This is a genomic window from Hyphomonas pacifica, assembly GCF_000682675.1.
In the GTDB taxonomy this organism is placed as follows: domain Bacteria; phylum Pseudomonadota; class Alphaproteobacteria; order Caulobacterales; family Hyphomonadaceae; genus Hyphomonas; species Hyphomonas pacifica.
In genome coordinates, this window is record NZ_AWFA01000034.1 from 57,672 (window position 1) to 169,219 (window position 111,548).

At 60.0% G+C, this 111,548-nt stretch carries 115 protein-coding genes, 1 tRNA gene, 1 other RNA gene and 1 pseudogene (1 of these 118 only partly in view); 51 read left to right on the top strand and 67 right to left on the bottom strand.

Annotated features, from left to right (window positions below):
- On the bottom strand, nt 1-705 hold the start of the coding sequence (locus tag HY2_RS11065; protein ID WP_034827567.1) for a long-chain-fatty-acid--CoA ligase. 921 nt of this gene lie to the left of the window's left edge; 705 of the gene's 1,626 nt are visible here — the first part of the coding sequence; it begins with the start codon at nt 703-705; the stop codon falls past the left edge of the window.
- A 101-nt stretch (nt 706-806) separates the two neighbouring features.
- On the opposite strand from HY2_RS11065, the gene HY2_RS11070 reads away from it, so the two are divergent.
- A complete protein-coding gene (locus HY2_RS11070) occupies nt 807-1,742 on the top strand; it encodes a glycerophosphodiester phosphodiesterase family protein (protein WP_034827569.1) in 936 nt (311 codons plus the stop codon).
- Between the two features lie 200 nt (nt 1,743-1,942).
- Entirely contained in the window at nt 1,943-2,392 is a 450-nt protein-coding gene (locus HY2_RS11075) for a glyoxalase superfamily protein (RefSeq protein ID WP_034827782.1), read from the top strand.
- Nucleotides 2,393-2,416: 24 nt separating this feature from the next.
- Here HY2_RS11075 and pdxH read toward each other — a convergent pair whose 3' ends face one another.
- Nucleotides 2,417-3,082 (bottom strand): pyridoxamine 5'-phosphate oxidase, encoded by a 666-nt coding sequence (pdxH, locus tag HY2_RS11080; RefSeq protein WP_407066582.1) that lies wholly within the window; start codon nt 3,080-3,082, stop codon nt 2,417-2,419.
- A gap of 190 nt (nt 3,083-3,272) precedes the next feature.
- On the opposite strand from pdxH, the gene aroC reads away from it, so the two are divergent.
- A complete protein-coding gene (gene aroC / locus HY2_RS11085) occupies nt 3,273-4,367 on the top strand; it encodes a chorismate synthase (protein WP_034827573.1) in 1,095 nt (364 codons plus the stop codon).
- Between the two features lie 102 nt (nt 4,368-4,469).
- Complete coding sequence (locus HY2_RS11090; RefSeq protein ID WP_034827574.1) at nt 4,470-5,525, top strand: hypothetical protein; 1,056 nt, start codon at nt 4,470-4,472, stop codon at nt 5,523-5,525.
- Between the two features lie 11 nt (nt 5,526-5,536).
- On the opposite strand, the gene HY2_RS11095 is transcribed toward HY2_RS11090, so the two are convergent.
- Nucleotides 5,537-5,707, bottom strand: coding sequence for a hypothetical protein (locus HY2_RS11095; protein ID WP_155836551.1), 171 nt, complete (start codon nt 5,705-5,707; stop codon nt 5,537-5,539).
- 160 nt (nt 5,708-5,867) lie between these two features.
- On the bottom strand, nt 5,868-6,935 hold the full coding sequence (locus HY2_RS11100; RefSeq protein WP_034827578.1) for a class I SAM-dependent methyltransferase: 1,068 nt from the start codon (nt 6,933-6,935) through the stop codon (nt 5,868-5,870).
- Between the two features lie 119 nt (nt 6,936-7,054).
- On the opposite strand from HY2_RS11100, the gene HY2_RS11105 reads away from it, so the two are divergent.
- A complete protein-coding gene (locus tag HY2_RS11105; protein ID WP_034827580.1) occupies nt 7,055-7,801 on the top strand; it encodes a hypothetical protein in 747 nt (248 codons plus the stop codon).
- On the opposite strand, the gene HY2_RS11110 is transcribed toward HY2_RS11105, so the two are convergent.
- Entirely contained in the window at nt 7,795-8,535 is a 741-nt protein-coding gene (locus HY2_RS11110; RefSeq protein WP_034827582.1) for a TlyA family RNA methyltransferase, read from the bottom strand. The two genes, HY2_RS11105 and HY2_RS11110, sit on opposite strands and share 7 nt — an antisense overlap.
- A gap of 69 nt (nt 8,536-8,604) precedes the next feature.
- On the opposite strand from HY2_RS11110, the gene HY2_RS11115 reads away from it, so the two are divergent.
- From HY2_RS11115 to HY2_RS11135, 5 genes are all read left to right on the top strand, one after another.
- Nucleotides 8,605-9,201, top strand: coding sequence for a superoxide dismutase family protein (locus HY2_RS11115; RefSeq protein WP_034827584.1), 597 nt, complete (start codon nt 8,605-8,607; stop codon nt 9,199-9,201).
- 132 nt (nt 9,202-9,333) lie between these two features.
- Entirely contained in the window at nt 9,334-10,845 is a 1,512-nt protein-coding gene (locus tag HY2_RS11120; RefSeq protein ID WP_034827586.1) for an amidase family protein, read from the top strand.
- Nucleotides 10,846-10,941: 96 nt separating this feature from the next.
- Entirely contained in the window at nt 10,942-11,862 is a 921-nt protein-coding gene (locus HY2_RS11125) for a zinc transporter ZntB (protein WP_158534007.1), read from the top strand.
- Between the two features lie 175 nt (nt 11,863-12,037).
- Nucleotides 12,038-13,114: an efflux RND transporter periplasmic adaptor subunit gene (locus HY2_RS11130; protein ID WP_034827588.1), complete on the top strand. Its 1,077-nt coding sequence runs from the start codon at nt 12,038-12,040 to the stop codon at nt 13,112-13,114.
- Nucleotides 13,111-16,287, top strand: coding sequence for an efflux RND transporter permease subunit (locus HY2_RS11135; RefSeq protein ID WP_034827590.1), 3,177 nt, complete (start codon nt 13,111-13,113; stop codon nt 16,285-16,287). The genes HY2_RS11130 and HY2_RS11135 overlap by 4 nt, the downstream gene beginning before the upstream one ends.
- Nucleotides 16,288-16,489: 202 nt before the next feature.
- On the opposite strand, the gene HY2_RS16830 is transcribed toward HY2_RS11135, so the two are convergent.
- Both HY2_RS16830 and HY2_RS11145 read right to left on the bottom strand, forming a co-directional pair.
- Nucleotides 16,490-16,924 (bottom strand): PH domain-containing protein, encoded by a 435-nt coding sequence (locus HY2_RS16830; RefSeq protein WP_051594936.1) that lies wholly within the window; start codon nt 16,922-16,924, stop codon nt 16,490-16,492.
- A 64-nt stretch (nt 16,925-16,988) separates the two neighbouring features.
- Complete coding sequence (locus HY2_RS11145; protein ID WP_034827592.1) at nt 16,989-19,328, bottom strand: ATP-dependent helicase; 2,340 nt, start codon at nt 19,326-19,328, stop codon at nt 16,989-16,991.
- A gap of 75 nt (nt 19,329-19,403) precedes the next feature.
- On the opposite strand from HY2_RS11145, the gene HY2_RS11150 reads away from it, so the two are divergent.
- Nucleotides 19,404-21,200, top strand: a complete 1,797-nt coding sequence (locus tag HY2_RS11150; protein ID WP_233346758.1) for an AsmA family protein — start codon at nt 19,404-19,406, stop codon at nt 21,198-21,200.
- Between the two features lie 361 nt (nt 21,201-21,561).
- Here the strand turns inward: HY2_RS11150 and HY2_RS11155 are convergent, their stop codons facing one another.
- On the bottom strand, nt 21,562-22,671 hold the full coding sequence (locus tag HY2_RS11155; RefSeq protein ID WP_034827594.1) for an NADH:flavin oxidoreductase: 1,110 nt from the start codon (nt 22,669-22,671) through the stop codon (nt 21,562-21,564).
- A gap of 148 nt (nt 22,672-22,819) precedes the next feature.
- On the opposite strand from HY2_RS11155, the gene HY2_RS11160 reads away from it, so the two are divergent.
- Nucleotides 22,820-23,857 (top strand): hypothetical protein, encoded by a 1,038-nt coding sequence (locus HY2_RS11160; protein WP_146617183.1) that lies wholly within the window; start codon nt 22,820-22,822, stop codon nt 23,855-23,857.
- A 180-nt stretch (nt 23,858-24,037) separates the two neighbouring features.
- Here the strand turns inward: HY2_RS11160 and HY2_RS11165 are convergent, their stop codons facing one another.
- The 8 genes from HY2_RS11165 to fumC all read right to left on the bottom strand — a co-directional run bounded on the left by HY2_RS11165 (nt 24,038) and on the right by fumC (nt 30,622).
- Nucleotides 24,038-24,232, bottom strand: a complete 195-nt coding sequence (locus HY2_RS11165; protein ID WP_034827597.1) for a DUF4169 family protein — start codon at nt 24,230-24,232, stop codon at nt 24,038-24,040.
- On the bottom strand, nt 24,229-24,831 hold the full coding sequence (locus HY2_RS11170; RefSeq protein ID WP_034827599.1) for a GNAT family N-acetyltransferase: 603 nt from the start codon (nt 24,829-24,831) through the stop codon (nt 24,229-24,231). The genes HY2_RS11165 and HY2_RS11170 overlap by 4 nt, the downstream gene beginning before the upstream one ends.
- A gap of 12 nt (nt 24,832-24,843) precedes the next feature.
- The gene (locus HY2_RS11175) at nt 24,844-25,140 is read right to left on the bottom strand and encodes an aspartate decarboxylase (protein WP_034827601.1); all 297 of its coding nucleotides are present in this window, start codon (nt 25,138-25,140) and stop codon (nt 24,844-24,846) included.
- A gap of 145 nt (nt 25,141-25,285) precedes the next feature.
- On the bottom strand, nt 25,286-26,089 hold the full coding sequence (locus HY2_RS11180) for an SDR family oxidoreductase (protein ID WP_034827789.1): 804 nt from the start codon (nt 26,087-26,089) through the stop codon (nt 25,286-25,288).
- A 98-nt stretch (nt 26,090-26,187) separates the two neighbouring features.
- Nucleotides 26,188-27,774 (bottom strand): SulP family inorganic anion transporter, encoded by a 1,587-nt coding sequence (locus HY2_RS11185; RefSeq protein WP_051594952.1) that lies wholly within the window; start codon nt 27,772-27,774, stop codon nt 26,188-26,190.
- Between the two features lie 158 nt (nt 27,775-27,932).
- Nucleotides 27,933-28,670 carry a class I SAM-dependent DNA methyltransferase gene (locus tag HY2_RS11190; RefSeq protein WP_034827603.1) on the bottom strand — a complete coding sequence of 246 codons (738 nt, stop codon included), beginning with the start codon at nt 28,668-28,670 and terminating at the stop codon, nt 27,933-27,935.
- Between the two features lie 110 nt (nt 28,671-28,780).
- Nucleotides 28,781-29,230 (bottom strand): GNAT family N-acetyltransferase, encoded by a 450-nt coding sequence (locus HY2_RS11195; protein WP_034827604.1) that lies wholly within the window; start codon nt 29,228-29,230, stop codon nt 28,781-28,783.
- A gap of 3 nt (nt 29,231-29,233) precedes the next feature.
- Nucleotides 29,234-30,622 carry a class II fumarate hydratase gene (gene fumC / locus HY2_RS11200; protein ID WP_034827605.1) on the bottom strand — a complete coding sequence of 463 codons (1,389 nt, stop codon included), beginning with the start codon at nt 30,620-30,622 and terminating at the stop codon, nt 29,234-29,236.
- A gap of 108 nt (nt 30,623-30,730) precedes the next feature.
- Here fumC and HY2_RS11205 point away from each other — a divergent pair, with 108 nt between their 5' ends.
- On the top strand, nt 30,731-31,054 hold the full coding sequence (locus HY2_RS11205) for a hypothetical protein (protein ID WP_146617184.1): 324 nt from the start codon (nt 30,731-30,733) through the stop codon (nt 31,052-31,054).
- Nucleotides 31,051-31,410: a RusA family crossover junction endodeoxyribonuclease gene (locus HY2_RS11210; protein WP_034827609.1), complete on the top strand. Its 360-nt coding sequence runs from the start codon at nt 31,051-31,053 to the stop codon at nt 31,408-31,410. The genes HY2_RS11205 and HY2_RS11210 overlap by 4 nt, the downstream gene beginning before the upstream one ends.
- A gap of 17 nt (nt 31,411-31,427) precedes the next feature.
- On the opposite strand, the gene HY2_RS11215 is transcribed toward HY2_RS11210, so the two are convergent.
- On the bottom strand, nt 31,428-31,943 hold the full coding sequence (locus HY2_RS11215; RefSeq protein ID WP_034827612.1) for a DsrE family protein: 516 nt from the start codon (nt 31,941-31,943) through the stop codon (nt 31,428-31,430).
- A gap of 72 nt (nt 31,944-32,015) precedes the next feature.
- On the bottom strand, nt 32,016-32,858 hold the full coding sequence (gene fghA / locus HY2_RS11220) for an S-formylglutathione hydrolase (protein ID WP_034827614.1): 843 nt from the start codon (nt 32,856-32,858) through the stop codon (nt 32,016-32,018).
- Between the two features lie 183 nt (nt 32,859-33,041).
- Here fghA and HY2_RS11225 point away from each other — a divergent pair, with 183 nt between their 5' ends.
- Entirely contained in the window at nt 33,042-34,133 is a 1,092-nt protein-coding gene (locus HY2_RS11225) for a glutathione S-transferase family protein (RefSeq protein ID WP_034827791.1), read from the top strand.
- A gap of 4 nt (nt 34,134-34,137) precedes the next feature.
- Here HY2_RS11225 and HY2_RS11230 read toward each other — a convergent pair whose 3' ends face one another.
- Nucleotides 34,138-34,425 (bottom strand): hypothetical protein, encoded by a 288-nt coding sequence (locus HY2_RS11230; RefSeq protein WP_034827616.1) that lies wholly within the window; start codon nt 34,423-34,425, stop codon nt 34,138-34,140.
- 15 nt (nt 34,426-34,440) lie between these two features.
- Nucleotides 34,441-34,761, bottom strand: a complete 321-nt coding sequence (locus HY2_RS11235) for a hypothetical protein (protein WP_051594938.1) — start codon at nt 34,759-34,761, stop codon at nt 34,441-34,443.
- Between the two features lie 155 nt (nt 34,762-34,916).
- Here HY2_RS11235 and HY2_RS11240 point away from each other — a divergent pair, with 155 nt between their 5' ends.
- Nucleotides 34,917-35,993, top strand: a complete 1,077-nt coding sequence (locus HY2_RS11240; protein ID WP_034827795.1) for an NAD(P)H-dependent flavin oxidoreductase — start codon at nt 34,917-34,919, stop codon at nt 35,991-35,993.
- 4 nt (nt 35,994-35,997) lie between these two features.
- Here the strand turns inward: HY2_RS11240 and HY2_RS11245 are convergent, their stop codons facing one another.
- From HY2_RS11245 to HY2_RS11260, 4 genes are all read right to left on the bottom strand, one after another.
- Nucleotides 35,998-36,345 carry a hypothetical protein gene (locus HY2_RS11245; RefSeq protein ID WP_034827618.1) on the bottom strand — a complete coding sequence of 116 codons (348 nt, stop codon included), beginning with the start codon at nt 36,343-36,345 and terminating at the stop codon, nt 35,998-36,000.
- Between the two features lie 20 nt (nt 36,346-36,365).
- Nucleotides 36,366-36,743, bottom strand: coding sequence for a VOC family protein (locus HY2_RS11250; protein ID WP_034827620.1), 378 nt, complete (start codon nt 36,741-36,743; stop codon nt 36,366-36,368).
- A 29-nt stretch (nt 36,744-36,772) separates the two neighbouring features.
- The gene (locus HY2_RS11255; RefSeq protein WP_034827622.1) at nt 36,773-37,249 is read right to left on the bottom strand and encodes a hypothetical protein; all 477 of its coding nucleotides are present in this window, start codon (nt 37,247-37,249) and stop codon (nt 36,773-36,775) included.
- 261 nt (nt 37,250-37,510) lie between these two features.
- Nucleotides 37,511-38,620 (bottom strand): S-(hydroxymethyl)glutathione dehydrogenase/class III alcohol dehydrogenase, encoded by a 1,110-nt coding sequence (locus HY2_RS11260; protein ID WP_034827623.1) that lies wholly within the window; start codon nt 38,618-38,620, stop codon nt 37,511-37,513.
- Between the two features lie 93 nt (nt 38,621-38,713).
- Here HY2_RS11260 and HY2_RS11265 point away from each other — a divergent pair, with 93 nt between their 5' ends.
- On the top strand, nt 38,714-39,622 hold the full coding sequence (locus HY2_RS11265; RefSeq protein WP_034827625.1) for a LysR family transcriptional regulator: 909 nt from the start codon (nt 38,714-38,716) through the stop codon (nt 39,620-39,622).
- 16 nt (nt 39,623-39,638) lie between these two features.
- Here HY2_RS11265 and HY2_RS11270 read toward each other — a convergent pair whose 3' ends face one another.
- The 3 genes from HY2_RS11270 to HY2_RS11280 all read right to left on the bottom strand — a co-directional run bounded on the left by HY2_RS11270 (nt 39,639) and on the right by HY2_RS11280 (nt 41,892).
- Nucleotides 39,639-40,427 (bottom strand): metallophosphoesterase family protein, encoded by a 789-nt coding sequence (locus HY2_RS11270; RefSeq protein WP_051594939.1) that lies wholly within the window; start codon nt 40,425-40,427, stop codon nt 39,639-39,641.
- Nucleotides 40,424-41,302, bottom strand: coding sequence for a diacylglycerol/lipid kinase family protein (locus tag HY2_RS16835; RefSeq protein ID WP_051594940.1), 879 nt, complete (start codon nt 41,300-41,302; stop codon nt 40,424-40,426). Before HY2_RS16835 ends, HY2_RS11270 begins: the two co-directional genes overlap by 4 nt.
- Nucleotides 41,303-41,370: 68 nt before the next feature.
- Complete coding sequence (locus tag HY2_RS11280; protein ID WP_034827628.1) at nt 41,371-41,892, bottom strand: hypothetical protein; 522 nt, start codon at nt 41,890-41,892, stop codon at nt 41,371-41,373.
- Between the two features lie 136 nt (nt 41,893-42,028).
- On the opposite strand from HY2_RS11280, the gene dapB reads away from it, so the two are divergent.
- From dapB to HY2_RS11300, 5 genes are all read left to right on the top strand, one after another.
- Nucleotides 42,029-42,862, top strand: coding sequence for a 4-hydroxy-tetrahydrodipicolinate reductase (gene dapB / locus HY2_RS11285; RefSeq protein WP_034827800.1), 834 nt, complete (start codon nt 42,029-42,031; stop codon nt 42,860-42,862).
- 98 nt (nt 42,863-42,960) lie between these two features.
- On the top strand, nt 42,961-43,365 hold the full coding sequence (locus tag HY2_RS11290) for a PTS sugar transporter subunit IIA (protein ID WP_034827629.1): 405 nt from the start codon (nt 42,961-42,963) through the stop codon (nt 43,363-43,365).
- Nucleotides 43,365-43,670, top strand: coding sequence for an HPr family phosphocarrier protein (locus HY2_RS11295; protein ID WP_034827630.1), 306 nt, complete (start codon nt 43,365-43,367; stop codon nt 43,668-43,670). Before HY2_RS11290 ends, HY2_RS11295 begins: the two co-directional genes overlap by 1 nt.
- Before the next feature lie 5 nt (nt 43,671-43,675).
- Nucleotides 43,676-44,038: a transfer-messenger RNA gene (ssrA, locus tag HY2_RS17045) on the top strand.
- A 98-nt stretch (nt 44,039-44,136) separates the two neighbouring features.
- Entirely contained in the window at nt 44,137-45,771 is a 1,635-nt protein-coding gene (locus HY2_RS11300) for an amidase (RefSeq protein WP_034827631.1), read from the top strand.
- Between the two features lie 49 nt (nt 45,772-45,820).
- Here HY2_RS11300 and HY2_RS11305 read toward each other — a convergent pair whose 3' ends face one another.
- Nucleotides 45,821-46,492 carry a glutathione S-transferase family protein gene (locus tag HY2_RS11305; RefSeq protein ID WP_034827632.1) on the bottom strand — a complete coding sequence of 224 codons (672 nt, stop codon included), beginning with the start codon at nt 46,490-46,492 and terminating at the stop codon, nt 45,821-45,823.
- Between the two features lie 198 nt (nt 46,493-46,690).
- Here HY2_RS11305 and HY2_RS11310 point away from each other — a divergent pair, with 198 nt between their 5' ends.
- Nucleotides 46,691-47,965, top strand: a complete 1,275-nt coding sequence (locus HY2_RS11310) for an alkaline phosphatase family protein (protein WP_034827633.1) — start codon at nt 46,691-46,693, stop codon at nt 47,963-47,965.
- A 31-nt stretch (nt 47,966-47,996) separates the two neighbouring features.
- Here the strand turns inward: HY2_RS11310 and HY2_RS11315 are convergent, their stop codons facing one another.
- Entirely contained in the window at nt 47,997-48,713 is a 717-nt protein-coding gene (locus tag HY2_RS11315; RefSeq protein WP_233346342.1) for an endonuclease/exonuclease/phosphatase family protein, read from the bottom strand.
- 83 nt (nt 48,714-48,796) lie between these two features.
- Between HY2_RS11315 and cls the strand changes: the two genes are divergently transcribed.
- Entirely contained in the window at nt 48,797-50,263 is a 1,467-nt protein-coding gene (gene cls / locus HY2_RS11320; protein ID WP_034827635.1) for a cardiolipin synthase, read from the top strand.
- Here cls and HY2_RS11325 read toward each other — a convergent pair.
- The 3 genes from HY2_RS11325 to HY2_RS11335 all read right to left on the bottom strand — a co-directional run bounded on the left by HY2_RS11325 (nt 50,260) and on the right by HY2_RS11335 (nt 53,342).
- A complete protein-coding gene (locus HY2_RS11325; protein WP_034827636.1) occupies nt 50,260-51,462 on the bottom strand; it encodes a Gfo/Idh/MocA family protein in 1,203 nt (400 codons plus the stop codon). The genes cls and HY2_RS11325 overlap by 4 nt on opposite strands.
- A 133-nt stretch (nt 51,463-51,595) precedes the next feature.
- The gene (locus HY2_RS11330) at nt 51,596-52,018 is read right to left on the bottom strand and encodes a hypothetical protein (RefSeq protein ID WP_034827638.1); all 423 of its coding nucleotides are present in this window, start codon (nt 52,016-52,018) and stop codon (nt 51,596-51,598) included.
- Between the two features lie 82 nt (nt 52,019-52,100).
- Nucleotides 52,101-53,342 carry a pyridoxal phosphate-dependent decarboxylase family protein gene (locus HY2_RS11335; RefSeq protein ID WP_034827640.1) on the bottom strand — a complete coding sequence of 414 codons (1,242 nt, stop codon included), beginning with the start codon at nt 53,340-53,342 and terminating at the stop codon, nt 52,101-52,103.
- Between the two features lie 273 nt (nt 53,343-53,615).
- Here HY2_RS11335 and HY2_RS11340 point away from each other — a divergent pair, with 273 nt between their 5' ends.
- The 11 genes from HY2_RS11340 (at nt 53,616) to HY2_RS11390 (ending at nt 63,411) form a co-directional block, all read left to right on the top strand.
- The gene (locus tag HY2_RS11340; protein ID WP_034827642.1) at nt 53,616-54,089 is read left to right on the top strand and encodes an SspB family protein; all 474 of its coding nucleotides are present in this window, start codon (nt 53,616-53,618) and stop codon (nt 54,087-54,089) included.
- A gap of 12 nt (nt 54,090-54,101) precedes the next feature.
- On the top strand, nt 54,102-54,557 hold the full coding sequence (locus HY2_RS11345) for a PaaI family thioesterase (RefSeq protein WP_034827644.1): 456 nt from the start codon (nt 54,102-54,104) through the stop codon (nt 54,555-54,557).
- On the top strand, nt 54,557-54,991 hold the full coding sequence (locus HY2_RS11350; protein WP_051594941.1) for a PaaI family thioesterase: 435 nt from the start codon (nt 54,557-54,559) through the stop codon (nt 54,989-54,991). The genes HY2_RS11345 and HY2_RS11350 overlap by 1 nt, the downstream gene beginning before the upstream one ends.
- Nucleotides 54,992-55,118: 127 nt before the next feature.
- A complete protein-coding gene (locus HY2_RS11355; protein ID WP_064773905.1) occupies nt 55,119-57,173 on the top strand; it encodes a DEAD/DEAH box helicase in 2,055 nt (684 codons plus the stop codon).
- 73 nt (nt 57,174-57,246) lie between these two features.
- A complete protein-coding gene (locus HY2_RS11360) occupies nt 57,247-57,471 on the top strand; it encodes a ParD-like family protein (RefSeq protein ID WP_034827651.1) in 225 nt (74 codons plus the stop codon).
- Nucleotides 57,468-58,247, top strand: coding sequence for a type I methionyl aminopeptidase (gene map / locus HY2_RS11365; protein ID WP_034827653.1), 780 nt, complete (start codon nt 57,468-57,470; stop codon nt 58,245-58,247). Before HY2_RS11360 ends, map begins: the two co-directional genes overlap by 4 nt.
- Before the next feature lie 96 nt (nt 58,248-58,343).
- The gene (locus HY2_RS11370; protein WP_034827655.1) at nt 58,344-59,102 is read left to right on the top strand and encodes an enoyl-CoA hydratase-related protein; all 759 of its coding nucleotides are present in this window, start codon (nt 58,344-58,346) and stop codon (nt 59,100-59,102) included.
- A 302-nt stretch (nt 59,103-59,404) separates the two neighbouring features.
- Nucleotides 59,405-61,831 carry a DNA topoisomerase (ATP-hydrolyzing) subunit B gene (gyrB, locus tag HY2_RS11375; protein WP_034827657.1) on the top strand — a complete coding sequence of 809 codons (2,427 nt, stop codon included), beginning with the start codon at nt 59,405-59,407 and terminating at the stop codon, nt 61,829-61,831.
- A 185-nt stretch (nt 61,832-62,016) separates the two neighbouring features.
- On the top strand, nt 62,017-62,202 hold the full coding sequence (locus tag HY2_RS11380) for a DUF3008 family protein (RefSeq protein WP_034827668.1): 186 nt from the start codon (nt 62,017-62,019) through the stop codon (nt 62,200-62,202).
- Between the two features lie 3 nt (nt 62,203-62,205).
- Nucleotides 62,206-62,550, top strand: a complete 345-nt coding sequence (locus tag HY2_RS11385; RefSeq protein WP_034827670.1) for a DUF4440 domain-containing protein — start codon at nt 62,206-62,208, stop codon at nt 62,548-62,550.
- A gap of 168 nt (nt 62,551-62,718) precedes the next feature.
- Nucleotides 62,719-63,411 carry a hypothetical protein gene (locus HY2_RS11390; protein ID WP_034827672.1) on the top strand — a complete coding sequence of 231 codons (693 nt, stop codon included), beginning with the start codon at nt 62,719-62,721 and terminating at the stop codon, nt 63,409-63,411.
- A 72-nt stretch (nt 63,412-63,483) separates the two neighbouring features.
- Here the strand turns inward: HY2_RS11390 and HY2_RS11395 are convergent, their stop codons facing one another.
- Nucleotides 63,484-64,203: a VOC family protein gene (locus tag HY2_RS11395; RefSeq protein WP_034827674.1), complete on the bottom strand. Its 720-nt coding sequence runs from the start codon at nt 64,201-64,203 to the stop codon at nt 63,484-63,486.
- 108 nt (nt 64,204-64,311) lie between these two features.
- Here HY2_RS11395 and HY2_RS11400 point away from each other — a divergent pair, with 108 nt between their 5' ends.
- Both HY2_RS11400 and trxB read left to right on the top strand, forming a co-directional pair.
- Complete coding sequence (locus HY2_RS11400; protein WP_034827676.1) at nt 64,312-65,304, top strand: cation diffusion facilitator family transporter; 993 nt, start codon at nt 64,312-64,314, stop codon at nt 65,302-65,304.
- A gap of 88 nt (nt 65,305-65,392) precedes the next feature.
- A complete protein-coding gene (gene trxB, locus HY2_RS11405; protein ID WP_034827678.1) occupies nt 65,393-66,361 on the top strand; it encodes a thioredoxin-disulfide reductase in 969 nt (322 codons plus the stop codon).
- Nucleotides 66,362-66,379: 18 nt separating this feature from the next.
- On the opposite strand, the gene HY2_RS11410 is transcribed toward trxB, so the two are convergent.
- The 5 genes from HY2_RS11410 to HY2_RS11430 form a co-directional block, all read right to left on the bottom strand.
- Nucleotides 66,380-67,141, bottom strand: a complete 762-nt coding sequence (locus HY2_RS11410; protein WP_034827680.1) for a tetratricopeptide repeat protein — start codon at nt 67,139-67,141, stop codon at nt 66,380-66,382.
- A 70-nt stretch (nt 67,142-67,211) separates the two neighbouring features.
- Nucleotides 67,212-67,288, bottom strand: a tRNA-Met gene (locus HY2_RS11415).
- Nucleotides 67,289-67,430: 142 nt separating this feature from the next.
- Entirely contained in the window at nt 67,431-67,799 is a 369-nt protein-coding gene (locus tag HY2_RS11420; RefSeq protein WP_034827682.1) for a DUF983 domain-containing protein, read from the bottom strand.
- Nucleotides 67,800-67,879: 80 nt separating this feature from the next.
- A complete protein-coding gene (locus tag HY2_RS11425) occupies nt 67,880-69,514 on the bottom strand; it encodes an ATP-binding protein (protein WP_034827684.1) in 1,635 nt (544 codons plus the stop codon).
- A 163-nt stretch (nt 69,515-69,677) separates the two neighbouring features.
- The gene (locus tag HY2_RS11430) at nt 69,678-70,286 is read right to left on the bottom strand and encodes an ATP-dependent Clp protease proteolytic subunit (RefSeq protein WP_034827686.1); all 609 of its coding nucleotides are present in this window, start codon (nt 70,284-70,286) and stop codon (nt 69,678-69,680) included.
- Between the two features lie 185 nt (nt 70,287-70,471).
- Between HY2_RS11430 and HY2_RS11435 the strand changes: the two genes are divergently transcribed.
- Entirely contained in the window at nt 70,472-71,212 is a 741-nt protein-coding gene (locus HY2_RS11435; RefSeq protein ID WP_034827687.1) for a hypothetical protein, read from the top strand.
- A 94-nt stretch (nt 71,213-71,306) separates the two neighbouring features.
- A complete protein-coding gene (locus HY2_RS11440) occupies nt 71,307-72,065 on the top strand; it encodes a hypothetical protein (RefSeq protein WP_034827688.1) in 759 nt (252 codons plus the stop codon).
- On the opposite strand, the gene recQ is transcribed toward HY2_RS11440, so the two are convergent.
- The gene (gene recQ / locus HY2_RS11445; protein ID WP_034827690.1) at nt 72,062-73,897 is read right to left on the bottom strand and encodes a DNA helicase RecQ; all 1,836 of its coding nucleotides are present in this window, start codon (nt 73,895-73,897) and stop codon (nt 72,062-72,064) included. The two genes, HY2_RS11440 and recQ, sit on opposite strands and share 4 nt — an antisense overlap.
- Nucleotides 73,898-74,001: 104 nt before the next feature.
- Here recQ and HY2_RS17870 point away from each other — a divergent pair.
- Nucleotides 74,002-74,268: pseudogene (locus HY2_RS17870) on the top strand (endonuclease domain-containing protein); the annotation flags it as partial.
- A gap of 129 nt (nt 74,269-74,397) precedes the next feature.
- Here the strand turns inward: HY2_RS17870 and HY2_RS11455 are convergent.
- Nucleotides 74,398-75,300, bottom strand: coding sequence for a histone deacetylase family protein (locus tag HY2_RS11455; RefSeq protein ID WP_034827694.1), 903 nt, complete (start codon nt 75,298-75,300; stop codon nt 74,398-74,400).
- Nucleotides 75,301-75,436: 136 nt separating this feature from the next.
- Between HY2_RS11455 and HY2_RS11460 the strand changes: the two genes are divergently transcribed.
- Both HY2_RS11460 and HY2_RS11465 read left to right on the top strand, forming a co-directional pair.
- A complete protein-coding gene (locus HY2_RS11460) occupies nt 75,437-76,132 on the top strand; it encodes a pirin family protein (RefSeq protein ID WP_034827696.1) in 696 nt (231 codons plus the stop codon).
- 75 nt (nt 76,133-76,207) lie between these two features.
- Nucleotides 76,208-76,696 (top strand): hypothetical protein, encoded by a 489-nt coding sequence (locus HY2_RS11465; protein ID WP_034827698.1) that lies wholly within the window; start codon nt 76,208-76,210, stop codon nt 76,694-76,696.
- A gap of 64 nt (nt 76,697-76,760) precedes the next feature.
- Here the strand turns inward: HY2_RS11465 and HY2_RS11470 are convergent, their stop codons facing one another.
- Both HY2_RS11470 and queC read right to left on the bottom strand, forming a co-directional pair.
- Nucleotides 76,761-77,180, bottom strand: coding sequence for a 6-carboxytetrahydropterin synthase (locus HY2_RS11470; RefSeq protein ID WP_051594942.1), 420 nt, complete (start codon nt 77,178-77,180; stop codon nt 76,761-76,763).
- Between the two features lie 135 nt (nt 77,181-77,315).
- Nucleotides 77,316-78,023 carry a 7-cyano-7-deazaguanine synthase QueC gene (gene queC / locus HY2_RS11475; RefSeq protein ID WP_034827808.1) on the bottom strand — a complete coding sequence of 236 codons (708 nt, stop codon included), beginning with the start codon at nt 78,021-78,023 and terminating at the stop codon, nt 77,316-77,318.
- A 211-nt stretch (nt 78,024-78,234) separates the two neighbouring features.
- On the opposite strand from queC, the gene HY2_RS11480 reads away from it, so the two are divergent.
- Together HY2_RS11480 and HY2_RS11485 are read left to right on the top strand one after the other, a co-directional pair.
- A complete protein-coding gene (locus tag HY2_RS11480; RefSeq protein WP_034827700.1) occupies nt 78,235-81,150 on the top strand; it encodes a TonB-dependent receptor in 2,916 nt (971 codons plus the stop codon).
- A 123-nt stretch (nt 81,151-81,273) separates the two neighbouring features.
- Nucleotides 81,274-82,431: a PQQ-dependent sugar dehydrogenase gene (locus HY2_RS11485; protein WP_034827702.1), complete on the top strand. Its 1,158-nt coding sequence runs from the start codon at nt 81,274-81,276 to the stop codon at nt 82,429-82,431.
- 27 nt (nt 82,432-82,458) lie between these two features.
- On the opposite strand, the gene recR is transcribed toward HY2_RS11485, so the two are convergent.
- From recR to HY2_RS11555, 14 genes are all read right to left on the bottom strand, one after another.
- The gene (gene recR, locus HY2_RS11490) at nt 82,459-83,064 is read right to left on the bottom strand and encodes a recombination mediator RecR (RefSeq protein ID WP_034827705.1); all 606 of its coding nucleotides are present in this window, start codon (nt 83,062-83,064) and stop codon (nt 82,459-82,461) included.
- Nucleotides 83,065-83,173: 109 nt separating this feature from the next.
- Complete coding sequence (gene ctrA, locus HY2_RS11495; protein ID WP_034827707.1) at nt 83,174-83,887, bottom strand: response regulator transcription factor CtrA; 714 nt, start codon at nt 83,885-83,887, stop codon at nt 83,174-83,176.
- A 136-nt stretch (nt 83,888-84,023) separates the two neighbouring features.
- Nucleotides 84,024-84,863: a nucleotide-binding protein gene (locus HY2_RS11500; protein ID WP_034827708.1), complete on the bottom strand. Its 840-nt coding sequence runs from the start codon at nt 84,861-84,863 to the stop codon at nt 84,024-84,026.
- A gap of 4 nt (nt 84,864-84,867) precedes the next feature.
- Complete coding sequence (locus HY2_RS11505) at nt 84,868-85,875, bottom strand: flagellar biosynthesis protein FlhF (protein WP_034827711.1); 1,008 nt, start codon at nt 85,873-85,875, stop codon at nt 84,868-84,870.
- A 164-nt stretch (nt 85,876-86,039) separates the two neighbouring features.
- Nucleotides 86,040-86,306 carry a flagellar motor switch protein FliN gene (gene fliN / locus HY2_RS11510; protein WP_051594943.1) on the bottom strand — a complete coding sequence of 89 codons (267 nt, stop codon included), beginning with the start codon at nt 86,304-86,306 and terminating at the stop codon, nt 86,040-86,042.
- Nucleotides 86,307-86,320: 14 nt separating this feature from the next.
- Entirely contained in the window at nt 86,321-86,722 is a 402-nt protein-coding gene (locus tag HY2_RS11515) for a hypothetical protein (RefSeq protein ID WP_034827715.1), read from the bottom strand.
- A complete protein-coding gene (locus HY2_RS11520) occupies nt 86,722-87,663 on the bottom strand; it encodes a flagellar motor switch protein FliG (RefSeq protein ID WP_034827716.1) in 942 nt (313 codons plus the stop codon). The genes HY2_RS11515 and HY2_RS11520 overlap by 1 nt, the downstream gene beginning before the upstream one ends.
- Nucleotides 87,660-88,334: a hypothetical protein gene (locus tag HY2_RS11525; RefSeq protein WP_034827719.1), complete on the bottom strand. Its 675-nt coding sequence runs from the start codon at nt 88,332-88,334 to the stop codon at nt 87,660-87,662. The genes HY2_RS11520 and HY2_RS11525 overlap by 4 nt, the downstream gene beginning before the upstream one ends.
- A 107-nt stretch (nt 88,335-88,441) precedes the next feature.
- Nucleotides 88,442-88,714: a CtrA inhibitor SciP gene (gene sciP, locus HY2_RS11530; protein WP_034827721.1), complete on the bottom strand. Its 273-nt coding sequence runs from the start codon at nt 88,712-88,714 to the stop codon at nt 88,442-88,444.
- A gap of 211 nt (nt 88,715-88,925) precedes the next feature.
- Nucleotides 88,926-90,008 carry a phosphotransferase family protein gene (locus tag HY2_RS11535; RefSeq protein ID WP_034827722.1) on the bottom strand — a complete coding sequence of 361 codons (1,083 nt, stop codon included), beginning with the start codon at nt 90,006-90,008 and terminating at the stop codon, nt 88,926-88,928.
- Nucleotides 90,009-90,683 carry a hypothetical protein gene (locus HY2_RS11540; RefSeq protein ID WP_034827724.1) on the bottom strand — a complete coding sequence of 225 codons (675 nt, stop codon included), beginning with the start codon at nt 90,681-90,683 and terminating at the stop codon, nt 90,009-90,011.
- A gap of 11 nt (nt 90,684-90,694) precedes the next feature.
- Complete coding sequence (gene proC / locus HY2_RS11545) at nt 90,695-91,504, bottom strand: pyrroline-5-carboxylate reductase (RefSeq protein ID WP_034827727.1); 810 nt, start codon at nt 91,502-91,504, stop codon at nt 90,695-90,697.
- Nucleotides 91,505-91,526: 22 nt separating this feature from the next.
- Nucleotides 91,527-92,030: a type III secretion system chaperone family protein gene (locus HY2_RS11550; RefSeq protein ID WP_034827729.1), complete on the bottom strand. Its 504-nt coding sequence runs from the start codon at nt 92,028-92,030 to the stop codon at nt 91,527-91,529.
- Between the two features lie 132 nt (nt 92,031-92,162).
- Nucleotides 92,163-92,414: an accessory factor UbiK family protein gene (locus tag HY2_RS11555; protein WP_034827731.1), complete on the bottom strand. Its 252-nt coding sequence runs from the start codon at nt 92,412-92,414 to the stop codon at nt 92,163-92,165.
- Between the two features lie 81 nt (nt 92,415-92,495).
- Here HY2_RS11555 and lgt point away from each other — a divergent pair, with 81 nt between their 5' ends.
- The 3 genes from lgt (at nt 92,496) to HY2_RS11570 (ending at nt 95,591) form a co-directional block, all read left to right on the top strand.
- Nucleotides 92,496-93,452 carry a prolipoprotein diacylglyceryl transferase gene (lgt, locus tag HY2_RS11560; RefSeq protein WP_233346810.1) on the top strand — a complete coding sequence of 319 codons (957 nt, stop codon included), beginning with the start codon at nt 92,496-92,498 and terminating at the stop codon, nt 93,450-93,452.
- Nucleotides 93,452-94,507, top strand: coding sequence for a class I SAM-dependent methyltransferase (locus tag HY2_RS11565; RefSeq protein WP_034827733.1), 1,056 nt, complete (start codon nt 93,452-93,454; stop codon nt 94,505-94,507). Before lgt ends, HY2_RS11565 begins: the two co-directional genes overlap by 1 nt.
- 88 nt (nt 94,508-94,595) lie before the next feature.
- Nucleotides 94,596-95,591 (top strand): LLM class flavin-dependent oxidoreductase, encoded by a 996-nt coding sequence (locus HY2_RS11570; protein WP_034827735.1) that lies wholly within the window; start codon nt 94,596-94,598, stop codon nt 95,589-95,591.
- Here the strand turns inward: HY2_RS11570 and HY2_RS11575 are convergent, their stop codons facing one another.
- Entirely contained in the window at nt 95,592-95,882 is a 291-nt protein-coding gene (locus HY2_RS11575; RefSeq protein WP_034827737.1) for an alpha/beta hydrolase family protein, read from the bottom strand.
- A gap of 197 nt (nt 95,883-96,079) precedes the next feature.
- Nucleotides 96,080-96,436, bottom strand: a complete 357-nt coding sequence (panD, locus tag HY2_RS11580) for an aspartate 1-decarboxylase (protein WP_034827812.1) — start codon at nt 96,434-96,436, stop codon at nt 96,080-96,082.
- A 278-nt stretch (nt 96,437-96,714) separates the two neighbouring features.
- Here panD and HY2_RS11585 point away from each other — a divergent pair, with 278 nt between their 5' ends.
- Complete coding sequence (locus HY2_RS11585; RefSeq protein ID WP_034827739.1) at nt 96,715-97,380, top strand: ferredoxin reductase domain-containing protein; 666 nt, start codon at nt 96,715-96,717, stop codon at nt 97,378-97,380.
- A gap of 5 nt (nt 97,381-97,385) precedes the next feature.
- On the opposite strand, the gene HY2_RS11590 is transcribed toward HY2_RS11585, so the two are convergent.
- Together HY2_RS11590 and pepF are read right to left on the bottom strand one after the other, a co-directional pair.
- Nucleotides 97,386-97,805: a secondary thiamine-phosphate synthase enzyme YjbQ gene (locus HY2_RS11590; RefSeq protein WP_034827741.1), complete on the bottom strand. Its 420-nt coding sequence runs from the start codon at nt 97,803-97,805 to the stop codon at nt 97,386-97,388.
- A 44-nt stretch (nt 97,806-97,849) separates the two neighbouring features.
- Nucleotides 97,850-99,796 carry an oligoendopeptidase F gene (gene pepF, locus HY2_RS11595; protein WP_051594945.1) on the bottom strand — a complete coding sequence of 649 codons (1,947 nt, stop codon included), beginning with the start codon at nt 99,794-99,796 and terminating at the stop codon, nt 97,850-97,852.
- A 176-nt stretch (nt 99,797-99,972) separates the two neighbouring features.
- Here pepF and ypfJ point away from each other — a divergent pair, with 176 nt between their 5' ends.
- Both ypfJ and HY2_RS11605 read left to right on the top strand, forming a co-directional pair.
- Nucleotides 99,973-100,821 (top strand): KPN_02809 family neutral zinc metallopeptidase, encoded by an 849-nt coding sequence (gene ypfJ, locus HY2_RS11600; protein WP_034827743.1) that lies wholly within the window; start codon nt 99,973-99,975, stop codon nt 100,819-100,821.
- Between the two features lie 50 nt (nt 100,822-100,871).
- A complete protein-coding gene (locus HY2_RS11605) occupies nt 100,872-102,161 on the top strand; it encodes an O-acetylhomoserine aminocarboxypropyltransferase/cysteine synthase family protein (RefSeq protein ID WP_051594946.1) in 1,290 nt (429 codons plus the stop codon).
- Between the two features lie 148 nt (nt 102,162-102,309).
- Here HY2_RS11605 and HY2_RS11610 read toward each other — a convergent pair whose 3' ends face one another.
- From HY2_RS11610 to HY2_RS11640, 7 genes are all read right to left on the bottom strand, one after another.
- Nucleotides 102,310-103,104: a transglutaminase-like domain-containing protein gene (locus tag HY2_RS11610; RefSeq protein ID WP_034827745.1), complete on the bottom strand. Its 795-nt coding sequence runs from the start codon at nt 103,102-103,104 to the stop codon at nt 102,310-102,312.
- Between the two features lie 129 nt (nt 103,105-103,233).
- Nucleotides 103,234-103,617: a hypothetical protein gene (locus HY2_RS11615; RefSeq protein ID WP_199285703.1), complete on the bottom strand. Its 384-nt coding sequence runs from the start codon at nt 103,615-103,617 to the stop codon at nt 103,234-103,236.
- A 58-nt stretch (nt 103,618-103,675) separates the two neighbouring features.
- Nucleotides 103,676-104,413 carry a DUF72 domain-containing protein gene (locus HY2_RS11620; RefSeq protein ID WP_034827750.1) on the bottom strand — a complete coding sequence of 246 codons (738 nt, stop codon included), beginning with the start codon at nt 104,411-104,413 and terminating at the stop codon, nt 103,676-103,678.
- A 61-nt stretch (nt 104,414-104,474) separates the two neighbouring features.
- Nucleotides 104,475-106,427, bottom strand: a complete 1,953-nt coding sequence (rpoD, locus tag HY2_RS11625) for an RNA polymerase sigma factor RpoD (protein ID WP_034827751.1) — start codon at nt 106,425-106,427, stop codon at nt 104,475-104,477.
- Between the two features lie 413 nt (nt 106,428-106,840).
- On the bottom strand, nt 106,841-108,742 hold the full coding sequence (gene dnaG / locus HY2_RS11630) for a DNA primase (RefSeq protein WP_064773906.1): 1,902 nt from the start codon (nt 108,740-108,742) through the stop codon (nt 106,841-106,843).
- 123 nt (nt 108,743-108,865) lie between these two features.
- On the bottom strand, nt 108,866-109,639 hold the full coding sequence (locus tag HY2_RS11635; RefSeq protein ID WP_034827753.1) for a PRC-barrel domain-containing protein: 774 nt from the start codon (nt 109,637-109,639) through the stop codon (nt 108,866-108,868).
- Between the two features lie 76 nt (nt 109,640-109,715).
- Nucleotides 109,716-110,198 (bottom strand): GatB/YqeY domain-containing protein, encoded by a 483-nt coding sequence (locus HY2_RS11640; RefSeq protein WP_034827820.1) that lies wholly within the window; start codon nt 110,196-110,198, stop codon nt 109,716-109,718.
- 158 nt (nt 110,199-110,356) lie between these two features.
- On the opposite strand from HY2_RS11640, the gene carA reads away from it, so the two are divergent.
- Nucleotides 110,357-111,538, top strand: a complete 1,182-nt coding sequence (carA, locus tag HY2_RS11645) for a glutamine-hydrolyzing carbamoyl-phosphate synthase small subunit (protein ID WP_034827755.1) — start codon at nt 110,357-110,359, stop codon at nt 111,536-111,538.
- Nucleotides 111,539-111,548 lie beyond the last annotated feature (10 nt).

A 111,548-nucleotide genomic window follows, 5' to 3' on the forward strand; every position in this document is an offset into this window, starting at 1 on the left:
TCCCCAGGCATTGGCGTGGAACATCGGCACCACCGGCAGCACGACATCATTCGCGCCCATTCCGATGGCATCTTTCTGCATCGTGATCATTGTATGGAGCACATTGGAGCGATGGGAATACAGCACGCCCTTCGGGTTGCCTGTCGTTCCGGATGTGTAACAAAGGCCACAGGCCGTCTCTTCCGGGAAGTCGCCCCAGCGGCACTCGTCAGAGCGGCCATCAATCCAGATATCGAACGGGATCGCGCCAAGAGAATTCTCAGGCATCGTGTCGGCATCAGCATAGATGACGAACGTCTTTACTGTTTCCAGATGGTCTTTGATCGCCTCGACAATGGGAAGGAATGTCTTGTCAAAGATCAGCACCTTGTCTTCGGCGTGATTGGCAATCCAGGCGATCTGCTCCGGGTGCAGCCGCGGATTGATTGTATGAAGCACAGCGCCAATGCCCATTGCGCCATACCAGGAGGCCATATGACGCTCAGAGTTCCAGCCCAGTGTCGCGACCCGGTCGCTCATGCCAATGCCATGATCCTTCAGGGCATTGGAGACCTGTTTGGACATGGTGAACAGCTCGGCATAAGTCGTTCTGGAAATATTTCCTTCCACACGACGTGTAATGATCTCGCGCGTCGGATTGATCCGATTGGCGTGCTCAAGAATCTTGTTAACCGTCAGTGGCCAATCCTGCATGATGCCCAGCATCACTGTCCTCCCGTAGACAAAATGATCTCAGGCAATAAGAGCCTGAATTAGAACCGGTTTATTCGCGCCACTGCTGCAGTGCAAGAACAGGAGCTGCTTGTATGAAACTTTTTGCAATCCCACTCACGGCACTTATGCTGCTGGTAGGCTGCAATCCCGCAGAAACAACACTTGGCACTGCAAGCACAGAGCGCGCGCAGGTCCGCCGCATGCCCCTGCCCGCCTATTTTGATTGTCTACGGGAGAATAAGGGCATTGTGATTGCCGCCCATCGCGGTGGTCCCGCCCGGGGCTACCCCGAAAACGCGATTGAGACGATGCAATATAATTTCGATCATGGGGTTCGCGTTTTCGAGATTGACATCGCTGAAACACGCGACGGCGTGTTGACCCTCATGCATGATGACCGTCTGAACCGCACTAGCACAGGGCGCGGCTATGTCTCCGATATCAGCTGGAGTGACATGTCCGGCCTCAAACTGGTAGACAATGATGGCCAGCGCACAGATTTTTCCCCACCCAAGCTGACCGACGCCCTGCTCTGGGCAACGGAAACAGGCGCCATTCTGGAACTGGACCGTAAGAAAACGACCAGCTTTCGCAACATTGCCGAGGCGGTATATGCTGCCGATGCAGAAGAGAATATGATCTTCATCTCCTACACAGATGATGAAGCCGCCGAGATCGCGTCAATAGATCCCGAATTCATGATGACCGCTTCGGTACGTGGAGGACGCGATATCGCCGCGCTTGAAGCTCGCGGCGTTGATCCCGAGCATCTGATCGGCTGGACGGGCACGGACCGGCCAGATGAAGCCGCATGGCACCGCAACGCCCTCAATGAGGTGGAATCCGCCTTCGGCACCCTCGGCCGCGCCGGCGAGCGGCTGGACGACCAGTACATGGCAGACGGCAATGGCTCGGAATATCAGGACCTCGCCGATATGGGTCTCGTTATGCTGGCTACAGACCGCCCGCTCGACGCCGCCGAGGCGATGACGTCTGACGATGTTGGTCGCTCGGCTTGCGAACATTGACCCTTGCCACATTCAGACCTATTTAACGCGCAGGTTTGAGCCACCTGCCGCTCGCCGGGATGTCCCGTCGGTGAAGCGCTCACAGCCGCCTCAAGCGGCTGTTCAACAAGGATGCTGACGCTTTCACCACAGCGGTCCAGCGGCAAGGCGAGCCCCGCAGAACAAGACCGCGATTGGATGAAGACGAAAGGATCCTCACCATGTCGCTACACATCATGACACGTGACGGGGCCAAAGCCCGCGCAAGACAATTGCGCGCAGAGGCCGCCGCTGCCGGGACCTCCCTGTCGCACTCAAAAGCCTTGGAGCGAGTCGCGGTCGAACTCGGCTATCGGGACTGGAACACCGCTTCGGCGCGCCTCTCGAACAGACCGGAGGCGCCTTGCCAATTAGGCGACCGGGTCAGCGGGCTATATCTCAAGCAAACTTTTGAAGGGCGCGTCCATGCCATTCGCGAGCTGGCAGGCGGCATGGGCTATGAAGTGACCCTGCACTTCGACACACCTGTCGACGTTGTGGAGTTTGACAGCTTCTCGGCCCTGCGCCAGCGCGTGACAGCCACAGTGGACGCAAATGGCGTCTCATGGGCAAAAACCAGTGACGGACAGTCACATCTTGTCCTGCAGGATGTGCTGAATGGCATTGTTTGAGGCAGGCGCTTTAAGATGTCAGGATCAGGGGTAGAGTCTGCCCTTGGTCCAGCCTTCCCCGTCCCGCCTGAATTTCAGGCGATCATGCATACGGAAGGCCTGATCCTGCCAGAACTCAATCTCTGCCGGTGTCACACGGAAGCCGCCCCAGAACTCAGGGCGCGGGATATCCGGCCCATCACCATAGATTTCTGACAGCTCGGCGACGCGCTGTTCAAACTCTGCGCGGTCTTCCAGAGGGCGGGACTGGTCAGAGGCTATTGCACTAATCCGGCTCTGGGCTGCGCGCGTCGCGAAATACGCGTCCGCTTCTGCCTCGGTCACCTGTTCCACAGTTCCACGTATCCTCACCTGGCGGCGCAAACTCTTCCAGTGAAAGCCGAGGGCAGCCTTGGCCGTTGTATCCAGTTGCTGGCCCTTGGCGCTTTCCAGATTGGTAAAGAACACAAAGCCTGAAGGCGTTACTTCCTTCAGCAAGACGATACGTACATCGGGCATTCCGGATGCATCCACCGTGGCAAGTGACATCGCATTGGAATCATTCAGTTCCTTTTCACGCGCCTCGGCCATCCAGACCTGAAACAGGGCGATCGGGTCGTCTGTATCAGGGATCAGGGGCTTTCCTGTCGGGTCTGTCGCATACTCTGCGGCACTCGGGCTAGGCGGTATGACAGATGAACTCATCCGGATGATCTCCTGCTTGCAAACATGGCTGACCTATCAGGTCCCTGTCGCCCCTGACATACGTGCCTGTCCTGACTCCGTCCACTGCATGCAAGAATATTCCAGCGGCCCTGGTCCCCGGTGAAAACTGCAATCTTAAGAAAGCCAGGAAAGTCAGGGCTGTTCAAAGCGCGGCATTTGCGCTTGAAGGCATGTCATGTCGCATAACACATTCGGTCATCTCTTCCGCGTCACCACTTGGGGTGAAAGTCATGGGCCCGCGCTCGGCTGTGTTGTCGATGGCTGCCCCCCCGGCTTGCCTCTCGACGCAGCCTTCATCCAGCAATTCCTGGATAAGCGCCGCCCCGGCACATCCCGCTTCGTCACACAGAGGCAGGAACCCGATCAGGTGAAGATTCTATCCGGTGTGTTCGAGGATGACCGCACGGATGGCCCAGTCACTACCGGCACACCCATCTCGCTTCTGATTGAAAACACTGATCAGCGCTCGAAAGATTACCGCGAAATCCGCGACCGGTATCGCCCCGGCCATGCCGACTACACCTATGATCAGAAATATGGTGTCCGCGACTATCGCGGCGGCGGGCGTTCCTCTGCGCGGGAAACGGCTGCGCGGGTAGCGGCTGGCGCTGTAGCGCGCCAGGTTCTTGGTAAAAACATCCAGATTCGCGGCGCCGTGGTTCAGATCGGCCCGCACGCTGTTGACCGCGCACGTCTTGACTGGAGCACAACGGAATCAAACCCATTCTGGTGCCCAGACCCGGACATGGTGCGCGTCTGGGAAGAGTTTCTCGACACGACGCGCAAGGCTGGAAGCTCTATCGGCGCCATTGTCGAGATCCAGGCGAGCGGCCTTCCGGCAGGCTGGGGTGCGCCCATCTACGGAAAGCTGGATTCGGAACTTGCCGGTGCCATGATGGGAATCAATGCTGCCAAAGGCGTTGAAATCGGCGCAGGCTTTGCCGTCGCCGCCATGTCTGGCGAGGAGAATGCAGACCGGATGCGGATGGGCGAAGATGGCAACCCCGTCTTTGGTGCCAACAATAATGGCGGTGTTGCCGGCGGTCTTTCGACCGGCCAGCCGCTGGTCGTGCGAGTGGCCATCAAGCCGACTTCTTCAATTTTGACACCAGTCGAGAGCATCAACCGAAATGGCGAGGAAGTGGACGTGCGCACGATTGGGCGGCATGATCCATGTGTGGGCATTCGCGCGGTGCCTGTGGCGGAAGCCATGATGGCTTGCGTGCTGGCAGATGCGAAGCTGAGGCACAGGGGGCAAACCGGTCGATGAGCAAGACTGTGGGTGTCACAGTATCTTCACATACCTGCTATCGGCAACTCAGACCGAACCTGCTAACGGGGTTCGGAATTGAAGGAATAGCGGGTGACTGGCATGGGTGGCGTTGAGATTTTCGGGGTCATAGGCTTCGCACTGGCGTCTTACGCCGTGGTCGCAAATGACTCGATCCAGACCCTCGGGACATTTCTATCATCAAACTCCAAGCGCCCCTGGTGGATGCTCTGGCTGTTTGCCAGCGCTATTCTGCTGGTCGTTGTCTTCTATGGTTACTTCCACGGTCAGGGCGATGTCGCCTATGACCGCCTGGACAAGCTGTCCATCCTTCCCGGAGAGGGTGACCGCAGCGGCCTGTTGATGCCGAATATCCAGTGGTGGCATGCCCTGCCCCCTCTGGTCCTGTTGATGCTTACGCGCTTCGGCATCCCGGTTTCCACCACCTTCCTCGTGCTGACCCTGTTTGCCCTGTCCGGTGGCTCATCTAGTGACGGCATTCTGGAAAAGATGATCATCAAGTCCGCCATGGGCTATGTGGTTGCCTTTGGCTGCGGCATTGCACTGTGGGTCATCATCTCCCGCACGTTCGAACGTTGGGTCTATCATACGCGGGACGAGATGCCCTGGCCTTACTGGGTGACCTTCCAGTGGCTGACGACAACCTTCCTCTGGTCGCAATGGCTGATGCAGGATCTGGCAAACATCTTCGTTTACCTGCCGCGCGAAGTCACCATTGTTAACGGTGAGACGCATGTCAGTTTTGCATTCGGCTATGTCATCTTCGGCGCCCTCCTGCTGATTGCTATTCAGGCGTATATCTTCGCCACGAAAGGCGGTCAGATTCAGCGGATCGTTGAACGCAAGATCAACACCGTGGACGTGCGTGCCGCCACGATCGTAGACCTGATCTACGGGATCATTCTTTTTATCTTCAAGGAAGTCAGCAATGTGCCCATGAGCACGACGTGGGTATTCCTGGGCCTGCTGGCTGGCCGCGAACTAGCGATTTCCTATGTAGCGCACCTGCGCGAAAAGAATGAGGCCGTGAAAGACGTTCTCGGCGATGCCGGACGTGCCTTCCTCGGCCTCATTATTTCGATAATCCTAGCTTTTGCCATGCCGCTGCTCGGCACGGGGAAACTACCCAGTTTCTAGACTTACGCGGCTTATGCGAAAATATTGACGATCGGGTCGAGCGCGATTGAAAGGCTCACACCGACAACGCCAGCCAAAACCAACATTGTTCCCCTCAACACACTGAGGACGGCGTCATTGTTCGCCAGATCCCTGTGCGCCAGCCAGGAAACATGATTATCATTGTGATCTAGGACAGCCATGATAGCCTCCTTCCTTTCCTGGTGAAAATTACTGTCATACGACTGTAATCTAACTGTCATATTACTGTCATGTTCCACGCTTGCAAATCAATTTTTTTTCATCGGGGATTAACCCTAATGGCCAGGGCCACACAAATCTCTGAAAAATAAGGATTTATACCTATTTTCGGAAGGTGCTGACTTTTGTCAGAAATGCCAGCGCCTGTCTTTCAGGCAGAAGCATTGCAGATTCGCACGCCTTTGCGGCGTCCCAGGAGAGGTATTCCGCATAGTACGGCTCATGGAAGCCGTGCGGGAAATATTCCAGCAACCCATCCATATCCGGATAATCGCCAAACTGGACACTATCAGCCAGAATGAATAGTCCGCCGGGCTTCAGAATGCGCGCCACTTCCGCCAGAATCTTCGGTCGCACATCCACCGGCAATTCGTGAAACAGGAAGATCGAGACAACCATGTCGAGGCTATCGTCCTTCAAAGGCATCGCCTCTGCAGCCTCATGCAGGATATTCACATGCGGCCAGCGGTTAAGCCGCTCCCGCGCCGCCTCGGTATAGCTCGGCGACAAGTCTAGACCCGACGCCCTGAGACGCGGATAGACCTGCATGACCTGCGACAGGAACCGCCCATTCCCGCATGCCATATCCAGCAGGCTGATACCGCGCTGGTCCCTGCCCTTAAGTTCCCGCGAAATCTCGGCCAGTGCGGCGCGCCGCATGGCATCGGCCGTTCCTGTAAACAGCGCTTCCACCTGTGTGTCATAAAGGTCCGCGCTGTCTTCGGTGAACCAGCCGCCGGACTGGTAGTGAAAGTTCTGAAGGTAATAGTCAGGATAGCGATTGTGGCCATCCATCACGTGCTGCCGAATTTCGGTGCCGTTACGCGTCACACGTCTGCGATCCACCTCACTGGCATCCTCGCGAAAGGCACGGGCTGATTGCAAGGCGTGGGGCAGATCCTTCAGGCGCACATCCTTTGGCGCAGGATACAGCCCTCTTTCCACATTCAGCCGGTCCTGCAGGAACAATTGGAGGTAAGCACGACGCAGCCCGCGCATATCCGGTGTGCCACGGCTTGGCTCGAAAGCCGGTTCGCCCGGGCGGCTCAGCCCGCCAGTCTGCTGACGTACTGCCCGCATCTGCGCGCCATACCAAGCAGAGCGCAGCCCCTGCGCAGCGGCATACCGTGCGCGCCCGGCAGTTCTTGTTGCAAGATCAAACAGGCTCATCCCCCTGAATATGTGGCTCGGCGGGGCCTGCGTCCAGCCTTCAGGTCTCGTTCACCTTGGCTCTGTCACCTTGCATAAGGGAGACTCGCGGCAATACGACCGCGGCAAGGAGTAATGCGATGAAGAAACATTCGCTGGTGATTGGCGCGCTTGGATTGTTAACCCTCGCCATACCTGCAACGGCAGCGGCGCAAGGTACCAACGGGTATGGCTATAACGCCCCCGTCCGCAACACGGCCTGCGAGCAACAGCGCAAGGATGACAAGGTCGCCGGCACGGTGATCGGGGTCATTGGCGGCGCTCTGATTGGCGGGGCCATCGGCAACAATGTCGAAGATGGTGACAGGCATTGGCATCGCGGACGCCGTGGGTATCGCGGACATAGAGGTCATCGTGGCTATTATCACGGCAATGGCAATTCTGATGAGGTCGCCGCAGGCGCCATTCTCGGCGCTGTGATTGGCGGCATTGCCGGAAACTCCATGGCTGGTAGCACCAGCAGGCCCTGCGCTGTAGCCACCCCCTACAACTATCAAACAGGCGGCTATTCACAAGGCGCGATCCCCCGCACAACGGATGGCCTTTATGGCGGTCCGGAGAGCGTCGGCAGCTATCCTGCCTATCCGAACACTCCGCCGCCGAGCCGTACCTATCCGGCCTCAACCCGGCCCGGCCCTACCTATCCGTCCTATCCTCAGCCGCAGGCAGATGCCCGCGAGTGCCGGACAATCAACCGGGAAACCCGGCTGCCGGATGGGCGTGTCATCCGTGATCCGGTCACCACCTGTCGTGACCCGTATGACGGCACCTGGGTGATCGAAGACGGATCAGCAGGATATGATGATTATGATGACTATGGCTATTGAGCGTCAGGCGCTCTGACTGCGTGGAACAAACGTTCGGCATTGCCGTCGCCACCTGAAATCGGGCTGGCCGTCCACCCCTGGATAGGCCAGCCTTTTTCTTTCATCCAATCGGCAAAGGTCTGGGCCGCCTGATCCGCGGCATTGGTGTCCGTCACCAGACCGCCCTTGCCAATATTCTCCCGGCCGACCTGAAATTGCGGTTTGAAAAGGCCAACAAACTCTGCTTCCGGCGCGGCGAGTGACAAGGGCACCTCCAGCAGTTTCTCCAGCGATATAAAACTTGCATCGCACACCAAAAGTGAGGGAGCACTTCCCAGCATCTCAGATGTCAGCGCCCGGGCGTCCTGCGCTTCAAGGCTGGTGACGCGGGCGTCTCTAGCCAGAGACGGATGACACTGATCGCGCCCGACATCCACCGCAACGACATGCTGCGCCCCCCGCCTCAACAGCACATCCGTAAAGCCTCCGGTCGATGCGCCAATATCGAGACAAAGCCTCCCATACGGGTCTACGCTGAACACATCCAGCCCGTGCGCCAGCTTCAGGCCGCCGCGCGACACGTAGGGATGGGCCGCAGATGCCTCGATACGCGCATCACCTGACAACATTTGCGAAGGCTTGGTCACGGGTGTTCCATTGGCTGTCACCCGGCCTGCCTCAATAGCGGCGCGCGCGCTTGCCCGGCTTTCAAAAAAGCCCAAACTAACGAGGATTTTATCTGCTCGGTCCTTCACCCTGTGGAGCCTTCCTGCAACATTCGCGTTATGCCCTATATCAGAGGCAAGCAAACAGGAGACTCTTTTATGATCACCCGTACAGCGATTGCGACCGCCGCCCTTGTGCTGGCAGCCGCCTGCGGACAGGAAAGCGCCGAGCCGCAGGAAATTCCAGAAACAGGGGCCCCTCTGCCCTCTCCCTCTGAACTGTCCGGCCCGGATGACGGCGTCTACCCATCCATGATGCGCGCAACAGCCTCAATCATTGGCGCAGGAGGCACAGAGATAGGCACCGCCAACTTCCTGGATGGTCCGAATGGAGAATTGATCCGCGTTGAACTCTCAGAAGGCGCGCTTGAGCCCGGCTGGCATGGCATCCACCTGCACGCCGTCGGCACCTGCGAAGACGTTGGTGCGTTTAAGGAATCCGGTGGTCACCAGGGCAAGCATGATGGCGGCCACGGTCTGCTCAACCCGAAAGGCCCTGAAGCCGGCGACCTGCCGAATATCTGGGTCGCAGCAGATGGTTCGGCCGGGTACGAAACGTTCACACGCCTTACAGGTCTTGATGCCCTGCTGGATGATGACGGCGCGGCCATTATCATTCACGAAAGCGAAGACGACCACATGACCCAGCCCATTGGCGGCGCGGGCGCGCGAGTTGCCTGCGGTGTGATCCAATAGGTTCAGCTTACGTAAATCAGAATAAAGCCTGCAGCCGGTCACGTTTTATGACGTGGCCGGTTTCATATCTGCTTGCGAAATTCCCCGGCGCGATACAGGCTGGTATCAGAGAATACAGGGAGGGTTCCGACTATGACGAAATTGACACGGCGCAGCGCACTGCTGGGTGGGGCAGCTATCACAGCCTTGGCTGCTTGTGGACAGAAGACAGATACCGCCCTGCCTCCGCCAACAGGCCCTGCTACAGCCAAGGTTCTGCCTCCGGAAGGCTGGATGAGCGGTCTGGCCATTGCCAGCAGCATCGCCACCGGGGAAACGACATCTCTTGAACAAGTGAATGCCGCCATCACACGAGCGGAAGTCGTTAATGGCCAGATTAACGCCATCGCAACTGAAAGCTTCAATCAGGCGCGTATTGATGCAGGTGACCTAGTGCCTGGCCCGTTCAGCGGCGTACCAACCTTCATCAAGGATCTGATGGACTGGAAAGGCACGCAGACCCTATTCGGCAGCCGCGCTTTTATTGGGTATATCGCACAAGAAGACGCACCATTTGCCGCCGCCTGGCGCAAGGCAGGCGTGGTTTCGCTAGGCAAGTCCACCAGCCCTGAAGATGGTCTTACCTCCACCACGGAGCCTCTGGTTACCGGACCAACCCGCAACCCGTGGGATCTTTCACGCATGACCGGTGGGTCCTCCGGCGGGGCAGCTGCGCTAGTTGCCGCACGCGTCGTTCCATTTGCCCATGCCAGCGATGGCGGCGGTTCCATCCGTATCCCTGCCTCCACATGCGGTGTCTTCGGTCTGAAACCATCCCGCGGGCGCCTGAAGTCTGCGCGCAATGGTCCAACTCCGCCAGTCGACATCTCGGTAAACCACGCCGTGACCATTTCTGTTCAGGACTCTATTGAGCTGTTCCGCGTCGCAGAAACCAATGATGGCACCTATGCGCCTCTGGGAGAGGTCAGTTCCATTCGCCGCCCGCTCAAGATCGGCTTCGCTCCGGATACGATCAGCGGCACGACGGTCGCCCCGGAGACCACCGCCGAACTGGAGAAAACAGCCAAGCTATGCCGTGAACTTGGCCATGATGTCAGGGACTTCAAAGTGCCTCTGAATGGCGAAGAGTTTGCTGACAAGTTCCTGATGTACTGGTCTGCGGGTGCCGCCGCCTTTGCGCAGCAGGCCAGTGAATATACCGGTAAGCCAATAAGCCCTGAAATTGTCGAGCCCTGGACGTTGGGGCTCGCCGCACGCTACCAGTCCCGCCAGGATGAAATGCCGGAAATCATCAAATACCTTCAAAATTTTGAAGCCGTTTATGATGAGTGGTTCCAGGATATCGATATCCTGCTGACGCCAGTTACAGGCAGTCCCGCGCGGCCGATTGGCGAGCAGGCCCCGGATGGGAATTTCGAAGATGTCATGACCAGCGTTCTGAACTTCGCGGCCTTTACGGCGCCGATGAACGTCTCCGGCGCAGCCTCCATGAGTGTGCCGCTGGGCTGGTCGCCTTCTGGCTTGCCGATCGGTTCCATGTTTTCCGGCAAGCGCGGAGATGATGGCCTGTTGTTCGAGCTGGCCATGCAGCTGGAACAGGTCCGGCCCTGGATCAACAAGGTTCCGCCTGTCTCTGCATTCTAGGCACTCATGACGACGCCTGCGCCCTCTCATACGCCCTCCCAGATCCCTCCTCTGGTATTTGGATACGGGTTTTCGAATGACGGGACGCCCACGCCTTTGAGCTGGTCGGACGTCACCTCCGGCAAGCTAGCCGAGTTCAGGCGCTATTGGCTGCACCTGAACCGACTGTCTGAGGCGGCGCAGAACTGGCTGGTCAATGCAAGTGGCGTGGATGAACTCGCCACCGATGCGCTGCTGCAGGAAGATACGCGCCCGCGAGCCGTGCGCCATGGCAAAGGCTTTTTGATCAATCTTCGCGGGATGAACCTGAATGAGGGTGAAGCCCGCGAAGACATGTTGGCCTTGCGTATGTGGGCCAGCGAAACATCTCTGATCACTCTACGCGCCAAGCGCATTCAGGCTGCTCGCGACGTCGAGAACGCCATGCGCGACGGGGATGTGCCCAACTCCACCGGCGGGCTAGTTGCTGCGCTTGCCGAAGCCCTGACAAACCGGATGGAACCTGAAATCGCGCAGTTCGATGAGCAGGCCGATGAATTCGAAGATCAGCTTCTGGATTCAGACAACCGCCTGCCCCGCAGCGCGCTGTCGGAATTCCGCCGTCGCGTTCTGCAAGTGCGCCGCTATATCATGCCCCAGCGCGATGCGCTGGCACACCTGGTGCGGGAGGGTGCGCAGGCCGGCCTCTTTACCGATTATGACATGCTCTATCTGCGCGAATCCGCTGACCGCGTAACCCGCCTGTCGGAAGAGCTGGAAACCATACGAGATCGCTCAACCGTGTTGCAGGAACAGGTCATCGAGGCACGTGGAGAGATAATGAACCAGCGCCTGTTCGTGCTGTCCATTATTTCTGCTGTCTTCCTGCCGATCAGCTTCGTGACCGGGCTGTTCGGCGTGAATGTCGGTGGCATGCCTGGCCTCCACAGCCCTCTGGCCTTTGCCATTCTTGTTGGCGGACTGGCCATTGCAACCGTGGCGATGCTCGCCCTGTTCCGCTGGCGACGGTGGATCTAACGCGCCAGCAGCGTCGCTCATATATTAACCATAACTTTCCCATCCTTCAGAAATTCATCCTGAAGCTTTGCATGTTCGCAATGGAGTTCTGCTAAGCGAGACAGGCTGCAGCGCGGACATTCGCGGCGCGCGCTCTATATTTGCTGATACACAGGCCCTACGAAAGCGGTAAACCGTGAACAAATCTGTCAAAATTGCGATTGCGATCTTTGTTGTCCTGCTGGTCTGGTTTGCTGGGCGCAGCCTTCTGCGCGGATCAATCAGCACACAAAAGGAATCCGTTGCCATGACGACGGAAAAGCCTGTTCCCGAAGCCGTCACCATCCAGGTCAGCTCCAGTCTCCACCCCGTTAAGGTCGAGGCCAAGGGCCGCACGGCCCCCGACAAAACTGTTACCGTCAAGGCCGGCACAACCGGCACCGTCATCTCCACCCCCGTTGCAGAAGGCACCTTCGTCAAAAAAGGCACGCTGCTCTGCGGACTGGACGTGGAATCGCGCGCGGCGCGCCTGAAAGAGGCTGAAGCCAATCGTGACGCCGCCCGCGTCGATTATGAAGCGGCAGCACAACTGGCAGAAAAAGGTCTGGGACCCAAGAATCGCGTGACGGCCACGCAGGCCAGCCTGGATGCGGCCGAGGCCGCCGTGAATGCAGCCCGTGTGGAACTCTCTAAAACCCAGATCCGCGCACCTTTTGACGGTATTTTCGAAACGCGCCTGGCCGAAGCCGGGGATTTCCTATCTCCCGGACAGGCTTGTGGCGAGCTTGTGGACATGTCTCCGGTCATCGTGGCGGTTCAGGTATCGGAAGAACATGCCGGCAAATTGACCACGGGTATGGACGCCCTGGTTCGCTTGGCTGGCGGCAATGAATATCCTGCAAAACTGCGCTATGTCTCCCGCACCGCGAATGACAGTACACGCACTTTCCGCGTTGAGGCCGCCATGGATGCAGGTGAAGCGCCCGTACCCGCAGGGGTTACCGCCGAACTGCTCATCCCGATTGGTGAAGTCGAAGCCACCCGCATCTCTCCCGGTCTACTCACACTGTCTGATTCAGGCGAAATGGGCCTCAGATACATTCAGGCGGACAACACGGTTGGCTTTGCTCCGGTAACGATCATTGATGAAAGCCCGCAGGGTGCATGGGTAACAGGCCTGCCGGAAACAGCACAACTGATCTCTCTGGGGCAGGACTATCTGGCCGAAGGCGTGAAGGTGAAACCTGTGCCGAAAGGTGGAGCCCAGCCATGACAGGTTTGATCGATGGTGCCATTGGCCGCGCAAGGATGGTGCTCGCCATCCTTTTTTGCGCGATCATTGCCGGCACCGCCACCTATGTCGGGCTGCCGAAGGAAGCCAATCCGGACATTCCCGTTCCCTTTGTCGGCATTACCGTACCGCTGGCTGGCGTAACGCCTGAAGATGCCGAACGCCTGCTGGTCAAACCGATTGAACAGGAAATCCAGTCCCTAGAAGGTCTGAAGACGTATTCAGGCTATGGCCTGGAGGGCGCAGGCCAACTCATACTGGAGTTCGAAATCGATACGGATATCGACCAGGCCGTGTTGGACGTGAAAGACAAGGTGGATCTTGCCAAACGTTTCTTCCCGGACGATGCTCGAGAGCCTATAATCACGGAGGTCAATGCCTCCCAGTTCCCGATCATGGTGGTCAACCTGTTCGGCCAGGCACCCGAACGCGGCCTGAACCGTATTGTAGAAGATCTGCAGGATGAACTTGAGAGCGACCCCGGCGTGCTGGAAGCACGCATCATCGGCAAGCGCGAGGATGTGCTGGAGATTGTCGTCGATCCGGTCAAACTCGAAACCTATAATTTGTCCTATCAGGACATCTATTCCGTCGTTTCCTCGAACAACCAGCTTGTGCCAGCCGGACAGATTGATACCGGCGAAGGCAGCTTTGCCGTAAAGGTGCCGGGCCTGATCCGCACCGCGAAGGACGCGCTGAACCTGCCGGTCAAACGGGCGGAAAATGCCACAATCACCCTGTCCGATGTGGCCGACATTCGCCGCACCTACAAGGACCCCTCCGGCTTTGCCACGTTCAATGGCGAGCCTTCCCTGCAGTTGCAGATCGTAAAGCGTTCAGGTGCAAACATTCTCGATACGGCTGATTTTGTACGAGATGTGGTCAAGCAACAGCAGAAATCCTGGCCGAGCACGGTTCAGGTTCGCATAACGTCAGACGAATCCGAACTGATCGGCGATCAGTTGGGACAGCTGCAAAGCTCCATCGTTACAGCCGTTGTGCTAGTCATGATTATCTGTGTGGCGGCGCTAGGCTGGCGGTCCGCACTGCTCGTGGGTATCTCTATTCCCTCCTCCTTTGTGATGGCCTTTCTGTTGCTGGGGGCCTTTGGATATACAATCAACATGATGGTCATGTTCGGCATGGTCATCGCCGTCGGCATCCTGGTCGATGGCGCAATTGTCGTGACGGAATATGCTGACCGGAAAATGGCGGAAGGGCTAGACAGGAAGGCAGCCTACGCCATGGCTGGCAAGCGGATGTTCTGGCCGGTCATCGCTTCGACCGCCACCACACTGGCGGCTTTCGTGCCCTTCCTGTTCTGGAACTCCATGCCTGGAAAATTCATGGCATATCTGCCGATCACGCTGATCTTCGTTCTGACAGCCTCTCTCGTCATGGCGCTGATCTTCCTGCCTGTGCTCGGCTCGGTAATCGGTGCACGCCCTGAAGGCACGGATGAAAGCCTTGCCGCGCTGGCGGCGGATGCAGACCCGAATGAAGCGACAGGATGGCTAGGCGGCTATGTAAGAATCGTTCAGGCCATGATTGACCGTCCCCTGACGGTGACAGGTGTTGCCATTGCCGGTGTACTCGCCATATTCATCTGGTTTATCTCCACCCCACACAAATCTGAACTCTTCCTGGATGTCGAGCCTGAACAAGCCTTCGTCTTCGTTCAGGCGCAGGGCAGCCTGTCTGCCAGAGAGCAGCTGGACCTGGTCAAACACGCCGAAGCCGCCATTAGCGGTATGGACGGTATCGAAGACATTTCGACCCAGACCGGCAGCAGCGGAGAAACCACTTTCTCGCCCGATGGTGCCAGCGCGCCAATTGATACAATCGGACAGTTGCTGCTGGATCTTGCCACTGCCGACGGTGTGCATGATGGCCGCAAGACTCTGGCAAATGTCCGTGAACGCTTGTCAGACGTGCCCGGCCTGCGCTTTGAAATCACACAACGCGAACAAGGGCCTCCCACGGGCAAGGATGTGCAGATTGCCCTCTTGTCCGAAGATGACGCGGCGCTGAACCAGACCGCTGCGGCAGTCCGTAATTATCTGGATAATCGCGCCGACTTGCGTGAAGTTGACGACACACGCCCTCTGCCGGGAATCGAATACCAATTGGAAGTCGACCGGGAAGAAGCCGGCAAATACGGTCTCGATATCAGCCAGGTGGGCGCGGCTGTGCAGCTGGTGACCAATGGCGTACTTGTTGGTCGCTACCGCCCGGATGACGCCTCCGATGAAGTCGACATACGCGTCCGTTTCCCTGAGGAAAATCGCAGCGCCAGCGCGATTGATGATCTACGCATAGCAACACCGCGCGGTAATGTACCCCTCTCCCTGTTTGTGGACCGGGTACCCGCCCCGCGCGTCAGCAAGATTGAGCGCCGTGATGGCGAACGCGTCATTGATGTTCGCGCCAACGCCCGGGAGCAGGGCCAGGGTGCAGCGATCGTCGATGACATCAAGGCCTGGGTCGTAGACCAGAACTTTCCGGCCTCTGTCGAAATTCGCTTTGAAGGGGCTGATGAAGACAGCGCCGATGCAACGGCCTTTTTCCAGAGTGCGCTGATGGCCATGCTGTTCATGATGGCTGTCATTCTGTTGTGGGAGTTCAATAATTTCTGGCAGGTATTCCTGACACTGACAGCTGTGATCATGTCAACTGCCGGGGTAGTGATCGGCATACAACTGGTCCTTCCCTATCTTTCACAGCTGATGCTAGGGACCGGAATCGTGGCGCTTGCCGGCATTGTAGTGAACAACAACATTGTTCTCATAGATACCTATAACCGCCTCTTGAGCGATGGACGCGCGCCGGAAGAGGCCGCCATCGCAACAGCCGCGCAGCGTATCCGCCCCATCCTGCTAACGACGGGCACGACCATCTGCGGCCTGTTGCCTATGATCATCCAGATGAATGTGGATTTTGGCGATGGCGCCATCAATTTTGGCGGCGCGAGCTCTGAATGGTGGGTCCAGTTGGCGACAGCCGTTGTGTTTGGCCTGGGTTTCTCCACCATGATGATCCTGCTGGTTACGCCGGTATGGCTGCTCGCCCCCTATCGCATCAGCAATTGGGCAAAGCGTCAGAAGCAACGTCTCCAAGGAAGCCGTAATATGTCTGATGTGCCTGCGGCGGAATAAGCCTGCAAGATGACCGGCAGATGAACGCGCCATTCGGATTGCGTTCCAAGCGCCCGTGCGAAACAGAGTCAGCAGCGCCGGGCAGCAGCTCCTCCCAGAGGCAAGCGTCTTCACCCATCACGCCTGAATGCTGACCTGGTAGTTCCCAAACCCTCCCCCCTGAGACAGGTCGTCTGGCGCTGCTTCTTCCCTCTGGAAGAGGCTAGCCTGCCAGCGAACCGTCGGGGGCGATAGCGGCCTGCTTGGACCGCTCGGCCTCAGCCCGGAATGTTTGCGGGTGCGCCATATTGGGGAAACGGATATGCGTCTCCCCGCGCCCATGGATGGACAGGCGCCCATAATCGAATATCCGGCCAAAGATGCTTTGCTTGAGGGAGCTGCCCTCAATCGCATCCAACGTGATCTCTTCAACATCGGCGGACCATAGCCCCGTCTTCAACACCACGCGTCGGTCTGTCACAACAAATTCTGTCGTGTTCACGCGCACCATTTCCATGATGAAATACACAATGCCGAACACCAGAACACCCAGCAGGATCAACGCCGCCCAGGCCCGCGCATGCACGATCCAGTGGAATTGCCCGCGATGACGCAGGACTTCCCCTTCATACAGCCGCTTCTCGATATATCCTGCCATGCCTGCCTCTCCCCCCGTCCCTTGTTCATCCAAGTCGGAAGCTGGCAGGCCGTCAAGCAATCGGTCAGGCGGGTTGAACGAAAGTGGCGATCACCTTCTTTCGGCCGGTCTTCTCGAAATCGACGGTCAGCTTGTTGCCTTCCGAATGCGCGATCCGGCCATAGCCGAACTTGTCATGAAAGATACGCTGGCCCTTGCGAAAGGTTTCAGGCCCGCCACTGGTGGCTGACAAATTCGTGGCATCCTTTGGCGGACGCGTATCGAAACGGCCGGCATTTTCCTTCAGGCGTTTCCAGCCAGGGCTTTTGTAGTTCGAGCGCTCACCCAGATCCTCGACGGACCCGGTAAAGCCGGTATCGCCGCCGGGCATACCGGAATATCCGGTTTCGGAAACCGCCTCGACATGATCATGTGGCAGCTCGTCGACAAAGCGGCTGGGCAGGACGCTCTGCCAGCGGCCATATATCTGGCGGTTTGCAACAAAGGAAATATAGGCCTGCTGGCGTGCCCGCGTGATGCCGACATAGGCAAGCCGGCGCTCCTCCTCCAGGCCCTTCAGGCCGCTTTCATCCATGCTGCGCTTGGACGGGAAGACTTCCTCTTCCCAACCCGGCAGGAAGACGACCGGCCATTCCAGACCTTTCGCGGCGTGCAGCGTCAGAATCTGCACCTGATCCTCGCCTGCTCCGCCAGCAGACGTGTCCATTACCAGTTCGATATGCTCAAGGAAGCCTGCCAGAGAGTCGAACTCTCCCATTGCGCGGACCAGTTCCTTGAGGTTATCCAGCCGCGTCTGTGCCTGTGGGCTGCGATCCTTTTGCAGCATGTCCGTATAGCCGGATTCTTCCAGGATTGTCTCGGCAAGCTCCGTATGGGGCATACCATTAGCCAACTTGTCCCGCCACAGATTGATGTGGTCGATAAATTGCGTCAGCCCGCGCTTCGCGCCGCCCTTGATCTCATCCGTTTGCAGCACCATGGGCGTCAGCGTGAATAGGCTGCGACCATCATGGCGGGCATAGGATTGCAGCTTGATGAGGGACGTGTTGCCGACGCCGCGCTTCGGCTGGTTCACCACACGCTCGAACGCCAGATCATCATCGGGCGATCGCAAAAGCCGCAAATAGGCCAGCGCATCACGGATCTCTGCACGCTCGAAGAACCGCGGCCCGCCGATCACACGGTACGGAATACCCAGCATGATGAAGCGTTCTTCAAAGGCGCGCATCTGCCAGGAGGCCCGCACCAGCACGGCGCAATCATCATGCTTGCCGCCCTTGGAAACCCAGCTTTCAATATCATCCGCAATCAGGCGGCTTTCCGCTTCGCCATCCCACAGACCCCGCACTTTCACCTTGGCCGCGTCAATCTCGTCAATCGCATTGTCGTCGCCGACATAGAGCGTCTTGCCAAGGCGGCCCTTATTGTTGGCGATCACCGCAGAGGCTGCGGCAAGAATGTGCTTGGTAGAGCGATAATTCTTCTCTAGACGGATCACTTTCGCGCCGGGGAAGTCCTTTTCGAAGCGCAGGATGTTGTCCACTTCCGCGCCGCGCCAGCCATATATGGACTGGTCATCGTCGCCAACACAGCAGATATTCTGGGAGCCCTGCGCGAGAAGACGCAGCCACAGATACTGCGCCACATTTGTATCCTGATATTCGTCAACCAGGATGTAGCGGAACTTGTCGTGATATTCTTTCAGTAGATCAGGGTTCTTCTGAAAGATCGTGATGTTGTGGATAAGAAGATCGCCAAAGTCGCAGGCGTTCAGAACCTTCAAGCGAGCCTGATAGATCTGGTAGCAGGTGATGCCCTTGCCATCGGCGAACTGGTGCGCCTCTTCCGTCGGCACCCTGTCCGGTGTAAGCGCCCGGTTTTTCCAGCCATCAATCAGGCTCGCCAGGAAACGCGGTGTCCAGCGCTTGGGGTCAATGTTTTCGGCCAGGATGATCTGTTTGCACAGGCGCACCTGATCATCTGTATCCAGAATGGTGAAGGTCGATTTCAATCCCGCAAGCTCGGCATGCTTGCGCAGGATCTGCGCGCTAATGGAGTGGAAGGTGCCCAGCCAGCGCAGGCCTTCGCCTGCTTCCCCCAGCATGGACAGCGCCCGCTCGCGCATCTCCCGCGCGGCCTTGTTGGTGAAGGTCACGGTTAGCGTCTGCGACGGCCAGGCCAGCCGCGTGCCAATGATATGCGCTAGACGGGTGGTCAGCACGCGCGTCTTGCCCGTGCCCGCTCCTGCCAGCACCAGCAATGGGCCCTCCGTCGTCAGCACGGCCTCGCGCTGTTCGGGGTTCAGGCCTTCAAGATACGCCTCATTGCCTGCTGCCGCGGGGGCTTTCGCCGCCGCCATCTGGGAAATGGACAGTCGATTCGGATTGGAACTCATAGCGAACATATAGCAGGGATTGGCCCGATGGGCAGGGGCCGTTGCACCCGGTGAACCAATCACTCATCCAGGCGTTGAAGCACCATGCCGGATATCCACCTCCTCCGCAGTGTTGAAATTGCGTTCGACATTGCCTGCGCTCTGCTTGTGGCCTTCGCCATCTTTTTGATTCTGATGGTGTTCCCAGCTGTCGCCACGCCGATAACGAACTGGTCGCTGAAGCATTGGGGGCCGGAGAACGCCTCTGTCAGCCGGGCACATCTACGCTTTCCTGCCGTGAATGAAATGATCCTGGAGGACTTCCAGGCCCCCGGCACGGCTGAAGCGCAAACCGGCGAATTGCGCGTCAATTTCTTTGGCTTCCTGCCAGGTCTCAGCTGGGTTTCCCGGGCCGAGGCCAGTGATGGCTATATCGTGGTTCAAATGGACGGGCCGGAAGACGATGACGAGGGGATGCACCTGAAAGACTGGCGAGCCCTGATAGATGAAGTGCGCGCGAGAGATATTGAGGTCCGCTTCGTACGCAAGGAAGGCACGGAAAAAATCATGGTGCAGACAGCCAGAGGCTCCCTGCGAAGCGGAGACCTGTCTGTGAAGGCCTCAAGCAAGGGCGTGGATCTGGACTTTGATGGCAGGGCCATACCATCAGATTTGTCCGTTCTATCTGGCAAACTGAACCTTTCTGGCGAAAATTTCGCAGATTTCGCAGATTTGGCCGGCTTCGCCTCACCCGACACACCGCCCTATGATGCCGTCGCCTATCTGACTTTCTCCCGCGAGCAAATCGCTCTCGACTTTGCCCCGGAGACCCGGATCGGCGATAGTGATCTCAGCGGCCCGCTGAAGATCACTTTTGGAGAGGGCAAACCGATCCTGGAGGCAGACCTTCAATCGACCAATCTGGACTTTGATGATCTTGGCATCCTGTTCGGCATCCCTGTTGGAACCGGCGAGAATGAAACAGCCAATACAGTTCAGAAGAAAACCCGCGAGGCGTATGATGCTAGCGGCCGGCTGATCCCGAATGCCGTGATAGACTTCACCCGTCTTGACGCCGTGGATGGCCATGTCCTCTATCATGCCAACAGGGTGACCAATGCCATTTTCGACATTCGCGGCATCAAGCTGGAATTCAACATTGAAGGCCGCGTCGTGCGAGCCCCCACCCTCCAGCTCGACTTCGCGGAAGGCCACCTCGTTTCCTATGTCACACTGGATGGCAGCCAGTCCCCCGCCAAAACAGATGCGCAGGGTGAGCTAACCAATGTGCCGTTCAGCAATCTCTCGCTAACACCCTATGTGCGTGGCAATGCCAATGGGCGCTTCCAGATAGAGGCGACGGGCGATGGCTTCCAGCAAGCCGCCGCGACACTGGATGGCCGTGTGTCGGTCTGGTCGGAAACGGCTGAGCTGTGGGCGCTCGCCGCGGAAGGCGCTGCCCTCGATCTGGGTGAGGCGATCACCTTGCTGGGAGAAGCGCCGGAAGACCGCACTTACACACCTGCCCGCTGCGCAGCGCTTTCCATCCGGTTCGATCAGGGGATTGGAGAACTTGATCCGGCAATTGTCGACACAGCCGACAGCCTCGTCATAGTGGATGGCAAGCTGAATATGCGGCACGAAATGATGGATCTGAAAGTCCGCTCGGATGCCAAGGATGCCTCATTCGGCTCACTGATCGGCAATGTCAGCATCATGGGCAGCTTTCGAAGTCCCCAAATTTCTGCCCTGAGCGGAGAGACCATCTTGCAGCTCGGCATTTCTGCCCTGCTGGGAAGTGTCAGCGGCGGCCTGGCCGCCCTCCCCTTCATTGAACCCGGCATGGCGGAAGATGCGCCCTGCGGCGCCATCATGGCACGGGCCAAAGGCACCCAACCCTGATTTCCCACTGATGCACTTATAGAAAAAGCCCTGCAGAGGATGTACCGGGTGTGAGCAATACATCCCCCGCAGGGCCAGACACGAGATGCTGGTGTGATGGCACCTCGTCTCAAATGCGGGGCAAGCCCGCGGAAGGGGGAAATTAGACCAGCCACATGGCGGGGCTCCGGGCCGGGTCAAATTGCCAGGAGCGGACAAAAGTATGCGCACAGGTCCCTCGCATACTTTGACGATATCACCATGTCGGGGAGGTCTGCCAATCGTCCCCACCATCTGCGCAGAGGCCGACACGTCCCTGTCAGCGCTCCACTCAGATATATGAAAACCATGCAAAAACTCCCCTGACAAGGGAATTAACGAATTAATAAAGCTTGGCTAGGCTCGCTGCATCATAATCGGCCAGCTCTGCATGGCGGCCTTCATGCACCTTGCGCGCCCATGCCGGATCCTGCAGCAGGGCCCGGCCGACACCGACCAGATCGAATTCACCGCGCGACAGCCGTTCTTCCAGATCGTCCAGCTTGCGTGTTCCTGCACCCTGACCCTGGAAGGCATGGATGAAATCACCCGAGAGGCCGACAGAGCCGACCGTAATCGTCGGCAGGCCGGTCAGTTTCTTCGCCCAGCCGGCACCATTCAGACCATTTTCGCCATCGACCTCAGGGAATTCCGGCTCCCAATAGCGGCGCTGGGACACATGCAGAATGTCGACACCCGCTTCCACGAAGACTTTCAGGAAAGCCTCCAGATCATCCGGCGTCGTGGCAAGCCGCGCGCCATAATCCTGCTGTTTCCATTGCGAATAGCGCAGGATTACGGGGAAGTCCTTGGACACCCGCTTGCGCACTTCGCGGATGATGTCCCCGGCAAAGCTCGCGCGCTCGACCAGGCTGGTGCCACCGAACCGATCGTCGCGCTTGTTCATCACATCCCAGAAGAACTGATCAATCAGATAGCCGTGCGCGCCATGGATCTCGACACAGTCAAAGCCCAACTCTTCGGCCTTGGCCGCCGCATCGGCATAGGCCTGCACCATGTCATCCACTTCGGCATCGGTTGGTGCATCGACCACCTGCTTGCCCGTATGGGTCATGCCGGAGGGGCTATCGGTCGGCGCATCCGGCTCCGGGCCGCTGCCTGCCTTGCGCACCATGCCCATGTGCCAGATCTGCGGCGCAATCTTGCCGCCTTTCTGATGCACCTTGTTGACGACATTCTGCCAGCCGGCCAGCGAGTCCGGCTTGTGAAAGTTCGGGACGCTTGGATCATTGGAAGCCCCGCCCCGGCGGATAGTCGTCCCCTCGGTCACGATCAGGCCGACTTCATTCTCGGCACGGCGGGCATAATAATCGGCAACATTCTCGCCAGGTACGCCATTCGGGGATTGCGATCGTGTCATCGGCGCCATCACGATCCGGTTCGGCAGGGTCAGGGATTTCAATTTGAAAGGCGTAAACAGCGGGCTGGTCATCAGGAGCTCCTCATAAGTGTCGCCAACAGGTGGCGGCACCGGCTCCTCAGGTCAAGAATGACCCTGCGCGAATAATCATGCGGTAAGGTTCATGCAGCATTCAGTATATCTGAAGGCTAATGGGCTGAAATCACTGGACCAAATACTTATGAGACGACTGCTTTTCCTCACTATTCCCGCTATGGTAACGGCCTGCGCCACCCCCGGATATGACTATCAGGCCCGCATGGCTCCCAACATTCCGGAAGCCGCCAGCTATCGAGATGTTGAGGTCGGGCGGTTCCGCGGCCCGGCCGGAGACGTCGCCGAGGCAGAATTTTCCAACATGCTCGATCAGGTCGTTCTGGATGGCACCTACTGGTTCACGCAGACGAGCCCAGTGCCGCAAGGCGTCTATGAGGGCCGCGTAGACATCGACTCATGGGAAGAGGAGTTACGGTTTGAGCGTGAAAAACGCTGCGTGGAATATGACGGCCTGTTTGACTGCGAACACCGCGCCATTGTTGAAACCGAGTGCCGCGAGGAAACGGTCGAAGTCGTCGTCACCGCGAACCTTGTGGATTATGATACGGGGCGTGCTGTCTTCACACAGAAGCAAATTGGCGGCGCCAATCGTGAGACTTGCCGCGACATTGCCGAATATGAAGACTATGGTCAGGAACTGGGCACGTGGCGCGATCCCGTCCATTCCAGCTACAATCCCTATAATGCACCGATCGGCATGATCGAGGACGCAACGGTCGAGGCCGTGCGGCGCTTCCGAAATGATGTGGCCCCCTATTACAAGACCATGCGGGCCGAGATCCTCACCGAAGGGCTGACGCCTGAAGCGCAGAATGATCCACGCTTTGCAGCCGCGGTCGAGGCCACCAAGCGCGGTGAGATTCTGGGGGCCTGTGCGCAATGGGATGCCCTTGGCCGCGAATGGCCACGTGCGCCTGCGGTGATCCACAATATCGGGGCCTGCGCAGAAGCCCGCGGAGACATGGCCACGGCCCAGCTGCGCTATGCCCGCGCCGCCGAGATCGCGCAGACCATTCCCCTGCTGAAAGACAAGAAAGCCCAGCCAATCTTCTCGGCTCTGGAACGTGTCTCGGGCCGCCGCATGGATGATGCCCTGATCAACTCGATCCTCCACCCGGAAGAGCCAGACGCCTCTCTCACCGAGAAAGTATCGGGCAGTTAAAACCCTTTCAGCATGCCCATTTCGGCGGCGTCGGCGATGATCCCCCAGGTCATGCCGGCGCCAAAAGCGAAGGCGGCAAGGCTGAGTTTTGCCAAAATGCGACGCATGGCCTGAATCTCCCGCTTTGAAACAAGGTCGGGAGAAACTCTGCAAGGCCGGTGCCCCGGTGTTCAGATCTGATTAACCACGATCTTCCGGGTTATCCTTCAAGCGGTGCCCGTCCGTCAGGCGGATCACCTTGTCGGCGCGGGCCTTGTCGAGCGTCTTGTCGGCTTTCGTACGGCCGAACTTGGCGCGATTTTCCACTGCGCGCTGCTCTTTCTCGGCCTTGGCTTTCGCCTTGCGAAACTTGTTGAGATTGATCGGATCGCTCATCCGTCCTGCTCCTCAAACCGGGCAAGGCGCGCCTCCAGCCCGGCTTTCACACCGGGCCATTCGCGCGCCAGGATGGAGAACACCACGGTCGAGCGGACAAATCCATCTGGCAGGATACGATTGTCGCGCAGAATGCCTTCCTGCACACCGCCGAGCTTTCTGACCGCCGACTGAGACCGCTTGTTGCGCTCGTCCACATTGAAAAAAACGCGAATAGCCCCCTGATTGAAGGCATGGGCCAGCAGCAGATGCTTGCAGGCAGGATTGACCTCCCTGCCCTGGAATTCCGGGGCATAGATCGTCATCCCGACTTCAACATGTTTCGATGTTGCATCCGGACTGAGATACGCCGTCATGCCGGCAAATCTCCCATCCGGCAGGATCACCGCAAACGGGATCAGCGTACCCGCTTCAGCCCGCTTGCGAATAGTCGCCACCCAAGGCGTGATCCAGTCGCCGGGGGGATTGAAATAGGGCCAGGTCGCCAGCCGCTCACCTGAGCGCTCCGCCATGTCGCGCAGGTCCGCAGCATGCCGCTCCAAATCAAACGGAACGAGCCGTGCGAAACGATTTTCGAGCGTGACCGGGGCGAGCTGCACCTGAGTCTGCCATTATTCCTCGTGGCTTTCGCGCCATTGCTCCATGGCCAGCGAAATCGCGAAGGTTTCACGGTATTTTGGGCTGGAAGCCGGTCGCGGAGCCTTGGCTGAGGTCAACGCCATGATCTCGGCCAGCTTGTTGTGGGCCGCGCCTGCCTGACCAGCACCAATATAGGCGTGCAGCTCCACTAGCGCGGAAGAGAGCGGATCGTGCGCACGAATGACGAAGTAAGGCTCATCCGGCGCGAGCTTTTCCAGCACATCGAATTCGGACGGATTGGATTTGGATCCGACAGGAGCTTTTGCCATGGGCGGGGCCTTTCTGGGCAAGGGGTGATTCTATATGTGGGCAGTCTAAACTGCCTCGCCACATCTGCCATCCCCTGCCCGCAGGCATTCTGGCTGCCACATCCCCGCCATCCACAAGACAGCGGGGCTTAGACTGTGTGCAGCCTTAGCTGCCAGAGACGATACCACCATCACACGGAATGGTGTGACCGGTGATGTAGGCTGATGCCTTGGACGACAGGAAGATGGACAGGCCTGCCACATCGCTCGGCGCGCCAACGCGGCCCATCGGCGTGCGGCTGCCAATGGCGTCCCAATCGACACCTTCGGTTTCACCTTTGTAGCCCACACCGGTGGACAGCATATAGGTCGGGAACGGGCCCGGCGCGATGCCGTTGACGAGGATGTTTTCCTTGGCCAGCTGAGAGCCCATAAAGCGCGTCAGGTGAATGACCGCTGCCTTGGACGTGCCATAGATATAGCCGCTCATAGGAGAGGTGTGCATGCCGTCGACGGAAGCGATGTTGATGACGCGGGCCGGATTGTCCTTGCTGGCTGCCTTGCGCAGCAGCGGCATCATTTTCTGCGTCAGGAAGAAAACGCCTTTGACGTTCACGTCCATCACCTTGTCATAGCCATGCTCCGGAAACTCATCGAGAGAGGCGCCCCAAGCGACGCCGGCATTGTTGACCAGCACGTCGACCTTGTCTTCCTTCTTCTCCAGCTCGCTCACCAGATGGTTCACGCCGTCCAGGCTGCCAACATCTGACGGGATGGCATAGATCTCGCCGCCATATTCTGCTTTCAGGCGCTCGACCGTTTCCTCGCAGGCCTGCGCCTTGCGGGACGAAATGATCACTTTTGCGCCGTTGGACAGGAAGCCAGCCGCAATCATTTCGCCAATGCCGCGAGAGCCGCCGGTGATGACAACTGTCTTGCCAGCGACCGAAAACATATTGCTGAAATCCATTTCCATCGTGTTCCTCCAAATATCCGAATGGCGTCCCTAGTGGCGGAACAAGCAGACCCGGGCAAGGAAATTTGCGTAAAGCGCGACAGACTGACCGGTCAATGCCCCCCGCCAAACGCGCCGGTCCGCACGGAATAGTCCACCGCCAGTGCGTAATCCGGATCATCATCGGAATCGATCATCAGCTGCCCTGCCTTGCTGAGCAGGCGGTGGCAATCGCGCGACAAGTGGCGCAGCTGCAGTGTCTTGCCTTGCGCCTCATAGCGCCGGGCAAGGTCTTCAATGGCCTGAAGGGCAGACTGGTCGACCACACGGGAGCGCATGAAGTCAACGATCACCACATCGGGATCGGTTTCCGGGTGGAACAGCTCGGCAAAGGCATCCGTCGAGCCGAAGAAGAGCGGGCCTTCAATCTCATACACATGCGCGCCGGGCGTGCGCACGCTGTCGCGTTCGATCACATGAATGCGGCGCGCATTGCTCCAGGCATAGGCAAGCGCCGAGACGATCACCCCGACAACAACTGCGGTCGCGAGATCGTAGAACACGGTCACAACCGTCACCAGCACAATGACAGCAGCGTCCATCAGCGGGATGCGCGTCATGATGCGCAAACTGTTCCAGGCAAAGGTGCCGATCACGACCATGAACATCACTCCGACGAGCGCCGCGAGCGGGATCTGCTCGATCAGGCTGGAGCCGACGAGGATAAAGGCCAGCAGGAACAGCGCCGCCGAGATGCCTGCCAGGCGTGTGCGACCGCCGGATTTCACATTGATCATGGATTGGCCGATCATGGCGCAGCCGCCCATGCCGCCGAAGAACCCCGTGATCACATTGGCAGCGCCCTGAGCGACGCATTCCTGGCTCGCGCCGCCGCGTTTTCCCGTGATTTCCCCGACAAGGTTCAGCGTCAGCAGGCTTTCGATCAGGCCAATGGCCGCCAGAATGACAGCGTAAGGCAGGATAATCTGCAGCGTCTCCCAGGTCATCGGCACACTCGGAATGTGGAAGGGCGGCAGCCCGCCCTGAATGGAGGCCAGATCGCCGACGCGTGGCACATCCAGGCCAAAGCCGATAACAACTGCGGCAACAATGCCAATGCCTGCCAGCGGTGCGGGAATGATCTTCGTCACCTTCGGCAAGGCCCAGATGATCAGCATGGTCAGCGCGACAAGACCCAGCATCAGAATCAGAGGCCAGCCGCTCATCCATTCGCCACCGGACAGGCCGTGACCTGACGCCTCCGCCGTGCCGGGCACCTTGAACTGTGTCAGTTGCGCCATGAAGATGACAATGGCCAGACCATTCACAAAACCCAGCATCACCGGATGCGGCACCAGCCGGATGAACTTCCCGAACCGGAATATCCCCGCCGCCAGCTGAAGAATGCCCATCAGCACAACTGTCGCGAACAGATATTCCACTCCATGCGTGCTCACCAGAGAGACCATCACGACGGCCAGCGCGCCAGTCGCGCCAGAAATCATGCCCGGCCGACCGCCGATGAGCGCCGTCACCAGCCCGACTATGAACGCGGCATACAGGCCGACCAGCGGGTGCACATGCGCGACAAAGGCAAAGGCCACAGCCTCCGGCACCAGCGCCAGCGCCACGGTCAGGCCGGACAGCAATTCAATCTTGATCCGGTTCGGCGTAAACTGAGTGAAGCTGGCCTGCGACAGGCCTTGCGCGCTGAGCCGGTCAGCGAACGCTGCGAAAGTCGATTTTACCACGGGCTTAAACTCTTCGGTCTTGAGGGAAGGAAGGGAGTTTGCCCGCCCTATGACGGTCTTCCACCCATGGCGCAACCCGAAGGCCTGAGAAAAGCCCCCTGCGGGGCTTAGCCTGCCGCCTTTCTATACAGTGAAACATGCATGCGGCTGTCGGCGGTAAAGGGCTCGCGGGCCCAGCCGCCCCAGCGTTGTTCCAGCTGCAGTCCGGCCAGCTCTGCCATTAGGTCAATTTCCTGCGGCCAGGCATAGCGCATCACCAGAGGCACAAGTCTTACCCCCTGCTCCGTAATCCGCACACGCTGATATTCGATCACCTGCCGGGTCGGATCATGCAGCGTTGCCTCAAACCATAGAGACTTGAAACCGATCTTCCGCGTCCGCAGGCTCTGATGGCCCTGATAGGCGGAAAAGTCCGGCACAAAGGTCTCGATCAGGAAGGCACCGCCGGGCGCGAGCCTGTCGGCAACATTGCGAAAGCAGCGCACCTGATCGGCTTGGCTCGTCAGATTGAACAGCGTGTTGAACACGAGAAAGGCGAAATCGAACGGGCCCTCGATGGCCGCGTCCGCCATGTCGCCGATGACGACCGGAATGTCCGCCCCGCCCGGCTTTTCGCGGAGCTTCTCCACCATGGCGGGCGAGCCTTCGATGCCCGCAATGTCGAACCCGCGCGCCTTCAGCGGCAGCGCCATGCGCCCCGTGCCGATCGCCAGCTCCAAGAGCCGCCCCTGCCCCGCCAGCTCCGCGATCAGCGCGACAGACTCCTCCGTCGTGCCCGGATCGTGCTGGGCGTCATAATTGTCCGCGTTCAGAGTGCCGAAGGTATCGGGATCAAAGTCCATCATGCGCGCTCATAGCACGTCAGCCACAAAAAATCATTGCGCGCTTTTAAAGTGCACGTCCTCGCAAACAAACCCTGGCTTTCCTCCACCCTGGAGAAAAGTCACCATTCCGGTCATACCCGGCGGCAAATGTGTGTGATGTTCGACAGACTCGCTGGCATGAATCCCATGGCCAGCCAGAACGGTCCGGCTGAGGGCGTCGCCCTGGCGTTGCAGGTCAGAAGGCGCGCATGCGCTAATCCTTGCCTGATGGCAGCTTGCGCCAGCAATCGGCCAACGCCCTGTCCGCGGACGGAGGGCGAGACATAAAACCGGCGCATACGCATTGCCGGTTCGTCTAAACCGCTTTGCCGCGTCACGCCGCCGAGACCCACACACTGTTCATTGGAAAAGGCGCCGAAGAGCGCGGCGCCTTTCCTATCAAACTGCTCTTCACCGGAGGCCCAAGCCGAGACCAGCATACGAACATTGCGCACGCCTTCACTTTCGGCCTCCTCCAGAAGACGGTCAATTCCCGGGGGAAGCACAGCGCCGATGCGGATGATCTCGACGCCTTGCCCCATGAATCAGCCCGGCGAGATCATTTTGGACGGATCGACAATGTTGTCGAAATCCTCGCCCGGGATGCCATCCTTGATAGCTTCCTCGCGCAACGTCGTCCCGTTCTTGTGGGCCGTTTTGGCGATCTTGGCGGCGCGGTCGTAACCATATTTCTCTTTCAGCGGTGTCACCAGCATGAGCGAGTTCTTGAGCCCACGCTCGATATTGTCGAGGCGCGGCTCAATACCGACAACACAATTCTCTGTGAAGCTCACAGCTGCATCTGCCAGCAAACGCACGGATTGCAGGAAGTTGTAGGCCATCATCGGGTTGAACACGTTCAGCTCGAAATGGCCCTGGCTGCCGGCAAAACCGATTGCGGCATTGTTGCCGTGAATGTGTGCGCAGACCTGGGTCAGCGCTTCACACTGCGTCGGGTTAACCTTGCCTGGCATGATGGAGCTGCCCGGCTCGTTCTCCGGCAGGGCCAATTCGCCAAGGCCGGAACGTGGGCCGGAGCCGAGGAAACGAATGTCATTGGCAATCTTGAAGCAGGACATCGCCACCGTCGTGATCGCGCCATGCGTGAATACCATCGCGTCATGCGCGGCCAGTGCTTCGAACTTGTTCGGTGCGGTCGTGAATTTCAGACCGGTGATGCCGGCAATCTTCTCGGCGACCTTCTCGGCAAAGCCGACCGGAGAGGCGAGGCCCGTGCCGACCGCCGTGCCACCTTGCGCCAATTCCATCAGTTTCGGCAGGGTCAGCTCGATACGCTCGATGCCATTGCTCAGCTGCTGGGCATAACCGGAGAATTCCTGGCCCAGCGTGACAGGCGTTGCATCCTGCGTGTGTGTGCGGCCGATCTTGATGATGTCCTTCCACTCGGCAGCTTTTGCGGCCAGCGCACTTTGCAGCACGCTCAGCGCCGGGATCAGGCGGTGGACGACTTCCTCGGCGCAGGCAATGTGCATTGCTGTCGGGAACGTGTCGTTGGAGGATTGGGACATGTTCACATGATCGTTCGGGTGAACCGGCTTCTTGGAGCCCTTCTCCCCGCCCAGAATCTCGATGGAGCGGTTGGAGATCACCTCATTGGCGTTCATGTTGGATTGCGTGCCAGAGCCCGTCTGCCAGACGACCAACGGGAAATGCTCATTCAGCTTGCCGTCGATGACTTCCTCTGCGGCCTGGATGATCACTTTGCCCAGATCCGGATCCATCTTGCCGAGGTCCATGTTCGCTTCGGCGGCGGCCTTCTTGACGATGCCAAGGGCGCGAATGATCGGTTCAGGCTGTTTTTCCCAGCCAATCTTGAAATTGCCGAGGCTGCGCTGGGCCTGCGCGCCCCAATAGGCGTCATTGGAGACCTCAATCGGGCCCATTGTGTCGGTTTCGGTACGGGTATTGCTCATCTGATCTCTCCGCTTGGCGGTCATTAGCCGGGTCGCGCTGCGGTGTAGCATGCTGTAGAAGGACTGCAACACTGTGGCGATTGCCGCACCAGACACAGCCGGACCAGAATGAGGCCCATAAGGGACATGATCACCAGTTTCCTGCATATCGAAGTCGCCATCGCGCTCGTGATCGCCTTTGCGCTTGGCTATCTCGTACGCGGTACGGGGCACCAGAAATCGCACAGCCCGCCTCATCACAGCCCGGAAGAGATCGAGACGGCCCTCGCGCGCGTGCCGGAAACCAAATGGGCCGAGATCAATCAGGCCATTGAAGACCGGCACAAGCTGCACGCCATCAAACTTCTGCGTGACGCCTCAGGCCTCGGTCTGAGGGAGTCCAAGGAAGCCATCGAAGCGCACATGCAGTCACGCCACCGGATGCGCGGATGAACCTGGACTGGATTTCCGCTGGCAAGGTCCGCGCGCGCATCACGGATGAGGGCGCGCTGGAAGTGCGTTGCACCGGCCTCACCACGCAGACGAAATACTACAAGACGCTGCTGAAGGAATTTTTCCGCAAGGAGTTCCCGCCCCTACGGCCCGGCTATGGCGACTATTCCGTTCACATCATGATGGAATATACCGGGGATGCCCCCTGGATGGATCTCGACAATCTGGCAAAGGCCCTGCTCGACAGTCTGACCGGCAATGTGTTCGAGGATGACCATCAGGTGGCCCGCCTGCTGGTGGAGCGTCGCGTGGGCGAGCGCGAAGGCATCTGGCTGAAGGCCGAAGCCATGGACTAGAGGCCGCACCAGGACGCCTAGAACGGGTTTAGCGTATAGCCTTCCTGCTGCAATTGCGCATGCACCGTCATCGCAGACAGCGCAATCTCGACGCCCGGCAACAGATCGCTCTGGCGGATGTCCTTGTACATTGCTGTCTGGCCGCACAGGATGATACGCACACGATGCTTATGCAGCGCAGCGATCAGCGGGGCATTGGCATTGCCCTCCACATCCAGCAGATCCTCTGCTGCTGGGCCATGGATAACAATGGCCAGCTTGATGTTCGATGCCGGGATGCCGACCGACTCATGCATGTTCAGAAACCGCGCAGCGCCTTCCAAGGTCCGGTTCAGCTTGCCGGGCTGCGCGGCGAGCGAAGTATCGAACGCCACCTTGAACACGCTGTCTTTTGACAAGCGCGTCGCGTCAGGCACCTGCGCAACCGGGCCATAGCCTTCAATGGCTGGCCCTGTCGTGAAATCCTCGGGCCCGGCAAGCGCCGGAAGGGCCAGCGCACAGGCGGCAAACAAGCAGGCAGAAAGGCGTGTCATCGGCAAGCTCCCATTGGTTTCAACTGAAACGGTAACGGGCCGACACACGCCTGTCGAGCAAACTCTCGCCGCCTAGGCCTCCAGCGCCCTCGCATGGTGCGCGATATGCTCGTCCATATAGGTGGCGATGAAATAATAGTCGTGCCCATAGCCATCGCGCATATTGTAATCCAGCCGCTGGCCATGCTTGCGGCAGGCTTCGGTAAAGATTTCCGGCTTCAATTCGCGCTCCAGGAAAGTATCCGCCGTGCCGGTATCGACCAGGATGGTCGCCTTGGTCTGGCGCTCCTTCACCAGTTCGGTCGCATCATATTGCTCCCAGGCGACTGAGGCATCGCCCAGATAGGCGGTAAAGGCCTTCTGGCCCCACGGCACCTGGCACGGGCTGGTGATCGGGCTGAAGGCGGAACAGCTTTTGTACACATCCGGATGCTTCAGGTGCAGCGTGATCGCGCCATGTCCGCCCATGGAGTGGCCGAAAATCCCCTGGCGGCTCATATCCGCCGCAGGGAAATGCTCTGCAATCACCTTGGGCAGCTCATCGGTGATGTACTGATCCATCTTGTAGTGCTTCGCCCAGGGCTCCTGCGTCGCGGTCAGGTAAAAGCCGGCGCCCTGCCCCAGATCATAACCCTCATCATCGGGCACATCCTCGCCGCGGGGGCTGGTATCCGGCGCGATGATCATGATGCCATGCTTGGAAGCAGCGCGTTGCAGGCCGGATTTCTCCATCACATTCGCCCAGCTGCAGGTCAGGCCGGACAAATACCACAGCACCGGTACCGTCTCCGGGTCTGCCTGTGGCGGCGTATAGACCGCAAAACGCATCGTGCAGTTCTGCAGCGCACTTTCATGATCATGCACAGACAGCGTACCGCCAAAGGATTGCCACGAAGAAACTTGCGTAAGAGTCATGTTATATCCTGAATCTAGGGGATTTGGTCTTAGCTTGATCTGGTCTGACTTGCACTGAAGCACAAGGGCGCGGCGTTCGCCAAGCTGCCACCGGGCGAGGCCGCAGGGACAGGACTTGCTTGCCGGCGGCCGCTGGCGCATCACATCATGAAAGAGAAACAGACAATACTCCGAGGAGGAAACGTGGCGGATTACATCCTGTATGGCGCAGAGGTCAGCTATTTCACCGGCAAGGCCCGGGCCTATTTCAGCTGGCGCGGCGTGCCTTTCCATGAGGAAGGCGCAACACAGGACGTCTATCGCGACATCATTCTGCCGCATGTCGGCTGGCCGGTCATACCGGTCATGAAAACGCCTGCGGGCGGTATTGTACAGGACACGGCCGAAATCATCGCTCATGTCGAAGCCGCCGAACAGGCAGAGCCCCCAGTCATGCCGCACGGACCCGTGCAGCGTTTCGTCAGCCAGCTGTTGCAGCTTTACGCCGATGAGTGGCTGGTCATTCCTGCGATGCACTATCGCTGGACCTATAATGAAGACTTTGCCTATCAGGAATTCGGCGCGCTTTCCGCGCCGGACCTGTCGAAGCCTGAACAATATGACGTCGGCCGCAAGAATGGCCAGCGCTTCAAGGGCGCCCTGCCCCCGCTCGGCGTGTCCGCCACCACGATTCCCGGCATCGAGAAAAGCTATGAAGCCTTTCTGAAGGAATTCTCCACGCATCTGGAAGTGCACCCCTATGCGCTGGGAAACCGCGCGAGCTTTGCTGACTTTGCTCTCTATGGCCCGCTATATGCGCACCTCTACCGCGACCCGGCCTCGGGTGAGATTATGCACCGCCTCGCCCCAAAAGTCGCCGACTGGGTAGAGCGTGTTCAGGCGGGCTCTCCCTCGACAGACGATCTTCCCACGGATGACAGTATCCCCGTCACCCTTACACCGATCCTTACGCGACAGATGCGGGAACAATTCCCCGCTTTGCTTCAAACGGCGCATTTTCTGCAAGACTGGGCGAAAGAGGCAGAGCCCGGGGCCTTCCTCCCGCGCGCCCTTGGCCAGATCGAGATCAATATCGAAAACAGTATCGGGCCAGCCGCCGCGCGCACCTTCCCACTATGGCGCCTGCAGGCCGTGCTGGACGCTTATGACGTGCTGGACGATGACGCCCGGGCACGCGCCGATGCCCTTCTGGGCCGGGTGGGGGGCGCCCCTCTGAAAGAATTTAAACTGCCCTTCCGCCTTACCCGCAAGCAGAACCGGCTGGCTCTCGCCTGAGGCGTCAGCCTGCCGCCCGTGGCCGGGGAAACGAAATCGCAAACCCGCCATGGATGAAGCCTTCATCAGGCGGATTATGCGGAGATCCCTCCTGCCGATAATATTCAAGGCTGGGGTACTGCGCGCAAATTTCGGCCTTCAGCGTCTCTGACAGAGTATACGCCATGTGCACAACCAACGCTTTGGACCATGGCGCAATGTCTGACACCTGATTGCCTTGCAGCATGGCGCGCTCTGCAACGTCTCGAATGGCAGCGGACTCAACAGACGAAAGCGACACATGATCCGCCATGGTCAGCCGACGCCATCAGTGGATGGTTGGGCAGTCGTCATCAAGGCTTGCATCCGCCTCCGCCTCTTCATCCGTATACGAGGTAAAATGCACATCATAACCGAAAGGTTCGTCCTTCATCGGCGCTTCCGGGTCTGTCACGAACACCTGCAACTCGCCATCCGGATGAAAGCCAAGGCGCGGGCCGATATCGGCAATCATCTCGGCGGCCTGCTCGGCATTGCGCGCCCACACTTTCATACCCATGATGCATGGGCCCGGCTCGGTGTCGAACTCATCATTGGCTTGCACGATGCGTCCATCGCACAGCAATGTATAATGTGTAAGGTCCGTCATCAGAGCAGACTCCTGGTACGTGTTTCAAATCACAACATACACGGCATGACGCATGCGCGAAACCATGTGCGCCACACAATCGCACCAGACTTGTTATAGAGCGCCTGCCGGTTACATACCGTATATATCTTTAGAATCAAAACCCTGGCTTGATCATGAAGTACACGAACGCCCTTACAGAACGCCTTGGCCTCACCGTGCCGATCATTCAAGCCCCCATGGCCGGCAGCGATTCCCCTGGCATGGTCGCCGCAGCCGGTGAAGCAGGCGCTCTGGGCTCGATGGGCTGTTCCTATATGGCCGCAGATCAGGTTCGCGACGCTACCAGCCAGGTGCGGACCGCCACAAATCGCGGCTTTAACGTGAATCTTTTCGCGCCCCTGCCGATCCCTGACCGACCCTCAGACCTGCATAACGCCCTGAACCTCGTTGCGCCATATCATGAAGCGCTGGGTCTTGCGCCGCCAGAGGCCCCACAGTCCGGCGGCTTCGATTTCGACAGCCAGGTCGAAGCCCTGCTCGATTCCGGTGCCAGCGTCTTCAGCTTTGCCTTTGGCGTCATGCCGCCAGAGGTGATTGCCGCCGCCAGGGATCGCGGCATGTTCATCATCGGCATGGCGACAACGGTGGAAGAGGCTGTCGCGCTGGAACAGGCCGGTGTGGATGCCGTGGTAGCGCAGGGCTCGGAATCCGGTGGCCACCGGGGCAGTTTCCTAGGAGACTTCACCGCCTCCATGGTCGGAACCATCGCGCTAGTGCCGCAAATGGTAGACGCTGTCAGCGTGCCCGTCATCGCCTCCGGCGGCATAGCGGACGGACGGGGCATTGCCGCTGCGCTCACCCTCGGTGCGAGTGCGGTGCAGATCGGAACAGCCTTCCTCGCCTGCGAAGAGGCCGGTATCCCGCAAGTCTACAAAGATACCCTGATTGGCGCGAGTCCATCACGCACGCGGATAACTCGTGCGTTCTCCGGCCGCCCTGCGCGCGGCATCATCAATGATTTCATGGAAGCCGCCGAGGCCGCCAACGCGCCGGACACACTTCTGCCCTTCCCCTACCAGAACGCTCTAACGCGACCCATGCGCAAGGCTGCGGCACAACAGGGCAAAGCGGAATATCTATCCCTATGGGCCGGACAAGGCGTTGGCCTGACCCGGCGTATGACGACCCAAGAGCTGATAGACGCTATGATGGCGGAAACCGAGGCAGCACTGGCGCGTGTCAGCGTGTAGCCGTTCACCAGTCCGGTGGATCTATGTCCAGAATGTCCGCGCGTCGGAAGGTCACCCCTGCTCCCCGTTCCAGCTGCGGCATGTCATCGGCATCGTCCACCACGCGGCCAATCAGCTGATCGCCGTCAACGGCGATCAGTTCGACACGCAGGATTTCCCAGTAATAGATACGCCCGCGCGGCCAGCCCTTGAAGGCGAGGCTCACGATATCGCCCGGCTTCAGCGCGGCAAGCCCCTCGGCGGAGGGCGGGTCCCACGTATCGGAGGGCTCCGGTTCACTCAGCGGGTCGACGACCCACCAGCGGCCGAAGCGGCGCCGGAATGCATCATAAAGGTCTTCCCTCCATGCCATTCCGGCGCCTTTCGTTCAGTTTAGCCGCGGCACATCGCGCAGATCTTGTTGCCGTCCGGATCGCGCAGATAAGCGAGGTACAGCTTCATGCCATTGCCTTCGCGCCAGCCCGGCGGGTCTTCGATGGCCTTGCCGCCTGCTTCTAGGCCCGCCTTGTGCCAGGCATCGGCCTGTTCCGGGTTCTCAGCCGCAAAGCCGATCGTGCCGCCATTGGCGAAGCTCGCCGGCTTGCCGTCAATCGGCTTTGTGACCAGGAAGGTGCCCCCATTGTGCAGATAGATCAGACGCCCCTTCGGATCCGTGATCGCCTCGCGGCCGCCCAGCGCCTTGAATGTGGCGTCATAGAATGTCTTCGAGCGGTCAATGTCATCCGACCCGACCATTACGTGACTGAACATGTTTACGTTTCCTCTTTTTTTGTTCGCGTTCACTTATAACTGACGCTCAATGTCGTACAGCCGTAAAATCCGCAATCCCCGCAGTCCCAGTCGACAATCACATTGGTGCCTTTGTAAACCAGTGAAACAGATTGAGACGGTGGATTGTCGGGCATCACATTAATATTCATTGTTTCGCCGTGAGATAGACACTGCTCGGAATATTCAGCGAATTCATTGATGGAAACATGATGGGTCATCGGCGCAATCGTCTTAACAAAAGAGCGATCTATTGCATCGGCGCATTCATCGCACTCAGTCTTCCAGCCAAGGGAATACATGCAGATGCGACCTTCTGAGCACCCGCCCTGAAACAGCCGCACATAGCGCTGATCCAGGTCAGACTCTGGCATGGCTTCGACCCATGTTCTGAGAGCGTCGCAATATGCCTCCTTCAGCGGTTCTGAGGTGCCATTTGAAGCACAGGCCGACACGAAGAGAATGAGCGATGAGAGAACAAGACGCATCAGGACTCCCCTACAGTTCCAATATCTTACTCTTGCGCATCAGCTCAAAGGCCTCAGTGAATCGGCCAGGTCTCATATTGCAACTGTGCACCCTGCATAACAGGCGGCAAGCTTGCATGGAGCGAGTAGTGGCGTGAACTTCGCGGCTGCTGGGTCCCGGCTCTCCCGCCGGACTTCCTACGGAATCCGGCCGGGATGACACAGTGGGTTCCTGTCATCCCGGAAAGCGCAAAGCGCTTATCCGGGATGCGAAGAGAGGGCCTAGTCGTACACTACCACGCTGCGGATGCTTTCGCCTGCGTGCATCAGGTCGAAGGCGTCGTTGATCTTGTCGAGCTTCATGACGTGCGTGATCATCGGGTCGATCTGGATCTTGCCGTTCATATACCAGTCGACGATCTTCGGCACGTCCGTGCGCCCTTTTGCGCCGCCAAAGGCCGTGCCGCGCCAGTTACGGCCCGTGACCAGCTGGAACGGCCGTGTGCTGATTTCCTTGCCGGCTTCCGCCACGCCGATGATCACAGACGTGCCCCACCCGCGATGGCAGCATTCCAGCGCCTGTCGCATCACATCCGTATTGCCCGTGCAGTCAAAGGAATAGTCCGCGCCACCGCCGGTCAGCTCCACAAGATGCGCCACGACGTCAGCGGTGTTCTTCGGATTGACGAAATGCGTCATGCCGAATTTCTCACCCCATTCCTTCTTGGAGTCATTGATGTCCACGCCGACAATCATGTCCGCGCCCGCCATCTTCGCGCCCTGGATCACGTTGAGGCCGATACCGCCAAGGCCGAAGACAACCACATTGTCCCCCACCTGAACCTTCGCCGTGTTGACCACAGCGCCCACGCCAGTCGTCACGCCGCAACCGACATAGCAGGCCTTGTCGAAGGGCGCGTCCTCGCGGATCTTCGCCACGGCGATCTCCGGCAGAACGGTAAAGTTCGAAAAGGTCGAGCAGCCCATATAGTGATAGATCGGCTGGCCCTTATAAGAGAAGCGCGTCGTGCCGTCGGGCATCAGGCCCTTGCCCTGCGTCGCGCGGATCGCGGTGCAGAGATTGGTCTTGCCCGAGAGACAGCTTTTGCACTGGCGGCATTCCGGCGTGTAGAGCGGGATCACATGATCGCCCGGCTTCACGCTGGTCACGCCCGCGCCCACTTCGCGCACGATACCTGCGCCTTCATGGCCCAGCACGCTGGGGAAAATGCCTTCACTGTCCAGCCCGTCCAGCGTGTAGGCATCGGTGTGACAGATGCCGGTCGCCATGATCTCGACCAGAACCTCGCCCTCCTTCGGGCCTTCCAGGTCCAGTTCGACGATTTCGAGCGGTTTCTTGGCCTCAAAGGCCACAGCGGCGCGTGTCTTCATAAGGGAACTCCATAATCTGTTGGTGCCATACTACTCTTGCGCCCACGGCGTTAAAGTGGGTAATTCGCAATTCATTGTTGCAAGGCAGGGATAATGCGGACGGATTGGGATGGAATTGAAGAATTCGTCGCTGTGGCGACCAATTTGGGCTTCAAGCCGGCGGCGCAAGCACTGAATGTCTCCACCTCCCATGTCAGCCGCGCGGTCACTCGGCTCGAAAATGCCATTGGCGCGCCCCTCTTCTACCGGACGACGCGCAAGGTATCGCTCACCGATACAGGTCGCACCGTTTTAGCCCATTGCCGCCAATTGATCCAATCACGGGACGAATTGTTCGCCGCTGTCGGCGGAGACAATGATCCCCAGGGTGAAATCAAGATCACCTGCTCCACCTTGCTGGGGGAGCGCTACATCTCTCCCATCGTGCGGCGCTTCTGTCAGGACTATCCCAAGGTCGAAGTCACGATGGACCTCTCAAACCGGCTGGTGGATCTGATCGCGGAAGGGTTTGACCTCGCCATCCGCACGGGCCGGCTTGAGGATTCCCGGCTGATCAGTTCTCGCGTCGCCACACGGCAATTTCTGGTCTGCACCTCCCCCGCCTATCTGGAAGCTCACGGCATGCCACAACGCCTGGATGACCTGAAGGCGCACAATTGCCTGATCGGCTCGTCCAGCAGCTGGCGCTTCAAGATCGGCAGCAAGCATGAAACCCTCCGCCCACGGGGAAATTGGCGCTGCAACTCCGCCGCCTCCGTTCTGGACGGCCTGCTCGCCGGCACTGGCATCGGCCAGCTGCCGCTCTTCTATGTGCTGCCCTATCTTCAAAGCGGCGCGCTGGTGGAATTATTTGAAGACTACCGCCCAGAGCCGGAACCGATCTGGGCCGTCTATCCCCAGGCCCGGCACCTGCAGCCCAAAGTCCATTTGCTGGTGGACCGCATCCGCGCGCAGCTTCAGCCCGGCTTTGAGGCGACGCCCCTGCACCAGTTGCAGCTCTGACCCGGCCAAGCGCCAATCAACTCATATGTTCGAAATGCGCATCAAACCGGCCCATACCGGTTTCCGTCACCTGTCCGTCAATCAGGTCGCAACGGGAAATGTCAAACTGCCCCTTCTCCACACGGATCATGTTGAAGGAAGGCGGCTCGGCTCTCAGCCGCGTGGACAATGTTCCGGAAGATACGGCCAGATAAGCGCCATTGGCGCGCTGGCGCAGCACAACGGAGGGCGTATGCACATGCCCTGTCAGCACCATCTGTATATGGCTCGCCGCCACCTTGTCACAGGCCCGCCTGCCCCGCCGCGTGCGCACCCGCAAAGGTGCATGGGGCAGAGACCGGAACGGATGGTGACAGGCCAGCAGCTTCACATCCGCCTTCTGCTCTCCGGCGCGCATGATCGCCTCATCCAGCTCTTCCAGATTGACGGAACCTTCAGCCCAGTTACGGCGCACCTGCCAGCCGCGCGCCGTATTCAAGCCCACCGCCACGATACCGTCCATCCGAACTTCATGCTGACAGTCTGCGAAATGACGCTTGAAACGCGCAAATGGGTCCAGCGCGCGACTCGCCAGGTCAAACATCGGCGTGTCATGATTTCCGGGCACGATCAGTTTCGGCATATCAAAGCCGGACAGCCACTCCGCCGCCGCATCAAACTCCCGCCTGCGGCCTCTCTGCGTCAGGTCTCCGCAGATGACCAACAGGTCGGGCGCTTGCGCCTTGATATAGGCTTCACACCGGGCAATGGCGTCGGCGTCTTCTGAGCCGAAGTGAATGTCTGAAAGTTGGGCAATCCGGGTCATGAAGACATGTCAGGTACAAAGATTCGGGCCGCTGCATCGATCCTGCGAAACCGGACAGGCGGCTCCATCTCTGTCAGTTCCCCATCCAGAGTCAGACTGATCAGGCGCTTATTGGTCACAGAGACATCCACCTCGGGCAGATTGCGTACGTCGACACTTTCGGCATCGCGCCAGCCGGCGCTCAGCATCTGAAATCCGGTCTTGGCCAGATCAATCAGATTGGCAGGATTGATCGTAGCGACCTCCAGCATGCCAAGCGTGTCCGCATTGATGTTCACCGTCACGGCCGTGGCCTTCTCATGTGGCTTACCTGGCTCGCCCCATTCGATGTTGGATTCGAGGGACAGCGCGGAATCATCATGCACGATCTGGGCGGCCTCCAGAATATGGCCTTCCCGCAAGGCTTCGCGGGACTGGGTCAGGCGCGTCATGTCGCCAATCATCGCGGCAACGAAAAAGCGGTCTCCGCCGACAATTTCGCCGCACGACATGGTCCTGATCTCGCCGCCCTCAAGAGCGCGGTCCAGAATTTCGCTCCAGTCGTCAGTCTCGCCAATTGCGCGATGCGGCAGCATGTTCATCGTCCCCCCCGGCAAAGGTAGTACGGCTGGCCCGTCCGGCCCGGCATGTGACAGGGCGCAGGCAATCGTTCCATCCCCGCCCCACACAATCAACACATCAGGCTTGTCAGCCAGAGCGGCCTTCACAATTTCTCGAATATCCCCTTCCCCGGCCTCATGTATCTTAGCCTCATCCGGCAGGTCGGAGAGTTTCTCGCGTACGAGAGCAGCCGCATCCGCAGGGGTGCTTCCAGAGAGAGGGTTGATCACACAGGACACGCGGCCAAGCCGGGTCAAAGGCTTTGTTGTTGTCATTTTTCCTAAACGCGAAACCCCGCATCAGGTTCCTGCTCAACTGCAGTTGGGCCCACACCCGTAAAGATTCACCGGGCAAGGCGGAAATGATGCGCCAGCGTCGTCAGATAGGTATGCACACGGGCGCTGACTTCTCCCTTCGAAACGACCGCCTCAAGCGCCCCCAGCGTCCAGCCAGCTGCCGGCACCAGGTCGCCGCGTAGCGCCTCAAGCGTCACGCGCTCATCTGTGGTCAGCGGCATCTGCCCGGCCCGATCCAGCAGTACCAGCAAGTCATGCACCTGCCGCATCGCCAGAAAGGCCCGCGACATCGGCGCCATCAGGCTGGCATCGTCGCGCCATGACCGGCCACCGAACATATCCTGCGTCACGGCCTGGCCTGCGCCATGGCAGTCATAGCTGATGCAGCCCGCATAGCCCTCTTCCAGGCGACGCGCATGAATGGCGCAGCGATTGTCCGCGCAGAGGTGCTGGCAGGGCGTATTGGCCGGCTTGGCGTGGCCAAATTCCGGCGACGGGTCGAATGGTGGGGCGACACAGCATAATCCGGCGCACCGGGCGCAATCGGCTTTCAGGGCGGGCTGGGGCATGTCTGTCCGTCTGATCTAGCGAAGGGTGCGGAAAAGTCTCCGGCTTAGGCGATCCTTCCTCCCCTCACAACCGGTCCACGCACGCCGGATCGCGTTGGGGGCTCCCACCCTGCGAAATAATGTCTATATGTGCGCGATGACTGATTCTGCAGGTACCCAATCCTTTTCCGTTGCCATTGCTGGCGTAGCAGGCCGCATGGGCCGGCAACTCGTCGGCGCGGCGCTCGATTCCGGCCTTGATGTCACCGGCGGCAGTGAAGCCCCGGCCTCTGAGCATCTCGGCAGCGACATTGGCGAACTGGCAGGCCGCCGCCTGCTTCACCTGAAACCCGCGACAGACCCGGTCTCTGCTGCAGGCAATGCCGATGTCTGGATTGATTTCACCCGCCCTGCCGCGACACTCGCCGCGCTGGACTCTCTGAAACATACCCGCGTCCGCGCCGCCATAATCGGCACGACGGGCTTCACCCCGGCAGAAGAGGCAGAAATCGCCCGCGCCGCGAATGGCCTGGCCATCGTCAAGGCGGGCAATTTCTCGGTCGGCGTCAATCTGCTTCAGGCCCTGACCCGCATGGCCGCAGAACGCCTCGGCCCGGACTGGGATATCGAGATCTACGAAACTCACCACCGCCGCAAGGTGGACGCGCCCTCCGGCACGGCGCTGATGCTGGGCGAGGCCGCCGCTGAAGGCCGGGGCAAGCCGCTGTCAGAGCTGCGCGCGCCTCCCTATGATGGCCCGGATGCCAAGCGCCGCGCAGGCAATATCGGCTTTGCTGTGCGCCGCACTGGCGGGGTAATCGGAGATCATGAAGTCAGTTTTGGCTCCGATATGGAGCTGCTGACCCTCAGCCACACAGCGCTGGATCGCGCCGTTTTTGCGCATGGTGCGCTCAGCGCTGCTGCGTGGGCCGTTCAACAGGACCCGGGCCTGTACAATATGAACGATGTGCTGGGTCTTTCCGGCAACTAGGGCCATTCCTCGCATGCCCAGCAGATGAATCAGGGTTGACGCCCCCGCGTGCAATGGCAGCATGACAAGTTCGTTATGTTTTTGCCACAGGATGGGCGATGATCGGTATAGTAGTAGTCAGCCACGGAAAGCTCGCGCGCGAACTGGTCGCCGCCACAGAGCATGTGGTTGGGGAGCAAGAGCGCTTCCGCTCGATCTCGATTGAGGTCGAAGATGATATTGAGGCCCGCCGGGATCAGATCCGCGAAACGGCCAAATCCTGCGATACCGGCAAGGGCGTTATCATCCTGACAGACATGTTTGGCGGCACACCGTCCAATCTGGCCATGTCGGTGATGAGCGCTGGCCATATCGAAGTCCTCTCCGGCGTGAATCTGCCCATGCTGATCAAGCTGGCCGAAGTGCGCGGAGAGCTTGGCCTGAAGGACGCGGCCAAGATCGCCGCCGAGGCCGGCCGCAAATATATCAACATCGCGTCTGAATTGCTGGCGAAGTCCAGCTGATGACAGATACGCAGACCACCGCCAGCCAGCGCGCCACCATTGTCAACCGGAAGGGCCTGCATGCCAGGGCATCCGCCAAACTGTCGCGTCTGGCCGGGGAGTTCGACTCCCGCATCATCGTCACCCATGAGGGCGAAACGGCCGATGCCCGCTCAATCATGGACCTGATGATGCTGGTGGCACATACGGGCTGCGAAGTGGACATTCGCGCAGAGGGCCCGGACGCCGCAGAGGCGGTCACCGCCATCGCCAGCCTGATCGCCGAAGGCTTCGGCGAACAGGGCGACGCCGACGCGCTTTGCTGAAGCCGCCCCTTCCAACGCGCCCAAATCATCCCTATATTGGTCATGTCTTCGGACTATGGCGATAAACGCGCGTGTAATAAGCGGTTCGGACCCGGGGGCGGTACCCGGCGGCTCCACCAAAAGCAGGTTCAGGCGGATTCACCTACGCCTGTTTCTGACGGGGCCGAAATAGGATCGACGGACGTGTAAAGACGATGCCTTCGCCGGATTGGGCCCCCTCAGAAGCCCATATCACATAGTTGCAAACGACAACTTTGCTGAAGGTGAACTGCTCGCAGCGTAAGCTGTGCGCGGATTACCGCTTTAACTCCTAGGGATTCAGCTCTCTAGGCGGGGCCCGGAGGCGCCTGGCAACAGAAGCCTCCACCTTATCCCTCTCCCCACAATTTCCGGACAATCTCGCGGGCGCAACTAGCCTCTCGCGCTGAGACCCGTTAGCCTTTGGGCCAAGCAAAGGGGGTTCACCATGAAACGTATAGTTCTGGCAGCTATATCGGCGCTGCTTCTGGCGGCCTGCTCAGCTGAGCCCCCTGCGCCAGACAGGAGAGACCGCTCCATGCCGAAACAGGATACGCCCACCACGCCCGCCTATGCCGCCAGCGGCTTGACGGCCAAGCCCCTGCCCGAACTGGCCGAAGCTCTGAAGGCGGGTGACATCAGCGCCGAAGCGCTCACCCTGGCCTATATCGAACGCATTCAGGCCGTCGATCAGTCCGGCCCGACACTGCAGGCCGTGCTCAGCCTGAACCCGGATGCCATGGCACAGGCCCGCGCTTTGGATGCCAAGCTGATGGCCGGGGAACCGGTCGGCCTGCTGCACGGCGTGCCGATCCTTGTGAAAGACAATATCGAGACACGGGACCAGATGCCGACCACGGCCGGCTCGCTCGCGCTGGAAAGCAATTTCAGTGAGCGCGATGCGCCCCTGATTGCGGCCTTGCGCGCCGAGGGCGCGATCATCCTTGGCAAGACCAATTTGAGCGAATGGGCGAATTTCCGCTCCAACACATCCATGAGCGGCTGGTCAGCCCTCGGCGGACAAGTGCGCAATCCGCACATGCTGGACCGCAATCCCTGTGGGTCCAGCTCCGGCTCGGGCGTTGCGGCGGCAGCGTCGCTGGCGGCTGGCACGATCGGCACGGAGACCAATGGCTCGATCATTTGTCCCTCTACGGTCAATGGAGTCGTCGGGTTCAAGCCAACGGTCGGCCTTGTCTCACAGGAATATATCGTGCCGATCTCTTCATCGCAGGACACGGCCGGACCGATCACGAAGACCGTGGAAGGCGCCGCCCTGATGCTCACCGCCATGGCCACCGGCGAAGCAAAGACAGACTATGTCGCAGCCCTCGACATGCAGGCTCTGCAAGGCAGGCGCATCGGTGTTCTACGGGATGCCGAAGGCGACAATCCGCACATCCGCGCCCTGTTCGAAGATGCCCTGAGCGAGATGGAAAAATCTGGCGCAACCCTGGTCGACATCAAGGGCCCTGACATGCCAGGAGAGTTCTGGAGCAAGTCCTACACTGTGCTGCTTTACGAATTCAAGGCTACGCTGAACGCCTATCTCGCGACCACACCGAACACTGTGACCCACCGCACGCTGAAGGATATCATCGCCTTCAATACGGAAAATGCCGTCACCGAACTCGCCCTGTTCGACCAGAGCATTTTTGAGGCCGCAGAGGCGAAAGGCGGGCTCGCTTCAGAAGACTATATCGCCGCGCGCGATTTCGTTCAGTCCGCGACCCGGGAAAACGGCATTGACCGAATGCTGGTCGAAAACAATGTCGACGCGCTGGTTGCCCCAAGCGGCCCCTTTGCCCCGCGCGTGGACCCGGTGAATGGCGATGTCTGGCCGGACTGGCCGGGCGCGGGCTCAATGGCGGCGGTGGCCGGCTATCCACACCTCACGGTTCCCATGGGCACATATCGCGGCATGCCGGTAGGCATATCCTTTATCGGCGGCAAGGATCAGGACGCCAAGATCCTCTCCCTCGGCTATGCCTATGAACAGCTCAGCCAGAAACGCCCGGAACCGCAATATTATCAGACCGCAGAAGACCTGCCCGAAATCTCCACAGCCATGAACCGGCACTGACCGACTAAGCTGACGGCCCACACCTGGCCCGCCTTCGCGCGGGTCACAATTAGAGGAGGATTGTGCCCTTGCCGTCCTTTTCCAGCGCGCGGATATAGGACGGGTATTCCCGCATCTGTGTCAGGAAACGATGGGCATTCGGATAGCGCTCCGCATCCATCCCCGCACGGTGCGCGCACAGTTCCATGGAATAGCCCATCACGATGTCCGCCGCCGTCAGACTGTCTCCGGCGAACCATTTGTGCTCCCCAAGCGCGCGCTCGATTTCGCTCATCAGGGCCTTCAGGCGCGGTCCAAAAAAGGCCTTGTCCAGCCCGCCGACCATCATCTTCGCCGCCGGCTTCAGAAAAAAGGGCGCACGCCCCGTCATCGCCATCATGACAAATTTGTTGGTCAGCAAGGGCTGCAAACTGCCTTGAGACGTGTGGAACCAGAACAGATAACGCGACCGGTCCGGCGTGCCCGGTGCGGGGCGCAGGCGGCCATCATCATGCTTGTCACAGATATAGTCGACAATGGCATTGGTCTCGGCCAGGTTCAGCCCGTCATCGGAAATACACGGTGCCGTGCCCAGCGGAGAGATGGCCTTGTACTCTGCCGGGGCCAGCCGCGTCTGAGGATCGCGGTCATACAGCTTCACTTCATACGGCACGCTCAATTCCTCCAGCAGCCACAGAATGCGAATGGACTGGGATTTCTCCAGATGGTGCAGCGTGATCATGTGTTTCCCCTCATCAAACAGGCGCTAGTCAGCAAATTAGGGCAGCCCTGCACCGCCGCCCAGCCTGTCGCGGGGGAAAAGCCGCAAATAATGTCAAATCCTGCACCTTTCGACGCAGCCTGCGCGCCGCACCTTCACATTCACGCAACAATCGGCCTTTACCGGAAAACAGACTCTTTGCCATCGGGATGAGACCTTATGAGACACCCCCTTCGCCTGATCCTGGCTGCGGCCAGCCTGCTGCTTGCCGCCACCTGCGCCACCCAGCCAAAACAAGCTTCCCTTGCCCCGCAGGACCAGCCGCGCGTGCTGATGATCGGCCTGGATGGCCTGCGCGCAGACTTGCCTGGCCGTTCCGACGCGCCAAACCTTAAGGCGCTTGCGGCGCGCGGTGTGCAGGCCGAAGCGATGTATCCCGTCATGCCCAGCAAGACCTTTGTGAATTTCTACTCCCTCGCAACGGGGCTCTATCCCGAACATCACGGCATGGTGGCCAACGCCCCCTATGACCGCGAACTGGACGAGACCTTCACCAATGATACAGGCCCGCAGGACAGCCGCTGGTGGGGCGGAGAGCCGATCTGGATCACCGCCGAAAAGCACGGCCTGAAGACAGCCATCATGTTCTGGCTCGGCTCCGAAGCAGAGATTGAGGGCATGCATGCCAGCCGCTGGAGCCCCTATGAACATGAAAAACCTTATCAGGAGCGCGTCGACGAAGTGCTTTCCTGGTTTGATGGAGACCCGGCAGACTGGCCCCGTTTCGCCGCCGTCTATTTTGACCGGGTCGACACCGCCGCCCACTATTTCGGTCCGGACTCACCCGAAGCGGCAGAGGCCGTGAAGGAAGTAGACGGCTATGTTGGCCAACTGGTCGACGGCCTGAAAGCGCGCGGCCTGCTCGATACCACCACCATCATCGTGGTCGCAGATCATGGCATGTCGCTCGCCACGGAAGACAAGGTGATCGACATTGGCGCGATGCTGGATATGGACGCCCTGATCATTCCGCAATTCAGCGGCAAATATGGCGGCTCGCCCCAGCCTTTCATTCAGGTCTATGGCGATGAAGCCGCCATCGAAACGACCTACCAGCAGCTGAAAGACTTCAGCCCGCACATCAAGGCATGGAAGCGCGGTGAAATGCCGGACTATTACCATTTCGATCACCCGACCCGCGGGCCGGACCTGTTCGTTCTGGCTGAGCCGGGCTGGAACGTCCGTGCCGTGAAGTTTGGCAGCGGCGGCATGTTCATGAAGGGCGTGCACGGCTATGACAATCACGCGCCGGATATGGCTGCCACCTTCATTGGCGCCGGTCCGATCTTTCCGAAAGGCGAGATCGCCAGGCCCTTCGAGAATGTGAATGTCTACATGATGGCTGCCTGTGCCCTCGGCATTCCCCCTGCCCCAACGGATGGAGACCCGACCGTCGTCGCAGAGATTACCGGCAATCGCTGTCCGGCGAAATAACGTCAGCCCATGCAGTGTGCAGAACGCAGGCTCAGGCCGCGTCCAGCTCCGCGCGTACATTCAGATGGTCTGAACAGATCTCGGTCCCGTGATGGTAATGGCTCAAATCCAGCGCGGGGCCGGTCAGGATATGGTCATAGGCCTGCTGCGGCTTCCAGGCCGGATAGGTCGGCACGGCCTGATGGGTCAGTTCTGTCCGCATACGGCCCAGAAACCCTTCAATGGCGCTGGCATGCAGGCCGCAATTGAAATCTCCCATCACGACCCAGCGGCCATGACGGGGTAGATTATCTGCAATGAAGTCCAGCTGGCGTTCCTGGTCCTTGCGCCCAAGGCTGAGGTGCACGCACACCACATCAAAGCTGATCTCGGCCTCCACGGTCGCAATCAGACAGCCCCGCCCCGGCACACGGCCCGGCAATTTCAAATCGCGTATGTCCTGCAGCGGATAGTGGCTGAGAATGGCATTGCCATGGCGCGAGATACCCCGCACCACCCGATTTTCCTGAATCGCCAGATGCTCATGCTCTGACAATTCGGCAATCGCATTCGCCTGACAGCGATAGCCTGCGCGGCGCCCGCCCAGATCCACTTCCTGTAGACAGACAATGTCTGTGGAACGGATCGTCTCGGCGATGGTTTCCAGTATGCTCGCCTTGGATCTGGTATGGAAAACCTGCCGATGCGCGCGCGTCAGATACTGGGAATAGCCAGCGGTCGCGATCGCAGCCTGAATGTTCCAGGTCATCAGTTTCAAGGGCGCGGGCTTCCTTTGGCAGTTCGGGCAAGTCAGGGTAAGGGCACAGAGTTGCGTACTATTGGGGTGAACACATGATTCCGCTGCTGAGTTCCATACCCTTCCTGGTTCACTTCACGCTGTCGGTTCTGGCAGCGATCCGCCTGCTTTACCGCAAACGCGCCGTGAACACGACCCTGGCCTGGCTGTTCCTGCTGTTCGGCCTGCCGATCATCGGCGTCGTGCTTTACCTGCTGTTCGGCGATCACCGCCTTGGCCGCCGCCGGATGCAGATGGGCGAACGTCTGCGCAGCTTCTTCCTGCGTGTCTTCAATATCGAGGAAGCGACCGTGCCACTGAACGCTGCCGGCTCGCCCCGCTATGAGGGTCTGGCGCGCGCCATTCAGGCCGATACCGGCTTCCCCGTCCTGCCCGGTTTCGGAACGCACTTCTTCACTGATGCCGGCGCGCTCTATAAGTCCATGCAGGCAGACATTGATGCCGCTGAGGACAGCGTGTTCCTGGAATTCTACATTCTGGACCCGTCCGGCCGCGTGGCCGATGTGCTCTCCGCTGTGGAGCGAGCCGCAAAGCGCGGTGTGGAGTGCCGCATCCTGGCCGATGATTTCGGCTCGAAAGCCTTTTTCCGCTCTGTCTGGCCGCACAATCTGGAGCGCGCCGGCGTGCACATCGTGCGCTCCCTGCCGGTCAATTTGCTAACCTCCTTCTCCCGCCGGTCAGACCTGCGCAATCACCGCAAGATTCTGGTCTGCGACCAGAGCGCCGCCTATGTCGGCAGCTACAACCTCGCAGACCCAAAACTGTTCAAGACCGATCGCGGGGTTGGCCAGTGGATCGACATGATGATGCGCGTCGAAGGGCCGGTCGTGGATGCCATCACGTCAGTCTTCCTGTCAGACTTCCTGTTCGACAGTGTCGGCCATGCAAATATCGGCCGCGCAGACCTGAACGCCTTGCCGATCGAAGCGCGCGAAAACACGCATGAAGGTACGTCGGTCAGCATGCAGGTGCTGCCGTCGGGCCCGGAAATGCGCAATCCCACAATCTATGAAGTGCTGGTCGCGATCATTTACAGCGCGCAGGAGAGGCTGCGTATCGTCTCCCCTTATTTCATCCCGGACCCGGCCGTACAGCTGGCCCTCGTCTCAGCCGCCAAGCGCGGCGTGGATGTTGAGGTCATCGTGCCCGAACGGCTCGACTCCCGCCTCGCCCAGTTTGCCAGCCAGTCCGCCTACCGCGAATTGCTGCAGGCGGGCGTGCGCCTGATCCGCTATCGCGGCGGGCTGCTGCATACAAAGATTGTCCTCGCGGATGACGAGATCGCCCTGTTCGGCACACTGAATGTCGACATGCGCAGCTTCTATCTCAATCTGGAGCTGACGCTGGTCATCTACGATTCCGCCACCAGCGCCACACTCTGGCAGGAGACCGACAGCTATCTGCCGGACAGTCAGCCGCTGGACCTTGGCACCTGGGAGAAACGTCCGGAATGGCACAAGCTGACGGAGAATATTCTCCGCCTCGCCAGCCCCATTCTCTAAAGCCTGATTTCACGCCCCTCGGCAGCGGATCTATAGATTGCCTCCATCAGGCGCACATCGCGCAGGCCCATCTCGCCGGGCGTCAGAATGGTCGTCCCCTCCCGTACGGCCTGCCCGAAATGATCGCACATGCGTGCAAATTGCACATTCGGGTCACCCGGAACCAGGTCTTCCGACACGCCATTACGGGTCAGGGTCATCTTCTGCCCGTCATAGCTCGTCGCCGGGCTCATATGCAGCGTGCCGGTCTCGCCCTCAACATGGATCATATTCTTGCTGTCCGGGGCATTGTAGGATGTTGCCAGCTGCGTCAACGCCCCGGACGGGAAGGTCAGTTCCGCCGTCACGGTGGAAAATATCTGCTCGAAGCGCGGATCATTGGCCGGCTTCTTCGTCGCCGCCTTCAGGCTGACCGGCATCTCTCCCGTCAGGTACAGTGCCGCCTGCAGCGAATACAGGCCATAATCCTCCAGCGGGCCGCCCCCGGCCAGGGCGCGCACAACGCGCCAGTTCTCTGACACATTTGTCGGCCCCATCATATACTGGTGCGCCGTGTCGATCATCCGTATCGGGCCAATTGCGCCGTCCCGCATCAACTCCATGGCGCGCAGATTGAACGGCTCGAAATGACAACGATAGCCGATCATCAACTTCTTGCCGGCCGCTTCAGACGCTGCGATCATCCGCTCGCACTCTTCAGACGACAGCGCCATCGGCTTCTCGCACATCACATGCTTGCCCGCGGCAAAGGCCTTTTCGGTCCACTCCGCATGCAGGCCCGTTGGCAGCACGATATAGACCGCCTCGATGCGGTCATCCCCGGCAATCTGATCAAAATTGTCATAGGAATAGATCGCGTCTTCCGGCAGGCCATAGGCGGCGGCCACTTTCGCGGCCTTGTCCGGATTGCCTGACACGACTGCCGCGACATGGCAGCGGTCAGAGGCGGCCAGCGCCGGCATCACCTTGCCAATGGCATAGCCACCCAGCGCCACGACGGCGACGCCGACACTGCCCTCTTTCGGGGCGGGTGGAGGACTATCTGGCAGTTCGCCCCAATCCGGCCATGGCCGACCTATGGCCTTGGCGGGAAGCGCCGCGCCTTCGGCCGTCGCACACCCGGCCACCCAGGGCGCAGCAGCAAGGCCTGCCCCGGTCATGACCATGAAATGCCTGCGTGACTGAATGAAATGCATCATGTCTTTCCTCCCGGATGCGCTGATTTTTTGTTAGCGCTATCTCTAGGCAGAAAAACCCAGTCCGCCACAGCGGTCAAGAAAAAAGCCGGAACGCAGCCCGAACGGCACGCCCCGGCTTCTTGCAGGCCGTCGCCTAATTGATTTTGTTCAGCTCATCGCCCAGCACATCCATCAGTTCGGGATGCTCGGTCTGGATGCGCATGATCTCTTTCATCATGCGGCCTTGCACTTCGGCCAGTTCGCCAGCCCGGCTGGCCAGAACCTGCATCGCCTTCGTGCTGCCTGCCTCATTGTCCAGCTCTTCCTGCATGGCGTTGAGACCTTCGGCGGCCTTGTTAAGTGTCTTGGCGGCTTTTTCGGCGCTCTTTTTGTCTTTCACCGTTTCCAGCGCGTCAGCGATACGTGTCATCTCGTTGACATAGGCCTCGCCAATATCCTTGGCAGAAGATTTGGCCGTGATGTCTGTGCCGGTCTTGCCCTTCACATCATTCTGGCCACAGCCGGTCAGCATCAGCGCGGTTGCGAGCCCTGCGGCCGCGAAAATTCCTGTTTTCATGAGGATGTCCCCTTTGTCTTGCCTTAAGAATCTGCGCCACTTAACCTGCCGCATGCGGCAATACTATGACACGGCCTTTACCTTAGCTATAACGCGCTTCCACCTCAGAACCGGACGTGCCCCCCGTCACCGCCTTCAGGCTCGCCTCCAGATCGGAGAGATAATCCTCCACCACATCGGCATGTTTGGGCGAGAGCATCAGGTGTAGACTCGGCGGTTCCTTCGTCACAGACGTGAACCAGCCGCGCCGGTAAATCTCGCCATACACCGCGAAGGCGTGGGCATCCGGATGGTAAAAGGCCATCAGGCCCAGCATCGGATTGCCGACAATTTCAAAGCCGAGGCGCTTCACCCCCTCTTCCATCCGCTCACGCGTCGCGCAGACTTGCCCCTGCAGGCGCTTGTAGCCTTCCACGCCCAGCGTGTTCATCACGCCCCACGCAGCAGAGATCGCCCCGCCCGGCCGTGTGCCCGCCAGCGTCGGCGTCTTCATTGGCGCGCCGCTCCAGCCCGCCATGTCGAACGGCATGTGCTGGTACAGCTCCTCCGAGCGGAACAGCACGGTCGAGGCGCCCTTCGCGCAATAGCCATATTTGTGCAGGTCGGCGCTCATCGAATGGACAGCCGGCACCTCGAAATCGAAAGGCGGCACCGGCACGCCATTCATCCGCGCGAACGGCGCAAAGTATCCGCCGACACAGGCATCGACATGCAGCCAGACATCCTTCTTGGCGGCCACCTCGCCCAGTTCCTCGATCGGGTCGATGATGCCATGTGGGAAGTTCGGCGCAGAGCCGACCATCATCACCGTCGCCTCGTCCACGGCCTCACCCATCGCATCGGGGTCGGCTTCATAGCTGCCATCTGTCTTTAGCGGCACGCGGCGGACCTCGATGTCCATCAGATGCGCCGCCTTGTCGAAGGCCAGATGCGCCGATTGCGCCAGCACGACATTTTGACCCTCGCGCGGCTTGCCGAGGCTGCGGGCATAATCGCGGGCCGTCTTCATCGCCATGGTGATCGAATCCGTGCCGCCCGACGTCATCGCCCCGGTCGCCCCCTCCGGCCCATGCAGCAGGGAGAGACCCATACCGATGACCTCCTTTTCCATCTGTGCGAGACTCGGGAAAGCCAGCGGCCCGAGGCCATTCTCTGCCATGTACAGCCCATAGGCCTCATGCTGGACGGCCGAAATCTCCGGCCCCGCATTGAAGACATAAACCGCCGTCTTCCCGTCACGCCATTGGGCGTCCCCGCCGCCGCGCTGGACCATCTCGGCACGCACCTCGCGCCAGTCGCGTCCCTTTTCCGGCATCCTGATCATGTGACCTCCTCCCGCTCGCGTATATTTTTGTGCACAAAGCTGGGGATAGCCTAGGCTACAGCCCGCAGGCTGACCAGCCTTGCCGTTGCCAAATAGCCCCTGTGAAACAAGGGACGGATTCCTTAACGCCGCTATCATCCGCATCATGGCTGGCGCACGCGAGCCATTATTTTTTCCTCGCCCATTGTGCGAAGGCCGTTGCGGGTCCGGCCGTGCGGGCTTACTGTAGGGCCATAGCGACGAATATTAACGAACCGGGGAAACTGCGCGCCTATGACGGACTATATCGGCTACGAAGCGCTCACCCAGGCAGCCATGCGCGGCGTTGTGCGCGAGGCGCTGAAGCAGGGCCGCAGCAGCGGCGGCCTGCCGGGAGAGCATCACTTCTATCTCACCTTCCGCACCAAAGCGCCGGGCGTAAAGATTGCCGACTATCTGGTCGAGCGCTTTCCGGAAGACATGACCATTGTCATCCAGCACCAGTATTGGGATCTGGAAGTGCATGACGGCCATTTCGAAATCATCCTGAAATTCTCCGGCGTGCCCCAGCACCTGTTCATCCCCTATTCGGCGATCACGCGCTTTGTGGACCCGTCCGTAAATTTCGGCCTTACGTTTGAATCCGCAAACAAGGATGACACCGTCATCTCTCCTGCTGCTGAGGTTGAAGCCCAGCAACAGGCCGCCGATTCCGACGAAGAGACACCGGGCACGGTCGTCAATCTGGACGCCTTCCGTCGCAAGTAACGGGGCCGCCACATGTCAGACACGGAAAAGCCACGGGTCTCGGACGCCGAGATGCTCGCGCGCTTTCAGAACTCCAAGAAGCGTCCGCCCTGTTCGGATACGCTGGGCATGAGTCTGGCCGAGGTAGAGCAGGGCAAAATGCGCATACGGATGGATTTTGACGTCTCCCCCAGCTTCGCCAACCCCACCGGCGCGGTACAGGGCGGATTCATCTCCGCCATGCTGGATGAAGCGATGAGTACCTGCGTCATCATCGCCTCCAATATCACGATGACCGCGCCGACCCTGGAGATGAAGACCAGCTTCCTGCGCCGTCTGATGCCCGGCAAGGCCAGTGTCGAGGCCCGCATCCTGCGCCTCGGCAAGTCTGCCGCCTTCATGGAAGCTGAATGTTTTGACCCGGATGGCAAGCTGGTCGCCAAGGCCACCGCGACGGCCATCCCGATGCTGTTCAAAAGGCTCAGTTGATGAGTTTCGACAAACGCGCCTTCTGGCTCGACATGCTGACCAAAAGGGAGCTGCCGAAAGCTGCCGCCTTTGTCGGCTTCGAACTGATCGAGTTCAACGAGGACGAAGCCTGGATCGAGGCCGCCTTCTTCCTGCCGCCCGAAGCCACCAATCCCGGCGGCGACGCACAGGGCGGCTTTATCTCCGCCATGCTGGACGAGGTGATGAGCATTGCCGGCTCCATCGCGCAGGATGGCCCGGCCATGGCCCCCACCCTGCAGATGACGACCTCCTATATCCGCCCTGTTCCGGTGGGCGTGCGCCTGATCGGGCGCGGCGAATGCGTGCGGCGCGGCCGCTCCGGCATCTTCACGCGCGGCGAGCTGACCAGCGAAGACGGCAAACTCCTCGCCCAGGCCACTGCCAGCTGCATCCCCCGCCCAATGGATTGGTAAGGCTTTCCAGGGCTGAATCGCGCCTGTGCCATAAACATGGCGCTCATCCCGAAAACGTGTCATAGGGCGCGGGAACACTCCTGCGCCGCGCGTCTGCTACGCGCCTGCGCCCCAGAAAGCCCTATACATGACGACTGCCCCTTCCATCCCGTCGGCGCTCGCCGAGGCCCTTGCCGAGCGTGGCTATGACACGCTTACCCAGGTCCAGACCGCCGTAATCCAGCCAGACCTCGCCGGAAAGGATCTGCTTGTTTCAGCGCAGACAGGCTCCGGCAAGACGGTCGGCTTTGGCCTGGCCATGGCAGACGATCTTTTCGAAGGCGCTGACCGGTTTGCCCCGGCTGAGGCGCCGCTCGCCATCATCGTCGCCCCGACCCGCGAACTGGCCCAGCAGGTCGCCCGCGAACTGCAATGGCTTTACGGCCCCTCCGGCGCGCGCCTGGCCACCTGTGTCGGCGGCATGGACATGCGCGATGAACGCCGCGCGCTTGGCCGCGGGGCCCACATCGTTGTCGGCACGCCGGGACGCCTCGCAGACCATATCCGCCGCGGCTCGCTCGACACGTCCGGCATCCGCGTCGTCGTACTGGACGAGGCCGACGAGATGCTCGACATGGGCTTCCGCGAGGAGCTGGAATTCATTCTTCAGGGTACGCCCGAAACGCGCCGCACCCTGATGTTCTCCGCCACAGTGCCGAAAGGCATCGCTGCCCTGGCTGGCCGCTATCAGCGCGATGCCCAGCGCATCACGACCGCGGCGGAAAAGGAACAGCACGTCGATATTGACTACAAGGCCCTGCTCGTCGCCCCCGGTGATGAAGAGAACGCCATTGTCAACATTGTGCGCCATTCCGACAGCGAGACCGCCCTCGTCTTCTGCACGACGCGCGCGGCCGTGAACAAGCTGATGAGCCGCATGGGCAATCGCGGCTTCCCGGTCGTCGCCCTGTCGGGGGAGCTGAGCCAGAAGGAACGCGGCAACGCGCTGCAGGCCCTGCGCGATGGCCGCGCCCGCGTCTGCATCGCGACCGATGTTGCCGCCCGCGGCCTGGACCTGAAAAATCTCGGCCTTGTCATCCATGCAGACCTGCCGCGTGATCCCGCGACCCTGCTGCACCGGTCTGGCCGTACAGGCCGCGCCGGCCGCAAAGGGACAAGCGTTCTCTTGGTCACACCGCGTGCCCGCCGCCGGGTTGAGCGCCTGCTGAAGGATGCCCGCATCGAAGCAAGCTTTGGCAAACCGCCGTCTGCGGAGGAAATCAGCGCGCAGGATGACGCCCGCCTGATGGCCGATCCGATCTTCACCGAAGACGCGACCAGCGAAGACGCAAACCTCGCCCGCATCCTGATCGACACCTATGGCGCCGAACAGGTTGCCGCCGCCTTTGTCCGCCGTCACCGCTCGGAACGGACCGCGCCGGAAGATCTGCGCGAAGTGGATGATCGTCCGCCTGCGCGCGATCGCAAGGAACGCGGCGAGCGCGGAGACCGCCGCGAGCGCTCCGACCGCAGCTGGGAAGACCGCCCGCCACGCGAGGCGCGCGAGCCACGTGAACGCCGCCCCCGCGAGCCTCAGCCCGGCTTTGAAAACGCCACCTGGATCGGCCTCAATGTTGGCCGCCGCAAGAATGCCGAGGCCCGCTGGCTGCTGCCCATGCTGTGCAAGGCGGGCGGCCTGTCACGCGAAGACATTGGCGCGATCCGCATCAACCCCGCCGACACGCATGTCGAGCTGAAGCCGGACGCCGCCAAGCGCCTGTTCGACACGATCAAGCCGGATGGCACTTTGGAAAAAGGCCTGCGCGCCTTCTCTCTGGACGGGGCCCCTGCCCCGCATGGCGGCCATCCGGATACGCCGGAAGACGAAGCGCCCCGCCGCCCGAAGCCCCGTATCCAGAAGAAACCTGCCGAAGCCCCCGGCAAGCCGGTCATGGACCCGCTCGCCGCCTTTGACGGAGACGCCCCGCCGCGCCGCAAGCCGAAAAAGCCTTTCGACAAGGCCAAGAGCGGCGGCAAGCCCTTCAAGCCCGCCGGCGCACACAAGAGCGCCCGCCCGGCCCACGCCAAGTCCAAACCCGGCTTTGCCAAATCCGGCCCCAAGACGGGTCCAAAATCTGGCCCCAAAACCGGCAAAGCCGGCAAGGTCCACCGCAAGGGCCCCAAAAAACCCCCGCAGGACTAAAGCCCAATTCCTCTTGCCACCCAAATATATGGTTTGTATATAGTTCATATATAAACCATATTAAGGGGCCGGAATGGGCATCGTAAACATAGAAGATGAGCTGCACGACCAGCTACGTCGCGCCAGCAAGGTATCCTGCCGTTCGATCAATGCGCAGGCGGCCTACTGGATCAGGATCGGCATGCTGTGCGAGACCAATCCGACCCTCAGTTTCACGGACATCCTGACGCGCGAGCTGGAGGCCGCCGGCGTATCGGCCCCGCCGCTGACGCCTGAACCCGCCGGAAGCGAGGCATGACCAAGACGCCGCAGGAACTCGCCCTGATGGCCGAATCCGGCCGTCTGCTGGCGTCCGTGTTTGAACATCTGGACCGCATCTCCCTCGCCGGGAAATCCACGCTGCAGATCAATGACCTTGTAGAGCGCTTCATTGAAGATGAGCTTCAGGCACGCCCTGCGAGCAAAGGGCAATACGGTTTTGAATTCGTTCTGAACGCCTCTATCAATCAGGTCGTCTGTCATGGTGTTCCGTCGCCTGCGGACATCTTGCGCGATGGCGATATCGTGAATTTCGACATCACGCTGGAGAAGAATGGCTATATCGCCGATTCCTCCAAAACCTATCTGGTCGGCGATGTCAGCCTCGCGGCCCGGCGGCTGGTGCAGGCAACCTATTCCGCCATGTGGAAAGGCATCCAGGCGGTGCGTCCTGGCGCCCGACTGGGCGATATCGGCTATGCGATTGAGCGTCATGCCAAGCGCGCCGGCTATTCCGTGGTGCGGGATTATTGCGGGCATGGCATCGGGCGGGAGATGCATGAAGACCCGCAAATCCTGCATTTCGGCAAGCCCGGCACCGGCCTTGCCCTGCGCGAGGGCATGGTCTTCACGATCGAACCGATGCTCAATCGCGGTCGCCGCACAGTGCGGACCGAAGAGGATGGCTGGACGGTTGTTACCGCCGATGGCTCTCTCTCCGCCCAGTTCGAGCATACCGTTGCCGTCACCGCCACGGGCGTCGAGGTGTTGACACTCAGGCCGGAAGAACGCGCCCCCGGTTACAAAGCGGCCTGATCCGAGCAGGCCAGCCCTGCCCCAACGCCCCCATTGACGGGTCTCGCACAAGCCAGCAAACCGCTGTCATATCCTTTCTGACAGCGGAGCGCCCACATGAGCGAGCATATTATCGAGAGCCTTGAAGACCGCGTCCTGACGCTTACCCTGAACCGTCCTGAGCGCAAGAATGCGCTGACCCAGGCCATGTATGCCGCGCTCGCAGATGCCATCAATGGCGCGAATGACGACAAGGGCGTCCGCGCCATCATCATCACCGGCGCGGGTGAGATGTTCACCGCCGGCAACGATCTGACAGACTTTGCCAGCAACATGGACGATGGCGAGCCGCCCGTCGCGCGCTTCCTCTCCGCCATCCGCGACGCAGAGAAGCCGCTGATCGCCGCCGTGAACGGCCCGGCCATCGGCGTGGGTCTCACCATGCTGCTGCATTGCGACATCGCCTACGCCGCCGACACGGCTGATTTCCGCGCGCCCTTCACGGCGCTTGGCCTGGTGCCGGAGGCAGGCTCGTCCCTGCTGCTGCCGCTGACCGTGGGCAATTCCATGGCAAATGACATCCTTCTGGCCGGCCGCATCCTGACCGCTGAGGAGGCGCTCGCCAGCGGGCTCGTCTCACGTGTTCTGCCCGCCGGTGACTTGCTCGCGGCCGCGCAGAAGACCGCCGCCGCCATTGCCGCCTCCGCGCCGACCGCCATGCGTCGTTCAAAGGGCCTGATCCGCGCCAATCGCGACGCTGTGAAGGCCCGCATGGACGCCGAAGGCAAAATCTTCGCAGAGCAGCTCAAATCCCCCGAATTCGCCGAAGCTGCCTCTGCCTTCGCCCAAAAGCGCAAACCGGTCTTCGAAGACTAGGATTTCCCTGGGTCCCCGGAATTTGTGTCAGCAAATATCCGGGGACCATAACTTAAAAAAAACACCTCTCATCAGCCCCTTCCATCCCTCAGAACACCCCGAATTCCAGCCCGAAATCAGCGGAATTTCACCCGTTTTTGCCCCCATATTCCGCAGGCGGATGCACAGCGGGCGAAATACCGCCACAGAGCGTTGATTTCATTGCTATTTATACGCTGCAAAAACACCCCTCCGCCTGTGGCCTTTGCCCCCCAAACCCCCTATAAATAAAGGCGAATCTACGAATCGATGAGGAGGCCTGAATGGCCGAAGAGACGCAAGCTGAGACCCCCGAATATGGCGCCGGCTCGATCAAGGTCCTGAAGGGCCTGGAAGCCGTCCGCAAACGCCCTGGCATGTATATCGGTGACACCGATGACGGCTCGGGCCTGCACCACATGATCTACGAGGTCGTGGACAATGCCATTGACGAGGCGCTTGCCGGCCATGCCGACCGGGTCACCGTCACGCTCTACCCCGATGGCTCGGCGGAAATCACCGACAATGGCCGCGGCATTCCGGTCGAGATGCACCCCACCGAGGGCGTCTCTGCGGCCGAAGTGATCATGACCCAGCTGCACGCCGGCGGGAAGTTCGACCAGAACTCCTACAAGGTGTCCGGCGGTCTGCACGGCGTCGGCGTGTCGGTTGTGAACGCGCTGTCTGACTGGCTGGAGCTGACCATCCACCGCGAAGGTCATGAGCACTGGGTGCGCTTTGTTGACGGCGGCCGCGTGGAAAACCCGCTGGTCACGCGTGGCGAGTCCCCGAAGACCGAGTCCGGCAAGCCCTTTACGGGCACGGCCGTGCGCTTCCTTGCCGCCTCCAGCACCTTCACGATGACGGATTATGACCGCAAGACGCTGGAACACCGCCTGCGCGAACTCGCCTTCCTGAACTCCGGCGTGCACATCATCTTCCGCGACGAGCGTGAGGCCGAGCCTTACGAGATCGACCTGATGTATGAAGGCGGCGTGAAGGCCTTTGTCGAACACCTCGACAAGACCAAGACCAAGCTGATCCCGGAGCCTGTCTATGCCATGGGCGAGAAAGACGGCATCACGGTCGAGGCCGCGCTGGAATGGACAGACAGCTATCATGAAAGCGTGCTCTGCTTCACCAACAACATCCCCCAGCGTGATGGCGGCACCCACCTTGCCGGCTTCCGCGGGGCGCTGACACGGATCATCAACAAATACGCCAACGAGACCGGCGTTGCGAAGAAATCCAAGGTCGACATTTCCGGCGATGATGCGCGCGAAGGCCTGACCTGCGTGCTCAGCGTGAAAGTGCCTGATCCGAAATTCAGTTCCCAGACGAAAGACAAGCTCGTCTCGTCCGAAGTGCGCCCTGTCGTGGAAAGCCTGATGGGCGAGAAACTCTCTGAATGGTTCGAGGAGCATCCCAAGGAAGCTCACGAGATCATGATGAAGATCGTCGAGGCGGCTGCCGCACGTGAAGCGGCCCGTAAGGCGCGGGAGCTGACACGCCGCAAGTCTGCGCTCGACATCACCTCCCTGCCCGGCAAGCTGGCCGACTGTCAGGAGAAAGACCCGGCGAAATCCGAAATCTTCATCGTCGAGGGTGACTCCGCTGGTGGCTCTGCCAAGCAGGGCCGGTCCCGTGACAATCAGGCCATCCTGCCCCTGCGCGGCAAGATCCTGAACGTGGAACGCGCACGCTTCGACAAGATGCTGTCCTCCGATCAGGTTGGTACCCTGATCATGGCGCTTGGCGCCGGTATTGGGCGCGATGAGTTCGACATCAAAAAGCTGCGCTATCACAAGATCATCATCATGACCGATGCTGATGTGGACGGCGCGCACATCCGTACGCTGCTGCTCACCTTCTTCTATCGTCAGATGCCGGAGATTATCGAGAAGGGCTATCTCTACATTGCCCAGCCGCCGCTTTACAAAGTGTCGCGCGGCAAGTCCGAACGCTATGTCAAGGACGTGCCGGAGCTGGATGCCTATCTGATCGAGGAAGGCACGACCGGCGAAGCGCTGATCATGCCGGATGGATCCCAGATTGCGGGCGAAGACCTGCGCGAGCGGGTGCGTCAGGCCTCGAACTTCAAGGCAAACCTGGCCCGCCTCGCCCTGCGCGCTCCGGCGGATCTGATCGAACAGGCCGCCATGGCCGGGGCGATGGCCGCAGGTGCCGGAGACGCCGAAGCCAAGCTGACGGCAGAGCGCATGAACCGCTTTGCCGAAGAGGGTGAAGACACCTGGGAAGGCCGCTTTGTCGAAGGCTCGCTGGTGCTGCAACGCACCGTGCGCGGCGTGGACGAAACGGCTGTGCTGCCGGCGACCCTGCTCGCCAGCCAGGATGCCATCCGCCTCGCTGAGCGCGCCAACACGCTGCGTGAGATGTATGAAAAGCCGCTGGTCCTGCGCCGCGACAAGGGCGGCGAGATCACCGTGCACGGACCCTGCGCCCTGTTCGCCGCCGTGCTCGAAGCCGGCCGTGACGGGATCAAGATCCAGCGCTATAAGGGTCTCGGTGAAATGAACGCAGACCAGCTCTGGGAAACCACGCTCGACGCCAATGCCCGCACCCTGCTGCAGGTCCGCGTCGACCATGCCGACGAGGCCGACGAAATGTTCACCAAACTGATGGGCGACATCGTCGAACCCCGCCGCGAATTCATCGAAGAATTCGCGCTCGAAGCAGAGGTGGATGTTTAGCATCCACCTGCCGCATCCCCGGGCTTGACCCGGGGTCTCCCGAGACGGCTCCGCGCCCTTCCCGCAAGAGACTCCGGCATTCACCGGAGATACGGATTGGGGGGCCGCCCCTCCCTCCCCCACACGCCGCGGGAACCCCTGCCCGTTGCCCACGTTTCTTTCACTGAGATGAAAGGAACACCGCCATGAAAGCCAAGTCCGAAGCCCAGCAGAAAGCCGCCGGCGCGGCGCTGGCCGCCAAGCGGGGGGACATGCCGAAATCAAAGCTCCAGGGTGCCTCCAGGGAGATGTACGAGACCATGACCGAGGACGAGCTCGACGACATGGCCTCCACCTCTCACGACGATCTGCCCGAAAAGAAGGGGGACTAGCCCATGGACCGCAAGCAAGTCTGGGAAACCGAAAAAAGCTTCTGGCTCGAAGGGCCGGATTTCTACCGTGACCGGATGGTTTCCGATGCCTTCATGGTCTATCCCGCGCCGACCGGCATCCTGATCGGGGCCGACATCCTCCATGCCCTGGAGCAAGCGCCGCGCTGGGACAGTATCGACATGTCAGATCTGCAACAACTTGATACAGGCGACACAACCGTTCTGGCCTACAGCGCCACGGCCAGCGTCGATGGGGGCGATCCGTATCAGGCGCTCTGCTCCAGCACCTATGTGTGCATTGATGGCCGCTGGAAGCTGATGTCTCATCAGCAAACGCCTGTTTCTTAAGCCGCACGCGCCCCTCCGTAAACGTCTGAAAAAGGCGCCCCTGTCCAAGGGATAAGCGGCTGCCCCGGCACGGCACACTCCCTGCTGCAACGCCGCCTTCCGTCCCGCGCGCCATGAGGAAAGCCCGCGCCCAATCCTGCGCAATGTGATGCGTGACAGATTAGGCGCATGACGTACAAGAGCCCCGATTTCCTTGTCTATGCCGGCCGGTTCACCGTGCAATGGCTGGACCATGCCACCGCCGGTTTCCGGCGTGCTCTGGGGCTCACCCTTCTGCCCGCCCTGCCCTTTCTGCCGCGCCGGCAATTGCAGGAATTGACGCGCTTTCTGGCCCATGCCGAGCCGGTGATGCGCCGCATCCTCTATCTGATGGCGGTTGAGCTGGGCGCCCTTCCCGTCCGGGAGCGGACGTCCTCCGCCACTGCGTCAGCCGCTACACGCGCGCCCGCCAAGCCGCCCAAAACCAGCCGGCCTCTTTTTCCTCAACCGCGCTTTCGCTTGAGCGAACCGGAAGAACGCCCGCAGGCCGCGCGCACCCCGCCGCCAAAACGTTTCCGCACCGGCCCGCGCATCCGCCGCCTTGATGTGGAGCCCCCTGTCGATCTGTCGGAATATCCGGCCGGGCCGGATGACATTCTGCCCGCGGCGCGGCATGTGCGCCGCTTGCTGGCGCTGGAAGATGTGTTCGAGAACATGTCCCGCTATGTCACCGCCATGCGCCGCCTTATCGGCAAGGCAAAGCCCGTCGTGGGGCGGGCTCTGCCGCCTGCCTTCCGGCGCAGGCCTCTGACACCTGCGCAGCAGCAGAATGCCTGCGACCTGCACGCAGAGGCAACACGCCTCGCCTACAACACATCCTGATACAGACTTGATCGCCAGGTAAAAAACCGGACGGGCCCAGCCCCGTACCGGCCCTTTGTGCTGCGTGGAACTCTAGTCCAGCAGGCTCAGCCCCACGCCCGCGAAGCGGATCTCAAATCCATCCACGTCCAACCCCATATCCTGCGCGCGCGCCAGCACACCCGCCCGGTCTGCCACATGAATGCCAAAGGCAGCCAGACGCTCGACCGGCCCCTCCCGGAAGATGATCGCGCCGTCCTTCACATATAGTGTGCGGCGATCCACGATCAGGCCCAGCGCCAGCGCCCAACGACTGGCCAGGCCGTCCGGGTCCGGCGTCTCCACTGCCATGCTGACCAGCCCTCCGGGAACAGAGCGCTCGCGCCAGTCCGGCCCGCCCCAGCGCCAGCTGCCAAGAGGTCGCGCTTCGTCCACAGAGACAATTGTCCCGCCCATATCGGCCGGGTGCAGATGGCTTGCGGAAATGTCCGGCAGGTCAATATTCCACACGCGGCGAATGCCCATACTGTCCACACGAGACCGGAAGGCGTCCAGCTGGGGGGTCTGGAAGATGGCCATGTATCCGCCCTCCCCGCAGCGCGTGATGAAACGCTGCGCGGGCGCATCGTCTTTCATCGGCACGACAACTTCCAGAAATTGATCGCCCATCGCATAGACGCGGTTTTCCAGGCCAAACTCCTTAACGCCCGGATCAATGAATGGCTCGCCCAGGCCCAGCAACTCGCCCAGCTGGTCTGCCGTCTCCAGACTTTTCGCGGCGATCACCAATTGGCGTATGCGCGGCACCGGCATGTCATCCTCCCAATATTTTTATCTGTGTCAGCGGACACAATATCATAACAAACGCAACGCTATCACACTTGAATTGACCACAGAGCGAAGACACGCCACCAAGGCCTCATGAACGATCACACGCACGATTCTTCCGACCACGATCATGAACATGGCGACCATGGCCATTCCCACGGGCACAGCCACGCGCATGGCCATGGCCACAGCCATTCCCATGATGCGGACATGACGACAGCGGATTCGCGCCGCCGCGTCGCTCTGGCGGCCATGCTGACGGCGGCCTTCATGGGGGCAGAGATCGCCGGCGGCGTCATCTCCGGCTCCCTCGCCCTCTTGGCAGATGCCGCGCACATGCTGACGGATGCCGGCTCGCTCGCCCTCGCCTGGGTCGGCTACAAGCTGGCCGAGCGCCCGGCAGACCCGCAGCGTTCCTATGGCTTTGCGCGGATGAAGATCCTCGCCGCCTTCACCAATGGCATCCTCTTGGTGCTGCTGTCGCTGTGGATCGTGTGGGAGGCCATACAACGCCTGCTGCAGCCGGTGGAGGTGATGGGCGATGTGCTGATGGCCGTCGCGGTGGGTGGCCTTCTGGTCAACATCATCGCCTTTGCCATCCTGCATGGCGGCAGCAAGGAAGACCTGAACCTGCAGGGCGCGCTGTGGCATGTGCTGGGCGATTTGCTCGGCTCCGTCGCGGCGATTGGCGCGGCGATCATCATCATGACGACCGGCTGGATGGCGGCGGACCCGATTCTCTCTGTTCTGGTGGCGATTCTGGTTCTGGTGGCCGGGGTGCGCATTGCCCGCCAGTCGGGCCACATCCTGCTGGAAGGCACGCCGGATGGCCTCTCCCCCGCCGAGATCCGCGCGGATCTGGTGGCAGAGATTCCAGGCGTTGCGGAAATTACCCACATCCATGCCTGGGCGCTGACAGAGCACAAACCCCTGATTACGCTGGAGGTTTCGGCCGCGCCCGGCACGGATCTGGACCTTCTGCGCCAACAGGTCAAAGCCCGCCTGGCTGACCGGTTTGACGTCTCCCATGCCACGGTGGAAGTCGTCTCCGCCGCCGCCGAGCCTAGCGGGCAGTGTTCACATTGATATGAGCGCGATAGCGCTTTAAGGCTCATGGGGCAGCCCCTATATGCGGGGCCGAGAGAACACGAAAACAAGATGGCGGAGCCTTCGCATGGCTGAGACGAAACATACCGAAATCCTCATCATCGGCTCCGGCCCGGCGGGCTGGACCGCAGCCGTTTACGGCGCGCGTGCCATGCGAGAGGTAACGGTGGTGACCGGTATCCAGCCCGGCGGCCAGCTGACCATCACGACCGAAGTGGAAAACTATCCCGGCTTCACTGAGATTCAGGGCCCGGACCTGATGGTGAAGATGCAGGAACATGCCGAAGCCATGGGGGCCAAAGTGATCAATGATCACATCGCAGAGGTCGATTTCGACTCCCGCCCCTTCCGCGCAATTGGCGAGAGCGGCACGGTCTACACTGCCGATTCCGTCATCATCGCGACCGGCGCACAGGCCAAATGGCTCGGCCTGCCCAGCGAGGAGAAGTACAAAGGCTTTGGCGTCTCCGCCTGTGCCACCTGTGACGGCTTCTTTTATCGCGGCAAGGAGGTTCTGGTTGTCGGCGGCGGCAATACCGCCGTTGAAGAAGCGCTGTTCCTGACCAATTTCGCCTCCAAGGTTACCGTCGTGCACCGCCGCGACAGCTTCCGCGCCGAGAAGATCCTGCAGGACCGTCTGTTCAAGAATCCCAAGGTCGAGATCATCTGGAACAATGTTCTGGATGAAGTGCTGGGCGAAGGCGACCCGCCCGGCGTCACCGGCGCGCGCATCAAGAATGTCGAGACCGGCGAGACGACCGACATTCCGGTCCACGGCGTGTTCATCGCCATCGGCCATGCCCCGTCGACAGAGCTGTTCAAGGGCAAGTTGGAAATGAAAGACAATGGCTATCTGATCACCGCGCCGGATTCGACCGCCACCGCCATTCCGGGCGTCTTCGCGGCAGGCGATGTGACGGACGAGACCTATCGCCAGGCTGTCACCGCCGCCGGCATGGGCTGCATGGCCGCGCTGGAAGCCGAACGCTTCATGACCGAACAGGAAGCGCACGCAGAGTCTGTCGCTGCGGAATAATCGAGCGGCCGGGGCCGGCTACAGCATACGAGCCGCCAGCGCCTCGGCCTCTGCATCTCCCCGCTGCAACTCTGCCTTCAGCGTTGCGGCGCGGGCCTGCATCACTTTCTGAAGTGCGCTATGCGTGGGCACGCTTAGCGCCGCCTCCAGCGCGGCGGTGATCTCGTCATGATATTTGCGGCAATCGAGCGCCGCCAGGGCCCGGGCCCATTGCCAGTGCAGCGCGGCATCTTCCGGGTCGGCAGCAATCGCGGCCTGATAATGTGCCCGGCCATCGCTGATGCTGGCGCCCATCATCATCGCGCCGATCCGCCCGCCCCGGCGCACCACTTCGAGATTCCAGACAGACAAAAAGCCATTGGCGTAGATATTGCCGGGGTCATCTTCCAGCACGCTGCGCGCCAGATCCCGCGCCTCCTCGCCCCAGCCGGTCTTGCGGGCAGCACCGTTCGACATGGGCCGAATGATCAGCGACAGGGCGATCGCCCGCTGCAGGCGGCCTTCCAGATGTTGCTTGTCTATGGCGAGCGCAGCATCGGCCTTGTCCAGCGCGGCGTGCAACAGGGCCTCCGGCGGGTCAGCCGGGCCGGACATCGCCTCCGCCAGCAGGGCTCGCGCGCTGAAGGCCAGCTCGTCGGGATTGCTCTTGTCAGACGCCGCTGCCAGTGCGGCCTGATACTCCCCCGCCTGAAACGCCGCCTCCGCTACCCCAGGCTCAGCCCCCGCCGCCCCGGCAAGCATCACCGCCCCCGCCAGAAATGCCACAAGCTTGTGTCTCATAAGGGAGAGGATAAGCCGATCAGCGCCAATCCGCCAGCAGTTGGTGGAATTTCTGAAAATTAGAGGAAAATGGTGGTTCGGGGGAGACTTGAACTCCCGACCTCGCGATTATGAGTCGCGCGCTCTAACCAGCTGAGCTACCGAACCGATCGCTGATGCGAAGGGCGCCTCATACACGCGGTTTCGCCGCCCTGCAAGCACCTCGCCTGCACTCGATGCAGACAATTGTGTGCAGATTGCCGGGGCCGGCCCGCCCTGCCCCATCGCCTTGTCCTGCGCCCTGGCCCGCTCAGTCGCGATTGCTGACCAGCAGCACCGCAATCACCAGCGCCTTGATCCGCGGCAGCCAGGCCAGAACCGCGCCGATCACCATGGCCGCCGACAGCGGCAGCGTCACCCACATCGGCCAGCCGGACATTGAAATGAACAGGGTGAGCGCCACCAGAACAGGCCCGAGACTGAGCACGGTCAGCCAGGCCGGGCCGTCCTCGGCCGGGATCTCTCCGATTGGCTCTCCGCAGACGGCACAGGTGTCGACCTGTTTGAGATAGGCGCGGAAGATGGCCCCCTTGCCGCAGACCGGGCAGCGAAAGCGCAGGCCGCGCCAGATGGCGGTGCGCAGGCCGGGCGTAGGATAGACATGGGGCTGCTGAGTCATGCGGCCAGCTGTGCGCCTGCCCGCGGGCCAAGGCAAGACGGTGTAAGCGCGCAGCTGTCAGGGCGGCGCGCCAGCAGGGCTCAGGCGAGCTGGCGAACGTCCAGCCCGGCTTCGGCCTCGGCTTCCTTGTCGGCGATCAGGATGTCGGCCAGCGTGGCGACGAGCGCCCGCGGACGGATCGGCTTTTCGATCATCGTGGTAAAGCCCGCGCGCTGGCAGGCGACCCGCCGCTCAGGGCTGACATCGGCCGTTACGGCGATGATCGGCGCAGTGGCGTTCGGCCCGGCTGAGGCGCGCAGGGTTTTCAGCACCTCCTCCCCTTCCGTACCGGGCAGGTGAATGTCTGTCAGAATGGCCTGATAGGACGTGACCAGAGCGCGGTCGATGGCATCCTCGCCGGTCTTTACCGCATCGACTTCCCAGCCCGCCGCAGACAGGGCCCGTGTGATGACCAGCGCGCTGACGGCGTGATCCTCTGCCAGCAGGATGCGGCCCAGATCGAAGGCGCGCATGCGGGGCTTTGCGGGAAGGCTGGACACGGCCAGGCGCGGCCCGGCCTTCTGAACCGGCAGCGTGACCGTGAAGATGGAACCGCCCTGCGGATTGTCCGCCAGCGTGATCTCTCCGCCAAGGCGGCGGGCCAGGCCCTTGGCGATGGAGAGGCCGAGACCTGAGCCGCCATGCGTCTTCGCGGTCGACGGCGCGGCCTGTTCAAAGGCCTCGAAGAGGCGGGCCTTGTCGGCGTCGCTGATGCCGCAGCCGGTGTCTTCCACCGTCATGCGCAGCTTGAGACTGCCGGCGGCCTCAAAGGTGGACAGCTCCACGCCGATATAGCCGCGCTCTGTGAATTTCAGCGCATTGCTCATCAGATTGAACAATATCTGGCGAATGCGCATGGCGTCGGATTCAAGACGTGGCGCTGCATCGCTCGCCACCTTGATACGCAGATCCAGCCGCTTGCCCGCCATGCGCGACTGCCACAGATCACGCGCATCATTGGCAAAGTCGCGCAGGTCAAACGGTGCCTGGCTGATTGACAGTTTTCCGGCCTCAAGGCGGGAAAGGTCCAAGAGGTCATTCAGCAGGCGGTCCAGATGGCTGCCGCTTTCGGAAATGGTGCGCGCCAGGCGCTTGGCTTCTCCGCTGGCCTGGTCCTGCAACAGGTCTGCCACGCCCAGAATGCCGGTCAATGGCGTGCGGATTTCATGGCCGACAAAAGCCAGAAAGCGGGATTTCTCAAGCGCGACATCTTCGGATTCGCGGCGGGCCTTGATCAGCTTTTTCTGGGCGGATTGCATGGCCCGGGCGCGCATGGCGTTTTCCTGCGCGACGGTGGACAGCAGCGCCTGGGGGCTGATCAGGCCAAGATACCGCCCGCCTGAAAGCACGATGAGTCCGGCGGTCAGCGCGCTGGTCGAGCCATCGGCAGCGAGCTTTGCCACAAGACCGATCGGGGTGCCCTCTTCCGCCATGACGGGGGCGGGCAACATGTACTCGGTCACCGGCAGCGCCGCGATCTGCTGGCGCAGATCCGGACGTGACATGGCCTCTGTAATCGCCTGGCGGGTCACCATGCCCAGCGCGGCGCCACTGCGCACGACCGGTAGGGCAAACAGGGACGGATCGGAGAGAAACTGGCCCAGTACGGCGGACACTGTGGCAGCTGGCGGAACAGGCCGCACAGCGACCGCGATATCTTCTACACGTACCGGCATTACAGCGAGGCAGCCCCTTGAATGGTTAAGGACACCACCTTGCGCCATAAACCTTTACGCGCCGCAAACACATCCCTAACCAAAAATGAACGCCCGAACCTGTAACAGGCCGGGCGTTCATGATTTCAAAATGACTTGAAACGTCTGGGGTGCGCAGACCGCGCTATTTCACATCGCTGCGATGGTTCACGATCTTGCCGACAAGGCCATATTCGACGGCTTCCTTCGCGCTCATCCAGAAGTCACGGTCTGTGTCTTCCTTGATCTGGGCCAGCGTTTTGCCGGTGGCTTCAGCGAAGATGTTGTTGAGACGTTCGCGCATCTTGATGATCTCGCGGGCCTGAATTTCAACATCGGTCGCCTGGCCGCCAACGCCGCCGCGCGGTTCATGAAGCAGAAAGCGCGTATTCGGCAGGGCGTAGCGGTTTTCCTTTTGCGCGGCAGCATAGATCAGCGCACCAGCGGAAGCGACCCAGCCCGTGCCGAGGATCTTCACCGGGGCTTCGACGAACTTGATCATGTCGTGGATCATGTCGCCGCTTTCGACATGGCCGCCCGGCGAGGAGAGCACCAGGAGGATCGGCTCCTTGCTTTCGGACGAAAGTGCCAGAAGGCGTTCTGACACGCGGCGGGCCTGCATGAAATCAATCCCGCCGGTCAGCAGGATGGTACGGGCCTTGAACAGCGCTTCTTCGAGAAACGCGTTCGGCTCTGTGGTTTTCTTGTCCTCATTCTCGTCGTCGAGACGGGGCTCTCGGGCATCAAAGGTCATGGTCTCTCCGGTCACGGGATTCTGTCCCTCTCATAGGTGCGGTGCCACGCGCGCCGGGTCAAGACCGGTCATGCCAAAGGAGGCTGGCTGTCCCCGCTTTATTGCCTCACGCGCAGGGCGAAATGAAAGAGTCTTGTTTCCCCCTGAATTATGTAGCTTGATGGAGGCTTGTGAGGGGACACATCATGACAGATCATCTTGATCCACAGGCAGGCAGATCGCCTGCGCTTTCCTTGTCGCCAAAGCAGCTGGCTTGGGCACTGGTCGGGATCGGCCTGTTTCTGCTGATGGCCCATGCCGCTGTGCTGTTCCTGAAATACAGGCTTGGCTATGATTATGTGATGGGGCTGGCCCCCATGTTCAGCCTGGATGAGGAGGCGAATGTGCCGACCCTGGTCTCGGCGCTGGTTCTACTGTCCTGCAGTGTCGCGTTGGCGCTGACGGCCTGCAGCGCCGCGGGAACACGCATGGCGCGGGGCTGGTGGGTGCTCAGCGCCGCCTTTCTGTTCCTCGCATTTGATGAAAACGCCCAGATTCACGAAACCCTCAGCGTCATCACCGGGATTGTGGTGCAGACCTCGTGGATGCCGGCCTTTCCGTGGATCCTGCTCTATGGGCTTGCCGTTGTGGCGCTCGGCATTGTCCTCCTGCCCTGGTTCCTGAAGCTCGACCGGGGAACACAGATCCGCTTTGCCATCGCCGGCACAATCTATGTTGGCGGCGCGCTGGGCATGGAAGTGATGGAAAGCGCCCTCTACCAAATGACCGACCCGACGCTGTCGGCTGAAGGCTGGGAGCGGCTGAACAGCTCCCTCGGCTTCACTTTGATGACCTCCCTGCAGGAATGTCTCGAATATGGCGGGGCAGCCTATTTCCTCTATGTTCTGGTCAAACGCCTCGGCGCAATTCGCCTTCAGGCTGCATAGCGCGCAGACAAAATCTCACGCAAATGAGCGGTTAACTCTTGAGAAACTACGAAAATATGTAATTTTTTGATGAGTTTGGAGTGGGATATGTAACATGACCGATAATGCGATGCCCTTGGGGGGGCAGGATGAGGGCGCGCACAGTGCTGTAATTACACCTAAAGGGGTTGCCTGGACGCTGACAGGAATCGGCCTTTTGGCCCTGCTGCCGCATATTGGCGTCCTGGTGATGAAGCATGTCTTCGGCAAGCCTTATCTGGGCGGCATGGCCAACATGTTCCACCTGAATGAGGAACATAATGTCCCGACGCTGATTGCCGTCTTCCTGCTGATGACGTGTGCGGCAGCGTTGGCCTATACGGCCTCCACCCTGCCAGCCAAAAGCCGTGACCGGGCAGGCTGGCTTGTGATGGCGCTGGTCTTTGCGTTCATGGCCTTTGACGAGAGCGTGCAGATCCATGAACTGACTTCCCAGCCGATCAATGACATGTTCAATGCGGAGATTCTGCAACCCTTCGGCTGGGTATTGCCCTATGGCTTTGCGCTGATCGTGCTGGGCTTGGTGCTGGCGCCCTGGTTCTTCCGGCTGGACCGCGCGAGCCAGATCCGGTTCATCATTGCCGGGACGATCTTCGTGGGCGGCGCGCTGGGCATTGAGATCATCGAGGGCGCGCATTACCGCTCCCTCGGGGAAGAACTGAACCCCGAACTCTATACCAAGGTCAACCAGACACTGGCGCACGACCTTCTATGGACGCTGCAGGAAAGCATGGAATATATCGGCGCGGGCTATTTCCTGTATGCGATCATCAAACGGCTGGGCGGCATACAGATGGCCCCGGCGATTCGCTAGGCGGCCTGGGCGATAATCCGGGAAACGTCTTCGGCATAGCGCTGGGCCTTTTTCTCACCCACCCCGCTGATCAGGCGCAGCTCGTCTGCGTCTGTCGGGCGCTCGCGGGCGATCTCTGCCAGCGTGCGGTCATGGAAAATAACATAGGGCGGCACGCCGCGCGTCTTGGCGATCTCCGTGCGCCAGGCCCGCAGGGAATCGAACAGCGCCTGATCGCGGACTGAAAGGTCCGCCAGCGCCTGTGTCGCCGCAGCGCTGCGGCCCTTGCTGCGCCGACGGGTGGCTGCCGGGTCTGCGCGCAGCATGATGGTTTTCTCCCCCCGGAAAAAGGCACGCGCGGCATCCGCATCCGGCACGACCACCGCCGGACGGTTCACCTCTCCCCCTTCAGCCAGAAGGCCATCATAGAGCAGCGCATCAAAGACGCGCGTCCAGCCTTGCTTGGGCAATTCCTTGCCGATGCCAAAGGTGGAGAGCGCCGCCATTTCCTGATCGAAATCATCGCGCGCCTGACCCAGCAAATGATTGACCAATCGTCCGCGTCCGATCTTCTGGCCGCACCGCAAGACGGCAGAGACCGCCATCTGCGCCCAGCGCGTCGCATCATAGGGCTCGCCGCTTTCGCCGCGGCAGATGTCGCACGCTCCGCAGGGCTGGACATTCTCTTCCCCGAAATAGCGCCGCACAGAGGCACGTCGGCATTCATCACCGTCAAAGAAGGCAAACAGCTGGCGTGTCTTGGTGATCTGTACACGTTTGATCGTGTCCGGCGCATCGCTCTCATAGGTCCAGCTCAGCGAGCGGCGCATGTCGGCAGGGCCATACAGGGCGATGCCCTCGGCAGGCTCCCCGTCACGCCCGGCCCGGCCGACTTCCTGCCAATAGGCCTCAAGCGTCTTGGGTGGATCTGCATGGATCACAAAGCGCACATCCGGCTTGTCGACCCCCATGCCGAAGGCGACCGTGGCGCACATGACGAGGCCATCCTCCAGCAGGAAGCGGCGCTGACGCTCGGCCCGCACGTCGGCGTCGAGCCCGGCATGATAGGCCAGTGCAGGCATGCCGGATCGCTCCAGCGCCTCGGCCAGGTCTTCGGTTGCGTTGCGGGTTGCGGCATAGACAACGCCGGAGAGGCCCTTGCGCGCCTTGACGAGAGAGACGACGCGCTGCGTGCGGTTGCCTTCCTTCGGTTCGGCGGCGAGGGCGAGATTGGGACGATCAAAGCTCGCGACATGCTGGGCCGGTCTGGTCAGGTCCAGCTGGGCGAGAATGTCTTCGCGGGTCCGCGCGTCTGCCGTCGCGGTGACCGCAAGGCGCGGCACGCCGGGGAACAGGCCCTTCAGGCGGCCAAGGGCGCGATAGTCCGGACGGAAATCATGTCCCCACTGGCTGACGCAGTGTGCCTCGTCCACCGCGATCAGCGAGACCTGCATCTGCGACAGGCGCTGGGCGAGGCCATTGCCGATGCCTTCGGGCGAGACATAGAGCATGTCCATTTCGCCGCGCGCGGCCGCCTCCAGCGCCTCGGTGCGGGCATTGAAATCCATCGAGGAATCGAGTCGCTCGGCCCGCACGCCGACCTGTTTCAGCGCGTCCACCTGATCGGCCATCAGCGCGATCAGCGGCGAGACAACAATGCCGACGCCGCCCCGCAGAATGGCCGGGATCTGGTAGCAGAGAGACTTGCCGCCGCCAGTCGGCAGAACGGCCAGCGCATCGCGGCCTGCCAGCACATCCTCGATCACATGCTCCTGCAGGCCCCGGAACGCATCATAGCCATAGATACGCTTCAGCAGCGCACGGGCGTCATCAAGTGTGGGGCTGGCAGACATGGCGCCAGTTGTGGCGGGCGAAGTGAGTCGGGGCAAGAGGCTGTGTGTGCCGTGATGCCCCTCACCTCCCACGTCCTGCAACTCCGATCCGTCGCTATTGTGGGATGGGCGGGACAACGAAACGGGCCAGACAGTTAAGGCGTGACCAGACGTTTGCAGAACGGCTGGTCTGGGCGCGCCTTCGCAATCGCCAGCTCAATGGTTGGAAGTTTCGCCGCCAGCATCCCATAGGCCCATATTATGCAGACTTTGCCTGCCTTGACCTGATGCTTGTCGTGGAACTGGATGGCGATAGCCACGGTACGGAAGCGGACATATCCAGGGACACGCAGCGCACGGCTTTTCTTGAAGCACAAGGATGGACCGTGGTCCGGTTCTGGAATGTGGAGGTGCTGGACAGTCTGGATGGTGTGCTCCGCCAGATTCACGATGCAGGACAATTTCTGGCGGCCCGACCGGACTGCCCCCCCCTCCCACCGGGAGAGGAGGGGCCCATCGCGTCAGCGATGGGAGGTGAGGGCTTCGCCGAACGCCTCCACCAGGAACGTATGGCGGCGGGCGACGGCGAGGGCGTCGCGGGCATAGCCACCGCCGAGGACGCCGCAGACGGGAACCCCGGCTGATCGGCAGGCGCGGGCGACATAGGCATCGCGGGCCTTCAAGCCGTCATCACTGAGAGACAAGAGCCCCAGCCGGTCCTCCTCATGCGGATCGACGCCGGCATTGTAGAAGACAATATCCGGCGAAGTGCCCAGCGCAGCCTCGACCAACTCTTTCAGCGCAGACAAATAGGCCGCATCGCCCGTGCCCTTGGGTACGCCGATGTCGAGATCAGACGGCGGCTTGTCACGCGGCCAGTTCTGCTCGCAATGGAGCGAGGCGGTAAAGACGCGCGGATCATAGCGGAAGATCAATGCCGTGCCATCGCCCTGATGGACATCGCAATCAATGACCGCGACGCGCTGCACCGTGTGGTCATCCAGCAACAGCTTTCCCGCTACGCCGACATCATTGAACACGCAGAAGCCTGCCCCACCCTCCGGCCCGGCATGGTGGCTGCCGCCTGCCAGGTTTACCGCGGCCCCCTGCTCCAGCGCGTAGCGCGCGGCGAGGATGGTGCCTGCGACAGAGGCTGACGAGCGCCGCGCAATCGCGGGCGTGATCTCGAAGCCGACCTTGCGGGCAGCTTTGGCGTCCAGCGTCTGCGTCAGGATGGCGGTGACATAGGCTTCGTCATGGGCGAGCTGCAACTCATCCGCGCTGGCATAGCCGGGCAGGATGAAGTCATGGCCGTCTTCGCGCAGCAGCTCTGCCACGAGCGCATATTTGCGCATCGGGAAGCGATGGTCATCGGCCACGGTCTTGGCGTCATAATCAGGGTGGTGGACAATCGGCAGGCGCATCAAGCCGGGAACCTAAAGGGTTTTTCGCCCATTTCCACTTATGCAAAGCAGGCATAAGTGAATTCAGGCCAGCCCGCCTACTGCCCTTGCCAAAGCCTGCGCATATTCGCTTCAACAGACGCGAAAGGAGATCGACATGATCGATTTCAGACCCTTCAACAAGCTTGGCCGGTTCCGAAATGACTGGCTGAACGCCAATTACCATTTTTCCTTCTCTGGCTATCACGATCCCAGCCGCATGGGCGAAGGCGCCCTGCGCGTATGGAATGATGACACGATCCAGCCGCATACGGGCTTTCCGCCCCATGGCCACCAGTCGATGGAGATCATCACCTATGTCCGCAAAGGCGCGATCACGCACAAGGATTCCATGGGCAATACCGGCCGCACGGAAGCGGGCGATGTTCAGGTGATGAGCGCCGGCAGCGGCATCCAGCATTCGGAATGGAATGCCGAGGATGAAGAAACGACGCTGTTCCAGATCTGGATCCTGCCCCGCACGCAAGGCGGCCAGCCCGGCTGGGGCGCGCGAAAATTCCCGAAAGGCGACCGGTCCGGCAAATGGGCGGTGCTGGCCTCCGGCACAGGCGATCAGGACAGCCTGGTGATCAATCAGGACGCCAATGTGCTGGGCGCAACGCTGAAAGCCGGCGAAAGCCTGACCTATGAGGTCAAAGCTGGCCGCCATGGCTACCTCGTGCTGGCGGAAGGCTCTGTCCGTCTGAATGGTCAGGCGATGACGGCCCGCGACGGCGCGGCCATTACCGGCGCGGAAAGCCTGACGCTGGAAGGCATCGAGGACGCGGAAATCGTGTTCGTGGACACGATTTAAGCCCCCTCACGCGGCTGTGACTTTGGGTGAGCGGGGGCAGCGTGATATGCTGCAAGCAGAACAGGAGATACTCCGATGAAAAAGCTAGCCCCCCTTGCCGCCCTTGCCCTGCTGGCCGCCCCTGTAGCGCTCGCCGGGGAAATCAATGTCAGCTATGACCCGGAATTCGCCGAGAAACTGCAGGATGAATATGGCGCGCGCGAAGGCGAATACCTGACGCATGAAATCCAGGAAGACCTGACGCGCCAGCTGTCCAAGGCGAAACTGGATATCCCGCGCATCGACGTCACCATTCTGGACGCCCAGCCCAACAAACCGACCTTCAAACAGCTCGGCGATACGCCTGGACTTGATTACAGCGCGTCCAAAAGCATCGGCGGCATGAAGCTTTCCGCCGTGGCCTATGATGCGGATGGAAACCCGACCGGCGATCTGACCTATAAATGGTATGAGACAGATATTCGTCTTGCCGGCATCAGCACTTGGCACGATGCTCAGCGGGCGTCTGACAAATTCTCACGGAAATTCGTGAAAGAACTCACCGCAGACAAAGGCGGCAGCTAAACCCCCCTTTGTCTGAGCCTTCCAAGAGCCCCCGGATGCTACGCATTCGGGGGGCCTTTCAGGATCAGAGTACCAGTTCGCAGCGCTCATTCAGGCTGGGCCGTGCCAGCGCCACGCGCTTCAGCCCCGGCAGGCCGTCCGTCAGATCTGCCGCCGCCCAGAGGCAAATACGCTCCAGCGTCGGCACGTCGAGGCCCGGAATCTCGTTCAGCAGGGTATGGTCCAGCTTGGCCGCCGTGGCCTGCAGGCACGCCGTCAGATGGGAAAAATCCTCCACCCACTGCTCGCCCGGCTTCACAACACCCGCAACGGTCGCTTCCAGCTGGAAGGAATGGCCGTGCATGTTGCGGTAAGGATGGCCTTCCGGCTTGCCACCCATGAAATGCGCTGCCTCGAAATTCACCGATTTGGTGATCTCGAAAACGCGGCCTTCCGGGGAAAGCGTCGTGTGCGCGGCGCTGGATGTTTCAAGCTTCGTGGTCATGGCGGTGTGGTTCAATGTCCGGTATCTGGCGGGCCTGAACAGGTGGCCCGCACGAATTTTGCCCCCAAATGATGGAAAACGGGCAAAAAGTCCAGTTTTTAAGGCTGTTTCGGCTGCGAGAGGCCCGGCGTGCCGTCAGCGGCTGGCAGCCCATTTCTCCCAGCCCTTAGCGCGCAGCTCGCAGGCCGGACAAGTGCCGCAGCCATGCCCCCACTCATGCAGCTCTCCGCGCTCGCCCAGATAACAGGTATGGGTATCCTTCACGATCAGCTGCACCAGCGCATCCCCACCCAGTTGCTGCGCCAGCGCCCAGGTTTCAGCCTTGTCGATATACATCAGTGGGGTGTCTATCCGTATGGGAACATCGAGGCCGAGACGCAGCGTTTCGGCCTGCGCGGCCATCGTGTCAGCCCGGCAGTCGGGATACCCGGAATAGTCCGTCTCGCACATGCCGCCGACCAGAACGCCGAGGCCCCGGCGGCTGGCCAGCGCGCCAGCGAGCGTCAGGAACAGCAGATTGCGGCCCGGAACAAAGGTTGACGGCAAGCCGGCCTCGGTCATCTCGATGCTGACCTCATGCGTCATGGCCGTCTCGCCCAGGCTTTTCAGCACAGTGGCATCCAGCATGTGATCCTCACCCAGACGCTCGCCCCACAGGGGATTCATCGCGGCGATCCCCTGCCGGACGGTCTCCCGGCATGTCAGCTCGATCCTGTGGCGCTGACCATAGTCGAAGCCCACGGTCTCCACTCGCTCAAAGCGGGAAAGCGCCGAGGCCAGGCAGGTCGTCGAATCCTGTCCGCCGGAGAACAAAACCAATGCAGAAGAAGAAGGATCAGTCATGTCTTCGCCTGTATCAGGCCGGACAGTCACGGCCAAGCTGGGCGTAACATTTTTAACACCCCCTATTTTTTCCCTATGTCTTACGCTTCGGCAATGTTGACAGACCCGTCATCCATGCAGTCTGATACAAAGCGAAGCAGGCCCGCCAAGAGGCTCGCTCGGTACAAATTGCTCGAGGCCAGCAATCAAGCGGCCCGAGGGGAGGAAAAAAATGCGATTTAAACGACACTCGAAGTGCGTCTGGCTGGCAGGTGCGTCCGCCATGGTGATCGGTCTGGCCGCTCCCGCAGCGGTTGCACAAGAGGACACCGGTGAAACGCAACGCACCCTGTCCACCGTGACGGTCACGACGCAAAAAACGGAAGAATCCATCCAGGATGTTCCGATCGCAGTCTCGGCTTTCGATGAAGACGCTTTGGCAAAGATGCAGCTCGCCGGCGGGCCGGATCTCGTCAAATCCATACCAAACGTCAACTTCACCAAGGGCAATTTCACAGGGTACAACTTCCGTATCCGGGGTATTGGCGTTGATGCCGTGTCAACGTCTGCCGATAATGGTGTGGGTGTGCACCAGAATGATATTCCGCTTACCTCAAACAACCTTTTTGAAGCGGAGTTCTACGATATTGAGCGTATCGAGGTGCTGCGTGGCCCACAGGGCACACTCTACGGCCGGAACGCTACAGGTGGTGTGTTCAACCTGATCACGGCAAAGCCTGTACTGGGAGAATACCAGGCCAATATTGATCTGACATACGGAAACTATGACACCTTCAAGGCCAAAGGTATGGTCAACGTGCCGATCGGCGAAAGCCTTGCCTTCCGTCTGGCCGGCTCTCTTTTGCAGCGTGGCGGGTATGTCGACAACATCACGACCGGAAACGAAATCGATGACCGGGACCTTTTCAGTGTACGGGCGACCCTTGCCTGGGAGCCGACAGACCGGTTGAGAGGCTGGGTGAGCTATGAGCATTTCGAGGAAGACGACAACCGCCTTCGTTCCGGCAAGCAATTCTGTAAGAAGGATGCCAACCTCACTACCTTTGCCGGCATTGCCATTGAGCCAGACGACCAGAACATCACCTCTCTTGGCTGTGAGGATGCGCCGCTTTCAGAGTCTAAAGACCGTGTGAACTCCACAGGTACGCTGGCTGGCTCCTGGGGTGTCGTGGCAGGTCTCTCAGACGGTGACGTCTACCTTCGACCGGCCCTCAGCGATGAACGCACCATCGAATCCGTCATCGACCCACGCTATCAGGCCGAGACGGATTTCTTCTCCTGGAAGGCCGAGTTTGACCTGACAGACTCGCTGCTTCTGACATATCTGGGCAGCTACAATGAATCCGAACGGTATTCCGAGGAAGACTATAACAAGAGTGTTCCGGACATTCCCTTCAATGATCTGTCAGCCATCCCGCCAGGGCTCAGCACGCAGGCAGACCTTTACAATGCCCTCTTCCCGGGTGGGTTCGTCAGCGACCCGCAGCTGGGCACCTTCAACCAGTTGACCACTTATGACCTGTCAGGTGGACAGTCGGAGCAAACCACTCACGAAATTCGTCTGCAGTCTGATTTTTCGGGCCGCTTCAATTTCAACCTTGGTGCCATCTCGGTCAACTATGAGACAGGCGGAGCTGATGACATCGGCGAAAGCTATTACGTGATGTCCAACACACTGACGGCCATCACGCAGTTCAACAATGCTGTCTATCAGGCAACCTATGATGCCGTGATCGGCGGAGGCGGCACGGCAGACCAAGCCGCTGCAGCGGCAGCTGCCCAGGCCCCGTTCGGCGGGCTCACACCTGTTGACACCAGTGGCGACGGCGAAGGCTCGCTACGGGGCAACATCAATAATCTGGGCCGAAACTATTTCCGCTCTGTTACACCCTACAAGCTGGATTCCTTCGCGGTCTTCGGTGAGGGATATTATGATCTCACAGATGATTTGCAGCTCACTGTCGGCCTGCGCTACACCAGCGATGACAAAACGGTTCAAAACATCCCGACTTATCTGTTCACACCGGTCTCCGTACGCCCGGATCCGCTGGTTCCGGTTCCGTCAGCCACGTCAGCAAACGGTATCGTGAATAAAAAGTTTGAGGAAGTTACCGGCCGGATCGGCTTCGACTGGTCACCAGATCTCAGCTTCAGCGAAGACACGTTGATCTACGCCTTCTATTCCAAGGGCTATAAGGGCGGTGGCATCAACCCGCCGCAACCGCAAGGCACGCCCAGCATAGTGCCCGAAACCTTTGAGCCGGAATTCATCAATGCGTTCGAAGTCGGTACCAAGAACACATTGGCGAACGGCGCACTGCAACTGAATGCCACGGCATTCTACTATGACTATGAAGGTTATCAGGTCTCCCAGATCGTCAACCGCACCTCTGCCAACATCAACGTGGATGCAGAAATCAAGGGTCTGGAACTCGAAACGATCTGGAATCCGGCATCAACCTTTGTGGTGAACGCCAATCTCGGTCTGCTGGATGCCAAGGTAAAAGACACCGAAGCTATCGATGTTTTAGACCGTACGGCAGGTGACCCAAACTATATTGCTTTGAAGAATCCATTCGATGCTTCAAACTGTGTGATTTCCTCGCAAGCCTATGCAACGGTTCTGGGGGCGATCCAGGGCGGCCTTCTCGCTGAGGGCTCAACGCTCGGACTCTGCACCGGCGCTTTCGCAGGTCAGGAATCCACCTTCGGCCTGCCGGAAGGCTCTTTCACACCGGGCCAGGGCTTCGCCAAGGATCTGGACGGCAACAAGCTGCCGGGCACACCAGACATGACCCTCAGCCTGGGGGCGGAATACACTTGGGAAACCGTATCCAATTCCAACTGGGATGTTCGTATTCGTGCGGACTATTACTATCAGGCAGACAGCTACAGCCGCATGTGGAACACCGCACGTGACAAGCTGGACAGCTGGGAAAACCTGAACTTGTCCCTGCAATTCTACAATGATCCATCTCAAATTCAGGTCGAGCTTTTCGGCAAGAATGTCATGGACCAGGACAACATCACCGGTGCGTACCTGACGGACGATTCCTCAGGTCTCTTCACGAACGCCTACTATAATGAGCCCAGAACCTACGGGATCCGCGTCAGCAAGACCTGGTAGACCCGGGATCTGACCACACTCATGGGGGCGGCCTTTGCGGGCCGCCCCCATTTTATTTGGCCTTAGACGCCCGCTGCCCTATTGTTCCCGACAAACAAGCCATCTTTACAGGAGACCTGCCCCATGCGCATCGCCAACCTGATTTCCCTCACCGCCTTGCTCGCGGCCTGCGGCGGGTCAGCCGACCAGAGCCCGGCCGCAACAAGCGATTTCGACGTGAAACTCACTCCCATCGTCACCGATACGGAATGGCCATGGGGCATGGCATTCCTGCCAAATGGAGACCTGCTTTTCACAGAGAAGGAACGCGGCCTGCGATATGTCGCTGGCGGTGAAGGCGCACCCGCGCCGGTCCGCGGCCTGCCGGATGCCTATACTGAAGGCCAGGCTGGCTATCTGGGCATCACTCTGGACCCGGACTTTGATACCAACCGCCTCGTCTACATTTCCTATTCCAAGGGTGATGACGCCGCCAATGCCGCCGCCGTGATCAAGGGCCGCCTGAGCAATGACAACACCGTGCTTGAGGATGTGACGGAAATCTTCTGGGCCGACCCGCGCGACACGGCCTATCATTATGGCTCGCGCCTGCAATTTGCCAATGACGGCACGCTGTACGTCTCTCTCGGGGAGGGCTTCAAATACATGAAGGATGCCCAGGACCCAAAGATCACACATGGCTCCATCGTCCGCATCAATACAGATGGCAGCATCCCGCCGGATAATCCGTTTGCAGACGGCAAGGATGGCAATCCGGCCGTTTGGTCCTATGGTCATCGCAATGTCCAGGGCCTCTATTATGATAAAGACACCGGCACACTCTATGAAACAGAGCATGGTCCCAAGGGCGGCGATGAGCTTAATATCATCAAGCCCGGCGCCAATTATGGCTGGCCCGTCATCACCTATGGCGTAAACTATGATGGCACGGTGATCACCGAGAAAACCGAAATGGCGGGCATGGAACAACCCCTGACCTATTGGGTGCCGTCGATTGCACCGGCGGGCCTCACCATGCTGACCAGCGATGTCTATCCCGGCTGGAAGGGCGATCTCTTCACAGGTGGCATGAACGGCCCGGCCGGGCTGGAGCTGACTCGTATCGACATGGAAGACGGCCAGGTGGTCGGCAAGGAATCCCTGTTCGATGGCGAATATCCGATCCGCGATGTCATTCAGGGCCCAGATGGTCACCTCTATGTTGCGACAAAGAATTTTGACGGCATCTACCGCGTGGATGTCATTGAGGCCGCTGCCGACGGCGAGGCCGACACGGAATAATCCGGCGCAGCCTGCGCTGCGCGCAGGTCAGACGCCCCGGCGGGACCGGAGCGCGGCGGCGAGTGTTCCATCATCCAGATGGTCCAGTTCGCCGCCCACCGGAACGCCGTGGGCCAGGCGCGTCACGCTGGCGCCTTTCCCTTCCAGCAAGTCTGCCACATAATGGGCTGTGGTCTGGCCATCGACCGTGGCATTCAGGGCCAGGATCACTTCGCGAATGTCGCCCGCCTCAACCCGGCTGATCAGGCTCGCAATGTTGAGATCTTCCGGCGTGATGCCGTCAATCGCTGACAAGACACCGCCCAGAACATGATAGCGCCCGCGAAAGGCCCCGCCCCGCTCCAGCGCCCACAGATCCGGCACGTCTTCCACAACACAGATCAGGCTGTCATCGCGGCCGTCGGCCTGACACACCGCACAGGGCTGTATCGTGTCGAAGTTTCCGCAGATCTGGCAGCGGTCAATTTTCTCACCCGCCTCTGCCAGCGCATCGGCCAGCGGCTTCAGCAGCGTGTCGCGGCGCTTCAGCAGAAACAGCGCCACGCGCCGCGCAGACCGGGGGCCAAGCCCCGGCAGGCGAGAGATCAACTCGATCAGACGAAGAATTTCCGGGCCGGCAGAACGTTGTGACATATGCCCAATGTCAGTTATTTGCCCGCTCTTGCAAGCGGGCATCTGAAAAGAAGACCCCCCGGCCAGGGGGACCGGGGGGTCTGGAGGACTCTTAAGTCAAGGCAGGCTTTCAGGCGGCTTCCTCAATCTCGTTTGTTTTCGAGCTCGGGCGCGGGTCACGGAGCACATAGCCGCGGCCCCAGACGGTTTCGATATAATGGTTACCACCGGTCGCCTGCTGCAGCTTCTTGCGCAGCTTACAAATGAACACGTCGATGATCTTCAGTTCCGGCTCATCCATCCCGCCATAGAGGTGGTTGAGGAACATTTCCTTGGTCAGCGTCGTGCCCTTGCGCAGCGAGAGCAGTTCGAACATCTGGTATTCCTTGCCGGTCAGGTGAACGCGCTCGTCGTCTACTTCCACCGTCTTGGCATCCAGGTTGACGATGATTTCGCCTGTGCGGATCACGCTCTCGGCATGGCCTTTGGAGCGACGCACAATGGCTGTGATACGGGCAATCAGCTCGTCTTTGTTAAACGGTTTGGTCAGGTAATCGTCTGCGCCGTAGCCGAGTGTCTTAACCTTGGCTTCGATGTCAGGGTTACCGGACAGGATCATGACCGGCGTGTTCACACGGCCCATCCGCAGCTGTTTGAGCACCTCATACCCGGAGATATCCGGCAGGGAGAGGTCCAGCACGATCATGTCGTATTCGTAGACTTTTCCGAGGTCGACGCCTTCTTCGCCAAGGTCGGTCGTATAGATGTTGAAGCCCGCAGCTTTCAGCATCAGCTCGATTGAACGCGCGACAGCGCTATCGTCTTCAATAAGCAGGACGCGCATTATCTCGTCTCCCGAATCAACTTACGACCAAACTAGTCGCATTTCCTATTAAAGTGAATCCTACGGACTGATCCTTTAACGAAGGTTAACGAGCCGTGCGATTTGCCTCAAAAAAGTTCTACTTTCTTCACACAGATTAATAGCCAAGCTCCGCGGAGGAACCCGCGCCGATCAGCATCTGTGAAATTGCGATGGCATCCTGGATCGGTTGCGCCTGCTGATCCGTAGAGATCAGCGTTTTCTGGCAACGGATCGCATCGCGCACTTTCGGGTCCCGCATAACGGTGCCTGCAAGATGTGGACGGAAGCCAAGGAAGGTCTGGCAAGCCCGCGCAATCGCCTCATAGGTTCTTTGCCCTGCAGCGCGTGATTCGGCCTGGTTAATACAGATCACGGGTTCCACGTTCGGCGCATAACCTCTCAGAACCTTGATGAACGCATAGGCATCCGTCATCGAGGTCGGCTCGTCCGTGATAACCATCAATGCCTTGTCGGCGGCACGCGCCAGGCGCATGCAGTTGGCCTCAATGCCGGCGCCAAGGTCCACGACCACCTGGTCATATTGCAGGGCCAGCGCAGAGAGACCCGCGGCAAGGCGGGCAACTTCTTCTGGCGGAAGCTCAGCGAGAGCGCCTGAGCCTGACCGGCCCGGCAGCACATCAAAACCACCTCCTGCAGCGCCGCCATCAACGGGCGTAACCGCATCATCCAGCTCAACCCAGCCTGCAATCACGGCGGCGAGGTCTGTTTCCGGTGCGATGCCCAGCTGTACGTCAACATTGGCAAGGCCAAGATCACCATCCACCAGCAGCGTGCGCTTGCCAGCCTGCGCGAAGGCAGAAGCCAGCGTGATGGCCATGAAGGTCTTGCCCACCCCGCCCTTGCCACTGGCAACAGCGATGATCGAGGCCGGAGCAACGCGCGGAGCCGGGCGCTGTTGCGGCCGATCCTGGGATTTTCGAAGCATGAAGCTCATGAGATTACGCAGCTCCTTTCAGGGCGATCACATCGCCCGGGGCATCTTCCATCAACAAGGCAGCCAGCCGGGAGGGCGCTGCCGGCACCAGCCCACCGCCGATAAACGGCGTCACGGCGAGATGCGAGAAGGCAATGCCAGCTGATGACAGGGCCGATATGGCCCCTCCCCGCCGGCGGGCAATGTCGAGTTTGGTAAGGATCGCGCGGCGAATGCCGGCGCGGGCAAAGGCACGGGCCGAATCGGCCTGATCTTCCGGATGTCCCTCGGCAGACATGACGAGCACAGGCTCGGCGCGCACAACGGCGATCAAATCCTGCAGGCTGGCCATATCATCCTGATCGAATGGATTGATGGCCGGCAGGTCGATAATGCAGCGATTGCCGGTCTCGCGCAGCCTGCGCAGCACGTTGAACAGGGCGTCGGGCGTCTCGGCAATGCGGATCTGGCCGCGTTCCTGCTCAAGATAAGCGGCCAGCAGCTCGCCTCCGGCCGTGCCGTCGAGATCTGCGGCAACCGGCATGATCTGGGTGCGAGCCACGGCGGCGCGACGGGTCAGCTTTGCAGCTGTCGCGGTGCGGCCATGCCCCGGAGGTCCAACGAGAATGATATCCTTTTCCAGGCGCGCCGGAATCGGGTCGCAGGTAACGATACGCTCCAGACCGGCGGCGATGGAATCTTCAGGGGCGGAGCTTGGCGTGCTGTGGCGGCCAGCCCCCTCATTTGCCACACGGTCTGCAAAGCGCTGGGGTGCGCCATGCCAGAGTAGCGCGTCGCGGACGCGGCTGTAGAGCGGGTTTTCAGAGCCACGGCCGTGACCGCCGCGCGATTCACGCAGGAAGAGCGGCTCGCTCGGCACCACTCCTCCGCCAAGCTTGTCTGTAGCTGCGCGGACCTCGACTCCCCCGTCGATTTCGCGCTCTGACAGGATCACCGCATCGGCGCCCATCTCGGCAAAAATCATCGCCTTGGCAGCTTCGAAAGTCTCCGCAGCGAACATCTTCATGCGCATGTCTGCATGTTTCCCTTGTTACACCCCATCGCACACCACCCCATTGGTGCAACAGGACATGCTTATCCTCGGAAAACAGTTAACACAGCTAAAGGTTAACAGTTTCCTGCCCTGCGTTAGGAATTGTGAAGCATGTATGGGATTTAATGTTGGCTGCCGGAATCTCAGGCAGCTGCACGTTCATCAACGATTTCGGACAGGGTGACCCCCAATTGTCCATCGGCGATGACCAGCTTGCCGCGCGCCATCAGGCGGTCGGAAAGGTAAATATCCACCGGTTCGTCGGTCTTGCGCTGAAGGGCGATGATGTCCCCTTCCGACATGGCCATCAATTCCTCGATCGGCATGCGCACCTCGCCCAGCACCACATCCACGCGGACGGGTACATCCATCAGGCTCTTCTTCAGGGCGGGGTTTTCGGAATCAGTCATGATCGTCCTTCCGGCTATCCTCTGAATGGGTCGGATTTAAGGGATTGCTGCGCGGCGAACAGGTCCCCCTGCCCGTCTATGATGGTGCGGGCTGTCGCCCTTATTAGCTGAGTGGCCCGCTCACTGAAACCCTCCTCCAGCGCGCAGGCCTCCAGATGGCTTGTCAGGGCCACGAGACTTGCCAAAGCCTCGTTGAGCGCATTCGTGACCGCCTGCAAGCGCTCCGCCTCGTCACGCGCCTGTTCCGCGCGCACAGTTGCAGCGCCTTCAGCCCGCGCTTCTGCCAGCAATTGCACCAGTTCCGGGGTTGTCAGGCGGACCGGCGGGTCTTCTTCGAGCACGGCAGGCGGGGCTGCCGCAACGCTGAAATCGCTGCGGAAGTCAAAAGGCGTGAGGGATTTGACAGCGCGCTGCATTATTCGACCAGTTCGTCCTCATCTTCCGGCAAACCACCGCGAATATCGCCCTGATTAATCAGGGCGCGCGCCAGCCGGACTAGTTCACGGCGGGCCGCTTCCACTTCGCTGCGGCGCACAGGGCCCAGCATGGCGATTTCCTCGCGCAGCAGGCTGCCCGCACGTTGCGTCATGTTGCGGAAGAAGGCCGTCGCCGTTTCCGGCTTTGCACCCTTCAGCGCCAGGGTCAGCATGGCGCGGTCTGACGATGACAGTAGGGTCTGCAGGCCTGCCGTGTCCATTTTCGCGAGATCATCAAAAGTGAACATGAGCGCGCGGACACGGTCACCCACACCCGGCTCAGCGCTGTCCAGTGCCGCGAGCAGGTTCTGCTCTGCCTGGCTGTCCAACTGGTCAAAGATGCGGGCAATACGCTCATGCCCGCTGGCAATGGAGGGCCGCAGACTGTTGTCCAGCCAGCCGGAGACGGCCGCCTCCAGCCCTTTCAGCGCAATCGGGTTTACCGGACCGATATGCAGAAGGCGCTGCATGATATCGACGGCGTGTCTGGTGCGGATAACTTTCAGCAGCCGTGCGGCGGCTTCACCCTCCATGCGCGACAGGATCAGCGCGATGGTTTGGGGGTGCTGCCCGCCCAGCAGCTGCAGGAGGTCCGCCGTTTCCATGGCAGAGAGACGCGCCCAGACGCTGCTGCCGGCTGCGGGTTTGGGCGTGTAATGCGTGTGCGCCTTCACATAGGTCTGCACGGCTTCGGCCTCATGGCCGTAATCATCGTCCAGCGCATCCATGGCGACAGACAGCGCATGGGCCTCTTCACTGGACAGCTCTCCCCAGACCGGGGCAGCATCCGGGCCAAGCGCACGCATTAGACGAGCAGATCTAGCAAGGCCTTCCGGCGGGCGCGCGGATGGCCCAGCCTGTTTCAGGGCAAGCGCGGTCATGCGGCCCCCCCTTCCCCATGCATCCAGCTACGCAGGATGGAGGCCGTGCGGGCCGGATCTTTCTGGACGAGTTTTGCAGCGGCGCCGGGCTCCGCGGTCAGGGCCGGTTTGGCTTTCAGGCGGGTCTCTTGCAGGGCGGGCTCAAGTGCAGCTTCAACCGGCTCTGCGGCTTTGACCCGCTTTGCATCCGCCGCTGGTGCATCGGACGGCTTCAGTCCAATCCAGGCGAGCATCGCCAGCAATGCGCCATACAGGCCGAGTTCCGTCCAGCCTGAAGCAGACGGACGGCCCGGCACACCGCGCGAAAAGGCGGCCTGCTCGATCACCAATTGATCGCCCTCTTCCGGATTCATCATCAGCGCGGATGTCGTCAGACGCTCCAGCGTAGGTGCGGCTTCACTGACGCGGCTCGCCAGCAGGATCAGGACGGAGTGAGACGTGCCCTCACCTGTCACCGATAGCCGGATATTTCCCTTGCCTGCGACAGGCTCAAGAATACCCATGAGAGAGGCTTCGACCTTGGAGCCAGGCACCCACTCATCGGCAGGCTGGGTAAACAGACTTGTTCCCCGCCAGCAACCGAGCAGGATTACGATCAGACATGCAAACAGCGCGATGGCCTGTGTGGAGGGCCCCGCGCTGCGCTGCGATTTTGCGAACCGAAAATCCATCAAACACTCCTGACGCCGGAAGCAGATTCCGGCGTTCAGGACTATTCATAGGTCTCGGCGCGTAAATTTGTGTTTAACAGACAGGAGCTTGTTAACCCTGACCCCGACTAGCTGCGATATTGCTGCAGGCGGGTTGTACGCAGGCCTTTGGTGCCGTGACGGTTGTAGAGCTTTTCCCAGGTCTCGTATTCCTCGTCGCTCAGGCTGTAGCGGTCACAGGCTGCCTTGCGGCTAAGAAGGCCACCAGAGACTGCTGCAACGACTTCAGCTTTGCGGCGCGTCACCCAGCGGGAGATATTAGGGGACGGCAGGTCTGCCAGGGTCAGCGTCTGGCCGTCGGGGCCGGGGACGCCTTGATTACGTGCATTATGTTTTTCCATGTCCACACCATTCTGGTTGCATAGTCGAAAACAGCCCGGCTTCTCCGGGAACTGTGGACAGGAAGATACACTGAGGGGTTTAAGCCTAGGCGTAAGGCAGTATGTCACTTTTACAGCTTCGGTTAGGAGGATGTTCGTAAAGCTGTACCGCCCCGGTACAAGAGGTGAGAATCTCCCGCATTCATTACAGAAATGACAACATTATGGCGAATTATGGCAGCAATTCCAAAGCGCCATTATCCCGTGCCTGGGCCGCATGACGGCGCAACATGGTCAGGAACATTTCGTCTCCGCGCTTGGTCTGTTTAACAAGCATCGCCGCGCCGAACGCAACCGACATACCGTAAAAACTAAACCACTGGTAGTGCCGATAGAGGTCTTCAAACGCATAATCAGTGATGCCCTGATCCTGCAGGCAGGAATGGTAATAGCGGAGCAAGGCCTGCTCATACCTGGGCCGGTCATCCCGCGTCAAACCCGCACCAATGAAATAGGCCACATCACCCGCCGGGGCGCCTTTGCCGACCGTTTGCCAGTCTACAATCGCCAGTGGCTTGGGCGCGCTGCCCTTGCCAAACAGCATGTTGTCCAGCCGGAAATCATTATGCGTCAGGGCATGCGGGCCCTCATAGCCCTCACTCCAGGCCGGCAGCGCTGTAGCATAGGCATCGCCGACTTCAATGTCTTCCGCACTCAGCCGCTCGCCATAGCGATCCTTGAATCCGTACCACAGCCCGACAACCTGCTCCGGCGGCAAGGCGGGTGGCGGTGCCAGCTCACTTCCCTGCAGCCAGGCATAGGTATCGAGCGCCGGATCATTCCAGTGCGCCGCATGCAGCACAGCCGCAGAGGCAAGCGCCTTTTCAGCCTCTTTCACAGTGCAGCCGCGCAATTGGTCCCCCTGCTCTGACGGGGCCATATCTTCCATGATCAGGGCAAACCGGTTCGTATTGGAGTCGTAATCTGTATAGAAGGCTTTCGGCGTGATGACCCCCGCCACTTTCGGAAAGGTGCGATAGAAGTGCACTTCGCGCTCATAATGACCGAGCAGTTTCGCCGTCATCAGGCTGTCTTCACTGCCGGAGGGAAATTTGCCGACCAGTGTATCCGGGGCGTTCGATCCCTTGCGGTTATAATCGAACACAAAGCGGACATTTTCACCGATCTGGCCTGTTCCGATTGATTTCGCGGTGAGGCCTTTTACCTCTGCATCAATGCCAATTTCTTCGAATAGAGCATTAAACCAGTCCGCCCCCAAGGTGAGCGGGTCTGCATCGAGGCCAGGTCGACTCATTCATGTTTCCTCCACTTTGGTGCTTTTATCGGCAGGATTTTCCTGCTCTTTATCTTGATCTTGTCCTGAGCGCGCCTCTTCCGCGCGGCGGCTGCGGCCCCAGCCGGTCATCCGCTGGAATTGCTGCATGCGGTCTTCTGCATCACGCAAGCCCCGGTCGAGCGCAGCCATGGTGAGAGCAAAATCTCCGCTGGTTTCCTTGCGCCAGGCCCGCTCTGCCTTGCCGATGACATAGGCGACACCGACGGCCTTGAGAGGCACCGGCGCGCCGGACCGTCTGTCGAGCCCTGCCGAGACAAGCGCCCAGTCCGCAGAGCGCTTGCGCGCCGCTGCCAGTTTCAGAAGCAGGGATGGCACACGGTCACGATAGGTCATCAGAGAGATCAGACCGGCGCGATGGTCTTCCATCGCCTCAAAGCGCAGCATGATGACATCAAACAGACGCTCGCGCGGCGTTTCATCATGCGAGACGCCCTCTTCCGACATGAACCCGTCGAAATAGGTCTCCGCATACGCGGCCAGTTCATCTTTACCGGCAACACCATGAAAGTCTGACAGGCTGAGGCCTGCTGTATCCGCAATCTCTGAAAGTGTCAGGTCAGCCCAGGCGGTTTCGGCAGCCAGCTCCAATGCAGCGAGCAGGCCTTTTCCAAGTATGCCTGCCGTATCGCTCATCACTGGCTCCTCTAATCCATGTCTCTGGACAGCTCCCGGTCGCGGGTTATGGCGGCCCGGAGTGCCTTGCGCATCAATAGGGGCATCCCACCGTCATCCATGAGGATGTCAAGGGCTGCCTGGGTGATGCCGCCGGGTGAAGTAACCGCTTTTCTCAAAGCCCCTGGCGTTTCATCCGATGCTGCCATCAGGGCCGCCGAGCCCGTAAGGGTTTCGACCGCCAGCCGCATGGCCATGTCGCGTGGCACACCTTCGGCCTCTGCGGCTTCTGCCATCACTTCGGCCAGCAGAAAGACATAGGCCGGTCCGCAGCCGGAAATACCGGTCGCCACTGTCAGCATTTTTTCGTCCATCGGGCCTTCGACACGGCCCAGAGATTTCAAAAGGCGTTGAACGACCTCAATATCGGTTTTGGTCACAGAGGGCGCAGGGGCCATCAGTGCAACACCCTTGCCGATCGCACCCGGCGTATTCGGCATGACGCGAATGATACGCGGCGTTTCCAGCCTGTCCGTCAATTGGCCCAGCCGAATGCCGCCCATGACGGATACAACGAGTGTTTTCGGGCCGATCCAGACCTTCACACTTTCCACGATGCGCGGAAAGATTTGCGGTTTGACACACAGTACGACTATGCCTGCCGGGGACGGATCAGGATTGAGCACCAATTTTCCGGCATCGGCCCAGTTCTGGACCTGTTCAGACGGCGCAGGATCGACAATCGACAGGTCCGGAGAGGCCTTGCCGGACAGCCAGCCTGTCGCCAGCGCCGAGCCCATTCTCCCGGCCCCAATCAGGACAATCGATTTTGCGCTGCTCATCTTTTACAGGGTTTCCGGGGCCTCAGGCTTCGCCATGCGTTTCAAACATGACGGCATCAATGGATTCACGGGGCGATTTGCCTGCCCAGATCAGGAAGTTGAACGCCGGCACGAACCGGTCCACTGCGCTGACCGAAGCCGCGACAGCAGAGCGGATCTCGCCCAGAGACACTTCATCCCGGTCCGTCATCGGGAAAGTATAGCGGAAAATGACCACGCCTTCATCCGCCCAATAGTCGAAATGGCCCAGCCACAGACGCTCATTCGCCATTATGATCAGCTCTGAGAGCTGCGCGCGCTTGGCGGCAACTGGCTTGATGTCCAGTGTGACAGAAAAATGGATAGCTGCCGGTTCAGGGCGGAATGCGAACAAGGCGCCCATATCGCCCCAGCGGGTTTCCGCTACAGCCTGAATGGTTCCTTCTTCATCGCGCTCATGCTGCCAGCCAGCGATTTCGAGGGCTTCCTCAACACGGTCCAGTGGATCTGCCGCAGCAAACTCATCGCGTGAAAGATCAAGGCTCATGAAAGTCTCCCCTTCTTTCAGAGTTTATGGGTGCGCGGATTCGCGCAACATGGCCAATGTCTGTTGAAACGCGCGCGAGGCGCCGCGTCCAGTGTGATTAACAGACAGGCAAGATTAGCCTGCAGTAAAGGCTTAATTGGAATTCACCTTCGCCTCGAGGTCTTCAAGGCGCTTTTCAAGTGTTTCGACCCGCTCCAGGGCCGCTGTTGCGAGGGCTTTCAGTGCCTCAACCTCATCCCGGCCGGCCAGGTCCATATCGGCGATCATGGCCTTCACACGGGCCTGCGCGGCCGTCTTGGCCTCTTCGCCTGCAGCCCGCGCTGCCCCCATCGCTCCGGTCATCAGACCTGCAATGTCATCAAGCAGTGGATTTGTTGCGGCCATGAGGCTACTCCTTCGCGGGGGCGGGCGGACAGGTTCACTCCTAACAGATAGGCCCGAGGCAAGACAGGGAAAAGACGCCGCATGCTGGATATGATGAGTTTTGCTGCAATAGTGATGCCTGCAGCCGCGCTGACCTTTCCGGATGTCAGCCCGGCGCTACTGTCGATTGACCTCGGTTTCCTGGGGCTCGGACAGTTTCATCTGCGCTGGTACGCGCTCGGCTATATGGCCGGAATCGGCCTCGCCTGGTGGTATGCAACCGCGATGGTAAAGCGCCCAGCCCTGTTTGGTGGCACCTCGCCGCTTACCAAGGACCAGCTCGACGACATCATGTTCTGGATTATTGTCGGCATCATTCTGGGCGGACGCTTTGGATATGTACTCTTCTATATGGTGCCCTACCAGTTTGATGTGATCGCGAATGACCCGTTGACCATCTTCAAGATCTGGGATGGCGGTATGGCCTTCCATGGCGGCATTTTAGGGGTCACGATTGCGCTTTGCCTGTTTGCCTATCTCAAAAAGGTATCGCTTTATTCCATCGGAGACATTGCCGGCGTCGTCGCGCCGATCGGCATCGGCCTCGTCCGCCTCGCCAATTTCGTGAATGCCGAGCTTTATGGCCGCCATACGGACGCCCCTGTCGGCATGGTCTTCCCGGAGGGCTATGTGCCGGGCTCTACCCCGCCCGCCTATAATTGGGCGACCGGCGAATGGGTCTATTCGGGCCTCGAAACCGCGCGCCACCCCAGCCAGATCTATGAAAGCGTGCTGGAAGGCTGGGTGCCGCTGATCGTACTGTCCATCCTGATCTGGCGCTTTGGCGCGTTGAAGCGGCCCGGACTGGTGGCCGGACTGTTCCTGCTGATGTATGCAACGGGCCGCACGATTGTTGAGAATTTCCGCATGCCCGACAGCTTTGTCGACGGCCTGCCGGACTGGATCACGATGGGGCAATTGCTCTCCATCCCGATGTGGATCGGCGGCATCTGGCTGGTGTGGAACGCATTGAAAAAGCCCGCCGCCAAAGCAGACTGATGGCTGACATGACCCTCAAGGACCGCATCATCCGCCTGATCGAGACGGACGGGCCGATCCCGGTATCGACCTATATGCAGTTGGCCCTGCATGATACGGCGCAAGGCTATTACGCCACACGTCCCGGTCTCGGCACGGATTTCATCACCGCCCCGGAAGTCAGCCAGATCTTCGGGGAGCTGCTTGGACTGTGGGCCGTTCATGAGTGGAAGGCGCTGGGCGAACCCGGCACATTCCAGCTGGTCGAGATCGGCCCCGGACGGGGCACACTTATGGCTGATGCGCTGCGCCTGGCCTATGTCGCGGGCGGTCGCAAATTTGCCGATGCGGCGCAGCTGAGACTGGTGGAGCCGAGCCCGGAGCTGCGCAAGGTTCAAACCGAGCGCCTGAAGGATTATGAACCCGCCTTTTCCGACACGCTGTCCGAGGTGCCTGCCGGGCCGATGGTCCTGCTCGCAAATGAATATCTCGACTGCCTGCCCGCCCGACAATTCCGCAAGGATGGCGGGACTTGGCGCGAATGCGTGATCGGCCTCGACGATGATGGAAACCTCGCCTTTGGCCTCGCCGCAGATGAGGCCCGCGCCCCGGAACGCAGCGCAGACACCGCCCAATGTGTTGAAGTGCAGACCGGCTTTGACCTGCTGATCGCAGACCTTGTCACCCGCGCTGACCCGTTCCGCGCGCTGTTCCTCGATTATGGCCCCGCAGACGCCACACCGGGCGACAGCCTTCGGGCCTTCAAGCTGGGCGAGCAGGTCTCCCCGCTGGCCTTCCCCGGAGACGCCGACCTGACCGTAGATGTGGATTTTGGCCGTCTGAAGCGCCTGGCCACAAAGATCGGCCTCGACGTCACCGGCCCCACCCCGCAGGGCATGTTCCTGATGGGCCTTGGCGCGCAGGCACGCCTGAACCAGTTGGTAGAGGCCAATCCAGACCATGCCGAGGCGATCTACAACAACGCCCAGCGCCTGATTGACCCGAAAGACATGGGCAGCCGCTTCAAGGCCATCTGCCTCTCCAGCAAAGCCCTCCCCCACCCTGCCGGCTTCTAGCGGCGCACCTGCCGCAGCGTCTCTGACCCTTGGCTTTTGGCAGCCTACCCCCATCTGAACGATGGTAAGCCGATCAGGGAGCAGACACTTGGCAAATCTTTCCATTCTGGAATTGGGGCGCGTGCGAGAAGGCTTTACGCGGGCGGACGCGCTGAATGATGCGCGCCGCGTGGCGCAACAGGCCGAGGGGTTTGGCTATAAGCGTTTCTGGGTGGCAGAGCATCACAACATGCCCGCCGTCACGACGGCTGCGACCTCGATCGTGATTTCCCATATTGCTGCCGGCACAAAGACACTCCGCGTCGGCGCAGGCGGCATCATGCTGCCAAACCACGCACCTTACATCATTGCCGAACAATTCGGCACACTGGAGGCGCTCTATCCAGGCCGGATCGATCTGGGCCTTGGCCGCGCACCAGGAACGGACCAGTTGACCCTACGCGCGCTGCGCCGCGACCCGATGAGTGCGGACCGTTTTCCGCAGGATGTTCTGGAACTGCAAGCCTATCTCGGCCCCGTTGAAGATGGTCAGCGAATTGAAGCCGTCCCCGGATCAAATTCCAATGTGCCGATCTGGATTCTCGGCTCCAGCCTGTTTGGCGCGCAAATGGCCGCCGCCTACGGCTTCCCTTACGGCTTTGCCTCTCACTTTGCGCCGCAGGCACTGGATGATGCACTGGCAGTCTATCGCCGCCAGTTCAAGCCTTCAGAGCACCAAGCAAAGCCCTATGCCCTGATCGGTGTCAACATCATTGCGGCGGACACGGATGAAGAGGCGAAATATCTCGCGACTTCGCAGCAGATGTCGTTCGCGAATCTGGTGCGCGGGCAGCGCAAGCTGACCCAGCCGCCGATTGACGACATCAACGCCTATTGGACAGAAGCAGAAAAGCTGCGCGCCAGTCATATGCTGGCGGTCAGCATCATTGGCGGGCCGGACAAGGTGCGCACCGGCATTCAGAACCTGCTCGCCCGCACGGAGGCGGACGAACTGATGGTGGTGTCTGATATGTATGATGTCGACAAGCGCATCCGCTCATTCGAGATCATTGCCGATGTGATGAAATCCATAAACGGAGCCTGATCACTCGCCGATATATTGGTCCACAAAGTCCGACATGGCCTTCAGCGTCTCAATCCGCGTCTCGCCCTGTGACAGCCAGTGGTCCTCATCTTTCAGTTCAACGAACGTAACGTCCTTGCCTGCACGCTCCATGATGCGGCCCTGTGTGAAATCAACAACTGTGTCATCCTTGCCGTGAATCAGCAGAACCGGCGCGGTGAAATTTTCGGCCTCGTTTACAGGTGAAATCTCCTCCAACTTTTCCTTCTCAGCCCGGGGGTCGCCTGCAACGCGCTTCCAGTAGTCAATCACCCAATGGCGTCTTCCATAAGTGGAGGATGCGGGACTTCTGCGCTCGCAATGCGCCCTGTGCAGGCGAGGATCAATGCCATCATCATGGCCGCAACAAAACGCATACTTAACCTCCCCTGATATGAGGAAAGGCTATTTTAGATGGAAAACACGGCAACCATGAAAGTCACCTGAAAGAGTGACTTTTCGGCTCTGGGTCAGGCGGGCTGCTTGATCTCGTTATTGTCGCCAAGCAGGACGACCGTCGGCGCGTGCTGGCGGGCCTTTTCGGCTTCCACACCGGCAAATGCTGCGATGATCACCGTGTCGCCTACGGCAAAATGACGGGCCGCAGCGCCGTTCACACCGATCGTTTTGGAGCCGCGCGGAGCTTCCAGCGCATAGGTCTGGATGCGGGCCCCATTGGTGACATTCCAGATATCCACGCGCTCGTTCGGCAGGATGCCGGACGCATCAAGCAGATCCTGATCTATCGAGACCGAGCCCTCATAGTGCAGGTCACACTGCGTAACGGTGGCAGAGTGAAGCTTGGATTTCAGCATGTTGAGCAGCAAGGACGAGCCCTCCTGAAAGTGTTTGCGCGGCATTATGCTCACAATGAGCATATAGGGGTGCCCTCCCCGTTGGGCAAGGGGCTTATTGCATTGCACCATAATGGAGTAAAGACTGTTATGGGCCTTGCAGAGAGAGGCCACGCCCTACTGCGAAGCATCGCACAAGCCTCCAGATCTGGTGACGCACTATGCGGCCTGAGTTCCGCGCATCGCCACGCCGGAACCAATGCCCCTGGCCAGCGTCAATTAAGGGAACCTAAAAGAAGTGAGCTCTCATCATGGCGAATAAAGTCCGCATCCTGCATACGGAACCTGTCACCCATAATGTCCGCGCCTATCGCGTGGAAAAGCCCGAAGGTTATGAGTTCCAGCCCGGCCAGGCGACTGAAGTTTCCCTAGACAAGGATGGCTGGCGCGATGAGAAACGCCCCTTCACATTCACGGCGCTGGAAGAATGGGGTGATCTGCAGTTCACGATCAAATCCTATCACGACCATGATGGTGTAACACACAAGCTCTGGTCGATGGAGCCGGGCGATAGCCTGCTGATTGACGATGCGTGGGGCACGATCACCTATAAGGGGCCCGGGGTCTTCATCGCGGGCGGCGCAGGCGTAACGCCCTTCATCGCCATTCTGCGCCGGCTTGCAGCAGACGGAAAACTGGACGGCCACACGTTGATCGCCTCACACAAGACGGAGAAAGACATCATCCTGCGCGATGAATTCGAAAGCATGAAAGGCCTCACCTGTATCTGGACCGTCACAGGACAGGACGGGTCAGAGTTCGACAGAGGGAAGATCGACGCGGCCTTTTTGGAAAGATATGTCGATAACTATGACCAGAAATTCTATGTCTGCGGGCCGGACAAGATGGTGGACGACATCAAGGCGGACCTGAAGAATCTCGGTGCAAATACCGACGGCATCACATTCGAGGAATAGCCCGCTTAGTCAGCCCTCAAAAAATGCGCTACCACGCGCCGTGTGTGAGGAGCGTCGCGATGCTCGAACAGGTAAATCCCCTGCCAGGTCCCGAGCGCCATGCGCCCACCTGAAACCGGGATCGACAGCGAGGTTTGCGTCAGCGCCGCCTTGATGTGCGCGGGCATGTCGTCTGGTCCCTCTGTGCGATGCACCAGATAGTTCATGGATGGGTCATCCGCTGGCGGAGCAAGCCGTTGAAAGAAGGCCTGCAAATCCCGCTGCACATCCGGGTCGGCATTTTCCTGAATGATTAAGGAGCAGGATGTATGCTGGCAGAACAGCGTCAGCAGGCCATTCCCCTGCCCGTGCGTGAAGGCCTCCACCTCGCGGGTGAACTCATAAAGACCCGGGCCATGCGTCGAAAGCGTGATTGTCGTCTGCATGGCCCCGGAATATCGCAAATAGGTCGGAAGCTAAAGACCCCGCCCTATTCTTCCTCGTCCAGCAGGGCCTCAATCCGGTCCATGATATTATTCATGCGCCGCACGACGGCCTGATAGGCATCCGGCTTGGTCATATCGAGGCCGGCTTCATTCATCAAAATATTGTGCGGATAGTCAGAACCGCCGGCTTTCAGCACATTGATGAAATTGTCGCGTACACCCTCATCCCCGGCCAGGAACTGTTCGGAGAACCAGGCCGCCCCGGACACAGAGGTCGCATACTGGTAAACATAGAACTCGTAATAGAAGTGCGGGATATAGGCCCACTCCACCGCATACATATCATCAATCTTCATGACGCCTTCAGCCTCGCCATGATATTTGCGCAAGAGGTCTCCATAAATCTGCGTCAGCTTCGCGCCGGTCAGTGGCTCACCGCGCTCGGCCGCCTCATGGATCGCCAGTTCGAACTCGCCAAACATGGTCTGGCGGTAGAATGTGCCGCGCAAACTCTCCAGTGCATAGCCCAGATAATAGAGCTTTTCTTCCTTCGTCTCGGCATGGGCGATCATGTATTCTTCAAGCAGGATCTCGTTGATGGTGGAAGCCATCTCCGCAATGAAGGTGGAATAGCCCGCCGTTTCAAAAGGCTGCGCACTCTTGGCCAATTGTGTGTGTACGGCGTGCCCCCATTCATGCGCAAAGGTTGAGAGGGAGTCGTAATCATCATTATGGTTCAGTAGCACATAAGGGTGCACATCATAGGCAGAGCCGGACATGTAGGCTCCGGTCTCCTTGCCCTCCTGAGGATAGGCATGCATCCAGCGCTCGCTGAGACCCTGACGCAGCAGGCCCAGATATTCCTCGCCAAACGGTTCCAGCGCCGCAAAGGTCAGCTCCTTTGAACGCTCCATGTCGAACGTGCCCGTATCGGCCTTGATGATCGGTGGATAGATATCGTAATAGCGCAGATTTTCCACGCCCAGCATGCGCCCGCGCAACTTCAGATAGCGGTGGAACACCGGCAGCGCCTCATTCACCTGTGTGACCAACTGGGTATAAATCTCATCAGGCAACGCATCATCGAACATGTTGCGTTCCAAAACGCTGTCGAAATCGCGCGCCTTGGCCTGGAACACGGCAGACAGAACCTGCGCATTCAGCGTGGCACCCATGCCATTCTCATAGGTTTTCCACGCGCTCCAGAATGTGTCGAATACGGCCTTGCGGTCTTCCCGGTTTTCCGCGCCACGATAGCGGGAATAGCCAGATTGGTTCAGCTTGACTTCCATGCCGTCTGACAGGGTCAGGCTGGGCCATGGAATGGAGGCATTGGCGTACAGGGAATAAATCTGCCCTGGCTGTGACAGCGCCTGGCCGGACAGGGCCAGTAGCGCCTCTCCCTTCTCGTCCAGCGTATGCGGAGCCTGACGCAGTGTATTTTCCAGCGTAAAGCGGAACGGCTCCAACGCAGGTTCTTCTGCCAGATAGGCCTCGACGGTTTCCTTGCCCACGCTGAGCACTTCCGGGTCCATCCAGCTGGTCGCTTCTCCGAAAGTCTGGAACAGGCCCTGCGCCTTGCCGAACCGTTCCTGGGATTCGGGCGCACGCTGGTCTTCATCATGAGAGAGGGACGCATAGGTGTAGAGGCGCACCATGTCTTTCGCCGTGTCGGATGTCGCCCGGAAGGCTTTTGCCATCGCCTCGGCGCTTTGTCCCAACGTGCCTTTGTAATCTGACAGCGTAGCGGTGCGCGCCTTGATGTCATCATAGGCCGCATCCCATGCCTCCGGCGAAGCATACAGCTCCGTCAGGTCCCAAACATAAGCCTCGGAGATCGGTTCGGGCGTGGCAGGGGCCGTGACCGGCAGCTCCACCGTCAGATTTGGCTCCTGACCCAATTGCGCCTCCGACATCATGGCACAACCAGACATCGCCATAAGGGCCAAACCACTCATCCCTACCTTGAACATATTGCGGATCTTGATCATGCCAACTTCCCCAAACTTATTGTTTATCGAGAAATACAGAAACCATGCAGCCGATCGCCTGACAAGCGAAATCAGGCTGGGCCTAAACCCAGATGTCAAACATTCTAGGGTGACGGCCCGGGCCCGACGCGCTATCCCGGATATTCGCCCAATGGGTAGGCAGGATGGAGTGAAGCATGCGCTGGCAAGGTGGACGCAGAGGCGGAAATGTAGAAGACAGACGCGGGCTTGGCCCCGGCAAGGCGGTCGGTGGCGGCAGCCTTATTGTCGTAGTGATCGCCCTGGTCGGCTATTTCGTTTTCGGCATGGAACCTAAAGACGTTGAACGCCTGATCGAAAGCACGAGCACGCAAACCTCTTCTCAGCAGAGTGGCGAAGTCGGCACACCGGAAGACCAGGCTGGCCAGTTCGTTGATGTCGTCGGCGCCAACATCAATGATGTCTGGAACGGCATGCTGCCGGACTATCGCGAGCCGACCGTCGTGCTCTATACGCAAGGCACCTCCACAGGCTGCGGCTATGGCCAGGCCGCCATGGGCCCGTTCTATTGTCCGAATGACCAGACGGTCTATCTAGACCTCTCCTTCTGGCAGCAGATGGAAGACCAACTCGGCGCGTCCGGCGCGGAATTTGCTCGCGCCTATGTCATCGCACATGAATTCGGCCACCATGTGCAAACGCTGACCGGCACATCCCAGCAGGTCCGCCAGGCCCAGCAGAAGGCAGGCAGCCAGGCCGAAGCGAACAAGTATTCTGTGGCGTTGGAACTGCAGGCCGATTGCTATGCCGGCGTCTGGGCGGCCAATGCAGCCAAGGCCTCCAATGGCACCGTGGCGCTGGAACCGGGCGACATGCGGGAAGGTCTGAAAACCGCCAATGCGATTGGTGACGACATGCTGCAAAAGCGCTCTCAGGGCCGAGTCACACCGGAAGCCTTCACCCATGGCAGCGCCGAACAGCGCATGACCTGGCTAAACCGCGGTTACGAAACTGGCGACCCGCGCCAGTGCGATACATTCAACTGACCCCCCCTGCCCCAGCAGGACCATACACACAATAAAGGGAGATCGCCGACATGACGGACGGCAAGCCGATGGGCTTTGAGACTTTGCAAATTCACGCCGGAGCCACTCCGGACCCGGCCACCGGCGCTCGCCAGGTGCCCATCTATCAGACCACGGCCTATGTTTTCCGCGACGCAGACCACGCCGCCGCATTGTTTGGCCTGCAGGAAGTCGGCTATATTTATTCCCGTCTGACCAACCCGACGGTGGCTGCGCTGGGAGACCGCATCGCGGCCCTTGAAGGCGGCGCAGGGGCGGTCTGCTGTTCCTCCGGCCATGCGGCCCAGATCATGGCCCTCTTCCCGCTGATGGCACCAGGCCGCAACATCGTTGCCTCAACCCGCCTTTATGGCGGTACGATCACCCAGTTCAGCCAGACCTTCAAACGCTTTGGCTGGTCATGCACCTTTGTCGACTTCGACGACCTGGACGCCGTCAAAGCCGCGATTGATGAAGACACCCGGGCCATCTTCTGCGAGACGATCGCCAATCCTGGTGGCTACATCACCGATCTCGACGCCATCGCCAAGATTGCGGATGAAGCTGGCGTGCCGCTGATCGTCGACAATACGACGGCCACGCCCTATCTCTGTCGCCCCATCGAACATGGCGCGACACTGGTCGTCCACTCGCTGACAAAATACATGACCGGCAATGGTACGGTCACCGGCGGAGCTATCGTGGATTCCGGCAAGTTTGACTGGTCTGCCTCTGACAAGTTCCCGTCGCTGTCTCAGCCGGAACCGGCCTATCACGGCCTGAAATTCCATGAGACCTTCGGCCCGGCCGCCTTCATGTTCCATGGCATTGCCGTTGGCCTGCGCGATCTTGGCATGACGCTGAACCCGCAAGCGGCACACTATACGCTGATGGGCATTGAAACGCTCTCCATGCGGATGGATAGACATGTTGCAAACGCCGAGAAGATTGCCAAATGGCTGGAAGGCCATGACGCGGTCGCAGGCGTCACCTATGCCGGCCTCGACTCCTCACCTTACAAGGGCCGGATCGCGAAGATCTGTCCGAAGGGGGCCGGCGCGCTGTTCACCATCCAGCTGAAAGGCGGCTATGAGGCCTGCGTCAAATTCGTGGACGGGCTAAACCTGTTCAGCCATGTCGCAAACCTTGGCGACGCCCGCAGCCTGGTCATTCACCCGGCCTCCACGACGCACCGTCAGCTAACGGAAGAGCAACAAGTAGCCGCTGGTGCTGCGCCGAACACGGTCCGCCTCTCCATTGGCATCGAAGACGCCGATGATTTGATCGCAGACCTGGATCAGGCTCTAAACGCTGCGGGCTGAACCTCTTTCCGGTCCCATCAGAAAAGGTGGTCCTTACGGGCCGCCTTTTTTGTGTGCAGTCACATCCAGCCTGCGACGGCATAAGCCTTTCGCGCCTCAAAGATTTCACCCTGCCGGTCTTTCGCCCAGCCGAGACACTGCACATCAGCTAGCCAGCAACACTGTCTTCCACCGTCACGGCATCCACGCTCTGACGCTTCAGCTCTGCCGACCCAAAGATTGTCATGAAGCTGATATCAGTTGCATCGCGCCCGGCGGCAATACGCACCAGATTACGCTCATCGGCCAGTTTGGTCGCGTCGATGAGCCGCCAAGCATCGTTCAGCCAGACTTCCGCCACGGCATGAAAATCCGGTGGCTTAATGCCTGGCGCATAGGCCGAGACCATGCGGGCCGGAATACCGGCTGAGCGTGCAAAGCTGATCAGCACATGGGCATAGTCCCGGCAGACGCCCTGACGCATCATGAAACTGTCTGCGGCTGTCGTCTCACCATCGCTGGCGCCGGGCACATAGTCGAAGTGCTCATAAATCCAGTCAGCCATGGCCAGCACCTGGTCCCCGCCCTGCTGGCCAGCAAAGGTGCGCTGGACGAACGTCATCATACGGTCGGATTCGCAGTACCGACTCGGGAATAGATATGAGGTCACATCAGATGGCAATTCATGATGCGGCGGCACAGACAGGCCAGCCAGCTCGACCGGCCCGCGCGTCACATCCACCAGCGCCTCATATGTGATCATGACATCACCGCGTGCCTTCATCCATTGCCGCACGCCCTTGTCATCCGGGCCATCCGCGACACTCAGATCGCAAGGAGGGTTCACTGTCAGGGCATCTGCAATCACGCGCTGGTCTGGCGCGCGCGCCGCCTCCAGGGCCAGCAAGACATCCGCGGGTTGGGGGAAACTGTATTCCAGGAAAGCCTTGATACTGACGCGCATGAGTGGGGTATCCTGAAAGGTCAGAGAGGATCGCCCAGATGACGATATGAGGATAATGCCCTGCAAGAGGTTTCGTTGCCGCCCCGCAAAAAGATTTCAGGCGGCCACTCTACCCGCCGCGGTAACAGCTCAACCCGGCGTGAACAATCCCTGAAAACCGACAATGATCGCGATCACGCCAAATACGGCAATTGCTGTGGTGAACGGATCAGCCCCCTTGGCAACCGGATCCTGCGTAAGCCGCCCTGCCCGAACCCGATCTGTCATCAACAGCGCGCCTGTGATCAGGCCGACCACTTCGAAGTGGAAAAGATGCGGTCCCGTCGTCAGGTGAACGATAAGATAATATCCGCCCGTCACCAGCGCGACAATTCCGATCAGCCATCCAAGCTGAGCCACCTTTGCAGCGCCTCCGGCCAGATCGTCCCCGACATTAGGGATTTTTACCAGCAGACCTATGGCGAGTAGGAAGCCGCCAAAAATATTGGCTAGGTCAAGAAGAAGTGAAATCATGATGCGTTACCCCTATCAGCTGTCACCGCATCAACCGTGCGAGAGACGCATCCGTTCCCTACAGGCGCTGGATCAGTGCCTGCGCTGCAGCCGGATTGGTTTCTTTCGCGCCTGAGATAAAGAAGGCAAACACCTCCCGTTCATCCGCCCAGCCACGCAGCGTTTTCGCCCACTGATCAAGCTGCGCAGGCCTATATCCCGTCTCGACCCCGGCCTGACTGTTTTGCAGGCGCGCATAGGTAAAGCTGGCTGTATTCATGTCCGGCATCGGCCAGTCAGCATCATCGGCAAAGACGAGCGCGCAGCCATGTTTGCGCAGCATGTCTTCAAAGGCTGGCGTGTTGAAACTTTCATGGCGCACTTCAATAGCATGACGCAGCGCGACGCCATCGTGCTCTTTCGGCAGAGTGGACAGGAAGGTGTCGAAGTAGTCCGTGTCAAAGGTCTTGCTGGCGGCGAACTGCCAGTTGATCGCGCCCAGCTTGTCACCTAGCGCCGTTACCCCTCCGCCGACGAACCAGGTTATGGCCTCCTCAATGGCAGAGGGCGTATTACGGCTGGTCGTCATGCGCTGCGCCTTCACCGTGAAGCGAAACTCGTCCGGGGTCTCCCCTGCCCAGCGGGCGAAAACATGCTCTGGCTGGTTACGGTAAAAGGTGGAATTGATCTCGATGGCCGTCAGGCGGCGGCTGGCATATTCCAGCTCCCGCGTCTTCGGCAGATCCTTCGGATAGAAGCGCCCCCGCCAGTCGTCAAAGCTCCAGCCGCCAATTCCGACATGAATGTCGTGTCCCATGACACATCTCCCCCAGCCACAAACAAAAAGGGCGACCCGCAGGCCGCCCTTTGAAATTGGATCAGGTATCCAGGAAGCTACGCAGCTTCCGGCTGCGGCTTGGATGTTTCAGCTTGCGGAGCGCTTTCGCCTCGATCTGGCGGATACGTTCGCGTGTCACGCTGAACTGCTGGCCGACTTCTTCCAGCGTGTGGTCCGTGTTCATCCCGATACCGAAGCGCATGCGCAGCACGCGTTCTTCCCGCGGGGTGAGAGAGGCGAGCACACGCGTCGTCGTTTCGCGAAGGTTCGACTGGATCGCGGCATCGACGGGCAGAAGCGCCATCTTGTCCTCGATGAAGTCGCCAAGGTTTGAATCCTCGTCGTCGCCAATCGGCGTCTCCAGAGAGATCGGCTCTTTCGCGATCTTCAGCACCTTGCGGATCTTCTCCAGCGGCAGGCCCAGCTTCTCGGCCAGTTCTTCCGGAGTCGGCTCGCGGCCAATCTCGTGCAGCATCTGGCGCTGGGTGCGGATGATCTTGTTAATCGTCTCTATCATGTGCACCGGAATACGGATCGTCCGGGCCTGATCCGCGATGGAGCGGGTAATGGCCTGACGAATCCACCAGGTGGCATAGGTCGAGAATTTATAACCACGGCGGTATTCAAATTTATCGACCGCCTTCATCAGGCCGATATTGCCTTCCTGGATCAGATCCAGGAATTGCAAGCCACGGTTTGTGTATTTCTTGGCGATGGAGATCACGAGGCGAAGGTTGGCTTCCACCATTTCCTTCTTCGCGATGCGGGCTTCGCGTTCACCCTTCTGCACCGTCTGCACGATGCGGCGGAAATCGTCGATCGGAATGCCGATCTCTTGCGCGATTTCGGAAATCTCGTCACGCGTGCCGTTGACTTCGTCTGCCTTGCCTTCAACGAACCGTTTCCACTTGGCAGACAGGGCCTGCACGCGGCCGGTCCAGTCCGGCTCCAACTCGCGGCCAAAATAGTTCTCCAAGAAGTCCTTGCGCGGCACGCCATAGGCGTCGGCCATGCGCATCAGCTTGCCTTCCAGGCCCATCAGCTTCTTGTTGATGGCGTAGAGCTGTTCGACCAGCGCCTCGATCCTGGCATTGTTGATGTGGATCGTCTTCAGATTCTCGACGATGGAGTTGGATAGTGCGTCATACTCTTCCTGCGCCTTCGGCGTCAGGTCCTTGCCTTCAAGGCGGCGATTGACCAGCTTGTCCTGTAGCTTGCGGTACTTGGAAAAGTCCTCGGCAATCTCGTTCAGCTTGGCCAGAACGCCGTCGCGCAGTTCCGCTTCCATGGCGGACATGGACATTGCCGCGGCATCATCCTCGTCCTCATCATCCTCGTCTTCGGACTCTTCGCCATCGGCCTTGGCCTCATCGGCCTCGTCGTCCTCATCCTTGGGTTTGGGTTCGGGCGGCGGGTTTTCCGCGCCATAGGTCGCTTCCAGATCAATCAGGTCGCGCAGCAGGATGCGTTCATTCACCAGCTCGTCGCGCCACACCATCATGGCTTCGAAGGTAAGCGGGCTCTCGCACAGGCCGCGGATCATCGCGTCCCGGCCGGCCTCGATGCGCTTCGCAATCGCGATCTCGCCCTCGCGGGAGAGCAGCTCGACGGCGCCCATCTCGCGCAGATACATGCGGACCGGGTCATCCGTGCGGTCAGAGCCGCGCGCATTGCCTTTCTTGGCAACAACCTTCTTGTCCTCGATCTTGGTGAGGGCCTTGCCCTCTGCCTCGGCCTCTTCCTCGCTTTCAACGACGGCAATGCCCATTTCCGAGATCTGGGACATAACGTCCTCGATCTGGTCTGAGGTCATCTCGTCATTGGGAAGAAGGGCGTTGATCTCTTCGTGGGTAATGAAGCCGCGCTTCTGAGCGCGTTTCAGAACCTTCTTTACGTCCGTGGCGTTGAAATCGACCAAGGCATTTTCATTGTCCTTGTCGTCATCACCGTCGCCATCGCCGGAAAGGTTCTTTTTCTTCGTGGCTGTTGCCATTCAATTCTCTCCCGTGAGGTTCCCGACCACGCCCGTCGGATACCCTCGCAAAACTGCCTGCCTTGTAGCTTTCGCTGACTGTACCTGCTGCCTTCAAAATTCATGCGGGCGCTGTATGCCCATCGTTCTGTAACGCGTCAAAAGCCCTGCTGCCATCTCATGGCAACAGCACCAGACCCCAACTTACAGCACCTTTCGTGCCACAGGTCAGGATCAGACTCGTCTGAACGTCCGGCTGCCGTGTTTTGCTCGGGGGCTTAAAGCCAATCCCTTGCCTCGGGTTCTTTGACCGCGATTGAGGCGTCTCGGGGTAGTCGTTGAGCAAGCTGGCAGCGCGCATGTTCCCTGCTTGCTGTAAATGGGCACTGATTCCTCTGCGGTCAATAGGTTTTCCTGAGTTTGAGCCGCAGGAATCAGGAACTGCCGGAGGCATCCCCCTTAAACCAGGGGTTCTGCTCTTCAAACTTCTTCCAGAAATCGCCAATATTGGCCTTGCCCATGGCCTTCTCCTGCTGGTCCAGCAACACACGCTCTTCGAATGCCTTGCGCCGTTCTGCCACCAGACGGCGTTTCAGTTTGAGACGGCGCACCTCGTCATCCGCCGTCGGTGTCGTGTCGACGGGAATGAAGGCTTCGACCGCCGCCTTCCACGAGCGATAGGCTGGATCATTCAGGCGAATATTGGAAATGTTCTTCAAATCAATCTGCGCAATTTCCTTCTCATGACCCTGCCGCGCGAGGCTTTGCAGAACGGCGTCCAGGGTCAGATCCTGATCCTCGATCAGGAAGTCCACGATCAGGTCACGCAGGCCGTTGGAAATCTCGTTGCGAAAATCCGCCGCGATCAGCAACTCTTCCATGCCGGACAGGATCGACGGGTTCAGCACGGCCTGCAGCAATAGCAGAACACCGGGGCGCGTCCGGCCTGCAGCCTGCACCTGGGCGACCGCCGCCGGCCCAGCCGAGCCCGTATCCCCCCCTCTGCCCTTGCCCGGGGTAAAATTACTTTTGCGCTTGGACTGGCGGATCTGCCAGAAATGGTCCCTCATGCGGGCCTTCAGGTCTCGCTCATAGGCCGCCTTCACGCCGGGATGCTTGATCTGGGCCGCAGCCCCCATCAGTCGCGCTTCAAGGCCCGCCTGACGTTCAGGCGTGTCGAGTGGCTCGGCATCCCGCTCGCGCTGCCATAAGAGTTCCGACAGGGCGATCTTGCCATCCAGCGCTTCGCCCATGGCGGCAGGCCCGCGCTCGCGGATCAGATCGTCCGGGTCCATGCCATCCGGCAGCAGCACGAAGAACAGGGACCGCCCGGGCTCGACATGTGGCAACGCCCGGTCAATCGCGCGATAGGCGGCGCCGAGGCCCGCCCGGTCCCCGTCAAAACACAGCACCGGTTCCGGCCCTGCGCGCCACAGCAGATTGATCTGGTCTTCCGTCAGCGCCGTCCCAAGCGGCGCGACCGCTTGGCCAAAGCCCGCCTCCGTCAGCGCGATGGCATCCATATAGCCTTCGCAGACAATCAGGCCGCCGCCCTCGCCATGGCCCAGCGCTTCCCGCGCCGCCTTGTAGCGATAGAGCACGCGCGATTTGTGAAAAAGCGGTGTATCGCCTGAATTCAGATATTTCGGCTTGGCATCCGGCGTCAGGCCCCGGCCGCCAAAGGCAATGATGCCTCCCCGGCTGTCCGGAATCGGGAACATGAGACGCCCACGGAACGCATCGTACGGCTCTCCACCACGATCACTGGTCTTGGCGAGGCCCGCCTCCAGGATCTCGTCCGAGGTGAAGCCCAGCTGCTTCAGATGGACGCCGGTCTTGTGCCAATCATCCGGGGCAAAGCCCAGCCGGTGGCGCTTCCAAGCCATGGGCTTCAGGCCGCGCCCTTCCAGATATTCCCGCGCCGCAGCTCCCTCGGAAGATTGCAGCCGATCCTCATAATAGGCTGCAGCCGCTTCACAGACCTCCTGCAGGCGCTTGCGATGGTCATAAACTTCAGCGGCTTGCGGATCTGCTTTGGGCAGCTCCATACCCGCCTCTTCGGCCAGCTTCTCAACGGCTTCCATGAAAGAGAGCCGTTCGGTCTCCATCACAAAACTGATGACATCGCCACCCATACCGGAAGAGAAGCATTTGAAGATACGCTTCTGGTCATTGACGTAAAAGCTGGGCGACTTCTCATTCGTGAAGGGCGACAGGCCGACCCATTCCTTGCCCTTTTTGGTCAGCTTCACCTTGCGACCGATCACATCCGAAGGACGGATACGGGCCTTCAACTCATCAAGAAAGCCATCAGGGATGCGGACTGCGGAGGACATTTTCTTAATGTAGCGCTTAACCCTGATTGTTGAAACATGAGACTGCTACCTGTCCCCAGCCAAACGCAGACAAAAAAGGCCCTGCTTCAGCAGGGCCTTTCTCGGTGACGGATCACTCCGGCATTAGTCGTCTGTCAGTTCAATACCGGGGGCATCGGCATATTCCTCAGACGTGAGGTCCAGAACGATCTCACCATCACTGTCACCCTGGGCGATCGTGATTACGTCCGGATTCACCAGATAGCGATCGGAGGTCAGGGCGTCGACCACACCGTCAGCCACAACGGCGTATTTCAGGGTGCCATCCTTGGCCATGATGAAGTCCGTGATGCGGACCTCCTTGTCATTGAAGGCAAGCGAAGCATTCGTGCCCATCAACTCGGAGGCGAGACGGTAGTCGTTCAGGCCTTCCTGCTCGAATTCGGGCATTGAATCGAGGGTCTCGTCAGTGACGGTCAGTGTCGCGATAGGCTCTTTTTCCTCGTCCCAAGTGATCGTTGCCTGGTCAAAAGTGACCGGGTGAAGAGCGCCGGCAACGCCATCACGTATAATCAGGGTAGGCTGGGTATCATCACCGGAGATCATGATGTCTGCGATCTCGCCAATTTCTTCGCCATTGGCATCATAGACGTCTTCGTCGATCAGATCAGACGCCATCATTTCGCCCGTGGCCGGAACATAGGCAATCCGGGTAACGTCCTTCTTGGCACCCATCTCGTCATTCGCGGACGCATCCATCACTTCGCCGCCATACATGGCGTCAGCGGAGTTGGAAGCAGTTTGGGTGGTTTCTGTAGCAGGGGCTTCAGCCGTCTGCGCATTGGTTTCGGTCTTGGAACACGCAGCGGCACCGAGCATCAGGGCAGCTGCACTGGCAGTTATCAAAAGCCGTTTCATTTGGTGGTCCTTTCTAAGTGACTAACACCCCATTAACGGACCCCATGCCTGCTTTGTTCCTCAACCTTTCGGCGATTTAACTGTTTTGACCTGCCCCGCTGGTCAGCGCTTTCCGCATCGCCCTGCCGGCAGCGGCAGATTCGATCATATCCGGATAGCGCTGTTTCAGGGCGCTCATGCAGCGGCCCAGATCCTTCAGCTTGGACGCACCCAGTTCCTCGACTACTTCCTCGACCGCCCGATCCAGCGCCTTGCCGGTCAGCGGCACAGGGAGGAACTGCTCGATGACCTCGATCTCCTCGCGTTCGCGAATCGCGTCTTCGATGCGGCCCGCATCATCATATTCTCGTGCTGCCACTTCTCGCTGAGCCACCATGGTCTCCAGCACCTTGCGCACATCCGCCTCCGGGCAGCCTTCGCCATCCCCACGCCCACGCGCGCACACATCCCGGTCACGGATGGCACAATCTATCAGACGCAACGTCGACAGACGTACCGAACTGTCAGGCTTTTCGCTCTCGGCTTTCAGTGCCTCCGCAACCTGCGTTTTCAGTGTCATCTTACAAGATTTGTCTTCACGGCCCATTCTAAATACGCCTTTCACACCAGCGAAGCGGCACACCGCTTGACGCCAAAGGGACTCGGCCCCATTAACCGGGCAAACTGTCGGGCGATAGAGTTAAAGGTCCGACAACAGGCCCGGAAGGGAAGCGAAATATGTCCGACACACAAAAAAAGCAAGACAAGACAACTGCCACGGGAGCTATCGCCTTGGCAGACGGGACAATTTTCCTCGGCGCAGGTGCCGGGGCTGAAGGAGTCCGCGTCGGTGAGCTGTGCTTCAACACTGCCATTACCGGCTACCAGGAAATCCTGACTGACCCGTCCTACTCCTCCCAGATTGTCCTGTTCACATTCCCGCATATTGGAAATGTTGGCGCGAATGATGAAGATCATGAAGAATCTTCAGCGCCTGCAACAGATGCGGCGCGCGGGACGATTTTCCGTGAGCCCATCACGGCGGCCTCCAATTGGCGCGCGGGCGAAGGCTTTGACGCCTGGCTCGCAAAGCGAGGCATTGTTGCCCTTTCTGGCGTAGATACCCGCGCGATCACTCGCCTGATACGCGAAAACGGCATGCAGAAAGCCGCCATCTGCAACAAGCCGGATGGCAATATAGACCTCGACGCCTTGATCGAAACCGCGCGCAGCTGGAACGGCTTGGAAGCCGCTGACCTGGCCGCAGTGGTCGACACGGACGCCTCATTCGAAAACACCGAACAATTGTGGACAATCGAGCATGGCTACGGCCAACTGGAAGACGCCCGCTATCACGTTGTATTGGTCGATTTCGGCGTGAAGAAGAACATCCTGCGCAATCTGGCTCAGGTCGGCATTCGCGCGACGGTCGTAAATGGTGATGCGAGCGCGGAAGAGATTTTCGCGCTGAAGCCTGATGGCGTGGTCTTCTCCAATGGCCCAGGTGATCCGGCCGCCACGATCCAGCGCTCCGGCGATATGATCCGCGCAGTCATAGACAGCGGTCTACCAATCCTCGGCATCTGCCTTGGGCACCAGCTGCTGGCCTTGGCACTGGGCGCGCAGACCATGAAAATGGCCCAGGGCCACCATGGCGCAAACCATCCGGTCAAGGATCTGGCTACCGGCAAGGTGGAGATCGTGTCCATGAACCATGGCTTCACGGTCGATCCCAAAACGCTCCCGGCGGGCGTGGAAGAGAGCCACCGCTCCCTGTTCGACGGCACCAATTCCGGCCTCGCAGTGAAGGATCGCCCGATCATCTCCGTGCAGCACCACCCGGAAGCCAGCCCCGGACCGCAGGACAGCTTCTACCTGTTCCAGCGTTTCGCGGACCTGATGGCAGCGGCCGGGAAATAGCCCCCCCCCC

Bases quoted from the DNA above. Each gene is read 5' to 3' on its own strand.
- HY2_RS11525 (WP_034827719.1), bottom strand. From the start codon at position 88,334: ATGGATTTTCGGTTCGCAAAATCGCAGCGCAGCGCGGGGCCCTCCACA.
- HY2_RS11180 (WP_034827789.1), bottom strand. From the start codon at position 26,089: ATGGATTTCAGCAATATGTTTTCGGTCGCTGGCAAGACAGTTGTCATC.
- dnaG (WP_064773906.1), bottom strand. From the start codon at position 108,742: ATGTCCTCCGCAGTCCGCATCCCTGATGGCTTTCTTGATGAGTTGAAG.
- pepF (WP_051594945.1), bottom strand. From the start codon at position 99,796: ATGATCAAGATCCGCAATATGTTCAAGGTAGGGATGAGTGGTTTGGCC.
- HY2_RS11555 (WP_034827731.1), bottom strand. From the start codon at position 92,414: ATGGCCGCAACAAATCCACTGCTTGATGACATTGCAGGTCTGATGACC.
- fghA (WP_034827614.1), bottom strand. From the start codon at position 32,858: ATGACTCTTACGCAAGTTTCTTCGTGGCAATCCTTTGGCGGTACGCTG.
- fumC (WP_034827605.1), bottom strand. From the start codon at position 30,622: ATGAGCAATACCCGTACCGAAACCGACACAATGGGCCCGATTGAGGTC.
- HY2_RS11250 (WP_034827620.1), bottom strand. From the start codon at position 36,743: ATGTTCAGTCACGTAATGGTCGGGTCGGATGACATTGACCGCTCGAAG.
- HY2_RS11235 (WP_051594938.1), bottom strand. From the start codon at position 34,761: ATGACGGACCTTACACATTATACATTGCTGTGCGATGGACGCATCGTG.
- HY2_RS11390 (WP_034827672.1), top strand. From the start codon at position 62,719: ATGACGTACAAGAGCCCCGATTTCCTTGTCTATGCCGGCCGGTTCACC.
- fliN (WP_051594943.1), bottom strand. From the start codon at position 86,306: ATGACTGATTCCGAAAACCCCGCCCTGAAGAAGAGCCTGATGGATGTA.
- HY2_RS11230 (WP_034827616.1), bottom strand. From the start codon at position 34,425: ATGGCGGATCATGTGTCGCTTTCGTCTGTTGAGTCCGCTGCCATTCGA.
- HY2_RS11265 (WP_034827625.1), top strand. From the start codon at position 38,714: ATGCGGACGGATTGGGATGGAATTGAAGAATTCGTCGCTGTGGCGACC.
- HY2_RS11540 (WP_034827724.1), bottom strand. From the start codon at position 90,683: ATGAGCGATACGGCAGGCATACTTGGAAAAGGCCTGCTCGCTGCATTG.
- map (WP_034827653.1), top strand. From the start codon at position 57,468: ATGACCAAGACGCCGCAGGAACTCGCCCTGATGGCCGAATCCGGCCGT.
- HY2_RS11120 (WP_034827586.1), top strand. From the start codon at position 9,334: ATGACGAAATTGACACGGCGCAGCGCACTGCTGGGTGGGGCAGCTATC.
- HY2_RS11385 (WP_034827670.1), top strand. From the start codon at position 62,206: ATGGACCGCAAGCAAGTCTGGGAAACCGAAAAAAGCTTCTGGCTCGAA.
- HY2_RS11640 (WP_034827820.1), bottom strand. From the start codon at position 110,198: ATGACACTGAAAACGCAGGTTGCGGAGGCACTGAAAGCCGAGAGCGAA.
- HY2_RS11190 (WP_034827603.1), bottom strand. From the start codon at position 28,670: ATGATGGACTTTGATCCCGATACCTTCGGCACTCTGAACGCGGACAAT.
- HY2_RS11255 (WP_034827622.1), bottom strand. From the start codon at position 37,249: ATGCGTCTTGTTCTCTCATCGCTCATTCTCTTCGTGTCGGCCTGTGCT.
- dapB (WP_034827800.1), top strand. From the start codon at position 42,029: ATGACTGATTCTGCAGGTACCCAATCCTTTTCCGTTGCCATTGCTGGC.
- HY2_RS11335 (WP_034827640.1), bottom strand. From the start codon at position 53,342: ATGATCAGGATGCCGGAAAAGGGACGCGACTGGCGCGAGGTGCGTGCC.
- queC (WP_034827808.1), bottom strand. From the start codon at position 78,023: ATGACTGATCCTTCTTCTTCTGCATTGGTTTTGTTCTCCGGCGGACAG.
- HY2_RS11295 (WP_034827630.1), top strand. From the start codon at position 43,365: ATGACAGATACGCAGACCACCGCCAGCCAGCGCGCCACCATTGTCAAC.
- HY2_RS11420 (WP_034827682.1), bottom strand. From the start codon at position 67,799: ATGACTCAGCAGCCCCATGTCTATCCTACGCCCGGCCTGCGCACCGCC.
- rpoD (WP_034827751.1), bottom strand. From the start codon at position 106,427: ATGGCAACAGCCACGAAGAAAAAGAACCTTTCCGGCGATGGCGACGGT.
- HY2_RS11355 (WP_064773905.1), top strand. From the start codon at position 55,119: ATGACGACTGCCCCTTCCATCCCGTCGGCGCTCGCCGAGGCCCTTGCC.
- recR (WP_034827705.1), bottom strand. From the start codon at position 83,064: ATGTCACAACGTTCTGCCGGCCCGGAAATTCTTCGTCTGATCGAGTTG.
- HY2_RS11245 (WP_034827618.1), bottom strand. From the start codon at position 36,345: ATGGCATGGAGGGAAGACCTTTATGATGCATTCCGGCGCCGCTTCGGC.
- HY2_RS11330 (WP_034827638.1), bottom strand. From the start codon at position 52,018: ATGAAAACAGGAATTTTCGCGGCCGCAGGGCTCGCAACCGCGCTGATG.
- HY2_RS11410 (WP_034827680.1), bottom strand. From the start codon at position 67,141: ATGAGACACAAGCTTGTGGCATTTCTGGCGGGGGCGGTGATGCTTGCC.
- HY2_RS11075 (WP_034827782.1), top strand. From the start codon at position 1,943: ATGTCGCTACACATCATGACACGTGACGGGGCCAAAGCCCGCGCAAGA.
- HY2_RS11480 (WP_034827700.1), top strand. From the start codon at position 78,235: ATGCGATTTAAACGACACTCGAAGTGCGTCTGGCTGGCAGGTGCGTCC.
- HY2_RS11315 (WP_233346342.1), bottom strand. From the start codon at position 48,713: ATGACCTGGAACATTCAGGCTGCGATCGCGACCGCTGGCTATTCCCAG.
- HY2_RS11325 (WP_034827636.1), bottom strand. From the start codon at position 51,462: ATGATGCATTTCATTCAGTCACGCAGGCATTTCATGGTCATGACCGGG.
- HY2_RS11370 (WP_034827655.1), top strand. From the start codon at position 58,344: ATGAGCGAGCATATTATCGAGAGCCTTGAAGACCGCGTCCTGACGCTT.
- HY2_RS11470 (WP_051594942.1), bottom strand. From the start codon at position 77,180: ATGACCACGAAGCTTGAAACATCCAGCGCCGCGCACACGACGCTTTCC.
- HY2_RS11500 (WP_034827708.1), bottom strand. From the start codon at position 84,863: ATGAGCTTCATGCTTCGAAAATCCCAGGATCGGCCGCAACAGCGCCCG.
- HY2_RS11260 (WP_034827623.1), bottom strand. From the start codon at position 38,620: ATGAAGACACGCGCCGCTGTGGCCTTTGAGGCCAAGAAACCGCTCGAA.
- aroC (WP_034827573.1), top strand. From the start codon at position 3,273: ATGTCGCATAACACATTCGGTCATCTCTTCCGCGTCACCACTTGGGGT.
- HY2_RS11605 (WP_051594946.1), top strand. From the start codon at position 100,872: ATGACGGACGGCAAGCCGATGGGCTTTGAGACTTTGCAAATTCACGCC.
- gyrB (WP_034827657.1), top strand. From the start codon at position 59,405: ATGGCCGAAGAGACGCAAGCTGAGACCCCCGAATATGGCGCCGGCTCG.
- HY2_RS11425 (WP_034827684.1), bottom strand. From the start codon at position 69,514: ATGCCGGTACGTGTAGAAGATATCGCGGTCGCTGTGCGGCCTGTTCCG.
- HY2_RS11520 (WP_034827716.1), bottom strand. From the start codon at position 87,663: ATGACCGCGCTTGCCCTGAAACAGGCTGGGCCATCCGCGCGCCCGCCG.
- HY2_RS11115 (WP_034827584.1), top strand. From the start codon at position 8,605: ATGATCACCCGTACAGCGATTGCGACCGCCGCCCTTGTGCTGGCAGCC.
- HY2_RS11150 (WP_233346758.1), top strand. From the start codon at position 19,404: ATGCCGGATATCCACCTCCTCCGCAGTGTTGAAATTGCGTTCGACATT.
- HY2_RS11280 (WP_034827628.1), bottom strand. From the start codon at position 41,892: ATGCCCCAGCCCGCCCTGAAAGCCGATTGCGCCCGGTGCGCCGGATTA.
- HY2_RS11105 (WP_034827580.1), top strand. From the start codon at position 7,055: ATGAAGAAACATTCGCTGGTGATTGGCGCGCTTGGATTGTTAACCCTC.
- HY2_RS11095 (WP_155836551.1), bottom strand. From the start codon at position 5,707: ATGGCTGTCCTAGATCACAATGATAATCATGTTTCCTGGCTGGCGCAC.
- HY2_RS11240 (WP_034827795.1), top strand. From the start codon at position 34,917: ATGAAGTACACGAACGCCCTTACAGAACGCCTTGGCCTCACCGTGCCG.
- HY2_RS11400 (WP_034827676.1), top strand. From the start codon at position 64,312: ATGAACGATCACACGCACGATTCTTCCGACCACGATCATGAACATGGC.
- HY2_RS11460 (WP_034827696.1), top strand. From the start codon at position 75,437: ATGATCGATTTCAGACCCTTCAACAAGCTTGGCCGGTTCCGAAATGAC.
- HY2_RS11455 (WP_034827694.1), bottom strand. From the start codon at position 75,300: ATGCGCCTGCCGATTGTCCACCACCCTGATTATGACGCCAAGACCGTG.
- HY2_RS11345 (WP_034827644.1), top strand. From the start codon at position 54,102: ATGTCAGACACGGAAAAGCCACGGGTCTCGGACGCCGAGATGCTCGCG.
- HY2_RS11380 (WP_034827668.1), top strand. From the start codon at position 62,017: ATGAAAGCCAAGTCCGAAGCCCAGCAGAAAGCCGCCGGCGCGGCGCTG.
- HY2_RS11565 (WP_034827733.1), top strand. From the start codon at position 93,452: ATGGCTGACATGACCCTCAAGGACCGCATCATCCGCCTGATCGAGACG.
- HY2_RS11155 (WP_034827594.1), bottom strand. From the start codon at position 22,671: ATGACCAGCCCGCTGTTTACGCCTTTCAAATTGAAATCCCTGACCCTG.
- HY2_RS11165 (WP_034827597.1), bottom strand. From the start codon at position 24,232: ATGAGCGATCCGATCAATCTCAACAAGTTTCGCAAGGCGAAAGCCAAG.
- HY2_RS11515 (WP_034827715.1), bottom strand. From the start codon at position 86,722: ATGCAGCGCGCTGTCAAATCCCTCACGCCTTTTGACTTCCGCAGCGAT.
- HY2_RS11270 (WP_051594939.1), bottom strand. From the start codon at position 40,427: ATGACCCGGATTGCCCAACTTTCAGACATTCACTTCGGCTCAGAAGAC.
- HY2_RS11435 (WP_034827687.1), top strand. From the start codon at position 70,472: ATGACAGATCATCTTGATCCACAGGCAGGCAGATCGCCTGCGCTTTCC.
- HY2_RS11590 (WP_034827741.1), bottom strand. From the start codon at position 97,805: ATGCAGACGACAATCACGCTTTCGACGCATGGCCCGGGTCTTTATGAG.
- carA (WP_034827755.1), top strand. From the start codon at position 110,357: ATGTCCGACACACAAAAAAAGCAAGACAAGACAACTGCCACGGGAGCT.
- HY2_RS11585 (WP_034827739.1), top strand. From the start codon at position 96,715: ATGGCGAATAAAGTCCGCATCCTGCATACGGAACCTGTCACCCATAAT.
- HY2_RS11360 (WP_034827651.1), top strand. From the start codon at position 57,247: ATGGGCATCGTAAACATAGAAGATGAGCTGCACGACCAGCTACGTCGC.
- ypfJ (WP_034827743.1), top strand. From the start codon at position 99,973: ATGCGCTGGCAAGGTGGACGCAGAGGCGGAAATGTAGAAGACAGACGC.
- HY2_RS11090 (WP_034827574.1), top strand. From the start codon at position 4,470: ATGGGTGGCGTTGAGATTTTCGGGGTCATAGGCTTCGCACTGGCGTCT.
- HY2_RS11135 (WP_034827590.1), top strand. From the start codon at position 13,111: ATGACAGGTTTGATCGATGGTGCCATTGGCCGCGCAAGGATGGTGCTC.
- HY2_RS11635 (WP_034827753.1), bottom strand. From the start codon at position 109,639: ATGAAACGGCTTTTGATAACTGCCAGTGCAGCTGCCCTGATGCTCGGT.
- HY2_RS11215 (WP_034827612.1), bottom strand. From the start codon at position 31,943: ATGACACGCCTTTCTGCCTGCTTGTTTGCCGCCTGTGCGCTGGCCCTT.
- HY2_RS11070 (WP_034827569.1), top strand. From the start codon at position 807: ATGAAACTTTTTGCAATCCCACTCACGGCACTTATGCTGCTGGTAGGC.
- recQ (WP_034827690.1), bottom strand. From the start codon at position 73,897: ATGTCTGCCAGCCCCACACTTGATGACGCCCGTGCGCTGCTGAAGCGT.
- HY2_RS16835 (WP_051594940.1), bottom strand. From the start codon at position 41,302: ATGACAACAACAAAGCCTTTGACCCGGCTTGGCCGCGTGTCCTGTGTG.
- HY2_RS11160 (WP_146617183.1), top strand. From the start codon at position 22,820: ATGAGACGACTGCTTTTCCTCACTATTCCCGCTATGGTAACGGCCTGC.
- HY2_RS11485 (WP_034827702.1), top strand. From the start codon at position 81,274: ATGCGCATCGCCAACCTGATTTCCCTCACCGCCTTGCTCGCGGCCTGC.
- HY2_RS11100 (WP_034827578.1), bottom strand. From the start codon at position 6,935: ATGAGCCTGTTTGATCTTGCAACAAGAACTGCCGGGCGCGCACGGTAT.
- ctrA (WP_034827707.1), bottom strand. From the start codon at position 83,887: ATGCGCGTCCTGCTTATTGAAGACGATAGCGCTGTCGCGCGTTCAATC.
- HY2_RS11505 (WP_034827711.1), bottom strand. From the start codon at position 85,875: ATGCGCATGAAGATGTTCGCTGCGGAGACTTTCGAAGCTGCCAAGGCG.
- cls (WP_034827635.1), top strand. From the start codon at position 48,797: ATGATTCCGCTGCTGAGTTCCATACCCTTCCTGGTTCACTTCACGCTG.
- HY2_RS11175 (WP_034827601.1), bottom strand. From the start codon at position 25,140: ATGGCAAAAGCTCCTGTCGGATCCAAATCCAATCCGTCCGAATTCGAT.
- HY2_RS11615 (WP_199285703.1), bottom strand. From the start codon at position 103,617: ATGATTTCACTTCTTCTTGACCTAGCCAATATTTTTGGCGGCTTCCTA.
- HY2_RS11290 (WP_034827629.1), top strand. From the start codon at position 42,961: ATGATCGGTATAGTAGTAGTCAGCCACGGAAAGCTCGCGCGCGAACTG.
- HY2_RS11350 (WP_051594941.1), top strand. From the start codon at position 54,557: ATGAGTTTCGACAAACGCGCCTTCTGGCTCGACATGCTGACCAAAAGG.
- HY2_RS11305 (WP_034827632.1), bottom strand. From the start codon at position 46,492: ATGATCACGCTGCACCATCTGGAGAAATCCCAGTCCATTCGCATTCTG.
- HY2_RS11440 (WP_034827688.1), top strand. From the start codon at position 71,307: ATGACCGATAATGCGATGCCCTTGGGGGGGCAGGATGAGGGCGCGCAC.
- HY2_RS11535 (WP_034827722.1), bottom strand. From the start codon at position 90,008: ATGAGTCGACCTGGCCTCGATGCAGACCCGCTCACCTTGGGGGCGGAC.
- HY2_RS11310 (WP_034827633.1), top strand. From the start codon at position 46,691: ATGAGACACCCCCTTCGCCTGATCCTGGCTGCGGCCAGCCTGCTGCTT.
- HY2_RS11205 (WP_146617184.1), top strand. From the start codon at position 30,731: ATGAGGCCCATAAGGGACATGATCACCAGTTTCCTGCATATCGAAGTC.
- HY2_RS11550 (WP_034827729.1), bottom strand. From the start codon at position 92,030: ATGAGCCTTGATCTTTCACGCGATGAGTTTGCTGCGGCAGATCCACTG.
- HY2_RS11395 (WP_034827674.1), bottom strand. From the start codon at position 64,203: ATGCCGGTGCCGCGCATACGCCAATTGGTGATCGCCGCGAAAAGTCTG.
- proC (WP_034827727.1), bottom strand. From the start codon at position 91,504: ATGAGCAGCGCAAAATCGATTGTCCTGATTGGGGCCGGGAGAATGGGC.
- trxB (WP_034827678.1), top strand. From the start codon at position 65,393: ATGGCTGAGACGAAACATACCGAAATCCTCATCATCGGCTCCGGCCCG.
- lgt (WP_233346810.1), top strand. From the start codon at position 92,496: ATGCTGGATATGATGAGTTTTGCTGCAATAGTGATGCCTGCAGCCGCG.
- sciP (WP_034827721.1), bottom strand. From the start codon at position 88,714: ATGGAAAAACATAATGCACGTAATCAAGGCGTCCCCGGCCCCGACGGC.
- HY2_RS11145 (WP_034827592.1), bottom strand. From the start codon at position 19,328: ATGTTCGCTATGAGTTCCAATCCGAATCGACTGTCCATTTCCCAGATG.
- HY2_RS11430 (WP_034827686.1), bottom strand. From the start codon at position 70,286: ATGACCTTTGATGCCCGAGAGCCCCGTCTCGACGACGAGAATGAGGAC.
- HY2_RS16830 (WP_051594936.1), bottom strand. From the start codon at position 16,924: ATGGCAGGATATATCGAGAAGCGGCTGTATGAAGGGGAAGTCCTGCGT.
- HY2_RS11300 (WP_034827631.1), top strand. From the start codon at position 44,137: ATGAAACGTATAGTTCTGGCAGCTATATCGGCGCTGCTTCTGGCGGCC.
- HY2_RS11340 (WP_034827642.1), top strand. From the start codon at position 53,616: ATGACGGACTATATCGGCTACGAAGCGCTCACCCAGGCAGCCATGCGC.
- HY2_RS11195 (WP_034827604.1), bottom strand. From the start codon at position 29,230: ATGGGGCAAGGCGTCGAGATCATCCGCATCGGCGCTGTGCTTCCCCCG.
- HY2_RS11610 (WP_034827745.1), bottom strand. From the start codon at position 103,104: ATGCGCGTCAGTATCAAGGCTTTCCTGGAATACAGTTTCCCCCAACCC.
- HY2_RS11210 (WP_034827609.1), top strand. From the start codon at position 31,051: ATGAACCTGGACTGGATTTCCGCTGGCAAGGTCCGCGCGCGCATCACG.
- HY2_RS11620 (WP_034827750.1), bottom strand. From the start codon at position 104,413: ATGGGACACGACATTCATGTCGGAATTGGCGGCTGGAGCTTTGACGAC.
- HY2_RS11465 (WP_034827698.1), top strand. From the start codon at position 76,208: ATGAAAAAGCTAGCCCCCCTTGCCGCCCTTGCCCTGCTGGCCGCCCCT.